Genomic DNA, 113,766 nt, shown 5'->3' with positions numbered 1-113,766 from the left:
CCAGGCGACACGCGGATCCTTCGAGAGTTTTGCCAGCACCTCGCCCGGCATCAGCGGCAGCGGCGCCGGCTGCAGGAAGATCGAAGAGAGCACGAGCTGGGTTTCGCTGCCGGCAGCGCCGATCACCAGGTCGAACTTGTCGGCGGCGCGGGCGCTGCCGAGCCGCAGGGCGCGCTCCTGCAGCGTGACGGTGACGCCGAGGGCGGTGGCGAGCGCCACGAGAAGCACGACCACGACGGCACCGGCCCAGAGACGGCGCAGATCGGCGAGGATGAAGCGGATCATGCGGCGACCTCTTCGCGCAGGCTGTCGGCGACAATCCTGCCGGCGCCAAGCGTGATGCGGCGGTCGAGCCGATCAATCAGGCGCTGGTCATGGGAAACGACGATCAGAGTGCTTCCGGTTTCGCCGGCCATGTCCAGAAGCAGCCGGCCGACCGTCTCGCCGGCCTCTACATCAAGGCTCGCGGTCGGTTCGTCGGCAACGATCACGCCCGGCTTGCGTAAAACCGCGCGAGCGATCGCCACGCGCTGCATCTCGCCGCGCGACATGGTCTCGATCTTCTGATCCGGGCGGGAAAGGCCTACGCTTGCCAGGAGATCGTGGGCACGGGCGATCAACGCCGCATCGGCGACGCGTGCCAGCCGCGCCGGCAAAAGCACGTTTTCGACCGCCGAGAGGCCGGGGAAAAGATGGAAATCTTGCATCACGAGGCCGACATGTTCGGCCCGCCAGCGATCGCGCGCGGTCTCGGAAAGCCGGGCGATATCCTCGCCGCTCCAGAAGACCTTGCCGGAGGTGGGGCACTCAAGGCCGGTGATCACATTGATGAAAGTGCTCTTGCCGGAACCGGAACCGCCGGTGACGGCAACGCGCTCGCCGGCTGCGATCGTCAGAAGATCGACCAGCAAAACCGGGCTGTTCAGACCGGCGAACGACATGGCCAGATTGTCTATGCGCAAGGAAAGCATGTTCACGCGCCCTGATATGCCGCGTCGCGGATTCTCAGAAGACTGACAAATCCGGTATCGGGATCCCTCCAGGAACCGACCTCAAGGGTGCCGCGCACCTCGATCGTTTCGTTCGCCTGGGTGAACGTCTGCTTGCGGTGGAGGTAGATGACGACGATATTGTCGGGCCAGTCCGCATCTGAGGAGCAGAAGGGGCAAAGCGCCATCGGCACTTCGGTCAGCACGAAGAAAGCGGCTTCCGCTTTCAGCGGCGGCGCCATGAAGCCGCGGATCGCCACCTCGCGGCCCGCCAGCTTCTTCACCTTGTCGGAAAATTCCAGGCCGAGAACGCTGTACTTGCCATAGAGTTCGTTGAAACCGAGGTCGTCGGCAGCGGCGGCAGAACGGGTTGCCGCAAACAACGGAGCGGCGGCGGCCAGGCCGAGCACGCGGCGCCGGCTGAAACCTTGGGAAAAGAGCTTTTCCATGGAACCCTCCTGAAACGCTAGCCCCGGCCGTGTTTCGGCCGGGAGCATTGTTCTACCACGGGTGCGGCAGGCAATCAGACCTTAGTTGGTCTGCTTGGTGCCGAGCGCGAAGGTATCGGCGAGCACCTTGTAGATGTCGCTTTCTTCCATATAGCCCTTGAAGCCTTCCGAACCGGGGCCGGACGACTGCAGGACGACGTCGTCGACGGAGTGAACGCCGCTGTCGCTGCTCTTCGGGAGATTGCCCTGAACGAAGACCGCGCCAGGCACGTTCTTGTACTGCTCGTTGGCAACGTATTCCTTCTTTTCGTTCTGGATAGCCGGAACGAACGGGCCATCCATTTTCGGGCGGAAGGTTTCGTAGTGGTCCGGGCCGTTGGTTGCGGCTAGGAACAGCCGGCGCGAAACGTCGATCTTGTCCGGATAACCGTCGCCGTTTTCGTCCTTGTAGTTCGGGAAGCCGGCTTCGGCATAGGTGCCGACCTTTTCGCGCATCTCGGTGCCCGGCTTGTCGTCATCGACAGTGCCGATGATCGAAACGCCATGCGTGTGGTCGCCGGTGACGACGATCAGCGTGTCGGGATGGGTCTTCTGGAATTCGCGGGCAACAGCGATCGCCTGGTCGAATTCGATGGTTTCGATGACGGCACGATCCCAGTCGAGCGGATGGGACATCTTGTCGATCGAGGATCCTTCGACCATCAGGAAGAAACCGTCCTGATCCTTGGAAAGGCGATCGAGGGCGACCTTGGTCATGGCGACCAGACCCGGCTGGTTCGGATACTTTTCGACGGTTCCCTTCTTCAGGAATTCGCGGTCGAGCGTGACGTCCATGTTGCCGGGATGAAAGAGGCCGAGGAGCAGGCCGTTCGCATTGACGTTGGCAGCAAGCTCCGCCTTGTCGGTGGCGACGCTGTAGCCGGCGTCCTTGAAGAGCTTGATATAATCCTTGTCGTCCTTGCGCTTCGAGCCGGCGGTCGCCTGCGGCAGGAAGTAAGCGGAACCGCCGCCGAGCACGACGTCCGGCTTGACGTCGAGCAGCATGCCGACGACATCGGCCTTGTCGTTGCGGTTGCGGGTGTGGGAGACGACGGCAGCAGGCGTCGCATCCTCGACTTCCGACGTGGCGACGATACCGATCGACTTGCCGGTCTGGCGGCGAAGCGCTTCGGCAATCGTTTCGACCTTGGGGTCGTCCAGCGAGTCCGGTGTGCGGTCGGCATAAACGCCGATCGCGTTCACGGCGGTCTTGTGACCGGTCATGTAGGCCGACATCGTATTGGCCGAGTCGGTGTCGACAGCGTTGGTCGCCGAGGTGCCGACGAAGGCCATGTGGTCGAGGTCGTCCATGGCGAGACGGCCGTTGGCCTTACCTTCGGTCATGCCCTTGGACATGATGCGGGCAGCGGTGCGATGCGCGACCGAAAGGCCGTCGCCGAGCATGAAGATGATGTTCTTGGCCTTCGGGGCAGAACCCGTGCCGTAAACATTCCAGGTGACGGTCTTGGTCTCGGAACCGGCCGAAATTTCGACCTTGTAATCGCCGGCGGTGGCGATGGTCAGGCCGCGCAGGATGATGGCAGAACCGAGGACCTTGTCCTTGTTCTTTTCTTCCGCGACGAACTGGGCTTCCTTGCCGAGAACGGTCTTGTAGTCCTGGCCGTTGACGGTGATCTTGACGTCTTCCGGCTTTATGACGGAGTTAAATTCGACCTTGAAGTCGAAGGGAGAGCCGGTGAGGATCGTAGCGCGATCCAGCGGATAAACGGTGGCAGCCTGGGCGGCGCCGGCGAGCGCGGTCGAAACGACCAGAGCGGCAAAAATCTTGCGCATAGTAACCTCACGAAAAGTTCAAGGGGAAGGCGAGGTTTCGTATATCGGCGGTGCGTGACACCCACGTGACGCCAATCACAGATCGCGGCACCCCGGCTGTCGTAAGGCAAAAAGCAATGTTTTGAAGGAAATCCTGCTCCAGAAATGGAAAAAGCCTGGCGCGGGAGGAGGGTGCGCCAGGCTTTAAACTTGATCGACAACTGGGAGGAGGAGGATGTTGTCGATCCGTATCAGGCAACACTGGGAGGAGGAGTGCGTCGCCCGATGACCAAACATATAGGCTAATCGTTTAAGCAGGCCAAGCCACTTGGTTGCAATGCAGCAATGCATTAGGCGCAAGGCTGAGCAAATGCCCGCGCAGAATTCGGTCGCTCAATGAAACCCATTTGACCGCCGGCGGTGCGGCCTTCCCAAGATCACCCATATCCCTGGCGAAAAACGTGGTTTATAGCGAATCTTTGCAGACAGGCAGACGGAGACGGACATGGCAGAGATCAGGTATCATGAAGGCGATATTCCGGCAGTCGCTGCAGCCCGATATACCGGGGCGATCGCCATCGATACGGAAACGCTCGGCCTCGTGCCGCGTCGTGACCGGCTTTGCGTCGTACAGCTTTCGCCGGGCGACGGTTCGGCAGACGTGATCCGCATCGCGGCCGGGCAGCGCGAGGCTCCCAATCTCGTCGCCATGCTCGCCGATCCGTCGCGCCAGAAGATCTTCCATTACGGCCGCTTCGACATCGCCGTGCTCTTCCATACGTTCGGCGTGACCACGACGCCGGTGTTCTGCACCAAGATCGCCTCGCGGCTGACCCGCACCTATACCGACCGGCACGGGCTCAAGGACAATCTCAAGGAAATGCTCGACGTCGACGTTTCCAAGGCGCAGCAGCAATCCGACTGGGCAGCCGAGGTGCTTTCGCCGGCGCAACTCGAATATGCGGCCTCCGACGTGCTCCACCTGCATGCGCTGCGCGACAAGTTGACCTACCGCCTGGTGCGCGACAAGCGCGCCGAACTGGCCCAGGCCTGTTTCGAATTCCTGCCGACGCGGGCGAAGCTGGACCTGCTGGGCTGGGAAGAGGCCGATATCTTCGCCCATAGCTGATGGGCTGACGGGCGGATGGATCAAGGCTATCGCGAACGTCCGGCGGCCCACGAGACCGGGCCTTATCTCGAGCCGTTGCGACTTCTCATTCGCGGCGCGCTCGCGCCGCTTCCATGGTGGCTGTCAGAATTCATCCTGTTCGGGTTGAAACAGGCCTGGGCCTGCCTGTTCGCAGCAATCATGCTGGCGCTGCTGCTCATCACTAAAGTCATCTGGCAACCGGGCTGGCCGGTCCATCGCTACGATTTCCTGTTCCTCGCCGCCCTGACAATCCAGATCTTGTTCCTGCGCTTCAAGATGGAAAGCTGGGACGAAGCCCGGGTCATCCTCGTCTATCACGTCACGGGAACTGTGATGGAGATATTCAAGGTGCATATGGGGTCATGGGCGTATCCGGAAACATCGATCATCCAGATCGGCGGCGTGCCGTTGTTTTCCGGCTTCATGTATGCCGCGGTCGGCTCCTTCATGGCCCGCACGATCCGCATCTTCGACATGTGCTTCAGCCATTATCCGCCAATGTGGCAGACCGGCTTTCTGGCAATCGCCATTTACGCCAATTTCTTCAGCCATCATTTTCTGCCGGACATCCGCTATCTTCTGTTTGCGGCGACCGTGATCGTGTTCCGGCGGGTGAACATCCATTTCACCACCGACAGGACAACTTTGCGGATGCCGCTGGTGCTTGCCGCGTTTCTTTCCTCGGCCTTCCTCTGGCTTGCGGAGAATATCGGAACACTGACGGGCACCTGGATCTATCCGACACAGAAGACCTGGCACGTCGTATCGTTCGGCAAGCTCGGGTCCTGGTATCTGCTTCTCTATGTGAGCTTTGCGCTGGTGACGCTGGTGGTGAAGCCGCGGCCGCCCCAATAGATAAGGGGTGACATAAGTTCTAGCCACCCGGTAACGTCTCGTTAACCCTTCAAATCTAGTTTTGCCTGCGGTGTACCTTTCGACGAGACCGGATTTCGGGCCATGTTGCTTCCTACTCAGCAGACTTACGGGCTTGCCGCGACCAACATGATGCAGTCGATGCTCGACAGCATCGAGGAGCAGCGCAAGAAGGACGAAGAGCAGCGGACCGGCAAGAAGAGCGACCCGGTTGTCGAGGCCCGTATCAGCGCCGGCGAAGACGCGAAGCGCGCGCGCGACAAGATCACCACCGCCCTTTTCGGCGTCAACAATACCGACCCCAACCAGTTGAAGATCGAGCTCGTCGATCGCCTCGCTTCCAAGCTCGGCATCGATACCGAGGAGGCGCGCTCCTCCTACCAGCTCGGCAGGGCGCTGGAAGAAGCCCTGAAGGATCTCGGATCGGCAGGCTCAGCCAAGCTTGAGGAAGATCTCGGCCTCAAGGACATGGATATCTCGATCGATACGTTGCTTGCGGCGATCAAGAACCCCTATGGCGACGACAATCAGCGCCTGATGGACGGCCTCAACCGCAAGGCCAATGGCGGCAAGCTCGACACCGAGGTTCAACGCGTCGTGCAGCGGCTGGAGGACGTCGCCGACCCAAAGACCCTCGAAGAGCTGAAACTCGGTCCGCAGGGTTACGATCCGACCCGCGTCGAAGATGCCGAGACCCGCGCGGAGCGTCAGGACGACATCAAGGCGGCGGAAGCCGGCAAGAAGCTCGAAGACGTCCAGAAGGTTCAGGACGTCATCGAGAAGACGAATGACAAGGCGACAGCCGCGCCGACTGCCGATGGCGCGAGCGACAAGCCCGCAGTCGACGATACCGCGCTGCTGGCACTCTTTGCCGCGGCGGCCGAACAGGTCGCCAATACCAATACGGACGACGCGGCCGACAGCCTTGTCTCCGACGATCAATCCGCCAAGGACAGTTCCGTCACCGACGACGTCCTGGCGGAGAACGAGGCGCCGACCAATGAAATGGCGGCGAATGCAATCGAGGAGCTTGCTGCCGACAACGCCGAAAAGTCCCAAGCCGACATCGTGCCGGTGCGTGTGGATGAAATCGGCATCTATGAATTGCTGAAGAAGAAGTTGGCTGCGTGATCCCGCAATAATCCTCGATATTCCCCTCACCTGCTCCGCTCTGGATCATTTTCGTCGACCTGTCGGCGGAAGGCGGAGCCCGTTAGCGAATTGTTAACCTTTTTGCCCCACAGTCACATCTGTGTATCGGCACTGGCGACGCCATGAGGCGTTCCGGTCGCAACGCCGCTCGTTGCGAAAAGACAAGAACCGTTCAGCCGAGTTGTCCTGTCGTCTCAATCAGAGATGGAGCAGACGATGCTGCCCCCGGTCCGTACCAGTTCATTCGTTGACTACCAGACGCCTTCGCAGCAACCGATGCTGCGTCAGCGGATCGACGTGGCCAATACCGCGGCGAACAGCGGGCTGATCGGGTCCTCACCGATGTCGGCGGGGCGGCTGGATATTCTTTCGCTTTCGGCACAGCTCCAGCTCGCTCAAGGGTTTTCCATCTTCGCCGAAACCATTGGCAGGCTGATCAAGGTTCCGCGCCGCGAAGGCGAGGCATTGGCGGATTATGCCCAGCGCCTTTCCGAGGCCGTCAAGCAGATGAACCCGGCCGAGAAGGCGGCTCTCGAGCGCACGCTCAACCAGCTCGTCAAGGGCATCACGCTGCGGCTGCTCACCGAAATCCTCAACAATCCCGCAGGTCCGGAAGCGGCCCGCGTCGCCGTGCAGCTGGAAACCGCCCAGCTGCTCGACCGCGATCTCGCCGCCAAGGCCGTCGTCAGCTCCTATCGCCAGAATGCCGGAGCCGAGCAGGTGCCGGCCCCGCCATCGCAGCCGGCGAATGCGGCGCCGCCCGGCCAGGCTTCTCAAACCGTATCCGAGCCCCCGACAGAGGCCGAAGCCCAAGCCGCGCAGCCCGGCGAGGAGCCCGCGATCAACGAGGCCCCGCAACAGGAGATCGCTGCGGGAGCGGCTGCGCACGATGCGGATGCACCGCTTGTTGCGACCACAGTTTCCGGCACCGCTCAAGATCCGGCCGCGCTTTCCGCGGAAGCAGCGGTCGCCTCACCTGCCCCGACCGATGAAGTTGAAACGCAGGCGCAAGCAGCCGCCGAGACCGATCTGGACGCGACACCCGCTCCGGTATCCCTGCAGGAAGCGGCCGAACTTGCCGAAAGCGAGACGCCGGAGTTTGCGGCCGTGCGGACCGAGGAAACGCCGGACGACAGCTCATCCACGGCGCGTCCGGAGGAAGGACGGCAGATCGCGAGCGGCGCAAACGCCGACCGGCGCATGGCTCAGCCCGTATTCTACGATGGTCCGGCACTTGCCCGGCTTTCCCAGCGCGGCCTCGAACAGCCAAACGGCGCTCGGGCGCTCAACGCGGAGAAGGTGGCGAACGGCGCCACGACCGTATGGCTCGCGGAAGTGCTTGCCGACGCCACCGGCGAACTTCTCGACAGCCTGCCGGTTGCGGCAAGGCAATTGCCCGAGCAGCAGGCATTGCAGGAACTGACCGACAGGGAGCCTGCTGGAAGGTCGCCCCTGCAGGCAAGCGAGGCAGCGAGTGCCGCGATGGCAAAGCCCGCGCCCCGGGCCGACGAACCGGCAAGCACCGGGTCAACGGGCCGCGCTGCCGGAACCGCCCCGAACGCAGGCGGCCAGGCCGCGGGCACGACGGTACTTGCCGAACAGCTCGCTCTGCCGATGGCCATGCCGCATATGTTTCGTGAAGGCGTTGCCCTGCCCTATGTCGCCTATCCCCCCGAAGAGCGCGAGCGGGACCCCGAGGAGCGCAAGACGAAAGCCATCTCGCCGACCGACGAGGACGGCGAACAGCAGCATTCGGCCGGCGAGCAGGCGTTCAGTGACGAAGGCCAGGCCAACGAACACGATCAGGACGATCACGGCGATGACGCTTCCAAGGAAGCCGTCGAAGATGCGGACCGGGCGAACGACCTCTACTGGCGCATGGCCGGCTGGACCTGAACTTCACTTCCAAAACCCGCGCATGAAAAAACCGCCGGACTTGCGTCCGGCGGTTTTCAATTTCTACAAGGCGTCGATTACTCGTTGTTGCCGCGGTTCTTCAGAGCTGCGCCGAGGATGTCGCCGAGCGAAGCGCCAGAGTCGGACGAACCGAACTGAGCAACTGCTTCCTTCTCTTCTGCGATCTCGAGAGCCTTGATCGACAGCATGACCTTGCGGTCCTTCTTGGAGAAGTTGACGATGCGGGCATCGAAGACCTGGCCGACCGAGAAACGCTCCGGACGCTGATCGTCGCGATCGCGTGCCAGGTCGTTGCGGCGGATGAACGAGGTGATGTCTTCGTGGTTGACGAGACGAACCTCTACACCACCGTCGTTGACGGCGATGACTTCGCACGAAACGACGGCATTCTTGCGCAGGTCGCCGGAAGCGGCGGCTTCGCCGACCGAGTCTTTGCCGAGCTGCTTGATGCCGAGCGAGATGCGCTCCTTGTCGACGTCCACATCGAGAACGACAGCCTTGACGACGTCGCCCTTGTTGAACTCCTCGATGACCTGTTCGCCCGGACGGTTCCAGTCGAGGTCGGAGAGGTGGACCATGCCGTCAACGTCGCCTTCGAGGCCGATGAACAGGCCGAATTCGGTCTTGTTCTTGACTTCGCCTTCGACTTCAGTGCCGGCCGGATGGCTGAAGGCAAATGCCTGCCACGGATTTTCGAGCGTCTGCTTCAGGCCAAGCGAGATACGGCGCTTGGACGGATCGACTTCGAGAACGACCACGTCGACATCCTGAGTCGTGGACAGGATCTTGCCGGGATGGACGTTCTTCTTGGTCCAGGACATTTCGGAAATGTGGATGAGGCCTTCGATGCCCGGCTCCAGCTCGACGAATGCACCGTAGTCGGTGATGTTCGTGACGGTACCGGAAATCTTCTTGCCGACCGGATACTTGGCGGCAATGCCATCCCACGGATCCGACTCGAGCTGCTTCATGCCGAGCGAGATGCGGTGGGTTTCCTGGTTGATGCGGATGATCTGTACCTTGACCTGCTGGCCGATGGACAGAATTTCCGACGGATGGTTCACACGGCGCCATGCCATGTCGGTGACGTGCAGCAGGCCGTCGATGCCGCCGAGGTCAACGAACGCACCGTAATCGGTGATGTTCTTGACGACGCCGTCAACAACCTGGCCTTCTTCGAGGTTCTGAACGATTTCAGAACGCTGCTCGGCGCGGGACTCTTCGAGAACCGTACGGCGCGAAACAACGATGTTGCCGCGACGCTTGTCCATCTTGAGGATTTCGAAGGGCTGCGGGTTGTGCATGAGCGGGGTGACGTCGCGGATCGGACGGATGTCGACCTGGCTGCGCGGCAGGAAGGCAACGGCGCCGTCGAGATCGACGGTGAAGCCACCCTTGACCTGGTTGAAGATGACGCCTTCGACGCGCTCGCCAGCTTCGAACTTGAGTTCGAGCTTGACCCAGCTTTCTTCGCGGCGAGCCTTCTCGCGCGACAGAACTGCTTCGCCCAGCGCGTTTTCGATGCGCTCGACGTAAACTTCGACTTCGTCGCCGACCTTCAGCGAACCGTCCTTGCCCTTGGCACCGAATTCCTTGAGCGCGATGCGACCTTCGACCTTGAGGCCGACGTCAACGACGGCCATGTCCTTTTCGATCCCGGTGACTATGCCCTTTGTGACATAGCCTTCGGCCAGATCGTTGGTAGCGAAGGATTCTTCGAGGAGGGCTGCGAAGTCCTCCCGCGTGGGGTTAGATACTGCCATGAAATCTCCTGAGGTACCCTATACGGGCCCATACAGCGCCGGTGGTTCGTGTTGCACATGCCCAAAAGTTCAGGTCCGCCTCCCTCATCGGCGTTATCCGGGGGAGGCAATCCGGCGCGGGGACCGAACTTCGGGCTATTCTATTTCGATTGTCTTTTCAGGGCGGCGTCGATGATGGTCTTCGCTGCCCGAAACGCGGCCTCTATACTCATTTCCGAGGTATCAAGCAAGTGCGCATCGTCGGCGGGCTTCAGGGGGCTGTCGGCCCGGCCGATGTCGCGCTCGTCGCGCTTCTTTACGTCAGAGAAGATGCCGTCGTAATCCGCCTCGCCGCCCTTGCCGACGATCTCGTCGTAACGGCGCCTTGCCCGCACATCCGCAGATGCGGTGACATAGAGCTTCACCGGGGCATCGGGGCAGACGACCGTGCCGATATCCCGGCCGTCGAGCACCGTTCCCGGCTGCCTCAGGGAGAAGGCACGCTGTGCCTCCACCAGAGCCCGGCGGACGGACGGCATGACCGCGATCTTCGAGGCCGCCTCGCCTATCGCGTGGGTGGACAATATATCGCGATCGAGGCCGGCCAGTTCAACCTCACGGGCCATCTTCCCGGCGACCTTCTCGTCGTCGAGCGGCAGGCCTGCATCGAGCAGCGCCTTGGCGGTAGCGCGATAGGTCAGCCCCGTATCCAGATGGTGAAATCCGTAGGCGTCGGCGATCTGGCGCGACAACGTGCCCTTGCCGGCGGCGGCGGGACCGTCGATGGCGATGACAATAGCAGGTTTGGACTTCAAACTCATGCCTCGCGGATGGCTCCATACTGGCGGACGAGATCCGCCATATCGCCCTGCCCGGGCATTTCATCAAGCCCCGCCGCAACACCTTCGCGGTCGCCGACGGGGCGGTTCTGGCTGACCTTCCACTTGCCTTCGATCTCGGCGATCTCGATTTCGATACCAACGATACCCTTCAATTGCGCGCGGATGAAATCGTCGGGTGCGTCAGTGACGGCCCAGGGCATGGCGCGTTGGCCTTCATGCTGTCTGGTGATGGCGTTGATCTGCGCAAGCAGCCAATCCGCGTCCTCGACAATGCGGGCCGAGCCTCTTGCCTGGACGATCGCATAGTTCCAAGTCGGCACGACCTTTCCGGTCTCGCGCTTGGTCTGGTACCAGGAGGGCGTGACGTAGGAATCCGCGCCCTGGAAAACGGCCAGAACCGACGCGCCATCGCGAATGTCCTTCCACTGGCCATTGGCACGGGCCAGATGCAGCTGAAGCGTCCCTTTGGCCGAGGCCTCGCCATCCAGATGGAAGGGCACCGGGTTGGCGAGCAAGCCGGAATTGCCGGATGTGACCAGGAGACCGAGTGGATGGGCACGGATCAGCGCGTGCTGCGTTCCGAGATCCTCTTCGCGAAAATGCGGCGGCTGGTACATGCTCTCAACCTCTTGTCGCTTCCGCCAGGAGAGGCGGCGGGGCGTGCTCGTTGCGGTAAAAATTTTCCCGTCGTCACTAACATAAAGCCTGCGATCGGTCACCGCTTTCGCTCTTATGAGGTCCATGAAAAGTTTGTCTTTGACATCAAAGAGCGCAGGCCTTATGGGGACCGGCTTAGATTTTCACCCTATAAGGCCGCTGTCCAAGCGGCGCGCCGAAATATTCGGCCATCTCATGAGGCTCTGACTGTGGCAAAAGCGGAACTCGGAACCAAGCGGACCGACCCCGATACCGGCAAGAAATTCTACGACCTGAACCGCGATCCGGTCGTTTCTCCCTATTCCGGCAAATCCTGGCCGCTGTCCTTCTTCGAGGAGCACAGCGCCGCCAAGAAGATGGAACAGGCCGAGGAAGAAGACGTCCAGGAAGTCGATACCGAAAATCCGGAAGTCGAACTCGTCTCGCTCGAAGAGGGCGACGAGGCTGCGGCCGGCGACGATATTCCCGATATCGGCGATGACGACGATGTCGATATCGGCGATGACGACGACGATACGTTCCTGGAAGCCGACGAAGACGAAGATGACGACGACATGTCGGGCATCATCGGCGTGACCGGCGACGACGACGAAGTCTGATCGATATCCAAGTTAAGGCCCGGCAATTCAATAAAAATTGCCGGGCGCACAAAATACGGCTTGCACTCTCCGTAAACCGGAAGTAATAAGCCGCCACTCCAACGGGACAGCGCTCAATAAGCGTCCTGCGGGAGTTCCCAGGACCGGAAAATACCGGACCACCCTGATGGGGCTATAGCTCAGCTGGGAGAGCGCTTGCATGGCATGCAAGAGGTCAGCGGTTCGATCCCGCTTAGCTCCACCAAACTTTCCTTCGAGACACATAAAGATCGACCGGTCGGGACGCCTGCTCGGCGTTTGCGCTATATCGCCATTAAAGTCGGGCGCGGCTGCGGCGGCGGTCGAGCCAGGCGGCGCCTTGCAGTGCGGCCAGGATGATCAGCACGCCGATCACCACCCTCACCTCAGGCACCTCGCCAAAGAAGACGTAGCCGGTGATGGTGACGAAGACGATCGAGAGGTAACCGACGGGCGCGAGCACGCTGGCATCGGCGATCCGATAGGCGCGCAGGAAACAATATTGTCCGAGCTGGGCGAGGAAGCCGATGCCGAGTAGCGGAATCCAGTCGAAGGGCATGACCGGCTTCCAGGTGAAAACGGCGGGCACGGCGGTGATGACGGCGAGGCCGACCGTATAGAAGACCATCATTACGGTGGTGTTCTCGTCCTTCAGCGCCCGCGTCTGGATGATCGCCAGCGACCCAAAGACGACCGAAACCAGCACAACGATCACCTCGATATCGAAGCTCGACGTGCCGGGCGCCATGACGATCAGCACGCCGATGAAGGCAAGACCGGCACCGAGCCAGCGAATGCGGCTCACTGTTTCGCCCAACATGGCGACCGCCATGGCCATGGTGATCAGCGGCCGGGAGAAGCCGACCGCATTGACCATGGCGAGCGGCAGCATGGTGATGGCGAGGAAATTGCTGGTCAGCGCTACCGCATTGCAGGAAATGCGAAAGATATTCCGCCACGGATGTTTGACCCGGCGCATTTCGGCGCGGTGCCGCCAGATCAGCGGCAGGATGAACAGGAGCCCGATCATCGCCCGGATGAAGACGAGCTGGAAGGCTGGATAGGTCGCCCCTTGCGCCTTCACCAGCGCGGTCATGCCGCCGGAGACCAGCGTCATGTCGAGAAGCAGCCAGCCGATGCCGGTGCGGGCGTTCGAAGCCCGCTCTCGATCCGTTTCGGGGACTGCTTCCGTGCTCACGCCGGCTGTACGAGGTTCGCCATCAGCCGGAAGGCGCCGGGCACCAGCTTGTCGAGCTGGTGATGCAGCACGAGGCTGGTATGGGTGTGTCGGCCCTTGCCGATGGCAGCGGAGATCAGCGCGCCCTTGAGCGGCTGTTCGTTGGCGTCGTGCATGGCGAGCAACGGCTCGTAGGCGTCATCCCAGCGGGAGACGAAATAGAGGCCGCGCTCCTTGTCCCATCCCTGCCAGTCTTCCGGGCCGATGGCGTTCGGTCCCTTGAGCAGCAGGTGATCAGGCGCCAGCACGGTGACTTCCGCCCTCGGATCGGTGACCCGCCAGCGCAGCGACGGCGAGCCGATCTCGATGCGGCGGACCGGGGTCTCGTTCGGGTCCCAACCATCCGTCGGGCGGTGGTACAGGGTCACGAGGTGGCCGCCCTCTTCGACGAAACGGTGCAGGCGCTCGGTCGCAGCGGCAAGGTCCTTGCGGATGCCGAAGGCGAAGATGCCGACGACGATCGTGGTGAAGCGCGACAGATCGCCAGAGAGTGCCTGTGCGTCGAGTTCGGTGACGTCGAGGCCCATGCGGGCAAGCCACAGGCCGACGCGATCGGCACCACCGCCCACGTAACCGATCCGCGCGCCCTCGGGCAACTTGAGGTCAACCGACAGGATTTTCAGCGTAGCGGGCGCGCGAAAACTCGTGCGGCCGATATGCCGGTAAGCGATCGGCGTGACCTGGAAGGCCGGGTGGCCGTCGACCTGCGGTTCGAGTTCGACGAGGCCGGGTTTGGCCGCATCGGTCGGGGAGGCGATCCAGCCACCATCGGTCTTCTTCATCACCCAGCCGGCAGGCGTCTTGAAGGAGACCGGCGCATTGACGCCGGAGACATTGGCCTTGATCGGCCATTCCGTCTGCTTGGTGCCGAGCGGCACGAGCAACGCATCCGGCAGCAGGGTCAGCGACAGGGCGGGCGTCACCGCAAACGGTTCTTCGAAATCGAACGTGCCGGAGACCGTACGGCCGCCGATCTCGGCCGAGATTTTTACATGCGCATGGCCATTGCCTCCGAGTGCAGACCAGCCGGGCAGGTATAGGCCGGAAAGCGGTGCGTCGGATGCTGCGGTCAACGAGAATACGCGATCGTGGCCTAGCGACTGGACGGAGGACGATACGCCCGCCGGCAGAACCGGGGCGACATCGACCTTGTGGTTCGAAGCGCCTTCGCCAAGCTCGACGGTGAGCGCCGCCGCACCTCCTGGAGAAATGACGGAGGGATCGGCATAGGCGCGTTCGAAGATTGCCGCGGCATCGAGGATGGCAGCATCGATTTCCGTCTGCTTGCGGGCGATGCGGTGGCCCTGCAGGGTCGCAAACTCTTCCGGTGCGGAGGAGGCTACGATGTCCAGCCAGCCGGCGGCCTCGGTCAGCGCCCTGATGATCGCATCGCGATCCGGGAAGGCCGCGCAGGCCACGGCAATGGCGGCGTCTGCGGAGCGCAGGGCTTCCGCCACGTTGGCGGGCAGGCCGGCGAAACCGGCAAGGACGGTCAGCGATGCCGGCAGGTCCTCGAGCACCGACTGCTCGGATTTCGAGCGCGTAGCGGAGAGCTTCAGGTGCAGCTGCCAGTCCTTTTCCGGACGTTTCGGCCAGTGACCCATGCCCTGGGAGGCATGGTAATACCGTGACCATTCGCCGATCCGGTCATAGTCCGCGCCGGTGGCCGGATCGCGGCCCTTGGCCAGAACCGTGACGGTCGTATCCGGCGGCGGCACTTCGTCGTCATAGGTATCGCCGCCGCCTGACCAGGCCGGCAGGTAATATTTGGCGACCTTCCAGGGCTTCAGGCCTTCGGTGAAATGTTCCGGATAGGCATTGGGGTCGGCCGCGAGCGTAATCGCCGTTTCGGCGGCGCGGGTCATGGCACGGTGATGGCCGTGCTGGCCGGGCACGTCGAGGAAGGTCGGGATGACGATGTCCGGGCGTTCCATGCGGTAGGCGCGCGCCAGCCGCTCGATGGTGCGGGCCTGGCCCCAGCGGGTGAAGGTCGCATCACCATCCTTGGAGAAGCCGAAATCGTGGACCGGGTCTGTGGGGCCGTGGCCGAGCCAGGAGACATCGCTGTCGATCGCCCGGGCGGCCTCTTCCAGCTCGCGGGAGCGGATGACGCCGAGCGGGCCGAGCCGTTCGGGACCGAGCGCATTCTGGCCGCCCTCGCCGCGCGTCGAGCAGGCGATGATGACACGCATGCCGAGGCCAAGGCGGAACCAGGCGAGCATGCCGTTCTGCTCGTCGTCGGGATGGGCGCCGGTGTTCATCATCGTGACCGTCGACTTCAGCCGCGAAAGCTTGCGATGAAGCCGGACGAGCGAGGGATCGGCCATCTGCCGTTCGATGCGTTCGCGGGCGGTCAGCATGAAAAAATCTCCAATCGGTCAGGCGGAAATATCGGTAGGCACCGCAAGCGAGGTCTCCAGCTTGGGCGTCACCATGTCGAAAAGCGGAAGGGCAGCGGCGCCGAGCGCTGCGGTCAATTGCCCCGTCTGGCCGCGCAGCACGCGGGGCAGATCACGCTGCCTGCGGCTGGCGACCGAGGTCGGCAGGTTGCCCATGCGGGCAACGATGTCCTCGATGATGGCATCCGGCAGCGCACCGCCGAGGATGACCGTCTGTGGATCGAGGATGTTTTCGAGCATGGCGACCATCGGGCCGAGATAGGTCGCCGCCTCGTCGATCCACTCCTCGACCACCGGGTGGCGGTCGGCGTGGAGCTTTTCGAGATCGGAAAACTCGGTGTCGGAAATACCGACGCAGCTCAGCTTTTCCTTCAGCACATAGGCGGAAACATAACCTTCCAGGCAGCCGAGCTGGCCGCAGGAGGGGCAGGGCCTGCCCTTCGGCACCACGGTGACATGGCCGATTTCGCCGGCATTGCCGAAGGCGCCGCGATAGGGGGCGCCGTCCTGGATGATGCCTAGGCCAATACCGACGCCGAAATAGATCATGCAGAAATTGGAGATCGCCAGGCCCGCGCCGAACAGCCGCTCGCCGACGGCCGCCGCCGTCGCGTCGTTTTCGACGATCACCGCATGGCCGCAGGCTTCACTGAGCGCCTGGGCGGCGTCGAGCCCTGCCCAACCCGGCAGCGTCGTCGGGCCGACCGAGGTCATGCCGTCGATCTCGAAAGGACCGGGCATGACGACGCCGGTGCCGAGCAGCTTTGCGCCGACCAGTTCCATGACCGCGGCAAGCTCGGCTGCGAAAGCGGGGAGAATGTGCTCCGGAGTGGTATCTTTCAGTGGCGTGATGCGCTTTGCCCGGAGCCCGCCGGACAGATCGAGCGCCACCGTCACCATATGGTCGGCGGCGATCTCGACGCCGATGGTGGCGCCACCTTCGGGATTGACGGCGAACTGGATCGGCGGCTGGCCGCGGCCGGATTTCAGCCGGCCCATTTCCATCAGCAGCCCCTCGCCCGCCAGTTCGTCGACGATATTGGCGACGGCCTGGGCCGTCAGCTGGGTGAGCTTGGCGATATGGGCGCGACCGAGCGAACCGTGGCGGCGCACCACATCCAGCACGACGCGGCGGTTGTGTTCGCGGCTGCGTTCGGGGTTCTTGCCGATGGCCACCGGGTGTGTGCCGATCGTGTGTATGGTCATTTCGCCCACCTTCGGTTGGCAGAATTCATAACGCCGGGAAGCGGCATGCCGCAATAGAATAATTCAAGTAAATTATCTTATTGACAAACGACCTCACTCAGGAAACCGTAAGGGTAGGGCTGGGGCATAGCGCCGCAGCACGTCAAAGGGAGGCTCGCCTCCCGAAAACCAATAAACGCGTCGGGCTGCAGGTCGCATCCGAATGCAGGGAACAATCAGACCCCAAGACCGGAGCACCCGGCGGGGCAAATGGAGGCTCACATGCGCAAGGCTACTTTGTTCGCCGGTCTCGTCGCCGGTTTCAGCACATTCGCATTCAATGCCGCGCAGGCGGTGGAAATCGAATACTGGCAGTATGTCTTCGACACGCGTGTGAAGGCGATGGACCAGCTCATCACCGAGTTCCAGAAGGCCAATCCGGGCATCACGGTCAAGCAGGTCACCTTCCCCTATGCCGACTACCAGACGCGTGTGATCGCCGCCAACATGGCCGGCAATGGTCCCGACGTCATGCAGCTGTTCTACGGCTGGCTCGACAAGTTCGTCGCCGGCGGCCTCCTCGCCCCGCTGCCGAAGGATGCCTTCCCGCATGCCAAGATCGAAAGCGACTTCTTCCCGATCGTCAAGGCGATGAAGCGTGGCGACGACTATTACGGCCTGCCGACCGCCGTGCGCTCGCTCGCCCTGTTCTACAACAAGAAGCTCTTCACCGAGGCCGGCCTCGACCCGAACAACCCGCCGAAGACGCTCGACGAATATGTCGCCGCAGCCCAGAAGATCGCCAAGCGCGACGCTTCCGGCAACCTCATCGTCGAAGGTTCGACGCTCGACATGGGCGGCCAGGACCACCAGTGGTGGCGTGAAGTGCTGATCCGCCAGTTCGGCGGCGTGCCCTATACCGACAACGACCAGAAGGTCGCCTATAACAGCGAAGCCGGCATCAAGGCTTTGAAGTTCTACACCAGCCTGCAGCTCGAAAAGAAGATCGGCGCGGCCGGCTTCATGGACGAAGGCCAGGCGGCGTTCCGCGGCGGCAAGGCCGGCATGACCATCGACGGCACCTTCCGCCTCGGCGCCTTCAAGAGCATCAAGGACTTCGAATGGGGCGTGACCGAACTGCCGGCCAATGCGCAAGGCGTGCGCTCCAACTATGCCAGCTATTTCGCCAACGGCATCAGCGCCAAGGCGAAGGGCGAAGAGCTCGAAGCGTCCAAGAAGTTCCTGGCCTACATCACCTCTCCGGCCGCCATGGACATCTGGCTGAAGACTGTCGGCGAACTGCCGGCGCTCCGCTCCGCAGCGCTGACGGAAGCCAACCTCAAGGACCCGATCTACGCACCGTTCCTGAAGGGTCTGGAATACGCTCACACCACGCTGTTCATGGATGAGCAGGGCCAGCGCCAGAACGCCATCGACATGGCAAACCGCGTGCTGCTGCAGGGTCAGTCGGTCGAGGACTCGATCAAACAGGCGGCCGCGGCCGAGCAGGAAATCATCGACTCGGCCAAGCCGTAAGATACGGAGCCGGTCATGGCAGCGATTGAACAGCAGGGGGCGGCGTCCGGCCGCCCCGGCGGATCCCCAGGGACATCCTTTGGCGACCGCTTTTCCATGCGAACGCGGCGCCTCGTCTGGGTCTGGAGTTTCCTTGCCCTGCCGATCCTCTTCTACGCAATCATCCGCTTTTATCCGACGTTCCAGGCCTTCTACCTGTCGTTTACCAACTGGGACCTGCTGCGGCCGGCGAAATTCATCGGGTTCGCCAACTATATCAAGCTCTTCAAGGACCCGCAGTTCTGGAAGGTATTCAAGAACACGTTCACCTACCTGATCATCGGCACGCCGATCAGTCTCGTCACCGCGTTTACGATCGCCTTCTTTCTCGACCGTGTCCGTTTCATGCACAGTTTCATCCGGGCGCTGTATTTCCTGCCGTTCCTGACGACGGCTGCGGCGATGGCCTGGGTATGGCGCTGGTTCTACCAGCCGCCGCCGATCGGCGTCATCAACGACGTGTTCAGCATGCTCGGCATTCCGCAGCAGCCGTTCATCCGCTCGACCGACCAGGCACTGTTTTCGATCATGGTGACGGCGATCTGGGCCGGCCTCGGCTTCCAGATCATCATCTTCATGGCTGGACTGCGCGCCATTCCAGGCACGTTCTACGAAGCGGCCCGCATCGACGGTCTTGGCGAATGGGCAATCCTGCGCAAGATCACGCTGCCGCTCCTGAAGCCCACCACCGTCTTCCTCGTGGTGTTCTCGTCGATCGGCTTCCTGCGTATCTTCGACCAAGTCTACAACATGACTACCAACGATCCCGGCGGGCCGCTCGGATCGACCAAGCCGCTGGTTCTGATGATCTACCAGACCGCCTTCAACTCCTACGCGATGGGCTACGCGGCGGCGCAGACGGTGGTGCTGTTCACCATCCTGCTGATCGTATCGCTGCTGCAGCTCTGGATCCTGAGGGAAAAGAAATGAGCGAAGCCACTCGCCTCAGCCACGGTAGGATCCGGCCCGGCCTGATCGTCACCTGGACCGTGCTGTTCATCGGCGGCCTGATCATGGTCTCGCCGATCGCCTTCATGTTCTCGACGTCCCTGAAGACGGCCGACCAGATCTATGACCTGCGCCTCATCCCGGCCGCGCCGACGCTGGCAAACTATATCTCAGTGCTCGCCGACGGGCGGTTCATGCGCTGGTTCTTCAATTCGACGCTGATCGCCGTCCTCGTCACCCTGTCGAACTGCTTCTTCGACAGCCTCGTCGGTTATACGCTCGCAAAGTTCGAGTTTCGCGGGCGCTATTTCATCTTCATCGCGATCCTCTCGACGCTGATGATCCCGACCGAGATGCTGGTCATCCCGTGGTACCTGATGTCGAGCCAGCTCGGCTGGCTGGACAGCTACTGGGGCATCATGTTCCCCGGCATGATGACGGCCTTCGGCACCTTCCTGATGAAGCAGTTCTTCGAAACCGTGCCGAACGACTTCATCGAGGCGGCGCGCGTCGACGGGCTCAACGAATTCCAGATCTGGTGGAAAGTGGCGCTGCCCTTGGTGACGCCTGCGCTTTCGGCGCTTGCGATCTTCACCTTCCTCGGCAACTGGACGGCGTTCTTCTGGCCGCTGATCGTCACCACCAGCAAGGAACTCTACACGCTGCCGGTCGGGCTTTCGAGCTTCGCGGTCGAGCAGTCCATCCAGTGGGAAATGATCATGACGGGGGCTGCGATCGCCACCCTTCCCACCCTTCTCGTCTTCCTCGTTCTGCAGCGCTACATCGTCCGCGGTGTGATGCTGGCGGGCCTAAAGGGATAATGCAAGGATAAAGCCATGGCGGACATCAACCCGCGCCTTTCCGACACCAGCAAGTTCCCCGATCCGGTCTACAAGGAAACCGTGCTCAGGCCGCTCTTCGACGGCGCCAAGAGCCATCATGTGGACGGTTTCCGCCGGATCGACCGGGCGCATCTCGTGATGCTGGTCGAGACCGGTATCCTCGACAAGGAAATCGCGTCCAAGATCGCCGGCGCATTGGAGGCGATCGACACGGAAATCGATCCGTCCCAGCTCGTCTATACCGGCGAGGTGGAGGACTTCTTCTTCCTGATCGAAAAGGAGCTGAAGGCCCGCATCGGCGTCGATATCGCCGGGCGCCTGCACACCGCCCGTTCGCGCAATGACATTGACCACACGCTCTTCAAGCTCGGGCTGAAGGACAAGATCGATGCGCTGATGGGCAAGGCTAGGCTGCTGCTTGCCGCGATGGTCGATGCCGCGGAGCGCAACAAGACGACCCTGATCGTCGCCTATACGCATGGCCAGCCGGCCCAGCCGACGACGTTCGGCCACTACCTGTCGGCCGCGATCGAAATTCTGATCCGCGATATCGAGCGGTTTGCCGAAGCCCGCAAGATCGTTGATCTTTCACCCATGGGGGCGGCGGCAATCACGACGTCCGGTTTTCCGATCGACCGCGCCCGCGTGGCCCACCTCCTCGGCTTCTCGGCACCGCTTCGCAATTCCTACAGCTGCATCGCCTCGGTCGACTACACGACCTCGACCTATTCGGCGATCGAGCTGATGTTCCTGCATCTCGGCCGCCTCATCCAGGACTTCCAGTTCTGGACGAGCTTCGAAGTCGGGCAGATCTACGTGCCGAACGCGCTGGTGCAGATCTCCTCGATCATGCCGCAGAAGCGCAATCCGGTGCCGATCGAGCATCTGCGCCATCTCGCCAGCCAGACGATGGGCCGCGCCCGCACCGTTCTCGACGTGATGCACAACACACCCTTCACCGACATGAACGACAGCGAGGGCGAAACGCAGGGCATGGGCTACGAGGCCTTCGCCTCCGCCTCCCGGGTGCTCGACCTGCTCGCCGCCCTCATCAGCCAGATCAGCATCGATCCGGAGCGCGTCGACCAGAATATTCGCCGGTCCTGCATCACCATTACCGAACTTGCCGACTCGTTGGTGCGCATCGAAGGGCTTTCGTTCCGCGAGGCCCATGAGATTGCCGCAGCGACGGCAAGGAGCGTCGTCGCGTCCAAGGGCGATCTACCCAATGACGGCTACGATCCCTTCCTCAAGGCCTTCGAGCATTCGGCCGGCCGCAGGCCTTCCGTCGATCTCCAAAAATTCAAGGAGATCGTTTCGCCCGAACATTTCGTCGCCGTGCGCGCCCGTTTTGGCGGTCCCGCGCCTGAGCCGATGCAGGCCGCAATCGCTGCCTATCGCGACAAGCTGGCCGCCTTCGAAGCCGAAGCCAAGAAGGCTGCGGACCATGAGGCGAAGGCAGCAGCCGAACTGAACCAGAAATTCACCGCCCTGACGGGAGCCCGCTGATGGCGACGATCGAACTTGAAAAACTGGTGAAGCGTTACGGCAAGGTCGAAGCCGTCAAGGGCATCGACCTCCAGATCGCCGATGGCGAATTCGTCGTTTTCGTCGGCCCTTCCGGCTGCGGCAAATCGACGACGCTCCGGATGATCGCAGGCCTTGAAGAAATCTCTGGCGGCACGCTGAGGATCGGCTCGGAAGTGGTCAACGAGCGCGAGCCGAAGCAGCGCAACATCGCCATGGTGTTCCAGAACTATGCGATCTATCCGCATATGACCGTGCGCCAGAATATCGGCTTCGGCCTTTATACCTCGAAGCTCAGCAAGGCCGAGAAGGACAAGCGGATCGAGGAGGCGGGCAAGATTCTCGGCCTCGGCGCCCTGCTTGACCGCCGCCCGGCCGCCCTTTCCGGCGGCCAGCGCCAGCGCGTCGCGATCGGCCGCGCCATGGTGCGCGATCCCTCCGCCTTCCTGTTCGACGAGCCCCTTTCCAACCTCGACGCCCAACTTCGTGCGCAGATGCGCATCGAAATCAAGCGGCTGCATCAAAAGCTGAAGACCACGACCGTCTACGTCACCCACGACCAGATCGAGGCGATGACGATGGCCGATCGTATCGTGGTGATGAAGGACGGCGTGATCCTGCAGGTCGGCACGCCTTCGGAACTCTATGACAGCCCGGTCGACGTGTTCACCGCCCGCTTCATCGGCAGCCCGTCGATGAACCTCGTGCGCGGCCGTCGCACCGCTTCGGGTGCGGTAATGGCGCCTGTCGGCGATATCCTGATCGGCGTGCGCCCGCATGACCTGATTGCCCACGCGACAGTTACCGGCGGCAGCGGCTTCACGGTGACCGGAACGGTCTCGGCCGTCGAGCCGTTGGGGCCGGAAACGCTGGTGCATCTGGACGTTGCCGATACATCGATGATCGCCACCGTGCGCGAAAAATTCGTGCCGACCGTCGGAAGCACGCTTACCTGCGAAGCCGCTCCAGGCGACCTCTACCTCTTCGATGCCAGCACAGAGAGATTTCTGGGCCGTTCATGATGACGCATGCAGAGAAAAGATCCGCGGTGCTCAGCATCGGGCGGATCTATTGCGACCTGATTTTCACGGGCCTCGGCCACCTGCCGGTGCTCGGGCGTGAGATCTATGCCAGCGGCATGGAGATCGCAGCCGGCGGCGGTGCCTTCATCGCGGCCGCCCATCTTGCCCATGCGGGCCGCAAGGTGGCGCTTGCCGCTCGGCTTGGCACGGATTCGCTGTCGACGGGCGTCGAGGAGCAGATCCGCGACAGCGGCGTCGACCTGCGTTTTATCGAACACGCGGACGATGCCGGACCGCAGGTGACGGTCGCGGCCGTCGTCGGCCAGGACCGCGCCTTCCTCACCCGCCGCGCCGGACCTGCCCTGCCCGCCACGCTCGACGCCGCGCTCGACTGGGACGAAGCCCGCCACCTGCACATTGCCGAATATGCGACGCTGCACGAGATCCCGGACCTCGTTTCCCGCGCCAAGGAAAAGGGCCTGACCGTTTCGCTCGATCCGAGCTGGGATGCGACACTGATCTATGACCGCGGTCTGCTGCAGGCCTGCGAGGGCGTCGATCTCTTCCTGCCCAATCTCGAAGAGGCGGAAGCAATTACCGGTTCGGCCGATCCTGAAGCCGCGCTCGCCAAGCTGTCGCCGGCCTTTCCGCTGGTCCTCCTGAAGGGCGGCGCGAAGGGCGCTTGGGCGATGTCGAACGGCCGGATGCTGCATGCGCCGGCGGAGACCGTGCCGGTGATCGACACGACCGGCGCCGGCGACGCCTTTAATGCCGGCTTTATCGATGCCTGGCTGAACGAGGCATCGGAAGATGCCTGCCTCAAGGCAGGCATCCGGTTCGGCAGCCGCGCCGTCCAGGCGGCCGGCGGCGCCAAGTTGCTCGCGAGCGGCGATTAAGGCAATTCCAGGAAAAGTGCGGAGCGGTTTACCGTCCGGAATTGCTAATGAATGGACCCCGTCAGACGATCGCCCGGTCGTTCGCGTCGAACCGGTGCAGGCTCGCCCTGTCCGGCGTCGCGAACACCACGTCGTCGGGCGCATAGGCATGTTCGCCGAACAGGCGGACAGTCAGAAGGCCGGTCGCTTCGGTTTCCAGATAGACGATCGTGTCGGCACCGAGATGTTCGACATGGATGACCTTGCCCTTCCAGTCACCGCTTTCGCGTGACAGGGCGATGTGTTCAGGGCGAACGCCAATCGTCTTGGCGCCGGTTTGGCCGAGCTTTTCGGCGGGGATAAAATTCATCTGCGGCGAGCCGATGAATCCGGCGACGAAGACATTGGCCGGCTTGTTATAGAGTTCCATCGGCGAGCCGACCTGCTCGATTGCACCGGCATTCAGCACGACGATCTTGTCGGCCAGCGTCATCGCTTCGACCTGGTCGTGGGTGACGTAGATCATCGTCGCCTTGAGCCGCCGGTGCAGGCCGGCGATTTCTAGGCGGGTCTGGACGCGCAAAGCCGCATCGAGGTTCGACAGCGGCTCGTCGAACAGGAAGAGTTTCGGTTCGCGCACGATGGCGCGGCCGATCGCGACGCGCTGGCGCTGGCCGCCGGAAAGCTCTGCCGGGCGGCGGGCGAGATAGGGATCGAGCGACAGCATGCCGGACGCCTTGGCGACGCGGGTGTCGATCTCTGCCTTTTCGGTGCCGGCCTGCTTGAGGCCAAGGCCCATATTGTCCTTGACCGTCAGGTGCGGATAAAGCGCGTAGGATTGGAAGACCATGGCGATGCCGCGCTTGGCAGGCGGTGTGTTGATGACTTCCGCGCCATCGATCCTGACGCTGCCGCTGGTCGCATCCTCAAGACCGGCGATGACCCTGAGCAGCGTGGACTTGCCGCAGCCGGAGGGACCGACGAAGATCACGAACTCGCCGTCCTGGACCTCGAGATCGATGCCCTTCAGCACCTCGTGAGGACCGAAGGCCTTGCGGATGGATTTCAGTTGAAGCGAACCCAAGGGCGTTTTCCTTACAAACCGGACGTTTAGAGGCGGACGGGTGCGCCGGTGCGCACGCTTTCGTCCGCCGCAAGGCAGATGCGCAGCGACTGGACGGCGTCGTCCATGTGCCGGGTGAGATCGATATCTTCGCGGATGGCTTTCAGCACATAGGCCTGTTCGAGATCGCAGAGTTTCTGGTGATCCGGCTCGCCGGTCATGGCGAGGTCTTCGTCGCGCCGCACGAACTGGCCGTCGGCGCCGGTCTCGGCCGAATGGACGCGGATGACTGAGGTCTTGGTGTGGGTGTCGATATCGTCGGACTTCGCCTTGGCGTCGACGAGAATAGACACCGAACCCTTCGGCGACATCACGTCCTTCACGAAGAAGGCCATTTCCGACATCATCGGCCCCCAGCCGGCCTCGTACCAGCCGACCGAACCGTCCTCGAACAGAACCTGCATATGGCCGTAATTGTACATGTCCGGCGCGACCTCGTCGGTCATCCGCAGGCCCATGCCACGCACTTCGACGGCCTTCGCATCGGTGATCTGGCACCAGACATCGACGTAGTGCACGCCGCAATCGACGATCGGCGAGGTGGTCTGCATCAGCGCCTTGTGGACGTCCCATTTGGCGCCCGAGGACTGCTGGTTGAGGTTCATGCGGAAGACATATGGCGGCCCAAGCTTTCGCGCTTCTTCGATCAGCCGCATCCAGGAAGGGTGGTGGCGGAGGATATAGCCGACCACGAGTTTGCGGCCGTGCTTTCTGGCGGCCGCCACGACGCGTTCGGCATCGGCGACGGTGGTCGCCAGCGGCTTTTCGACAAAGACATCGCAGCCAACCTCGAAAGCCATGACCGCATAGTCCGCATGGGTATCCGAATAGGTGTTGATCGAGCAGAGGTCCGGCTTCGTCTCGCGCAGTGCCTGTTCGAAATCGGAAAACATCGGATAGGTTTCGAGCCCGGCCGGCAGGTCGCGCCTCGAACGGTTGACGAGGCCGACGATCTCGAAACCCGGGTTATCGTGATAAGCGAGCGCATGGCTCCTGCCCATGTTGCCGAGGCCGGCGACGAGGACACGGACGGGGTGGGTGGACGATGTCACTTGACGGCTCCGGAGGTGATGCCGCGGATCAGCTGCCGCGAGAAGATGACGTAAAGAACCATGACCGGCAGGATCGCCAGCGACAGGGCCGAGAGCACGGCGTTCCAGTTGGTGACGAACTGGCCGATGAACATCTGGGCGCCCAGCGTCACCGTCTTGGTAGACTCGCCGGGCGCGAGAATCAGCGGGAACCAGAGGTCGTTCCAGATCGGGATCATGGTGAAGACCGCGACCGTCGCCATGGCGGGGCGCACCAGCGGCAGGACGAGGCGGAAGAAAATCGCGTATTCCGAAAGCCCGTCGATACGGCCGGCGCTCTTCAGGTCATCCGAAACGGTGCGCATGAATTCCGACAGGATGAAGATCGCGAGCGGCAACCCTTGAGCCGTGTAGACCAGGATCAGCGAGGTTAGCGTATTGACGAGGCCTGCCGCCACCATGCCCTGCAGGATCGCCACCGTGCCGAGGCGGATCGGGATCATGATGCCGAGCGCCAGATACAGACCCAGCAGCGTATTGCCGCGAAACCGGTATTCGGACAGCGCGAAGGCGGCCATGGCGCCGAACAGCAGGACGAGCGCGATCGAGGCGACGGTAACGATCAGGCTGTTCTGGAAATAACCGACGAAATCGCCCTGTTGCAGCACCGTCTGGTAACCGATCAGGCTGAATGTCGAGGGCGACGGCAGGGCCATCGGCGCGCTGAAGATCGCGCTGCGGCTCTTGAACGAATTGACCAGCGTCAGGAACACCGGAAACAGCGCGACCAGCGTATAGGCGATCAGCGCCAGGTGGATGAAGGCGGCACGGACGGGTGCGGAGCGGGCTTTCGACATGTGTTTCGCTCCCTTCAGAACTGGTATCGGCGCATGCGCCGCTGGATGACGAAAAGATAGAGAGCGACACCGGCGAGGATGATCAGGAACATCACCGCGGCGATGGTGGCGCCCATCGACCGGTCGCCCATCTGGTTCTGGAAACCGAAGAAGGTGCGATATAGCAGCGTGCCGAGAATGTCGGTCGAGCCGTTGGGGCCGGCGAGCGCGCCCTGCACCGTGTAGACAAGGTCGAAGGCGTTGAAATTGCCGACGAAGGTCAGCACCGAGACGATGCCGATCGAGGGCAGGATGAGCGGCAGCTTGATCTTCCAGAACTGGCTCCAGCCGGTAATGCCGTCGCATTCGGCGGCTTCCAGCACCTCTTCAGGAATGTTGAGCAGCGCCGCATAGATCAGCATCATCGGGATGCCGACATATTGCCAGACGGAGATCAGCGAGACGGCGATCAGCGCGGTTTCGGCCTTGCCGAGCCAGGGCGCGAAGGCCCATTTCAGCCCGACCAGATCCATCAGGCTCGGGGCGATGCCCCAGATCGGCGAGAGGATGAGCTTCCAGATGAAGCCTACGATGACGAAGGAAAGCAGCGTCGGCACGAAGATCGCCGAGCGGTAGAAGGCGGCGAACCGCAGGCCCGGCAGCGACAGCATGGCGGCAATCGCGATGCCGACCGGGTTCTGCACCAGCATATGGATGATGAAGAAGATGACGTTGTTGCGCAGCGCGTTCCAGAAATCGGCGGAAAGACGCGGATCGCCGAACAGCACCTTGAAATTGCTGAGGCCGACGAAGGCGAGCTGGCCCTCGACGATGTTGAAAAGCGACAGACGCAACGTCTCGATCAGCGGCAGGATCATCACCGCCGTATAGACGAGGAAAGCCGGCGCCAGGAAAACGGCGATGTGCCAGCGGGTGGGGCGCTTCACCGGAACCGTTTCGATATCGGTAATTTCGGTATCGCTCATGGTTTTGGGTTCCGGGCTCATTGTATGGGAATGATGCTCCCTCGCGGGAGGTCTTGCTTAGGCAAAAAAGACCCCTCCCCAACCCCTCCCCACAAGGGGGAGGGACTAACCTGCCTCACCGTTTCGGCAAGGACGATCCGGCTCCGCGAGTTTCTCCCCCTTGTGGGGAGATGGCCGGCAGGCCAGAGAGGGTCTTTTGAGACTGCCTTACTTCGCCGGCTTGTACCAGCTGTCGAGACCCTTCTGGGTTTCGGCGGCGGCCTGTTCCGGGGTCTGGGTGCCGTTGATCACGTTGGCCGAGACACGCCACATTTCTAGGTCGAGGTTCGGCTGGCCGCGGCCGACGACGGCAGCGCTCGGGCGGATCGTCTGCTTGCAGTTCTGGCGCCAGGAGACGAACTCCTGGGCAAGCGCGTCCTGCATCTTCACCGGCGTCGAGTTCAGGCTGAAGAAGCCTGGTGCTGCGTTGGCATAGAGATCGGCAAATTCCGGCGAAGCGACCCAGGAAAGGAATTTCTTGGCGGCTTCGAGGTTCTTGCCCTTGGCGTTGAGGCCGATGCCGATGTCGTTATGGTCGGAAATGTAGCAGGTATCGCCTGCCTTCTTTACCGGCGGCGGGAAGGCGCCCATCTCGAAATCGGCCTGCGCCTTGAACGGAGCGATTTCCCAGGAACCGGCCGGATAGATGGCGGCGCGTCCGAGCGTGAAGAGGTTCTGGCTGTCCGGATAGGTCTGGGCTTCGAAACCGTCGCCGAGATAGGGCTTCCACTTGGCGAGCGCCTTGTAGGGCTCGACCCAGTCGGCGTCGGTCAGCTTTTCCTTGCCTGCGATCAGTGCCTTGCGGCCGTCCTCGCCCTTCCAGTAGTTCGGGCCGATGTTGTAATAGCCCATGGTCGCCGCTTCCCACTGGTCCTTGGTGCCCATGGCGAGCGGGATGTATTTGCCGTCCTTCTTGAATTTTTCGAGGACCGCGAAGAACTCGTCCTCGGTCTTCGGGATCTGGACGCCCACATCCGCAAAGGCCTTCTTGTTGTAGATGAAGCCGTGGATGACGGAAGCCATCGGCACGCAGAACGTGGTCTTGCCGTCGTCGGTGCTCCAGGCGGACTTGCCGACGTCGGAGAAGTTGGAAATGCCCGGCAGGTCGTTCAGCGAGGCAAGTTGGCCCTTCTGGAACATGGCGAGCGACAGGTCGAACGGACGGCAGGTGATGAGATCGCCAGCGGTGCCGGCGTCGAGCTTGGCGTTGACGGCCGAATTATATTCGGTCGGCGCCATCGGGGCGAAGGTTACCTTGATGCCCGGGTTCTTGGCTTCGAAGGCCGGGATGATCTTCTTCTGCCAGATCGGCAGGTCGTCATTGCGCCAGCTCTCGATGGTGAGCGTGGCGGTCTGCGCGGAGGCTCCGGTGGCGGCAAGGCCCGCCGGTGCGAGTACGGTCGTGGCAAAAAGAATGCTTTTCAATATGCGTGTCATGATGTTCTCCCTTTTATATGCGCCTTTCAGGCGCGTTTCATGGAACTCTTGGACGCCTGCAATTCGGCAAGCGCTACGCGCAGCACATCGCCCGAACGGGCAAGCAAAGTCTTTGCGGCTTCCACATCGGCCGCGCCGGCTGCGAGCAGGACCGCGACCTTGACAGAACCTTCGGCCACCTCGACCCAGGCACGAGCCTCGTCGAAACCGATGCCGGCGATATCGGCCACCATGCGGGCGGCGCGGATGCGCAGCTTGCCGTTATCGGCGCGCAGATTGACCATATGGCCGTCATGCACATGGCCGAGTTTGACGGCGGCAAGCGTCGACAGCATGTTGAAGGCGATCTTCTGGGCCGTCGCAGCACCCATGCGGGTGGAGCCGGCGACGACTTCCGGTGGCGTTTCGAGCAGGATCGCCGCATCGGCGCCCTCGAACAGCTTTGCGCCGGCATTGTTGGCGATGGCCACGAGTTTTGCGCCGCGGCGTTTCGCGGTTTCGGCCACCGCCACCGTATAGGGGGTCGAACCACTTGCGGAAACACAAATGACGCAATCGGCCGCCTCAATGATATCGGCATCACGCTCGCCGAGCGACGCGTCGTCTTCGGGACCGCCGGGTAGGTCAGCTATGTTGGGAACACCGCCGGCAAACAGGATGGCGATCCGTTCAGGCGGGATGCCGTAGGTGCCGGGCAGTTCCATGGCATCGGCCATCGCCACAAGGCCTGCGCTGCCGGCCCCGGCATAGACCATCTTGCCGCCGGACTTGAGAGCGGCAGCGACGAGGTCTGCGGCCTTGGCGATTGCGGGATTGGCATGGTCGACGGCCTTGGCTGCCGCCTGCTGGCCGGATGCGAGGAGCACAAGGATTTCGGCGGACGAGAGCGTATCGAGCCCTTCCGCTTTCCCATGTCTCGCTTCGGTGGCAGTTCTGCTCATCCGGCTTCTCCCTCTAACCAAAATGATGCCAAAAAAATACCAATTGTCCAGAAGGAAAATTAACTTTTATGAACGGATCGATAATTTCTGCGAAATATAGGGGAAATATGGCAATATTTTCAAATATATGAAACCAACTGCTTGGGATTTTTGAAATCACGCTTGGTTATTGGTACTTTTTTGGTATTATTTGCCCCGGAGGTACCCATGGCGGACTATTTTATCGGAATCGATGGCGGCGGAACAAGTTGCCGTGCGGCCCTGGCCGACAAAAACGGCAGGATTCTCGGCCGCGGCAAGAGCGGCGCCTCCAATATCCTGACTGACCCCGATACCGCCCTGAAACATATCGTCGAAGCGTCCAGCCTTGCTTTTGCGGAAGCGAGGATCGAACCGGATCTCTCCACCACGTCCGCCGTCCTCGGCCTTGCCGGCAACAATGTCGGCGATGCGGTGAGTTATGTGCAGGCACGGCTGCCTTTCAGGCAGTCGGACATCGTTTCCGACGGCGTGATCGCGCTTCAGGGCGCGATCGGCGACGAGGATGGCGCGATCGGCATCGTCGGCACCGGGACGGTCTATATCGCCCGGCACCAAGGCCGGCTTCACTCAGTCGCCGGTTGGGGTTTCCAGGTGAGCGATCTCGGCAGCGGCGCACGGCTCGGCCAGCTCGCACTGCAGGAAAGCCTGCTCGCCTATGACAATATCCATCCGATGACAGGCTTGTCGAAGGCCATCCTCGCCGAGTTCGACAACAATCCAGAAAAGATCGTCGATTTTGCGCGACTGGCGAAACCCGGAGATTTCGGGCGTCATACGCCTAAAGTGTTCGATTTCGCGCGGCAGGGCGACGCGGCAGCGATCCGCATCCTCAAGACCGGGGCAGCCGGCATCGACGAGGCGCTCGATGCTGTAAACGGGATCACCGGGACGAAAGGCCGGCTCTGCCTGCTCGGCGGTCTTGCCCCGCTCTATCCCGAATATCTGGCCGAACGGCATCGCGCCCGACTGTCCGAACCGCTTGCCGATGCGCTGACCGGTGCAGTGGCGCTTGCCGTCAAGACCTATGGCGCACAGGCGGAGCTTCGCGCATGAACCAGACGCTCGCCGCCATCCTGCCGCTCGACGGCCTGCAATCGGCCGGCACCGGGCCGCTTTACCGAAAGCTGCGCCAGAGCCTCGAAGATGCGATCCGCACCGGCAAGCTCGGCCATGGCGACGCCCTGCCCGCCGAGCGCGATCTTGCCGACTACGCCCAGGTCAGCCGCGTCACCGTGCGCAAGGCCGTCGACGATCTCGTCAAGGACGGGTTGCTGACCCGCAAGCACGGCTCCGGCACTTTCGTGGTCAAGCCGATGTCGCGCGTCGAGCAGCCGCTGACCCGGCTCACCTCGTTTACCGAGGACATGGCACGGCGTGGGCTGGTGACGCGATCCGAATGGCTGGAGCGCGGGCTTTTCCACCCATCGCCTGAAGAGATGATGATGCTTGGCCTTGCGCCAGGAGAAAAGGTCGCGCGGCTCGGGCGCCTGCGCCTTGGCAACGACATGCCGCTTGCGATCGAACGCGCCAGCATTTCGGCCAATTTCCTGCCCGATCCTTCGGCGGTGACCAATTCGCTCTATGCGGAACTTGGAAAAAAGGATGCCCGGCCGGTGCGCGCCATACAGCGGATATCGGCCTGCAATATGAAGAACCCGGATGCCGGGCTGCTGGCCGTGCCGGTCGGTTCCGCCGGGCTTTCGATCGAGCGGGTTTCCTATCTGGCGTCCGGCCGGGTGGTGGAGCTCACCCGCTCGCTCTATCGCGGCGATGCCTATGATTTCGTGGCCGAGCTCTCGCTCGGCGAAAACTGACCTTCGAGGACGATGTTATGCTGACCAATATGACGAACATGCGCAAAGAGATCGACGAGATTCCGGAAGCGGTGGCCCGCCTGCTCGACGGTTCTGCGGCCGAGCTTGCCGCTGCCGGCCGCGCGCTGCGCGAAAAGGACCCGGCCTTCCTGATCACCATTGCACGCGGTTCGTCCGACCATGCGGCGACCTTCATCAAATATGCGGTCGAACTCACCGCCGGCCGGCCGGTCGCCTCGCTCGGGCCATCGCTTGCCTCGATCTACGGCGCCGAGCTGAAGCTCGACGGCGGTGCGGCGATCGCCATTTCACAATCCGGCAAGAGCCCGGATATCGTCGCGATGGCGGAAGCCGCGACCAGGGCCGGCGCCGTCACTATTGCGCTCACCAACACCCTGCCTTCGCCGATCGCCAGCGCTTCGGCCTATGCCATCAACATCAATGCCGGGCCGGAACTCGCCGTTGCCGCGACCAAGTCGTTCGTCAACTCGATCGTCGCAGGCCTTGCGTTGCTGTCGGAATGGGTTGGTGACGAGGCGCTCAAGACGGCCATCCGCGACCTGCCGGGGCATTTCGAAAAGGCGGTCAAGCTCGACTGGAGCGATCTGGCTAACGAACTCGGCGATGCGGAATCCCTCTACATGCTCGGCCGCGGCCCGGCTCTGGCGATCGCCAGCGAGGCGGCGCTGAAGTTCAAGGAAACCTCCAATATGCATGCCGAAGCCTATTCGGCGGCCGAAGTACTGCACGGCCCCGTGGCGCTGGTCGAAAAGCGTTTTCCGGTCGTCACCTTCGCGGCGCGCGATGCCGCGGAAGCTTCAGCGATCGAGATCGCCGACAGCCTGGCGGCCAAGGGCGCGCTCGCGTTTGCGACCTCCGACAAGGTCAAGGACGCCCGCAGGCTGCCCTTCGTTGCAACCGGTCATCCGATCACCGACGCGCTGACGCTGATCCTGCCCTTCTACGGCTTCGTCGAAGCGTGGTCGCGTGCCAAGGGCTTCAATCCGGATGCGCCTGTCGCACTCAAGAAGGTGACCGAGACGCTATGAGCACGCGAAAGGCCATTACTGGCGCCCGCATTTTCGACGGTACCTTCTGGCATGAGGATGCCGCGCTCATCTTTGCGGACGGTAGGATCGAGGCGATCCAATCCATCGCCAAACTGCCGGAAGGCATCGAGCGGATCGATGCCGGAGGCGGGCTGATCGTGCCCGGCTTCATCGACCTGCAGGTGAACGGCGGCGGCGGCGTGCTGCTGAACGAGGAGCCGACGCTGGCGGGTCTTCGGCAGATCTGTGCCGCGCATGCCAAGTTCGGCACGACGGCGCTCCTACCGACGCTGATCACCGACACCTACGAGATCACGTCCAGGACGGTCGAGGCCGGCAAACAAGCGAAGGCCGAGGGCGTGCCGGGCTTTCTCGGCCTGCACCTTGAAGGTCCGCATCTTTCGGTCGCGCGCAAGGGTGCGCATGACCCGAAATTGATCCGGCCGATGGAGGAGAAGGACATCGCGCTGATGCTCTCCTGCAAAGGCGTGTTCGATACGATGATGATCACCATCGCGCCGGAAAACGTGACGGTGGAGCAGGCGGCACGGCTGGCGCAGGCCGGCTTCATGGTGAGCCTCGGCCATACCGACACGACCTACGAGACCGCCAGGGCCTATGCCGAGGCCGGTGCTCGCACCGTTACCCATCTGTTCAACGCCATGAGCCCGCTCGGCCACCGCCAGCCGGGCGTCGTCGGCGCGGCACTCGATATCGGCTCGCTCTATGTCGGGATTATCGCCGACGGCATCCATGTGCATCCGGCCGCGATGGGCGTCGCGCTGCGGGCCAAGAACGGACCCGGCAAGATCTTCATCGTCACCGACGCGATGTCGACCATCGGCACCGACATGAAGAGCTTTACGCTGAATGGCCGCGAGATCCTGCGCCAGGACGGGCGCCTGACGCTCGCCGACGGCACACTGGCCGGAGCCGATATCGACATGATCTCATCGGTCCGGTTTGCGCACAAGGCGCTCGACCTGCCGGTCGGGGAGGCATTCCGCATGGCATCCACCTATCCGGCGGAAGCGGCCTACCTTGCCGACCGCAAGGGGGCGCTGAAGCCCGGCTTCGACGCGGATTTTGTGTTGTTGACTGATGACCTCGGCATGAAGAGCACCTGGATCAGCGGCGTGAAGGTGCATCAGGAATAGAACTTAGCCGGCTACAGGAAACCGTATCGCGACTTTCAAACCCCTGCCCTTGCGGCCGTCTGCGAGAGTCATCTCCGCCCCGTGCAGGCGGGCGATCTCCTCGACTATCGGCAGGCCGAGGCCGGTGCCCAGCTTATCGGAGCGGTCGCCGCGATCAAAGCGCTTGAGCACCGAGGCTCGTTTCTCCGGCGGTATGCCCGGGCCGTCGTCTTCCACTTCGAGAACCACAATGCCGTTTTCCGGCGTGACACGGACGGTCACCTCGGCACCGTTTCCGGCATAGAGCAGCGCATTGCCGATCAGGTTCTTCATCAGTTCGCCGATCAGCAGCGGCTCGGCAGAGATCATGATTTCCCCCTCCCCCTCGAAACCGAGATCGATACCGGCATCGGCGCCAAGCGGCACATTGTCGGCCGTCGCCCCGCGCGCCAACGCGGTCAGGTCGACGCGTTGCATCGAAGCCGATCGCGTGGCCGCATCGATCTTCGCCATCAGGAGAAGCTGGGCAATAATGCGCTCGGCATCCGCGACTGCCTCGTCCGCCTTGCGGGCAGCCTCCTTCACTTCGCCAAGTTCGGTGGCGCGGTCGGCGAGCGCCAGCTGGGTGCGGATGATGGCGAGCGGCGTGCGCAGCTGATGACTGGCATTGCCGGTGAAATGACGTAATGCCTCAAGCGCGCTTTCCAGCCGCACCATGAAGGAATTGACCGTGTCGACAAGTCCCTGCACCTCGTTCGGCACCCGCTCGCTGATCGGGTGAAGGTCGTCCGGGCTGCGTTCGGCGATCGCCTCGCTGAACCGGTAGAGCGGCCGGAGCGACAGCGTCACCGCCACCCAGACGATGATCGCAGCACCGACGATCATGAACAGCAGGCGCAGCGCCGAGCGGATCAGGATCGTCTGGGTCAGTTGCTGGCGGGCGATGGTGGTTTCCGCAACTGTCACTGTAAAGGGCACGGAATTGATGCCGGTCGAGGCGGAGCGGGCAAGGGCGGCCACGCGGATCGGCTCGCCGCGAAACATGGCATTCTCGAAGGCGGCCGCCTGACCTTCCCGGCGCGGGATCGACGGCAGCGTCTGGTAGCCGGTGATGAATTTTCCGGGCGGCCCGTCGACGCGGTAGAAGACGCGGTCTTGAGCCGCCGAGGTCAGCATTTCCAGAGCCACATAGGGAATGTCGACTTCCAGCGTGCCGTCTTCGGCAACGATCACCCGCTCGGCGATCGCCAGTGCGGAACCGGCGAGCACCCGGTCAGACACCTCGTTCGCCGTATCGATCGCTTCGTCCCAGGTGTCGGCCATGGCGATCGTGCCGATCACTGCCGTCGAGACGAGAAGCCAGGCGAGCAGCCGGCGGCGCAGGGAATAGGCGGCGATCGGCGGGACGGGTTGGGCGCCGTGGGAGACGGATGTCATGCGGTCGGCGCCGTGGTTTCGAGATAATACCCGATGCCGCGAGCTGTCTTCACCGTGAGCCCGTGCGGGGCGAGACGCCGGCGCAGGCGGCTCACATACTGCTCGATGGCGTTGGCGGAAAGGTCGTCGTCGAAGCCGGTCAGCGATGCCATGATCGCGTCCTTGGAGACCACCTTGCCGGCGCGCAGGAAGAGCAGTTCCAGAAGCGCCACCTCCCGTGCGGGGAGGTCGAGGGTCACACCCTGGCTCGAAAAGGTTCGTGAATTCAGGTCGAAGGTGACGCCGCCATAGTTGACGATCGAGCTTCGGAGGCCGGCCTGGCGGCGCAGCAGCACGCGGATGCGCGCCTCGAACTCGGAAATGTCGAAGGGCTTGATCATGTAATCGTCGGCGCCGAGATCGAGCCCCTTCACCCGCTCCTCGGGCGTGCCGCGGGCGGTCAGGATCATCACGGCGGCCTTGTTCGCCCGGGCCCGCATGGCGCGCAACACGTCGAGCCCGTCCATTTCCGGCAGGTTCAGGTCGAGAATGACGAGATCATAGGCTTCGGCGGCAGCGACTGCTTCCGCCGAAGCGCCGTCGGCAACCGCATCGACGGCATAGCCGCTGCCGCGCAGGATCGTCGACAGCCCCTCGGCCAGCGCCTGATTGTCCTCGACCAGAAGAATACGCACGAAATCTCCCCGCTTCCGCAGATGATTATAAACGCGGAAGCGACGATGTCACGGATGATGGTTGGTTCCGGGCGTTACTGCGAACGGCCGATATAATCCATCTTGCCGATCGGGACGCCCTTGTGACGCAGGATCGCGTAGGCCGTGGTGACGTGGAAATAGAAGTTCGGCAGCGCGAAGCCGAGAACATAGCTCTTGCCGGTGAACTTCGTTTCGCCGCTGCGGGTCTTGACGATCACCTCGGCATCCTCGCGATTGACCATGGTGGCCGAATTGACGCTGTTGAGGAAGGCCACGGTCTTTTCGATCCGGGCATGCAGGTCGGCGAAAGTAACTTCTTCGTCGGCCATCGGGATATTCTCGATCTGCCCGACGCGGACCGGCACGAATTTCGCGGTGTCGCTGGCGCGCTGGATCTGGGAGATCAGCGGGTACATGTCATCGACCAATCGGGTCTCCAGCAGTTCCTTGTGGGCGATGCCCTTTTCATCGGCGAAAGCTTCGCCCTTTTTCAGGATTTCCGTGAGGTTGCCGAAAGCGCGGATGAAGACCGGCACTGTGACATCGTAGAGCGTAAGCGACATGGGGCGAGACCTTTGGTTGCTGACAGGACACCGGGACTTCCGGCGCGAAAAGACCGCCCACAGGTAATGACATGACATCGGAAAACAAGCTGGCGGACGGTTGCATCGGGGTCCCTGTGGCGGGAATGTTACGGAGCTTCCGGTTGGCTTGTCGCGGCCGCTGCTGTGGGGCATTGTGGCCACATGAAAAGGCTGCTTTTCCTATTCCTCTGTCTTGCCCTTTCGCCCAGCTTTGCAGCGGCAGACACGACGCTGTTCCGGGCGCTCTCCGGGCGGGACGATGCGCCCATGCTGACGGTCTATTCGTCGCTCGACGAGCCGCTCGCCAAGCCGATGATAGCCGGCTTCCAGACGGCCAATCCGGATGTCGCGGTGCGCTACGAGGACATGCTGACGGGCGAAATCTACGACCGGATCGTGGGCGAAACCGATGCCGGCAACAAGACTGCCGACTTTGCCTTCTCGTCGGCCATGGACCTGCAGGTGAAGCTCGCCAATGACGGCTACGCCCAGCGCAGCGACCTGCCGATGAGCGGGCAATGGCCAGGCTGGGCGAACTGGCGCAATACGGCCTACGCACTGACTTTCGAACCGGCCGTGTTCGTCTATCACAAGCCGAGTTTCAAGGATTCGTCCCCGCCCTCGACCCGGGCGGAACTGGTCGAATTCCTGCAGAAGCGGGGAGATGCGGTCTACGGCCGGATCGGCACCTACGACATCGAGCGTTCCGGGGTCGGTTTCCTGTTCATGGCGCGCGACCAGGAGCAGTTCGGCGATATCTGGTCCGTGATCCGGGCGATGGGTGCTGCGGGCGTGAAGCTCTACTCGACCAGCCAGGCGATCCTGGAACGCGTCGCCGACGGGCGGTTCCTGCTCGGCTACAACATCCTCGGTTCCTACGCCGCCGACTGGGCTTCCCGTCATCCGGATGTCGGGATCGTACTGCCGAAGGATTACACGGTGGTGATGTCGCGTATCGGCCTTGTGCCGCAGGCCGCCGCCGCGCCGGATCTCGGCAAACGTTACCTCGAGTTCTTCATGTCCAAGGAAGGCCAGACAATCATGGCCCGCGAACTGCAGATCCCGGCCGTCAGCCCGGAAGTCGCCGGCAATAACACCGCCACGACGCTGCGGGAGATGTTGGGCGGACAATTGAAGCCGGTTCCGGTCAGCCTCGGGCTGATGGTTTATCTCGACCAGGTGAAGCGGGCACGACTGATTTCCCGCTGGAACGAAGTCCTTCGGCTGCAATAGCCACAAAATTCGGCGGCTGCGGGCCGAAACCCCTTGCCAAATCGCAAGTCCGCGAAAGATGTCAGGTAGATGTCAGCTTGATATGCTGGCTTAGGGCATTCGGCCCCCGTGGAGGCGGGGACCCGATTCACGATGGGAGGACATCGGACGGGCGATTCTCGCTTTCCGCTTCAACCTCCTTCGTTCTGCCAAAACAAGCATTTCGCGTCGGATCAAGACGCCAACGGAGGATCGACCCTTGAAACATTTCTTGCTTGCTTCCCTTCTCGCGGGCGCAATCGCACTTCCGGCCGCCGCGGCCGACTATTCGATCATGGCACCTGCCGCCCCCGGCGGCGGCTGGGACCAGACCGCCCGGACCATGCAGACCGCTTTGCAGACTGAGAAGATCTCCAGCAAGGTGCAGGTCATGAACGTTCCCGGCGCCGGCGGCACGATCGGCATCGCCCAGTTCGCCAGCCAGCAGAAGGGCAATCCGAACGCCCTCATGGTCGGCGGTTACGTCATGGTCGGTGCGATCCTCACCAACAAGTCCCCGGTCACCCTGAAGGACGTTACCCCAATCGCCCGCCTGACCGGCGAATACGAAGTCGTCGTCGTTCCGGCTGCCTCCGACATCAAGTCGGTTGCCGATCTGACCGCCAAGCTGAAGGCAAATCCGGGTTCGGTTTCCTGGGGCGGCGGCTCGGCCGGTGGTACGGACCACATCACGGCTGGTTTGATCGCAAAGGCTGCCGGCGTCGATCCGACGAAGGTCAACTACATCGCGTTTTCCGGCGGCGGTGAGGCACTCGCCGCCATCCTTGGCGGCCAGGTCACGGCCGGCATCTCGTCCTACGGCGAGTTCGAAGGCCAGATCAAGGCCGGCACGCTTCGCCTCCTCGCCATCTCCTCCGAAAAGAAGGTCGAAGGCATCAATGCCCCGACACTGAAGGAAGGCGGTCTTGACGTCGTGATCCAGAACTGGCGCATGGTCGCCGCCGCTCCCGGCCTGACCCCCGAGCAGAAGAAGGCTGTGACCGCCGACGTCGAAAAGCTCGCCAAGTCCAAGACCTGGCAGGACAACCTGAAGACCAAGGGCTGGATCGACACCTATCTCTCCGGCCCGGAATTCGAAGCCCAGCTCGCCAAGGACATCGCTGCCACTGAAACCATCCTGAAGGACATCGGACTGGTCAAATGAGCCTCGACAACAACAAAACGACCACCGAGCAGCGCCGCCCCGATTGGGCGGCGCTTGTTATTGCCGCTATCCTCGTCGCTGTCGCTGTCGTCATCTTCCTCGACGTCTCGCGGCTGAGAGATATGGGCGGCTATAGCCAGGTCGGCCCGGCCACAGTTCCGGACTGGATCGCCTTTGCGCTGATCGGACTTGCCGTCTGGACCGTCTTCGCCGCCTTTCGCCGCGATTTTCCGGCGCGGGAAAAACAGGAACTCGGACCTGTCGCATGGGTCGTCGCCGGCCTGCTGGCGCAGATGATCCTCATCCGGATCGCCGGGTTCTCGATCGCCACGGGCACGCTTTTCGGCCTTGCGGCGGCAGGTTTCGGCGCCCGCAGACTCTGGATCAGCATTCCGGTCGGCATCGTCATCTGTCTCGCCATCTGGTGGCTGTTTGCCGGCGTTCTGCAACTTTCGCTTCCGGCGGGCCCGCTGGAACACCTGATCCAGTGATGCGACCCTTGAGAGCAAGATCATGACCACATTCGAATTTCTTCTCCAGGGGCTCGTATCGGCAATGGAGCCGATGAACCTCTTTTACGCGCTGATCGGCGTGACGCTCGGCACTGCCGTCGGCGTGCTTCCCGGCATCGGTCCGGCCACGACGGTCGCCCTGCTGCTGCCGGTCACCTACCAGCTGGATGCGACCGGCTCGCTGATCATGTTTGCCGGCATCTATTACGGCGGCATGTATGGCGGCTCTACGACCTCGATTCTCTTGAACACGCCGGGTGAAAGCGCCTCGATCGTCACTGCGCTCGAAGGCAACAAAATGGCTCGGGCGGGACGTGGCGGCCCGGCTCTTGCGACGGCGGCGATCGGATCGTTCGTCGCCGGCCTGATCGCCACCTTGGCGCTTGCTTTCATTGCGCCCTATATTGTCAAGCTGGCGCTGGTCTTCGGTCCGCGCGAATATTTTGCGCTGATGGTTCTGGCCTTCGTCACCGTCTCCTCGGCCTTCGGCAATTCGACGCTGCGGGGCCTGACGTCGCTCTTCATCGGACTTGCCCTGTCGCTCGTCGGCATCGACCAGCTGACCGGCCAGAACCGGCTTTCCTTCGGCGTGCCGGACCTGCTCGATGGTATCGAGGTGACCACGATGGCGGTCGCCATGTTCGCGATCGGCGAGACACTCTATATCGCCGCCCAGGGCGCATCCGCACCGGACAGGATCGAGGCGATCAAGGGCTCGGTCTGGATGACGTCGCAGGACTGGGCGCGCTCCTGGAAAGCCTGGCTGCGTGGTACCGTGATCGGCTTCCCGATCGGCGCGATGCCGGCCGGGGGTGCCGAGATCGGCACCTTCCTCTCCTATGCGACCGAAAAGCGGCTTTCCAAGCACCCGGAAGAATTCGGCCATGGCGCGATCGAAGGCGTCGCCGGTCCGGAAGCGGCCAACAATGCGTCCGCCGCCGGCACGCTGGTGCCGCTCCTGACCCTCGGGCTGCCGACCTCGGCGACCGCGGCCATCATGCTCGCAGGCTTCCAGCAATACGGACTGCAGCCCGGCCCGCTGCTGTTTGTGACCAACCCGCAGCTCGTCTGGGGTCTGATCGCCTCGCTGCTGATCGCCAACCTGATGCTACTCGTGCTCAACCTGCCGCTGGTTGGCCTGTGGGTGAAGCTGCTGACCATTCCGAAGCCGTGGCTCTATGCGGGCATCCTCGTGTTCGCCACCCTCGGCACCATCGGCGCCAACCCGTCGGTCTTCGAACTCGGCATGCTGCTGGTTTTCGGGCTCGTGGCCTACATCATGCGCGTCTTCGACTATCCGATCGCGCCTGTCATCGTCGGCCTCATTCTCGGGCCGCTTGCCGAACAGCAGCTCCGACGTGCCCTCGCCATCAGCCAGGGTGACGTGACGGTGCTGGTCACCTCGCCGATCGCCGCCGTGCTGCTGGGCGTGGCAGCACTTGCCCTCATCCTGCCGCTCGTCCTGCGCGCACGGGGACGCGGCGATGCTCTTTCGCAGATGGCAGCCAGCGAAGACTGATCATAACGCTGCCAGCAGACTGAAAGCCCGGCTCCGGCCGGGCTTTTTTTATTGGCCGAACACCGACCAGCCGGTTCGGGTGGCCAGCATTTCCAGCGCCAGCGAACCAAGCAGCGAATTGCCGTTGTGATTGAGGCCCGGCGACCAGACGGCGACGGAGGCCTTGCCAGGTGCTACCGCCATGATGCCGCCGCCGACCCCGCTCTTGCCGGGCAGGCCGACACGGTAGGCGAAATCACCCGATCCATCGTAATGGCCGCACGTCAGCATCAGCGCATTGATGCGCCTCGCCCGCTGCTTCGAGACTACCGTGTGCCCGGTCAGCGGATTGCGGCCCGATGCGGCGAGGAAGAGGGCTGACTTGGCAAGCTGGGTGCAGGTCATCGCCAGCGCGCAGTGGTGGAAATAGACGCCGAGGACATGTTCGACCGGATGATCGAGCTTGCCGAAGGAGCGCATGAAATTGGCGAGCGCGAAATTGCGGAACCCCGTCGCCTGCTCCGACTTCGCCACTTCCGGATCGATGGCGATCGAATCGTCATCCGCCAGGTAGCGCACAAAACGGACGATCTCACCGATCGCCTCGCGCGGCGTGTGTCCGGCAAGGACGAGATCGCTGACGGCGATGGCGCCGGCATTGATGAATGGATTGCGTGGCTTGCCTTCCTCATGCTCGAGCTGGACGATCGAGTTGAAGGCCGAGCCGGAGGGTTCCCGGCCGACACGGTTCCAGGTGGTCTCGCCATGTTTGCCGAGCGCGAGCGTCAGCGTGAAGACCTTTGAGACACTCTGGATCGAGAAAGGTTCGTCGCAATCGCCGGCCTTGTAGACCTCGCCGTCGACATCGATGATCGCCATCCCGAACTTCTTCGGGTCGACATGGGCGAGCTGCGGGATGTAGTCGGCCACCTTGCCTTCACCCAGACGCGGCGTCAGCTTCGCATGGATCTCGTCGACGATCGCCTGCAGGTCTGCCATTTCTTAACCCCGAATTGTTGCGCCCGGAGACGAGCCTTACTATTCGAAGGCGCTGCCGGAAAGGTGGTTGCTGGCAGAGGCTTTCACCGCGCCGATCTCCGACCACAGTGATGCGATCATCGCCGGGTCGACATCGGCCATGATGTCGCGCAGCCATCCTTCGTGGGCGGCTGCCATGGCGACAAAAAGCTCGGTACCGGCGGGCGTCAGCTTGGCGACGGTGACGCGGCGGTCGCCATCCGGCGTGACCCGCTGCACGAAACCGTCCGTCTCCAGCCGCTCCACCAGCCCGGTCACATTGCCGTTCGTCACCATGGTGCGCTTGGAAAGCTCGCCGAGCCTCAAGCCGTCCGCTTCGCGATAGAGCTGCGCCATCAGATCGAACTGGGGAAGCGTTGCACCAAACTCAGTGCGAAGCCGGCGGCGGATTTCCGTGGTGATCAGCTTGGTGGTTGAAAGCATGCGCAGCCACAGCCGCGTCTCGGGCTTGTTCTTCCCATGCGGGCCATGGCCGATCAGTTCCAGGTCGGCGCTTGCCGCTTCCGATTCCATGCCTATACCCCGAGATATCGATCCTGCAGTTCCGTCGTCAGGTCAGCGGGCCTGCCGCTCCAGGCGCTTCTTCCGTTTTCCAGGATGACGCAGCGGTCCGCAACCGGCAAAAGCTCCGAAAGCGTCTTATCCACCACGAGGATCGACAAACCTTCGGCTTTCAGCCGCCTGATCGCCTTCCAGATATCCTGGCGGATGACCGGGGCAAGGCCTTCGGTCGCCTCGTCGAGAATGAGCAGTCGCGGATTGGTCATCAGCGCACGGCCGATCGCCAGCATCTGCTGCTCGCCGCCGGAGAGCGATCTCGCCATTTGGGCATGCCGCTCCTCAAGCCGGGGAAAGAGTTCGTTGACGCGTTCCAGCGTCCATGGGCCGGGCCGCGCGGCAGCGACAAGGTTTTCATGGACCGTGAGGTTCGGGAAACAACGGCGGCCTTCCGGCACGAGACCGATGCCGAGCTTGGCGACATGATGCGGCCGCCTGCCCTTGGTATCCGTGCCGCCGATCTTCACCGCACCTGATCGCGGCGGATTGAGGTTGCAGATGGCGCGGATGGTGGTCGTCTTGCCCATGCCGTTGCGGCCCATCAGAGCAACGGCCTCGCCTTCGGCGACCGAGAGATCAACCCCGAACAGTGCCTGGCTGGCGCCATAAAATGCTTCGATCTTCGTTACATCGAGCAGCATCAGGCATGGTCTCCGAGATAGGCGGTGCGGACCGTCGGGTCGCGGCGGATCTCCTCCACCGTGCCGGTCGCAATGACGCGGCCGTAGACGAGCACCGAAATCCGGTCGGCGAGCGCGAAAACCGCATCCATGTCGTGCTCGACCAGCAGGATCGGCGCTTCATGCCGCAGGGTATCCAGAAAGTGGGTCAGCGATTTCGAGCCTTCCGGCCCCATGCCGGCCATCGGCTCGTCGAGCAGGAATGCTTTCGAGCCGAGCGCCAGCGCCATGGCGATTTCAAGCTGCCGGCGCTCGCCATGGGAAAGCTCGGCGGCCGGAATGCGGGCGCGGGCCGTCAGGCCGACGCGTTCCAGCATAGCCATCGCTGTGTCGATCAGCGACCTGTCGCGCATGACGGGCTTGAAGAAGCGGAAGCTCGACCCCTGCTTTGCCTGCACCGCCAGCATGACGTTGCGCAGGCCCGAAAAATCCGGCGCGATCGATGAGACCTGGAAGGTGCGGCCAAGTCCAAGGCGGGCGCGCTGGGCGACGCCAAGGCTGCCGATATCCTGCCCGGCAAAACGAACCGTGCCGCTATCCTGCCGGAGCGTGCCGCAGATCTGGTGGATCAGCGTCGACTTGCCGGCACCGTTCGGGCCGATCAGGGCGTGGATCTCGCCGGGACGCAGGTCGAGCGTCACGCCATCTGTGGCCCGGAGCGCGCCAAAATTCTTGACGAGGTTGGAGATCTGGAGAACCGGCTCAACCATGTTTAGCCTTTCCCGCAAGCAGGCCCAGAAGACCGCCACGCGCAAACAGCACGACGACGAGGAGGATGAGGCCGAGGAAGAACTGCCATCGCTCCGTGAGGCCGCCAAGCGCAAACTCGAAGATCACGTAGAGTGCGGCGCCCGCCAAGGGCCCGAACAGGCGGCCGGTACCGCCGAGGATGATCAGCACGATCAGTTCGCCCGACATGTGCCAGGAGAGCATGGACGGGCTGACGAAGCGGTTGAGATCGGCAAACAGAGCGCCCGCAAGGCCGGTGATCGCCGCCGAAATCGCAAAGCCGGTCAGCCGGATGCGGTAGGGCTGGATGCCGACCGTCGCGACGCGCACCTCGTTCTGCCGCGCCGCCTGCAGCGCGGTGCCGAAACGCGAGGCGCGGATCAGGGCGAAGAGGCCGAGCGCCAGCAGCAGGATGACGTAGCAAATCAGGAAGAAGTTCAGCGGAATCATAGTCATGACGCCCGGAAACTGGTTCCGGACAAGGAGCGACAGCCCGTCCTCGCCGCCATACGCCGGCCAGGAGATCGCGAAATAATAGACCATCTGGGCAAAGGCGAGCGTGATCATGATGAAATAGACGCCCGAAGTGCGAAGGCTGATCGCGCCGATCGCCAGGCCGACGAGGCCCGATAGGATCACCGCGACGATCCAGATCACCCACATCTGCTTCGTCCCGGAAAGGCCGAACAGCAGCGGATCGCCGGAAAAGGCGTGGGCAGCGAGGATGCCGGCGACATAGCCGCCGATGCCGAAGAAGGCAGCGTGGCCGAAGGAGACGAGACCACCGAGACCCAGCGCCAGATTGAGGCCGGTTGCGGCAAGCGCGAGGATGGCGATGCGGGTCGCAAGCGTGACGTAAAAAGGCTGGCCGAGCGCGTTCGCCGCAAAGGGCACGGCGAGAAGCAGGGCCGCCAGAATGAGGTTGATGAGGTTTTCGCGGGTCACGATCATGATCTCACGCATGCGCCGCGGGGAAGAGGCCGCGCGGCTTCACCGCAAGAATGACCGCCATGACGATATAGATCAGCATCGAAGCCGCCGCGCCACCGATCATGCCGGCCTGCGCCGGGGCAACAAACAGCGCCAGGATTTTCGGCAGCAGGAAACGCCCCATCGTATCGGTGACGCCGACCAGCAGCGCACCGAGCAACGCGCCCTTGATCGAGCCGATGCCGCCGATGACGATGACCACGAAGGCGAGGATCAGCACCGGTTCGCCCATGCCAACCTGCACCGACTGCAGCGCGCCGACCATGGCGCCGGCGAGACCCGCCAGGGCCGCACCGAGCGCGAAGACGACCGTATAGAGGGTGCGGATATCGACCCCTAAAGCGCCGATCATCTCGCGGTCGCTTTCGCCGGCGCGGATGCGCATGCCGAGGCGGGTCCGGGAGATCAGCAGGTAGAGGCCGAAGGCGACGATCGCGCCGGCGAGGATGATCGCCAGGCGGTAGACCGGATATTCCGTGCCGCCCGGCAGCGCGACCGCGCCCTGCAGAAGCGGCGGGATATCGAGATAGAGCGGGAAGGAACCGAACAGCCAGCGCGTGCCTTCCGAAAACATCAGGATCAGCGCGAAGGTGGCGAGCACCTGGTCGAGATGGTCGCGGTCGTAGAGCCTGCGGATCACCACGAGCTCGACGACCGCCCCGGCGGCGGCGGCCGCGGCGAGGCTGGCGATCAATCCGATCCAGAACGAGCCGGTCCACGCCGCCACGGTGGCGCAGGCAAATGCGCCGACCATGTAGAGCGAGCCGTGAGCGAGGTTGATCAGGCCCATGACGCCGAAGATCAGCGTCAGCCCGGCAGCCATGAGAAACAACATGACGCCGAGCTGCAGGCCGTTGAGCAACTGCTCGAGAGCAAGTGCCAAAGTCACAGGCGGACCTTAGATCTTGCAGTCTTTGGCGTAGGCATCGCCGTGATCGGCGAAGATCTTCTCCACCGTCTTGTTGGTGATGACGCCGTTCTGCTTCACCACTTCCGTCAGGTAGATGTCCTGGATCGGATGCTGGTTGGTGTTGAACTTGAATTTTCCACGCGGGGACTGGATGTCGGCCTTCTTCAGTTCGGCGCCGAAAGCATCGGCGTTCTTGACGCTGGCCTTGGATGCTGCAGCAACGATGAGCTGGGCTGCGTCATAGGCCTGGACGGCATAGATGGACGGCAGGCGGTTATATTCCTTCTGGAAATCCGCCAGGAACTTCTTGCTCGCGGCATTGTCGAAGTCCGGGGCCCATTGACCGGACGCCTTGGCGCCGACCGCGGCGTCGCCGATCGCCGGCAACACGTCCTGGCTGAAGGAGAAGCCCGGGCCCATGACCGGAATTTTGACGCCCGACTGAGCGAACTGTTTCATGAAGGCGATGCCCATGCCGCCTGGCAGGAAGACGAAGATGCCGTCGGCGCCGGAGGCGCGCATCTGGGCGATTTCGGCAGCATAGTCGGTCTGGCCGACCTGGGTGTAGACTTCGGCGGCGAGTTGGCCCTTGTAGTAACGCTTGAAGCCGGTCAGCGAATCCTTGCCGGCCGGATAGTTCGGGGCGAGGATGAACATCTTCTTGTAGCCCTTGTTGGCATATTCGCCCATGGCTTCATGAAGGTTGTCGTTCTGGTAAGCGGCGTTGAAATAGAGCTTGTTGCAGTTGGCGCCGGCAAGCGCTGCAGGCGCAGCATTGGTCGACACGTAGAACTTGCCCTGTGCCACCGCGCTCGGGGCAACGGCCATCAGCAGGTTCGACCAGACGATGCCGGTCAGGATATCGACCTTGTCGCTCTGGATCATCTTGTCGGCGATCTGCACGGCCAGTTCCGGCTTCTGCGCATCGTCTTCGGTGACGACGGTGATGTCCTTGTTGCCGGCGTTCTTGATCGCCAGCATGAAGCCGTCGCGCGTATCGATGCCTAGGCCGGCGCCACCGCCCGAAAGCGTGGTGATCATGCCGATCTTCAAAGGCTCGGCGAAAGCCATGCCGGTGGTGCTCATGCTCAGCGCCAAGGTGGCAGCAGCAAGCATTTTCTTCATGTGACGAACTCCCGTTTGTTGTTGTGTCGTTCCCGATGCCTTCGGCGGACTTGGACATCCGCCGGGTCTTCTTTGTCTTCCACATTTGCGTGGAAACTTCCACTCTACATGTCAGGCGGAATTCCACCGCCAATCACCATGGTTAAGCCGAGGGCTTCTGCTTCAGGCGGAAGCGCTGGATCTTGCCGGATTCCGTCTTCGGCAGGGCCTCGGTGAACACGATCGAACGCGGATATTTGTAAGGGGCGATAACCGCCTTCACATGATCCTGCAGGATCTTGACCATCAGTTCGCCTGGCTCGGCGCCCTTCGCCAGAACCACATGCGCCTCGACGATCGTCCCGCGCGCCTCGTCCGACACGCCGATCACGGCGCATTCGAGTACCGCCTCGTGCTTCAGGAGGGCCGCTTCCACCTCGGGACCGGCGATGTTGTAGCCGGCCGAGACGATCATGTCGTCGGAGCGGGCGGCGAAGTGGAAATAGCCATCCTCGTCCTCGACGAAACTGTCGCCGGTCAGGTTCCAGCCGTCCTTGACGTAATCTTCCTGGCGGTCGTCAGCGAGGTAACGGCAGCCGATCGGCCCCTTGACCGCCAGCCTGCCGATCGTGCCGCGCGGCACTTCGTTCATGTCGTCGTCGACGACGATCGCCTCGTAACCGGTAAGCGGCTTGCCGGTGCAGGCCGGCCTGGAATCGCCGAGCCGGTTCGAGATGAAGATATGCAGCATCTCGGTTGCGCCGATGCCGTCGAGGATCGGCTTGCCGGTCTTCGCAACCCATTCGTCGAAGACGGGAGCTGGCAGAGTCTCGCCGGCGGAAACGGCAATGCGCAGCGACGAGAGATCGGCGCCGGCATCCATCGCCGCCAGCATGGCGCGATAGGCGGTCGGCGCGGTGAAGCTGATCGTCGCCTTGTAGGTCTCGATGATCTCGATCATCTTCGCGGGTGTCGCCTGTTCCAGAAGGGTTGCGGCTGCGCCGAAACGCAGAGGGAAGACCGCAAGGCCGCCGAGGCCGAAGGTGAAGGCCAGCGGCGGCGAACCGACAAACACGTCGTCCGGCGTCACGTCCAGCACTTCCTTCGCGTAGGCATCGGCGATGATCAGGATATCGCGATGGAAATGCATGGTCGCCTTCGGCACGCCCGTGGAGCCAGACGTGAAGCCGAGCAGGGCGACGTCGTCGCGGCCGGTTTTCACCGCTTCGTAGCGTACCGGCTTGTTGAGCGCCGCACGATCGAGCTCGGCGTCATGGTTGGCCGTGCCGTCGAAGCCGATCACCTGTTTCAGGAAGCGGCTTTCCTTGGCACAAGCAACCAGCTCGTCCATCAGCCGCGTATCGCAGAGCGCGATCGAGATTTCCGCCTTGTCGATGATCTTGGAAAGTTCGCCGGACCGCAGCATCGGCATCGTATTGACGACCACCGCCCCGGCCTTCGTCGCAGCCAGCCAGCAGGCGACCATGGCCGGGTTGTTGGCGGAACGGATCAGCACCCGGTTGCCGGGCTTCAGTCCGTAATCCTCGGTCAAGGCGCGAGCGATGCGGTTCGTCCAGTCGGACAATTCCTTGTAGGTACGGCGACGGCCGTTGCCGATGAGTGCGGTGTTGTCGCCGAAGCCGCGCTCGACCATGCGGTCGGTGAGTTCGACGCCCGCATTCATCCATTCTGGATAATCGAAGCCATCAAGCCTGATTTCCGGCCACTGATCCGGCGGCGGAAGATTGTCGCGGGCAAACGTATCCAGATGGCCTGACGGTCCCAGCATATTTTCGTTCCCAAGTGTTTTTTATATAGCGGCTTTTTGCCTTTCACCCAGAAAAGCACTGCTTTCCCTCGGTTGCAAGTGAGAAATTTTAAGTTTGTAATAATTTTCTGCGGCAGCGTTTTTGGTGCTCCGAGAGGCTTCCAAGCGGGCGGGGGCGGTGCCAGTATGGCGCTCGAAATCAAGCCTTGTCGAAGGGAAAAGTGAAGATGCGTCATCGGATTAGCGACTGGGACAATGCCTATGCCAACGGCATCAACATTCCCCAGGGCGACCGCTGGCCGGCAGCATGGGTGGAGCCGGCACGACTTTATCGTGAGACGCTTTCCGCAGCCGGCCGCGCCAGGATCGGCCTTTCCTATGGCGAAAGGCCGCGCAACCGCTTCGACCTTTTCCTGCCCGAAACCGATCCGGCCGGCCTCGTGGTTTTCGTCCACGGGGGCTTCTGGATCGGCCTCGACAACAGCTACTGGTCGCAGTTCGCGAAGGGTTCGGTGGAGCGCGGATATGCGGTTGCCATGCCGATGTACACGCTCGCCCCGGAGAACCGCATTTCGGGCATCACTGTGGAAATCGGCAGGGCGATCGAGGCTGCCGCAGGCATGGTCAGCGGGCCGATTCGGCTGATCGGCCATTCGGCGGGTGGGCATCTCGTCACGCGGATGATTTCTGCCACGTCACCGCTGCCGGAGGCCGTGCGCGGCCGCATCGTCAATACGGTTTCGCTGTCCGGCGTGCACGATCTGCGGCCGATCATGAAGACGAAGATGAACGAAAAGCAGCGGATCGACACCGAAGAAGCCTACCGGGAAAGCCCTGCCTTGCTGGAGCCGCTACCGGGTGCGCGGGTGACCTGCTGGGTGGGAGCCGGCGAGCGCGCGGAATTCGTCCGCCAGAACGCACTGCTTTCCAGTATCTGGAAGGGACTGGGCGCTGAAACCGAAGCCGTCGAGGAGCCGGACAAGCATCATTTCACCATCCTCGACGGCATGGCGGACCCCGCCCATCCGCTGATGGATGCGCTGTTTTCCTAAAGCGAAGCCGCCGCGCGGGCGGCCTGGTCGTAATGGCCGGACAACGCGCGCAGGCGGGCCGCCATGGCCGACAGGGTTTCGCCTGAAACCTCGGTTGCCAGCACCGATTTCACCAACAACTCCTCGCGCACCGCCGCATAACGCCTGCAGGCTTCGGCGCCCGCCTCCGTCACCATGACCAGCTTTTCCTTGCCGCGGCGGCCGGATTTGATCAGCTTCAGGCGCTCGAGCTTCTTCAGCGCGTAGGTCACCACATGCGTATCCTCGATGTTGAGGACCAGCGCGATATCGGCGAGCGTCTTTGGCTTGTTGCGGCTATTGATATTGTGCAGCACGAGGATATCGATCGGCGAGAGATCCGGCACGCCGGCAGCCGACATGCAGCGGACCATCCAGCGGCTGAAGGCGTGGTTCAGCATGATCATGCCGAATTCGATCTCCGACAGCGCCGGCAAAGCGCCGCTCGCCAGGTGCCCGGAGGATACGATCGGGCCGAATTCACTCTTTTCCGATGCCATGATTTCTCCTCCCGGGACGAGCGCGCCGCAAGCGGATGCCTGCGGCGCCCCTCAAATCACATCTTCTTGTAGGCGTCCAGAATGGCGGCGCCATCAGCGCCGGCCTTCTTCGACCAGTCCTCGGTCAGCTTGGAGCCGACATCGGCCAGGCCCTTCTTCAGATCGGCGCTCGGTTCGAGAACCTTCATGCCGTTCTTCTTGAGGGTTTCCATGTAGGCGGCAGTCTTTTCGGCACCGAGCGCCCAGCCGCGGGTTTCAGCGGCAGCCGCTGCATCGGTGACGGCCTTCTGGACGGCCGGATCGAGTGCTGCGAAGGCGGCCTTGTTGACGAAGATGACGTTCTTCGGGATCCAGGCCTGGGTATCGTAATAGTGGGTCAGCGATTCCCAGATCTTGCTATCGACCCCGGTGGCGCTTGAGGTCATCAGGCCGTCGACGACGCCGGTTGCGAGAGCCTGCGGCAGTTCGGCTGCCTGGACGGTGACCGGCTGAGCGCCGACGAGATCGGCGATGCGCGACGTGCCGACGTTATAGGCGCGCCATTTCAGGCCCTTGAGATCCGCCGTGCTGTTGACGTCCTTCTTGGTGAAGATACCCTGGGGTGGCCACGGCGTTGCATAGAGGAGCTTGAGGCCCTGGGCGTCGAGCGCCTTCTCGATCGCCGGCTTGGAGGCGGCGTAGAGCTTCTTCGATGCGTCGAAGCTGGTTGCCAGGAACGGCACGACATCGATGCCGAAGACCGGGTTTTCGTTCTCGTGCAGCGAGATCAGCACTTCGCCGGCCTGGGCCTGACTGGTCTGGACCGCGCGCTTGATATCCGGCGCCTTGAAGAGGGAGGCGCTCGGATGAACGGTGATCTTCAGCTTGCCAGCTGAAGCCGTTTCGACGTCCTTGGCGAACTGCATCAGGTTCTCAACATGGTAGTTCGCCGGCGGATAGGCCGACGGCAGGACCCAGGCGGTCTGGGCGAAGGCCGCGCCGCTGGCGGCGAGCAGTGCTGCGCCGGCAAGGCCGGAGCGAACGAGATTGGAAAGCATTTTCCTCATATCAGTCCCCTTTTTTCTCACTCTGATTAACCCGGGAATGCCATTTTCGGCAGAACCATCACGATTTCCGGGAAGACCGTGATGATGGCGACTGTCGCCACAAGCAGGAAGAAGAACGGCAGCGAAGCACGGGCGACGGTCAGGCTGTCTCGGCCGCTCATCGTCTGCAGCACGAAGAGGTTGAAGCCCACGGGAGGCGAGACCTCCGCCATTTCGACGATCAGCACCAGGAAGATGCCGAACCAGACAAGATCGAAACCGGCCTGCTGGATCATCGGCAGGACTACGACCGTGGTCAGCACAATCATCGACAAGCCGTCGAGCGCTGCGCCGAGCAGGATGTACATCACCGTCAGCACCGCGATCAGCGCGTAGGGGCTGAGATTGAAGCTGTCGACCCAGGCGGCGAGCGCATTGGGAATGCCGGTATAACCCATGGCGATCGACATGAAGCCGGCGCCGGTGAGGATCAGCATGATCATGCAGGTGAGCCGGGTGGCGCCCATGACACTGTCCCAGAAGGCTTTCATCGTCAGCGTCCGCGACCAGGCGGCGATGGCAAGCGAACCGAGCACGCCCCAGGCGGCGCATTCCGTTGCCGTCGCCCAGCCGAGGATCAGCGTCGCGAAGACCAAGACGATCAGCAGCGTGACGGGGATAAGGTTGGCCGATTCCTTGAGTTTCTCTCTGAGGCTCATCTTCGACGGCGCAGGCGGCTGCTTGTCCGGGTTCAGAAGCGACCAGACGATGATGTAGCCGGAATAAAGCACCATGACGATGGCGCTCGGCAGGAAGCCGGCGAGGAAGATCTGGATGATCGATACGTTGGCCGCCACCGCGTAGACGACCATGGTGATCGACGGCGGGATGAGAATGCCGAGCGTGCCGGCGCCGGCGAGAGAGCCGAGGCTGACCATCTCGTCATAACCACGCTTCTTCAATTCCGGCAGGGCGATCTTGGCGATCATCGCCGTAGTGGCTGCCGAGGAGCCGGAAATCGATCCGAACAGACCGCAGCCGATCACGTTGACATGCATGAGACGGCCCGGCAGCCAGCCGAGCCAAGGGGCCAAGCCGCGGAACATTTCTTCCGAAAGCCGGGTGCGGAACAGGATTTCCCCCATCCAGACGAATAGCGGCAGCGCTGCAAGCGACCAGGACGCGCCGCCGCTCCAGGAATTGGTGGCGAGCACGGCGCCGACCGGGATGCCCGGCACGAAGAGCATGGCGATAAAGCCGCAGATCAGCAGCGAAATGCCGATCCAGACGCCACCGGCCAGCAGCGCCAACAGGGCGACGAGAACGACGCCGGCGATTTCAACGAGTTCGATCGTGCTCATGGATCACGCCCCGCTCTGGATAGCGCGCTCGATGACTTCCTCGGCCGTTTGCGGCTCCGGTTTTTCATAGCGCGGCGAGCCGCCGAACAGGACATGGAGGAGTTCGTCGACGAAGGCGATCGCGAGAATGATCAGGCCGCCGCAGAAGCCGAGTTGCGGCATCCACAGGGGCACTGCGATGACGCCCTGCGACAGGTCGTTGAACATGTAGGAGGTTCTGGTCATGTCGAAAGCGAACCAGGCGAAGTAGAGCGTGGCAATCGTGCCGATCGCCAGGGCGACGATCTCGATGACGCGCCGGACCGGACCTTTGAAACGCTCGATCAGCAGGCCGACGCGGATCATTTCGCCGGAGCGGAACGTGTGAGCAAGGCCCAGGAAGGCGCTTGCAGCCATGCACCAGGAGGCGAAATCGTCACCGGCTGGCACGTCTATATCGAGCGGCCGGCCGGCAGAGAGCGCCATCATCAGCAGGAAGATCGCGACCAGGAAAAGCCCGGCGAGATAGCCGGAAAACAGATAAAGTCCATCCAGCCCTTTCCGGAGCCAATCCGGGAATATGCTGTGGCGGGGATCAACGGAGGACATGGATCGGCCTCCCGTAACAGGATATGAAAAACGGCATGATCGGCTCCCCTCGGTTGCCGGTTATCCGGGTGGAGGCTCTTGGTGGCTTCCTGCCCGTTCAGCGAGCATGATGCTTCAATGTGCATTTTCCTGTCAACTAATCATTGACGTTTTATCGACGAAATGTTTTCGTTATTGCCTATCGAGTTTGATTTGAGGGCGGAACATGACCGAAGCTAAGTGGGATTTCTGGATCGATCGCGGCGGCACGTTCACCGACATCGTCGGCCGGAAGCCGGACGGATCGCTTGTCGCCCATAAAGTCCTGTCCGAAAATCCGGAAGCCTATCGTGATGCGGCCGTACAAGGGATTCGCGAACTTCTCGGCGTGCCGGCCGGCACCGCCATACCCGCCGATGTGATCGGCGCAGTAAAGATGGGCACGACGGTCGCCACCAATGCACTGCTGGAGCGCAAGGGCGAGCGCACGCTGCTGGTGACGACCCGCGGCTTCCGCGATGCGCTGGCGATCGGCTATCAGGCCCGCGCCGACATCTTCGCCAAGAAAATCATCAAGCCGGAACTGCTCTACAAACACGTGGTCGAGGTGGACGAACGCGTCCGCGCCGACGGCACCATCGAGGCTGCACCGGACGAAAAGACGATCCGCGGTGAGTTGCAGGAGCAGTATGACGCCGGCTTCCGCGCTGTCGCGATCGTCCTCATGCATGCCTATCGCTTCCCGGCGCATGAGCAGCTGATTGCGCATATCGCCCGCGAGATCGGCTTCACCCAGGTTTCCGTCAGCCATGAGGTCTCGCCGCTGATCAAGCTGGTCGGCCGCGGCGACACGACCGTCGTCGATGCCTATCTGTCGCCGATCCTGCGCCGTTATGTGGAGCAGGTCGCCGGCGAACTTGGTACTGGGCTTGATGCCGCCGACAAGCAAGGTGCTCAACTGATGTTCATGCAGTCGTCCGGCGGGCTCACCGCGGCGCGGCTGTTCCAGGGCAAGGATGCGATCCTCTCCGGCCCCGCCGGCGGCGTGGTCGGCGCGGTCGAGACCTCACGGCTGGCCGGCTTCAACCGGATGATCGGCTTCGACATGGGCGGCACCTCGACCGACGTGTCGCATTATGACGGCGAACTGGAACGCTCGTTCGAAACCGAAGTTGCCGGCGTGCGCATGCGGGCGCCGATGATGTCGATCCACACGGTGGCTGCCGGCGGCGGTTCGATCCTGCATTTCGAGAACGGCCGTTTCCGCGTTGGTCCGGATTCGGCCGGTGCGAACCCCGGCCCGAAGGCCTATCGCCGCGGCGGGCCGCTGACGGTCACCGACGCCAACGTCATGCTCGGCAAGCTCTCGCCAAAGCTCTTTCCGGCGATCTTCGGACCCAACCGCGACCAGCCGCTTGATGCGGATGCCGTGCGCTCCGCCTTCGAGGATATGGCCAAGGTGATCGGCGACGGCCGTTCGCCAGAAGAAGTGGCCGACGGTTTCCTGGCGATCGCCGTCGAGAACATGGCGAATGCGGTCAAGAAGATCAGCGTCCAGCGTGGCTACGACGTCACCCACTACGTGCTGACCTGTTTCGGCGGCGCCGGCGGCCAGCATGCCTGCCTGACGGCCGATGCGCTCGGCATCTCGACGGTGATGATCCATCCGTTTTCGGGCATCCTGTCGGCCTATGGCATGGGGCTTGCGGATATCCGCGCCTCCCGCCAGCGCACGGTATCGGACGAGCTTGCGGCCGCCCTGGAGACGCTCGGGCCCATCCGCGACGAGCTGACCGCCAGCGTGCTGGAGGAAATGGCGTCGCAGGGTGTTTCCCAGGCGGATACCGAAGTCCTGCACCGTGCGCACCTGCGCTATCAGGGCACGGATACGACTTTGCCCGTAACCGTGACCGACGCCGCCGACATGACGGTCGCCTTCGAGACGGCGCACAGAAAACAGTTCGGCTTCATCTTCGAAAACCGAGAGATCATTTTCGAGGCCTACGAGGTCGAGGCGATCGGCGGCGGCGCCGATTCCGACGAACCGGAATTCGAATTGGACGATAGCGCGCCAACGGCAGTTGAACAGACAAAGTTCTTCTCCGGCGGTGCATGGCGCGAAGCACCTGTCTATCGGCGCGCCGAGATCAAGCCTGGATCGCGCGGAAACGGCCCCTGCCTGATCGTCGAGCCGCATCAGACGATCGTCGTCGAAGACGGCTGGGCTTTCGAGATCACGGGGTTGAACCATGTCGTGTTGAAGCGCGTCGCCGAGCTCTCCCGCGCCAGGCCGATCGGCACCCAGGCCGACCCGGTGCTGCTCGAGGTGTTCAACAACCTGTTCATGTCGATCGCCGAACAGATGGGTGTGACACTGCAGAACACCGCGTCTTCGGTCAACATCAAGGAACGGCTGGACTTCTCCTGCGCCGTTTTCGATGCGGATGGCGCGCTAGTGGCGAACGCGCCGCATATGCCGGTGCATCTCGGCTCGATGGACCGGTCGGTCGAAAGCGTCATCGCTCAGAACCAGGGCAGGATCCGCCCCGGCGACGTGTTTGCGCTGAACGCCCCCTATAATGGCGGCACACATCTGCCGGATATCACCGTCGTTACGCCGGTCTTCGATGCGGAGGGCAGACACATCCTGTTCTACGTCGCCTCGCGCGGGCACCATGCGGATGTCGGCGGCACCGCGCCGGGATCGATGACGCCGCTTGCGACCACCGTCGACGAAGAGGGCGTGCTGTTCGACAACGTGCTGCTCGTCGATCGCGGCCGTTTCGACGAAGCCGGCATTACCGATCTCCTCTCCAACCATCCCTACCCTGCCCGCAACGTCGCCCAGAACGTCGCCGACCTGCGCGCCCAGATTGCCGCCAACGAAAAGGGCGTGCACGAGATGCGCAAGATGATCGCGCAGTTCGGGCTGGACGTGGTGCAGGCCTATATGGGCCACGTGCAGGATAACGCGGAAGAGAGCGTCCGCCGCGTCATCGAAAAACTCGGCGATTCGGAATTCTCGTATCCCACCGACCAGGGCAGCCTGATCCAGGTGAAGATCACCGTCGACAAGGCCAAGCGCGAGGCGACGGTCGATTTCACCGGTACAAGCCCGCAGAAGAAGAACAACTTCAACGCCCCGGAACCGGTCACTCGTGCCGCGGTGCTTTATGTCTTCCGCGTCATGGTCGAAAGCTCCATCCCGATGAATGCGGGATGCCTGCGGCCGCTCCGGATCATCGTCCCGGAAGGGTCGATGCTGAAGCCGCAATATCCGGCGGCCGTGGTGGCGGGCAATGTCGAGACCAGCCAGCATGTAACCAATGCGCTGTTCGGGGCGCTCGGGGCGATGGCAGCGAGCCAGGGCTCGATGAACAACCTCACCTTTGGCAACGCGACCTATCAGTATTACGAGACACTGTGCTCCGGCTCGCCAGCCGGCGTCTTCAACGATGGTACCGGTTTCGACGGCACGGATGCGGTGCACGTGCACATGACCAATTCCCGCCTCACCGACCCGGAAATCCTGGAAACCCGTTATCCGGTGCTGCTCGAAGATTTCCACATCCGCGACAATTCCGGCGGCAGGGGCAGGTTCTCGGCCGGCAACGGCACGAAACGCACCATCCGCTTCCTCGAAAAAATGGATTGCGCCATCCTCTCCTCGCACCGGACGATCAGGCCGCACGGGCTTGCCGGCGGCGAAACCGGCGAGCTCGGCATGACCACGGTGAGGCGTCTCAACGGCACGTTCGAAGAACTCGGCGGCTGCGCCCAGACGATCATCGAGGCCGGCGAAGCGGTAACGGTGCAGACGCCGACGGCCGGAGGCTATGGCAAAGCTGACTGATCTGTCCTACCGAGGGGCATGACGAAGCAGATCGCGATCATCGGCGGTGGCCCGGCGGGGCTGATGGCGGCGGAGGTTCTCTCCGCTGCCGGTCATGCCGTGACGGTCTACGAGGCGATGCCGACCTTTGGGCGGAAATTTATGCTCGCCGGGAAATCCGGGTTGAACATCACCCATTCGGAGGATTTTTCGAGTTTCGCTGAGCGATTCGGAACTGCCTCCGCTCGCCTGCGCCCTGCCCTCGACGCATTCACGCCGGGCGACGTGCAGGCCTGGGCGGCGGGCCTCGGCACCGAAACTTTCGTCGGGACATCCGGCCGCGTGTTTCCCAAAGTCATGAAGGCCTCGCCGCTGTTGCGCGCCTGGCTGCGGCGGTTGGAGGCACAGGGCGTAACACTCAAGACAAGGCATCGCTGGGTGGGGTTTGCCGGAAACGGCTATCGGTTCGAAACGCCGGAAGGCCCGATCACCGGTCAGCTGGATGCTGCTCTCCTGGCACTGGGCGGCGCCAGTTGGCCGCGGCTTGGCTCGGATGCCGCCTGGGTGCCGTGGCTGAGGGACAAGGGCGTTGAAGTCGCCGACCTGCAGCCGGCCAATTGCGGCTTCGATGTCGCCTGGAGCGAGGCGTTTCGCGAGCGTTTCGCCGGCGAGCCGCTGAAATCTGTTTCGACCACGTCCGACGCCGGCACGTTCCAGGGCGAATTCGTGGCCTCCGGGCACGGGATCGAAGGCAGCCTCGTCTATGCCCATTCCGCAGCGCTTCGGAACCGGCTTCTTGCGCAAGGCCAGGCGACATTGGCCGTCGACCTCGCGCCCGGCCGCACGATGGAGCGTCTGGTTCGCGACCTTGCCCGCCAGGACGCGAAGGCGAGCTTCTCCAACCGCCTGCGAAAGGGAGCAGGGCTGGAGGGCGTGAAGGCAGTACTGCTGCGCGAACTTGTCCCGGATGCCAACCGCATGGCGCCTGGGGAACTCGCGGAGCGGATCAAGGCCCTGAACATTCCGGTTGTCCGCCCGCGACCGATTGCGGAAGCGATCTCGTCCGCCGGCGGCATCGCCTGGAGCGATCTCGACCAGAACTACATGCTGAAGCCGCTTCCCGGCCTGTTTGCCGCCGGGGAAATGCTCGATTGGGAGGCCCCGACCGGCGGTTACCTGCTGACCGCCTGCCTTGCGACGGGCCGCGCTGCTGCCCGAGGCGTCGAAGCGTGGCTGCGCTCGCAATAGGACTCGCTTTGGCGCCCGATTTGCGATTTCTTTCCTCCTTGTCCGGCATTGTCCTAGATCAACGCCTGAAGGCGTGATTCGCGCAGATTTACGCGGAGGAAGGGCCTCCATGACCAGAGAACGAAGACGACGCATCATCCGCAGGCGGCGGACCGTAACAGGTCTGGCGCTGGTTGCTGCCATTTCCTTCGTGGCGGGCATGACGGATGCGGTGGGCCTGCTGCTTTCGGGTGACTTCGTTTCCTTCATGACCGGCAACACGACCCGCGCGGCAATCGCCTTCGCCGATGGCGACTATAGCCATGCGATCATCCTCTTCGTCGCGCTCTGGGTCTTCATCCTCGGCAATGCGCTCGGCATCGTGCTCGCCTATACGGTTTCGGCGCGCCGCACCTTCGTGGTGCTGGCAGGCGTCTCCATCCTGCTTGCCGCCGCCTCGACCGTCCCGGATGCGGGTTATCCGCGGCTGCAATTCTATCTGATCGTGCTGTCGATGGGCATGATCAACGCGACGGTCGAACATATCGAAGGGCTGCCGATCGGCCTCACCTATGTGACGGGCGCGCTTTCCCGCTTCGGCCGCGGCATTGGACGCTGGCTGATCGGCGACCGCAACCCCACCGGCTGGCTGATCCAGACGGTTCCCTGGACCGGAATGGCATGCGGCGCCGTGACGGGCGCTTTTCTGACGAAATATGCTGGCAGCCATGCGCTCTGGATCGTTTCGGTTCTGGCCCTTGCGGTGGCATTGGCGACGGCACTGCTGCCACGCCCGCTGCACCTGCATTTCCAGCAGCCGATCGTCTCCGCCCGCCGCCGCGCCTGATCGTCTCGAAGGACATTGATGTTCCTGCTTTCAAAACTCTTCTGGGTCTTCGCCCAGCCCCTCTCGCTTGCTTTTCTTCTCTCCGCCCTTGCCACGATTCTCGTCGTCGTCGGCTGGCGCCGGCTTGGCGGCCTTGCAGCGCTGCTGACCGCACTGGTGCTGTTCGTGACGCTTTTCACGACGACAGGCACGGCGGCGCTGCAGGCGCTGGAAGGCCGCATTCCAAAGCCGATGCAGGAACCCCAGTCGGTTTCTTGCATGATCGTGCTCGGCGGCGTGCTCGAGAACGAGGTGACGACCGTGCGCGGCGGCATCGAGTTCAATCAGGCCGCTGACCGGTTCGTGGAGGCGTTGCGGCTCGCTCGTAATCATCCGCAGGCACGCATCCTGATTTCCGGTGGTGACGGTTCCATCAGCGGCGCCTACGAAGGAGAGGCGCAGGCTGCGGAACGGTTCTTCTCCGCCTTCGGCATCCCGGCCGATCGACTGGTGAAGGAGAACGCATCCCGCACGACCTACGAGAATACGGTGAATACGGTCGGGCTTCTGAAGGCTCTGGGACTCGACAACTGCCTGCTGATCACCTCTGCCTTCCATATGCCGCGCGCGATGGGGCTGTTCCGAGCGGCCGGCATAGAGGTGACGCCGTGGCCGGTCGACTACCGCACCAGCGGCATCGTTCGGCTGTCGCTGGATTTCACGCAGCCGGCGCTGAATGCGCAGCTGACGACGACTGCAGCCCGCGAGTGGATGAGCCTGATGGCCCATTATCTCACCGGGCGGATCGGCGAGATCTTTCCGGCTTGAACCCTCGCACGGCCCACTCTATTTTTTTGACAGGATATTGAAATCAAGGCCGCGCACCCTGACGCGCATTTCGCAGGGCGCGGCGTCGGTGCGACCGCAGAAGCGGGGATGCATCGTCAATTCGAAGACCATGTTGCCGAAGTACTGAACGAAATCGTAGTGATAAAGCTGGGCAGTGGCGACCATGACGTAGCCGCCTTCCTTGATCTGCACATAAAAATTGTAGCGGCAGCCTTCACTGGCGCAACGCGGTCCCCTGACCCCGTCGCAGGTTACTTCTGATTGGTTGGAAACGAGATCGAGCATGCCGTCGTTGTTGATGTCGAAGCGCTTGATGAAGACCGGCCCGAAATCGACAGTCTTGCACTCCTTGCGGAAGTAGTCCTTCTCGTAGATTTCCGGATCGCTGAAACGCTGCGGCTGCTGAGCAAAAGCAAGTGTGGGCGCAAACATCAGGACGAGCGCCTGCGCGACAATGATCAAAAGCTTTTTCACTGGCGAACCTCTGCAAATTCATCTGTTCAAGGCGCGCATCGAAGGATGACGCACGCAACGATCGGCGGCTATGCTAACGGCCCGCACTTGCGCGACGCTGGATCACAAGGTCTGACATGTCCCTGCTGACGATACTCGACTATGCCGGCATCGCGCTTTTTGCCGCGACCGGGGCGCTTGCCGCTTCGCGAAAGCAGCTCGACCTCGTCGGCTTCCTGTTTTTCGCGGCGGTCACCGGGCTCGGCGGGGGGACGCTCAGGGACATCCTCCTCGGTCGCACGCCGGTCTTCTGGGTGCTGGACCCGACCTATATTCTCATCTGCGTCATCTCGGGCGCCTTCGTGTTCTGCACCGCGCATCGGGTGGAGTGGCGCTTTCGCCTGCTGATCTGGCTCGACGCGATCGGGCTTGCCGCCTATAGCGTGCTCGGTGCAGCAAAAGGTCTCGCCGCCACCGGATCGCCGACGATCGCGATCGTCACCGGAGCGTTGACAGCCGCCTTCGGTGGCATCCTGCGCGACCTTCTCGCCAACGAACCTTCGGTTCTGCTTCGGCCGGAAATATACATCACCGCTGCCCTCGCGGGCGCCTGCGGGTTTACGGCGGCGAATGCACTCGGCCTGCCGGTCTACGCAAGTTCGGGGCTGGGCGCGGCGCTCGCCTTCGGCCTGCGCGGTGGCGCGATCCACTATGGCTGGACATTGCCACGCTACAGGCCGCGTCCCGGACGGGACCAGGACGAAGCGATCAAAGGAAAGAAAGGGTCGTGAGAGACGTCAGCTTTTCTTTTCGCGCAGACGGATGATCACATCCACATGGGCGATTTCCATGCCTTCCGGGGCCTCCGGCAGATTGTCGATCTGTAGATTGCTGACCGGAATGTCGAGTACCTGGTTTCGGCCCTCGACGAAGAAATGATGGTGGTCGGAAATGTTGGTGTCGAAATAGGTCCTGGCGCTTTCAACGGCGAGCACCCGGATGAGACCGGCTTCAGTGAACTGATGCAAGGTATTGTAGACGGTTGCGAGCGAAACCGGGACGCCGGCAAAGGTGGCTTCCTCGTGCAGTTCCTCGACAGTCAGGTGGCGGTCACCCTTAGCGAACAACAGGTCGGCAAGCGCAATACGCTGCCGCGTCGGACGCAGGCCGCAATGGCGCAGTCTCGTCTCGATGTCCGTAATGGCTTCTGCCATAATTGCCCGTCAACTCCTGCCGTTCCACGCCAATATCAGGTATCTTGACTTTCCGATATAACTTTTACGGACGGTAGTTTCAATAGTTTCCGGAGGATACCTGCCGCGAAGGCGCCAAAAACGCGCAATTTCGCTACAAGCCTCTGGTTTGCGCCGGTAGCTTCCTATATGCGGACCAGAACAAACGCATGTTCCAGCGGCTCGGCTGCCATCCCCAGGCGGAGCGCAAGTTCATCGTTACGCTTCAATTCCGACCGATCTTGCAATACGCTGCTGAAACAAAAGGTCTAAGGTTCAACGGGGGGAACGGAAATTTATGGCACCCAGGCAGTCCAGCTTCTCTTACGAAGAACTTCTCTCTTGCGCCCATGGCGAGCTGTTCGGACCAGGCAATGCGCAGCTTCCGCTGCCGCCGATGTTGATGGTCCACCGCATCACCGATATCTCGGAAACAGGCGGGGCTTTCGACAAGGGTTATCTCCGTGCCGAGTACGACGTACGACCGGACGACTGGTATTTCCCCTGCCATTTCGAAGGCAATCCCATCATGCCGGGCTGCCTTGGTCTCGACGGCATGTGGCAGTTGACCGGTTTTTTCCTCGGCTGGCTCGGCGAACCCGGACGCGGAATGGCTCTGTCGACCGGCGAAGTGAAATTCAAGGGCATGATACGCCCGGACACCAAGCTGCTTGAGTATGGCATCGACTTCAAGCGCGTCATGCGCGGCCGCCTGGTGCTCGGCACCGCCGATGGCTGGCTGAAGGCGGATGGCGAAACCATTTACCAGGCGACGGACCTTCGTGTAGGCCTGTCGAAGGAAAAGGCCGCCTGATCCTGCGTGGCGGCCAAAGCAGAACAAGCAGAAAAGGTTTTGATGAGATGAGACGGGTAGTTGTAACGGGTCTCGGTATCGTGTCCTCGATCGGGAGCGATGCCGCCGAAGTAACCGAATCCTTGCGTCAGGCAAAGTCCGGCATTTCCTTCTCTCCCGATTTCGCTGAGCACGGCTTCAAGTGCCAGGTCTGGGGCAAGCCGACGCTCGACCCGACCGATCTCGTCGACCGCCGCGCGATGCGCTTCCTGAGCCAGGGCGGCGCCTGGAACCATGTCGCCATGAAACAGGCGATCGCCGATTCCGGTCTCGAAGACAATGATATCGGCGAGAACGAGCGCACCGGCATCATCATGGGCTCCGGCGGCCCGTCCACCCGCACATTGATCGAAGCCGCCGAGATCACGCTCAAGAACAATAGTCCGAAGCGGATCGGCCCGTTTGCCGTGCCGAAGGCCATGTCGTCCACGGCATCCGCGACGCTCGCCACCTGGTTCAAGATCCACGGTGTCAACTATTCGATCTCGTCCGCCTGCTCGACATCCGCGCACTGCATCGGCAACGCTGCGGAGATGATCCAGTGGGGCAAGCAGGACGTGATGTTCGCCGGTGGCCACGAGGACCTCGACTGGACGATGTCGAACCTGTTCGACGCCATGGGCGCCATGTCCACCAAGTACAATAACGATCCCGACAAAGCCTCCCGCGCCTATGACGTCGACCGCGACGGTTTCGTCATCGCCGGCGGTGCCGGCGTGCTGGTTCTCGAAGAACTCGAGCATGCGAAAGCTCGCGGCGCCAAGATCTATGCGGAAATCGTCGGCTACGGCGCGACGTCGGATGGCTACGACATGGTCGCCCCCTCGGGCGAAGGCGCGATGCGATGCATGCGCCAGGCGCTGGCGACCGTGAAGGGCGATATCGACTACATAAACACCCACGGCACCTCGACGCCGGTCGGGGACAGCAAGGAGATCGGCGCAATCCGCCAGGTCTTCGGTGACAAGATCCCGCATATCCAGTCGACCAAGTCGCTGACCGGCCATTCGCTCGGCGGCGCCGGCGTGCAGGAATCGATCTACGGACTTCTGATGATGCAGGAACGCTTCATCGGCGAAAGCGCCCATATCAAGAACCTGGACCCGGAATTCGAAGGCGTGCCGATCGTCCGCAAGCGGATCGACGACGCCAAGATCGACACTGTTCTTTCCAATTCCTTCGGGTTCGGCGGCACCAACGCCACGCTCGTCTTCCAGCGCTTTAACGGGTAATTCCATGACCGGAATCATGCAGGGGAAACGCGGCCTGATCATGGGGGTCGCCAATAATCACTCCATCGCCTGGGGGATTTCGAAAGCCGTCGCAGCGCAGGGCGCCGAACTCGCCTTCACTTTTCAGGGCGAAGCGCTCGGCAAACGGGTCAAGCCGCTCGCAGCCGAACTCAATTCCGATTTCGTGGTGCCTTGCGATGTCGAGGATATCGCCTCGGTGGACGCGACCTTCGCGGCGATCAAGGAACGCTGGGGCAAGCTCGACTTTGTCGTGCACGCCATCGGCTTTTCCGACAAGAACGAGCTGAAGGGCCTCTACGCCGACACGACGCGCGACAATTTCAGCCGCACCATGGTGATCTCCTGCTTCTCCTTCACGGAGATCTCCAAGCGGGCGGCCGACCTGATGACCGATGGCGGCGCGATCCTGACGCTCACCTATGGCGGCTCGATGCGGGTGATCCCGAACTACAACGTCATGGGTGTCGCCAAGGCAGCGCTGGAAAGCTCCGTGCGTTATCTCGCCGCCGATTACGGCCCGCGCGACATCCGCGTCAACGCGATCTCGGCTGGCCCGGTGCGCACGCTGGCCGGCGCCGGCATTTCCGATGCCCGCGCGATCTATTCCTGGAACCAGAAGAACGCGCCGCTTCGCCGCACCGCGACCATCGAGGATATCGGCGGCTCGGCGCTCTACCTGCTCTCGGACCTCTCCCGCGGCGTGACCGGCGAAATCCACTACGTGGATGCCGGCTACAACATCACGTCGCTGCCGAGCCTCGACCGGCTGCGGAACGCGGATTCGGAGTAAGCCCTATTTGGGGAAGCTTTCGGGAGGCCCGTTGTTCGTGTCGATAACGGTGCGTATGGCGGGCTTCAGATTGTATGGAACGGCTTCCAGCGCCTGAACCGCATCGAGATTGTAGCCACGCTCTTCGATTTCCCTGACGAAGGCGCGTGTCGTCACAAGTGTCATCGGAACCGTTGCTGCTGCCATGAGATTCGGAACGGCGCCGTCCTCATAGAGGACCAGTGCCTCATCCGTATCCTGCGGGTCCATCGTTTCGATGTATTCGCGAATGGCGCGTTCGCCGCTGTTCCTCAGTGCCCGCTTGAGTTTGTCCTGGGCTTCCGACGTTGTGGCGCGTTCCCGCAATGTAGCGATCGCAATGCCCTCCAACGTCTCCGCATGTTCGATCGCCCCATTCATGGACATCATCCAAGCCTGGATTTCCCGCGCATAGGGTTTGGAGAGATCACTGCAGACCTCTTCCTCGATCCGATCGACGATGACGATTCTCCGGTTGGTGAGCCGCATGGCGTCCAGAAGACCGGCCGCCGCCAAGCGGATTAACGGCCCTGCATCGGCAATGACAATCGGATCTCGATCGAGCATATCGCTCCTTCAGCAGCCTATTTCTTCGCCCATAGAACCTTAAAGCGGGCGTTGCGGCAAGTCTCGCCGCTTTCGCGGAAACCTTCCGCCAGGACGGGCTCGTAGGTGAGGCCGCGATTGGCGACCAGCATCAGCCGTCCGCCGTTCTTGAGCGCAGCCGTCGCAGTGCGGATCATCGTCTTGCCGAGTTCCGGGTCCGTCGCCTGCGCCTCATGGAAAGGCGGGTTCATGATGACGAGGTCGTATTTTTCCTTCGGCGGCTCGGCACCGAGGTCCTGCCAATAGAAGCGGGCGTTGAGATCCGGGCAATTGCGCGCGATGTTGCGCTTGGCAAATTCCAGTGCCTGGTAATCGGCTTCGAAGAGATCGATGCGGTTTACGCGCTTCGACTTTTCCGCCAGCATCACCGAGAGATAACCCCAGCCGGCGCCGAAGTCGGCGGCGTTGCCGTCGAAATCGGTCGGCAGACGGCCTGCGAGCAGTTCCGAGCCCGCATCCACGCGCTCGTGGGAGAACATACCGGGTGCTGCCTCGAACCGCGCGTCGATCACCACGGTCGACTTCTTCAGCGCCTTGATCGCCGCATCGGCATTGGCGGGCCTGGCGAACCATATGGCGACGCCGTGATATTTCGGGGTGTAGTCGAGTTCGATGCCAAGCTTCAGCAGCGTGTTGCGGAGCGGCTGGATGCCATCTTCCTTACCGCCGGCCACAATGATGACGCCGCCCGTTCTGACGCGCTCAAGAGCCTCGGCGACACGGTTCTCGTTCTCGCCGCGATGTTTGCCGCAGAGCACCAGCCCAAAGTCATAACCCTCGCCCTCGGCCTCCGGAAAGGCGCCTTCGCGCAAGGCCCGGAACAGCGGCCGGAACGGCTGCACCGCAGTGATCTCGGCCGCAAACCCCTCCGGCAAGGCATTGCCTGCCTCGGCGCCCAGGAAGAGCACACGCTCTCCTTCGCCGGGCATCGGAACAGCCTCGGTGTCGAAGGGGTGGAACAGGGTTTTCAGGGCGTCTCGGCTCATGGCTAGTCTCGTGGGTTCGTCTCGTGACAGCAGATAAACAAAAGGCGCGGAAGAGCTTCCGCGCCTCAATGTCTCGGAAGGAAGAAGGCCTTATTCGGCGGCTTCGCCTTCAGCCTTCTTGACTTCCTGGCCGGTGGCCTGGTCGACGACCTTCATCGACAGGCGGACCTTACCGCGTTCGTCGAAGCCCATCAGCTTGACCCAAACCTTGTCGCCTTCCTTGACGACGTCCTGGGTCTTGGCAACACGCTCGGAAGCGAGCTGCGAGATGTGCACGAGGCCATCACGGGCGCCGAAGAAGTTTACGAAAGCACCGAAGTCAGCGGTCTTGACGACCGTGCCTTCATAGATAGCGCCAACTTCCGGCTCGGCAACGATCGAGTGGATCCACTTGCGGGCGGCTTCGATTTCCTTGCCGGAAGACGAAGCGATCTTGACGGTGCCGTCGTCCTCGATGTTGATCTTGGCGCCGGTCTTTTCGACGATTTCGCGGATGACCTTGCCGCCCGAACCGATGACTTCACGGATCTTGTCGACCGGGATGTTCATCACTTCGATGCGCGGTGCGAATTCGCCGAGCTGGCCGCGGCTCTCGGTGATGGCATTGGCCATTTCGCCGAGAATGTGCTTGCGGCCGCCCTGTGCCTGGTTGAGCGCGACCTTCATGATCTCTTCGGTGATACCGGCGATCTTGATGTCCATCTGCAGCGAGGTGATACCGTCGGCAGTACCCGCTACCTTGAAGTCCATGTCGCCGAGGTGGTCTTCGTCACCGAGGATGTCGGAGAGGACCGCGAAACGCTCACCTTCGAGGATGAGGCCCATGGCGATGCCGGCAACCGGCTTGGCCAGCGGTACGCCGGCGTCCATCAGTGCGAGCGAAGTGCCGCAGACGGTCGCCATCGAAGACGAGCCGTTGGACTCGGTGATTTCGGAGACGACGCGCAGCGTGTAGGGGAACTGCTCGACCGTCGGCAGCATCGGGCGGATGGCGCGCCATGCGAGCTTGCCATGGCCGATTTCGCGGCGGCCCGGGGAGCCCATGCGGCCGGTTTCACCAACCGAGTAGGGAGGGAAGTTGTAATGGAGCAGGAAGCGCTCCTTGTACATGCCGGTCAGGCTGTCGACGTACTGCTCGTCTTCGCCGGTGCCAAGCGTGGCGACAACGATCGCCTGGGTCTCGCCGCGGGTGAAGAGGGCGGAACCGTGGGTGCGCGGCAGGATGCCGACTTCCGAAACGATCGGGCGGACGGTCTCGAGATCACGGCCATCGATGCGGCTCTTGGTGTCGAGGATGTTCCAGCGAACGATCTTGGCCTGCAGGTGCTTGAAGACGGCGCCGATGACTTCGGCGCTGTATTTCGGCTCGGCGCCCTCTGGGAAGAAGTGTGCCTTCACCTTCGCCTTGACGGCGTCGACGGCAGCGTAACGATCAGCCTTCTGGGTGATCTTGTAGCCTTCGCGAAGCTCGGCTTCGAAATGCTGGAGCATTTCGGCCTCGAGCGCGGAATGATCTTCCGGTTCGAACTCGCGGGGTTCCTTGGCGGCGACTTCAGCGAGCTTGATGATTGCGTCGATGACCGGCTGGAAACCGCGATGGCCGAACATGACGGCGCCGAGCATGATGTCTTCGTTGAGTTCCTTGGCTTCGGATTCAACCATCAGAACGGCATCGCCCGTACCGGCGACAACGAGGTCGAGAACCGACTCGTCCATCTCGTCGAGATGCGGGTTCAGGACGTATTCGCCATTGATGTAACCGACGCGGGCGCCGCCGACGGGGCCCATGAACGGAACGCCGGAGAGCGTCAGCGCAGCAGACGCCGCAACCATCGACAAGACGTCCGGATCGTTCTCAAGGTCGTGCTGGACAACGGTAACGACGACCTGGGTATCGTTCTTGTAGCCTTCCGGGAAGAGCGGGCGGATCGGGCGGTCGATCAGGCGGGAAACCAGCGTTTCCTTTTCCGACGGACGGCCTTCGCGCTTGAAATAGCCGCCCGGGATCTTGCCGGCGGCATAGGTCTTTTCCTGGTAGTTGACGGTGAGCGGGAAGAAGTCCTGGCCAGGCTTCGGAGCCTTGGCGGAAACAACGGTCGCGAGAACGACGGTCTCGCCGTAGGTCGCGAGAACAGCGCCGTCAGCCTGGCGGGCGATCTTGCCCGTTTCCAGCCTCAGCGGGCGGCCGGCCCATTCGATTTCGACGGAATGAGTATTGAACATATGTCTTGTCCTTCAATGCGGGAGCACACGCATCGCCGATATCGGGCGTAGCGTACAGTCGACCGCAATCAATGTGACACATCATGGGCAAGACAACGGGAGGCTTTGCATCACCGGCATCCTGGAAAGGAGCCGCGGCTAAAGCCCCGAGGGCTTTGGCCGAAAGCATCCGGCAATCCTGCCCCATGACAGGTCAACGGTTTGTTTGGCAGATCCGGCCCATCCGGGTCTGCGGGCAGTCACCACGCGAACTAGGGCGTAGCGCAAACATTTCATCGGACCTTGGCCCGAATAAAGAACCGGCAGGCACCCCAAGAGCGCCCGCCGGAAATTTTTAGCGGCGAATACCCAGAGCAGCAATGATCTTGCTGTAACGGGCCTCGTCCTTCTTCTTGAGATAATCAAGAAGCGAGCGACGGGTGGAAACCATGGTCAGAAGGCCACGACGCGAGTGGTTGTCCTTCTTGTGATCCTTGAAGTGACCCGTCAGGTTGTTGATGCGTTCCGTCAGGATTGCGACCTGAATTTCCGGAGAACCGGTGTCGCCTTCGACGGTTGCATATTCCTTGATCAGCGCAGTCTTGCGCTCGGCAGTGATCGACATCTTACGATCCTTTCGTAAAGAGGAGAACGAGACGCCAGAAGCCGAGATGTCGTTCAGCTTCGGCCATGAATGCAGTAGGATGCCTATAGGCTCCTGATGCTGGCGCTGCCTATAGACCATTCACGTTGCAATTGGAAGAGGCGTCCGCCGATCAGCCGAACACCCGCTTCGGCCGGAATTCGCCCTGGCCGATCTCGCCGATGGCGATCAGCTTGCCACGCACTGTCGCGTAGGCCTCGGCCTCCGCAAGCGGCGCATCGCGGCCGCGCAGAATGACCGGATTGCCCATTTTCAGCCTGTGCGCCTGATCGTCGGTGACCGGCAGGTGCGGCAGGCTGGACAGCGCTTCGGCAGTGTCGATCAGGAACTCATCGAGCGCCGCCAGGCGTTCGTCGCGGTCCTCGATCTCCTCAAGCGCCACGAGATCGGCGAGCGGCACCATCTTTTCCTCGGCGAACGGCGCGACGAAGGTGCGGCGCAGTTCGGAAATGTGACCATAGCAGCCGAGATCGCGGCCGAAGTCGCGGGCCAGCGCGCGCACATAGGTGCCCTTGCCGCATTCCACCTCGAAATGTGCCTTGTCCGCGGTGACGCCGAGCAGCGTCATCCGGAAGATCTCCACCTCACGCGAGGGGATATCGACCGTTTCGCCGTCGCGAGCGAGGTCATAGGCGCGTTCGCCGGCGATCTTGATGGCCGAGAACTGCGGCGGGATTTGGCTGATCGTGCCGGTATATTTCGGCAGGAGGTCCCGGATCGACTGTTCGTCGGGACGCGCGTCGGAAGCGGCCGTGACTTCGCCTTCGAGGTCGTCGGTCGAGCGCTCTTCACCCCAACTGACGGCGAACTCATAGATCTTGCGGCCGTCCATGACGTAAGGCACGGTCTTGGTCGCATCGCCGAGCGCGATCGGCAGCATGCCAGAAGCGAGCGGATCGAGCGTACCGGCGTGGCCGGCCTTCTGGGCGTTGAACAGCCACTTGATCTTGGAGACGGCCTCGGTCGAGCCGAAATCGACCGGCTTGTCGAGGATCAGCCAGCCGGAAATCGGGCGGCCCTTTGGTTTGCGGGGTTTTGACATGCGTTCTCTTGATTATTCTTTGTCTTCATTGCCGCCGTCGAGATCCCGCTGGACCTCCGGCGAGCGCAGCAGCTCATCGATCTTCTTGTAATTGTCGAAGCTGGTATCGTCGCGGAAGCGGACTTCCGGCATGTATTTCATCTGCCGGAGCTGACCGCCGATACGGCCGCGAATGTATTTGGCGTTGCGGTTCAGCGCCTCGATGATTGCCGCATGATCCGGCAGGCCGAGGGGCGTCACGTAGGCCGTGGCGACCTTAAGGTCCGTCGACATGCGCACTTCGGACACCGAGATCACGGTCTTTTCGATGAGGTCGTCGCGCACTTCGCCGCGCTGCAGGACCTGGGTTATGGCGGCGCGGACCTGTTCGCCAACGCGAAGCATGCGCTGGGAGGGCGCCGAGGATGTTGGCTTGCTCATTGTGTTTCTCTTCTAGAGCACTTGCGGGGTTCGTCCCGTATTCCAAGCGCTGCGTCAGCAAAGGCGGTCACATGACCCAGGCGCACCCAAAGGTCAAGGCGCGGCCTTCGCTTTATCTTAACAGGACAAGCCGCTGAATGCAGCCCCCGCCGGTCCGCGCAGGCGCCGGCCGATCAGAACAGGGCATCGTCGATGTCTTCGTCCGACATGGTGGTGGCGGCAGCAGCGGCTACCATCGGCGGTGCTGTGCCAAGCACCGCGGCATGCAATTCGCGTTCGGTCACCATCGTATAAAGACGGGCAATACGGCCACCGACTTCCGCGAGCGCCTCTTCAAGGCCCGGCGCTTCGAATACGTCGTCGTCGAGCGCCATCTCGTCGGCGCAGGCGCGCAGCACTTCGCCGAGTTCGGCGTTGAAGTTCAGCCGGGCGAGCGAGATATCCATCTCGCCGACCGCCGTCCTGCTCTGATCGCCGAGCGCCAGCATCTGGGCATCCATCCGGTCGCCGACCGCACGAATGTTTTCAAGCGCGTTTTCCAAACGCTGGTCGAGGCTTTGTTCGCTCTCTTCGCCGTGGACGCTGGTCAGCTTGTTGGCAGCGATTTCGAGCGTCTGGAGTTCGATCAGGATTTTTTCAGCCGTCTCGTCGAGCACCGCGGCGAAGTTGCGCAGTTCTGCGGTCACGACATTGATCGCCCTGCCTTCCTCACCGATCTTGCCGCAACGGAGGTTGGTGTTGAGCGCCATATAGTGAATGTCGGTGCGCACGACCTTGACGATGCTGATGCCGTCGAGAAGTTCCCGGACGGTATCGCTGGTCGACCGGCTGAGCTCGCCGGCGTGGTGGGCAACCTCCTCGATTTCGCGCACGGCACCGCGAGCTGCGGTCACGCCGCTCTCGAGCTGCCGGATCGCATTGTCGTTGTCGCCGCTGTCGGCATCGGTCATCGTCGCGCGCAGGGCTTCGATCTGCGACAGATCGGACCGGAAGCTTGCGACGATGGCAACGATCTTTGCGGTATCACGATCGAAGTCGGAGATGGATTGATTGAGCTGCAACGATACGAGCTTGCGGATGATCAGCGACAGGCTTTCGCGCTGGTCGCCGGTCAACCTGGCGGCCGCGGGCGATTCCAGATAATCGGAAAGGATGCGCAGGCTCGACTGGCAATGTTCGATGCGCTGGCGGGTGATGTCGCCGACCTGCATGGCCGACAGCGTCGAGGCGAGCTTCGACTGGATGCCGCTTGCAACGGTGCGCACCCTCGCGGCGCGCTCGACCAGCAGCTTGCGGTGCTTGCCGATCTCCGCCGCGCCGTTGGAGAGGCCGACAACGATCTGCGGCACCGTTTGGTCGTAGCTTGCCAGGATCGCCTTTCCCTTGACCATCACCGGTCCAAGACCGTGGCCGAGGGTGCTCAGCTTGCCTGCCAGATCGTTGACCTGGCGCGAGCCTTCCTGGATCCTTGCGAGAATTTCCTCTGCGAAACCGGCGAAATCGGCAATCCCGGCACCGGTGATCTTGGCGGTCACCGCGAAGGTGCGCAGATAGCGCAGCGTTTCCTGCATCTCTTCGATCTGAGGCCGGAGTTTTCGTTCCGCGGAGGCGATTTCCTGGAAGCCGACCTGGCGTCCGGATTCGAGTCTGGTCAGGTGCGACAGCCGCTCGACCGTGCTCTTCAGCTCGGCCATCGTGGCGTTTGCCGTTCCTTCGTCCAGCGAACCGGTCAACTGGTCGAGGGAGTTGATCAGCTTGTTCAGCACATCGAGGATCGACAGGAGCGCCGCGCCACCATCGAGAAAGCGTTCCTCGATACGCGAGCGTGCTGTTTCCATCCGGTCGACGAAGGCGAGAACGCCAGTCGAGCTACTCACGATGTCAAAAATGGATGCCCTGACAGCCATTTTGCCTCACCTTTCAGGTCCCCACGGGACCTCTGCCTGCTGAAAATACGACGATGAACTCGCCTGCATTGTTTTGGGACAGTTCCGCACCAGCAAGTTCGGGCACGGTTTTGTCCTGCGCGAGAACTACTCTGAGGGGCGATGAGTTAATTCCCGCAGAATAGCGGCGGTCGTTTGCGACTTGTGGTTAATTTTCCCGCTCATTAGCGTGGCAAAATGCAACCTATCAGTTTTGTTTCGTGAGAAATGGCCATGGTCGGTTAACTCCGCATTAACGATGCAAGTCCACATTCGGCCAGCTATTTCAGCGTTTTCGGAATTATATTGAGGTAAGAATGCCGGCTTCCGATGTTCAAGAGGATTACTTTCGCCCGCCGCAGAACCTGACTGTTCGCACGATTGCAACCGTGCAGCGGGAAATGCTGCAGTTTCTGGACAAGACCGCGTCCGCAACCATCGAACTCGACGATGATTGCCAGGTGGACATCAGCTTCATTCAACTCATGGAAGCGGCGCGCATCTACGCCGGCGCGGCCGGAAAGCAAATCGCGTTAGCCCGTCCCGCCAGCGGCCCAACGCTCGATGTCCTGAAGCGCAGCGGCTTCCTCGACGGGATGTCCGCTGAAGACCTGAAATTCTGGCTTCATCAAGGGGGTATTCAATGAGCGCCAGCATCTTAACAGTCGACGATTCCGCCAGCATCCGGCTGACGACGCGCGTCGCCCTCAGCAATGCCGGATACCAGATCACGGAAGCAGTCGACGGCATGGACGGCATCGCCAAGCTTAGCGCCAGCCAGTTCGACCTGATCGTCACCGATCTCAACATGCCGAACATGGACGGCCTGACGATGATCCGGGAACTGCGCAAGATGCCGGCCCATATGGGCGTTCCGGTCATCTTCCTGACGACGGAATCCGACAACGACATCAAGCAGGAAGCCAAGGCCGCCGGTGCCACCGGTTGGCTCACCAAGCCCTTCGACCCGGAAAGCCTGGTCAAGATCGTTCGAAAGGTACTCGGCAGATGAGCTTTCCCGATCCTATCGCGGTTTTCAGGACAGAGGCTGCCGAGCTTCTGGAACAGATCGAAGCAGGGCTTCTCGACCTGAACGTAAACCTCGGCGACAAGGATCAGGTGGACGCGGTCTTCCGCGGACTCCACACTTTGAAGGGATCGGGAGCCATGTTCGGCTTCGATGCCCTGGCCGCTTTCACCCATCATTGCGAGACGGCGTTCGACCGCGTCCGCAAGGGCGAAGTTCCGGCAACACAGGAACTGGTCACGGCTGTTCTCGAGGCCAAGGATCACATGCGTGCCCTGGTCGACACGCCGAATGGCGACCATGAGGCGACTGGCGAAGCGCTTCTCGCCAGCCTGCGCGCTGCCGTCGATGGCGCCAACAACGCCGGTTCTTCCGGCCCCGCCAAAACTGCTCCGGGCCAGAACCATTTCAAGATCCGCTTCAGCCTGCCGCAGAACGCAATGGCAAACGGCACAAATCCGCTGCCGCTTCTCGACGAACTGCGCGAGCTCGGCGAGTGCCGGATCGTGGCAGACCGCTCTGCCATCCCATCGCTCGACCTTCTCGCGCCGACCGATCTTTATGTCTCCTGGGAAGTCGAGCTTCTGACCACCCAGCCGCGGTCTGCGATAGACGACGTATTCATCTTCGTCATGGACGAGATGCAGCTCGAAGTCATAACCGTCGAGACTTCGGTCGCCGCCAAGGCACCAGCCAAGCCCGGAGCCCCGGTTACGGCATCGCAGCCCGCCACGGCGCCCCTGCCTGTTGCGACGGCACCGGTTGTCGTCCTGCATGCGGCTACGCCTGCGCCGATTGCTGCAACTCCCGTCGAGACGAAGCAGAACAAGGCGTCCGAAAACGTCCGCGTGCCCGCCGAAAAACTCGACGAGCTGATGGACCGGGTCGGCGAACTCGTCATCGCCCAGTCGCGCCTCAGCCAGCTTGCAGGCGGCAGCGGCGATCTGCAGCTGCGGGCCGTCTCGGAAGATGTGGAACGCCTTTCAGGCGAGCTGCGCGATACGATGATGGTGCTGCGCATGGTACCGGTCGCGCATCTCTTCAGCCGCTTCCGCAGGCTGGTGCACGATCTGTCGCATGAAACCGGCAAGACGATCGAACTGGTCACCGAGGGCGAAAGCACGGAAGTCGACAAGAGTGTCATCGAACGCCTGGCCGATCCGCTGGTGCATCTGGTGCGCAACTCCTGCGACCACGGTCTCGAGACCCCCGAGGAACGGCTTGCCGCCGGCAAGTCACAAGCGGGTCATATCCTGCTTTCCGCCCGCCAGCAGGCCGGCGAGGTCATCATCACCATCAAGGACGACGGCCGGGGCATCAACCGCGACCGGGTGCGCGCCAAGGCGGAATCCTCCGGGCTCATCCCGCCGAATGCCAGCCTCACCGATCAGGAACTCTACCAGCTGATCTTCCAGCCCGGCTTCTCGACGGCGCAGACGGTCACCAACCTTTCAGGCCGCGGTGTCGGCATGGATGTGGTCAAGCGGACCATCGATGCACTCCGCGGCACGATCAACGTTGCAAGCCATCCTGGCGAAGGTTCCGAGATTTCGCTGGCGATCCCTCTGACGCTCGCGATCATCGACGGACTGCTCGTGCGGGTCGGCGACGGCCGCTATGTCATCCCGCTCTCGGCGGTCGAGGAATGCCTCGAGCTCTCGATCGAAGAAGACATGCGCTCACGCGGCCGCAGCTTCATCTCGCTGCGCGACAGTCTCGTGCCATTTCTCAGGCTTCGCGATCTCTTCCGCACCGGCACCAAGCCCGACCCCTTCCAGAAGGTGGTCGTCATCTCGACAGGTTCCGAACGGGTCGGCCTGGTCGTCGACCAGATCATTGGCGATCACCAGACGGTCATCAAGGGCATGTCGAAACTGCACCATGACGTCGCGACCTTCTCGGGTGCGACCATCCTCGGCGACGGGGACGTGGCGCTGATCCTCGACGTCGGTCATCTGGTGGCCGAGGGGCAACAACAGGAGGCGCATCTGCGCGCGGCCGGATGAACGAAGCAGTCAGAAAGATTTCTCAGGACCTTTGGGGCGGCCGCGACGAGCTGGAAGTCCTGACATTCGACATCGCCGGCGAAGTTTTCGCGCTGGAAGCCTTCATCGTGCAGGAGATCCTCGATCTTCTGCCGGAGACTATGGTTCCGGGCGCCAAGGCCTTTGTCGGCAGCGTCATCAACTTCCGCGGCAAGGTCATTCCGCTTGCCGATATCCGTCTCGCATTCGGCATGGAAGCGACCAAGCCGACGATCGACAGCCGCATCATCGTCATCTCGATCGAGATCGACGGCGAATCCGTGCTGACGGGCATCCGCACGGACAAAGTGCACGAAGTGACAACGCTGCTTCGCACCGCCGGCGAGCCGCCGCCGAGCGTGGGGATGCGCTGGCGACCAGATTTCATCGATTGCCTCGTCAAGCGGGGGGCGGAATTCATCATCCTCCCGAACCTCCAGGTGATCTTCTCCGCCCAACACGACCATTCCGCGACCGGGGCCTCCCACGGTTGATCACCCTTTCGATGGATTCAAAAAATGCACGCTTCAATCAAATTTAAGCTGGCCTCGGCATTCGGTTTCATCATCATCATGCTGCTGGCGACTGCTACTTATGGCATTTTCAGCCTCAGCAGCCTGAACGACACGCTCGAAAATGTGCTGCAGGGGCCAGCCCTGCGACTGAAACTCGCCCAGAACCTGAACAACGAGCAGCTTCAGCAGATCCGCCAGCAGAAGAACCTGCTTCTGGCGGCGAATCCCGGCGAGATGCAGGGATATAGCGCGAAAAGTGACGAGGCCCGCCGCGTATTCGACGAGACGCTCAAGGCGGTCGAAGCCCGCGCGACCGAACAGGGCAAAGTCCTTTGGGGTAAGCTCTCCGCCTTCACAGCGGAATTCCGCAAGCAGGATGACCACATTCGCACCTTGATGCTGGGTGGAGATACAAGCTCTGCACTGCGTATTTCAACCACTGAGGCGCGCGTCGTCACCAACGAGATCGATGCTTTGCTCTCCGAGGTGGTCAAACTCGAAGAAAGTCGGCTCGACGACGCTAATAAACAATCGGATGTGGATTATGCTCAGACCCGACTGATCATGATCTCGGTCGCGGCAACCGCTTTCCTGATCGCCTTGCTGGCCGCCCTCTGGATCGCCCTTTCGATCAACAAGGGCCTGCGCAATGCGATCGGGGCAGTGCAGAACGTCGCCGACGGCGACCTGACCCGCTTTGCCACCATCTCCAGCAGGGACGAGATCGGTGAACTGCTCGGCTTCGTCAATACCATGATCGAGCGCCTGCGCGGCGTCGTCGGCGATGCGCTCGCCGCTTCCGACAACGTCTCGTCGGGCAGCCAGGAGCTTTCCGCCAGCTCGGAACAGCTGAGCCAGGGGGCCACCGAACAGGCCTCGTCGGCTGAAGAAGCATCCGCCTCGATGGAGCAGATGGCAGCCAATATCAAGCAGAATGCCGATAACGCCGCACAGACGGAGAAGATCGCCCGCCAGTCGTCGCGTGACGCCGAAGCGTCGGGCCAGGCGGTCGGACGCGCCGTCCATGCAATGCGCACGATCGCGGAAAAGATCTCGATCGTCCAGGAAATCGCTCGCCAGACCGACCTTCTCGCTCTCAACGCCGCGGTGGAAGCCGCACGTGCCGGCGAACATGGCAAGGGTTTTGCGGTCGTCGCTTCGGAAGTCCGCAAGCTTGCCGAACGGTCCCAGGCTGCCGCTGCCGAAATCAGCGCGCTTTCGGGCGATACCGTGCAGGTCGCGACCGAGGCCGGCGAAATGCTCAACAAGCTGGTGCCGGACATCCAGAAGACCGCGGAACTCGTGTCGGAAATCTCCGCCGCCTGCCGCGAACAGGATATCGGCGCTTCGCAGATCAACGAAGCGATCCAGCAGCTCGACAAGGTGACCCAGCAGAACGCCGGCGCCTCGGAAGAAATGTCGGCGACTTCGGAAGAGCTTGCCTCGCAGGCGGAAGAACTGCAGGCCTCGATCGCCTTCTTCCGGGTGGATCAGTCCGGCAGCAAACAGGCCAAACAGGCAAAGCGCGCTCCGGCCGCCTCCGCCGCCCGCAAGCCGATGGCAAAGCCCACGCAGGCACGTGCTGCGGGACAACACCACAAGGGCGACCATTCGGTCCTCAGCCAGCAAGCCCGCGCCAAGGGTTTTGCCCTCGACATGTCGATGGGCGGGCCGGATGCTGATGACGCGGACTTCCGCGAAAGCGCCTGAGGGAACTGAACCGATCCCGGATTGACAGGAATTCGGGATCGTCTCTCGCGTGTAAGCGGGAGGAATATCCGGGTAACCGGACCATCGCAGAAGGGTGAATGTATCGGTCTTCTCGTTTTCAACCGCGTCCCCCCGCCTGGAGGGACGCATCGACTGATGCACTTCATTGCCTTGAGGGGATAGGGCTATGCGATTTACGATCAAAGCCAAACTGACATTGGCCTTCGGCTTTCTTGTCAGCATGCTGGTTGGTACCGCCGGCTACGGAATATATAGCCTTGGCGCCGCCAATGAAGCCATGACTTACGTCACGGACGTCGCGGCAACGCGGCTCGATAAAGTCCAGCAGATGAACATGCTGTCGCTCAATCGCATCCGCGCGCAGAAGAACATGCTGCTTGCCACCTCGCCGCAGGAGATCGAAAAGTTCCTTGGCGACGGCGATAAGCTGGAGTTGCAGTTCATCACGATGCTGAACGAACTGGCTTCGACCGCGTCGGCAGACCAGAAGCCGTTCTGGGATGAAACGCGTGGGCTCGCGACGACCAACCAGGCTGCGAACGACAAGGTCGATGCCGCCGTCAAACGCGGCGACATGCAGCAAGCACTCGCTCTCTCGGCCGGAGAAAGCCGCAAGGCGATCACCGAACTCTCCACGCAGCTGGATGAATCCGTCCAAATCAATCGCGACCGGATGCAGAAGGCCAATGATGAAGCCGAAGCCACCTATTGGACCACGCGCAGCCTGATGATCACGATCGCGGTCGTTGCCGTCATCACGGCAGCGGCGACGGCGTTCTGGATCGCCCTCGGCATCGGCAGAGGCCTTACCAAGATCATGGGCGTCGCCCGGGCCGTGTCGATCGGCGATCTCAATCAGAACGTCGAAATCACGACAAATGACGAGATCAAGGATCTGGTCGATACCATCAACGCGATGACGGCCAACCTGCGCAATACGGCAACCATCGCCGACCAGATTTCCAATGGCGATCTGACCGTTTCACCGAAACCGCTCTCCGACAAGGACACGCTCGGACTTGCGCTTGAAAGCATGGTGGAACGCCTGCGCGGTGTGGTCGGCGACGCTCTTTCGGCGGCAGACAATGTCTCTTCGGGCAGCCAAGAGCTTTCCGCAAGCTCGGAACAGCTGAGCCAGGGGGCCACCGAACAGGCTTCCGCTGCCGAAGAAGCGTCCTCTTCGATGGAGCAGATGGCAGCCAACATCAAGCAGAATGCCGATAACGCCGCCCAGACGGAAAAGATCGCCCGCCAGTCGTCGCGTGACGCCGAAGCGTCTGGCCAGGCTGTCGGCCGCGCCGTCGGCGCCATGCGCACGATCGCCCAGAAGATCTCGATCGTCCAGGAGATCGCCCGTCAGACCGACCTTCTCGCTCTCAACGCCGCGGTGGAAGCCGCACGTGCCGGCGAACACGGCAAGGGTTTTGCGGTCGTCGCTTCGGAAGTCCGCAAGCTTGCCGAACGCAGCCAGGCTGCCGCTGCCGAAATCAGCGCGCTTTCGGGCGAGACCGTGCAGGTCGCGACCGAGGCCGGTGAGATGCTCAACAAGCTGGTGCCGGACATCCAGAAGACCGCGGAACTGGTTTCGGAAATCTCCGCCGCCTGCCGCGAGCAGGATGTCGGTGCGGCTCAGATCAACGAAGCGATCCAGCAGCTCGACAAGGTGACCCAGCAGAACGCCGGCGCCTCGGAAGAAATGTCGGCGACTTCGGAAGAACTCGCCGCTCAGGCGGAAGAGCTGCAGGCCTCGATCGCCTTCTTCAAGGTCGAACGGACGGGCGCAAAAGCGCGGCCGCAGCCGGGCGCCAAGGCTCACACAACAGCAAAGCCTAGCCCAAAACAGCCGTCGAAGGCTCCTGCGCCCCGTCCGGCCGGCCATTCCGTCGCAGCTCAGCAGTCACGCGCCAAGGGTTTTGCCCTCGATCTGTCGATGGGCGGTCCCGACGGTGATGACGACGACTTCCGGGAAAGCGCCTGAGCGCTCACCCCAACCAATGAGCGGGGCCGTCAGGCGGCCCCGCGATAGCCAGCGTTATTGCGTTGGTGCGAGCAACGAAGACGTTCCAGCTTCCGGCTTATCGGCCTTACCGTCGGACTTTTTTCGATCGCATCTCAGAAAATGTAAGGCAGCTCTGTCGGCTCTTTTGAAGGAATTCGGAGATTTAAGATGCGGTTTACGATCAAATTGAAACTGGGATTGGCTTTCTCCCTGTTGACGCTGCTGCTGGTCGGCATCGCGGTCTATGGCAGCCTGAGCCTGGGCAACCTCAACGAGGCCAGCGCAAAGATGGTCGACGGCCCGGTCCGTCGTCTCGAACTTGCGCTCACCGCCAATGTGAACGAGGTCGATGCAATACGCGCTCAGAAAAACGCGCTGCTGGCCACCAACCTGGCGGATGCCGCAAAATTCCACAAGGAAGCGGACGTCAACACGGAACTGATGTTCAAAGCTGTTCAGGAAGGGCTTTCGATCGCCTCCGCGGAAGGGCGGCCCTACTGGGAAAAGCTGCTGACAATCGGCAAGCAGTTCCAGCAGAAATCCGACGAGTTGCAGGCTATCCAGGCACGTGGCGATCAGGCGGGCGCTCTGGCGCTCTCCATGGGCGATCTGCGAACCATGACCGCCGATATGGGCGAGGCCATCAAGGTTCTCCTCGATATTCAGCGCAGGGGCATGGCAACTACGGAAAAAGCCAACCAGGATCTGTTCGCCACGACGATGATGGTCTTGAGCATCGCCTCGATCGCCGCCGTACTGATCGCCATCGGCGCCGCCTTCTGGATCACGCTCGGCATCAACAATGGCCTCAAGAAGATCGCGTCGGTTGCCAATGCAGTGGCGATCGGCGACCTCAACCAGAAAGTCGATGTCAAGACCAATGACGAAGTCAAGGACCTGATCGATACCGTTAACATCATGACCGGCAATCTGCGCAATACGGCGGCGATCGCCGAGCGCATCTCGGAGGGTGACCTTTCGATCGACGCCAAGCCGCTTTCCGACAAGGATACGCTTGGGCTCGCCATGCAGAGCATGGTCACCAATCTGCGCACCACGGCGCGGGTGGCCGATCAGATCGCCAATGGCGATCTGACCGTTTCACCGAAACCGCTCTCCGACAAGGACACGCTCGGTCTTGCGCTGCAGAGCATGGTGGAGCGCCTGCGTGGCGTGGTCGGCGACGCTCTTTCGGCGGCAGACAACGTCTCGTCTGGCAGCCAGGAACTGTCGGCCAGCTCCGAGCAGTTGAGCCAGGGGGCCACCGAACAGGCCTCATCGGCTGAAGAAGCATCGGCCTCGATGGAACAGATGGCAGCCAACATCAAGCAGAATGCCGATAACGCCGCCCAGACGGAAAAGATCGCCCGCCAGTCATCGCGTGACGCCGAAGCGTCGGGCCAGGCCGTCGGCCGCGCCGTCGGCGCCATGCGCACGATCGCCCAGAAGATCTCGATCGTCCAGGAGATCGCCCGTCAGACCGACCTTCTCGCTCTCAACGCCGCGGTGGAAGCCGCACGTGCCGGCGAACACGGCAAGGGTTTTGCGGTCGTCGCCTCGGAAGTCCGCAAGCTTGCGGAACGCAGCCAGGCTGCCGCTGCCGAAATCAGCGCGCTTTCGGGCGAGACTGTTCAGGTCGCGACCGAGGCCGGTGAGATGCTCAACAAGCTGGTGCCGGACATCCAGAAGACCGCGGAACTGGTTTCGGAAATCTCCGCCGCCTGCCGCGAACAGGATATCGGCGCTTCGCAGATCAACGAAGCGATCCAGCAGCTCGACAAGGTGACCCAGCAGAACGCCGGTGCCTCGGAAGAAATGTCGGCGACTTCGGAAGAGCTTGCCTCGCAGGCGGAAGAGCTGCAGGCCTCGATCGCCTTCTTCAAGGTCGACCGTGCCGGATCCAAGCAGCGAAACCAGCCGGCCCCGGCCGCCAAGCCCGCACCGGCGAAATCCAAAATCCAGTCGCCGGCAAAGGCCTATTCGGCCGGCCACTCGGTCACCGCACAACAGGCCCGCGTGAAAGGGTTTGCCCTCGACCTGTCGATGGGCGGCCCGGATGCGGACGATGACGATTTCAAGGAGAGCGCGTAATGGCAGTCATATCCTCCGAATCCCAGTTCGTGACCTTCAGCCTCGGCGATGAGATTTTCGCGGTCCCCGTCGAGGTGGTCCGCGAGATTCTCGACCACGAGGAACCCTTCAAGATCCCGCACGGCCCGGAATACCTGCTCGGCCTGCGCGATGTACGCGGACAGGGTGTGCCGGTGATCGACCTTCGTCTTCGCCTTGGCATGACGCGGACGGTCAAGACGCCACATACGCGCATCCTGGTGCTCGACGTACCGGTCGCCGATCGCGTCCTGGTGCTCGGCCTCGTCGCAGACCGGGTCTTCGAGGTCGTGCCGTTCCGCAAGGAACAGATCGAGACGGCACCGGATATCGGCGTGCGCTGGCGCTCCGATTATATCGCCGGCGTGGTGCGGCGGGAGAGCGGCTTCGTCGTCGTCGTCGATCTTGCACGGCTGTTCTCGGATTCCGGATCGGCTCTCGCCGATGTGGGGCCGCAGTCTCAGGTCGCATGACGGAATTCGCGTAACCGAATAGGTTCTTGTACGGGGGCATGTGCGTGAGTGCAGCAATGAGAAGCCAGCCGCTCGATGATCGGCTGAGCAAGCGCAACTTCGATCTGCTTTCGAAGTACATCTACGACTATAGCGGCATCAAGATGCCGCACAGCAAGATGACGATGCTGGAGGGGCGGCTTCGCCGGCGCCTGCGCGTCACGGCCATGCCGACCTTCGACAGTTATTGCGACTATCTGTTCAAGCACGGCGGCATTGAAGCGGAGTCGATCTTCCTCATCGATGCGGTGACCACCAACAAGACCGATTTCTTCCGCGAGCCGAAGCATTTCGACTACATGGTACAGACGGCGTTGCCGGACATCCTGAAGACCTATGCCGACCGGCGCATCCGCACCTGGAGTTCCGCCTGTTCGACGGGCGCCGAACCCTATACGATGGCCATGGTGCTTTCGGAATTTCTGAGTTCGTCGACGCCGGAACGCGACTATTTCGTGCTTGCTACCGATCTTTCGACCGACGTGCTGCAGAAGGCCCAGCGCGGTATCTACCAGAGCGATCTCCTGGCGCCCGTTCCGGCAGACATGATGAACAAATATGTCATGCGGCCATCCGACAAACGGCGGCAGGAAATGCGAATTTCGCCGAAACTGCGCTCCCGCGTCGGTTTCGCCCGGCTGAACCTGATGGACGAGGCCTATCCCATCGGCGATCTGATGCACATGATCTTCTGCCGCAATGTGCTGATCTATTTCGACAAGCCGACTCAGCAGCACGTGCTGTCGCGCCTTTGTGAAGCCCTGCTTCCCGGAGGTTATCTGTTCATCGGTCACTCGGAAACCGTGACCGGCTTCGATCTGCCGATCCGGCAGGTGGCAAATACTGTGTTCAAGCGGGTATGAACCATGACCGGCAAAATTCGAGTTCTGATCATCGATGACTCAGCCAGCGTCCGCCAGACCCTGACGGCCGTCCTGTCGGCGGATCCGGATATCGAAGTCATAGGCGCGGCCAGCGATCCCTTCATGGCGGCGCGAAAGCTGCGCGAGGAAATTCCCGACGTCATCACGCTCGATGTGGAAATGCCGCAGATGGACGGCATCACTTTTCTCCGCAAGCTGATGGCGCAGCATCCCATCCCGGTGGTGATGTGTTCGTCGCTGACCGAAAGCGGCTCGGAAACGCTGATGCAGGCGCTTGAAGCGGGCGCTGTCGACGTCATCCTGAAACCGAAGATCGGCGCGGCCGATCACCTCGCCGAGTCCGGCGAAAGGATCCGCACCGCGGTCAAGGGAGCTGCACGCGCCCGTGTCGGCCGGCTGCGTCCGTCACGCATTTCCGACAGCGGCACGACCGCCAAGCTTACGGCCGATGCGATGCTTCCGCCTCCCAAGCTCGGAGCCATGGCGAAGACAACCGAAATGGTCGTCTGCGTCGGCGCCTCGACCGGCGGAACCGAAGCGCTGCGCGAACTTCTCGAAGCCCTGCCGGCCAATTCTCCGGGCTTGGTCATCGTCCAGCATATGCCGGAAAAATTCACCGCCGCCTTCGCCAAGCGTCTCAACAGCCTTTGCGAAGTCGAGGTCAAGGAAGCAGCCGAAGGCGATCCGGTACTGCGCGGCCATGTGCTCATCGCCCCCGGCGACAAACACATGCTGCTCGAACGGCGCGGCGCGCGTTATGAAGTCTCGGTCCGCTCGGGTCCGCTCGTCAGCCGCCATCGCCCTTCCGTCGATGTGTTGTTCCGGTCCGCCGCCCGCTCGGCCGGCGCCAACGCCATGGGCGTGATCATGACCGGCATGGGGGACGACGGCGCCCGCGGCATGAACGAGATGCACCAGGCGGGAGCCTACACTGTGGCCCAGGACGAGGCGTCGTCGGTGGTATTCGGCATGCCCAAGGAAGCCATCGCCCATGGCGGCGTCGACAAGGTCGTGTCGCTCGAGCAGATCGCCCGGGAAATCCTCGCCGCCGATCGTCGCCGGTAAGATCTGGCAACGGATTTTTCACGTCTCGTTAACCATGTTTGGCAAGAATGGGGCAACGCATCATGAGGGTGCGGTGAGAGAGCAATCTTACGCTCGTAGCCGGACAGGGACCCAAGATGCCAGTCATTACCTTTGCCAACACCAAGGGCGGAGCGGGCAAGACCACCGCTGTGCTCCTTCTTGCGACCGAACTCGTTGAGCAAGGCTACCGCGTCACGATCCTGGATGCCGATCCGCAATACTGGATCACCCGCTGGCACATGCTCTCGCCGCAAAACGACAAGCTCAACGTTATTTCCTACGTGACGCAGGCCTCGATCGACCGGCATATTTCTGAAAACCGCCACAAGACCGATTATTTCGTGCTCGACCTCCCCGGCGCGCAGAGCCCGCTGCTCGCCAAGGCGATCGGCCTCTCCGACCACGTGCTGATCCCGATCCAGGGCTGCGCCATGGATGCCCAGGGCGGTGCAAACGTGCTCGAACTGCTGCGCTATCTCGAAGAAAAAGCCAATCTTCACGTGCCGCACTCGGTCGTTCTGACCCGCGTCAACTCGATGGTCACCACCCGTGCGCTGCTGGCGGTGAAGATGCTGCTTGCCGAGCGCAAGGTCGAAGTGCTGGACACGCCGATCATCGAACGCGCCGCTTTCCGCGACATCTTCGATCTCGGCGGCACGCTCTACACGATGGACGAAAACCGCATCAGCAATCTCGACAAGGCCCGGCAGAACGCCCGCCTGTTCGCGCTCGAAATGCTCCGCCGCGTGCCGCTTCACAAGCCGGCATCGCTTTCGAAGCGCTTTACCCGCGCCGCCTGATCAGGCCTTGCCGCTCAGCACGATCTGCAGCTTGACGTCCGATGGATGTCCGGCTGCGGCCCGCTCGAAGGCCTTGATCGAATCCTTGAAATCGAAGACGCCGGTGATCAGCGGCTTCAGGTCGATCTTGCCCGAGGCGATCAGTTCCAGCGCCCGGTCGAAGATGTTGGCGTAACGGAACACGGTCTCGAAGCGAACCTCCTTGGAGATGGCGCTTGCGACATCCAACGGCACCGGCTCGACCGGCAGGCCGACCAGCACGAAGGCGCCGCCGGGCCGCACCAGGTCCAACATGCCGGCATAGGCCCTCGGGCTGCCGCTCGCTTCGAACACCACATCCGCGCCCCAGCCGCCGGTCTGCTCGGCGATGACTTCCGCGAACGGCCGTTCGGTGATGTTGACGGGGATGATGCCCGGATACTGGCCGGCGATCTTCAGCTTGTCGGGGCTCAGATCCGAAATGAACACGCGGGCGCAACCGCCGGCAAGTGCTGCCAGCGCCACCATGATGCCGATCGGGCCGGCACCGATGACCGCACCGACATCGCCGGGCTGGATGCGGGCGCGGCTCGCGGCCTGCATGCCGATCGCAAACGGTTCGACCATGGCGCCTTCGGCAAAGGAGACATTGTCCGGCAGCCTGTAGGTAAAGGCTGCAGGATGGATGACTTCCGGCGTCAGCACCCCGTGGATCGGCGGCGTCGCCCAGAAACGGACGTCCGGATCGACGTTGTAGAGACCTAGCTTGGACGCGCGGGACGAAAGGTTCGGTACGCCGGGCTCCATGCAGACGCGGTCACCAACCTTCAAGGTCTTCACCTCGCTGCCGACTTCGACGACGATGCCGGCCGCTTCGTGGCCGAGCACCATCGGCTCGCGCAGAACAAAGGGCCCGATCGCGCCGTGGGTGTAATAGTGAACGTCGCTGCCGCAGACGCCGACCGTATCGATGGCGATCTTCACGTCGCCCGGCCCGACGTCGGTCGGAAGATCGATTTCCCTCAACGAGAGGACGCCTTTTTTCTCAAGCACCAGTGCCTGCTGCATGGGATGTTTCCTTCCGATTATTTCTGACGCTGGGCGAGCTTCCGGGCAAGATCAAGGCGGCCGGCGGCCGATCTCAGCCGCGGCCGGCGTAGGGCATGCCGTTTGCCATCACCGTCATGAACAGGACATTGGCCTCCAAAGGCAATCCGTCCATATAGAGCACCGCATCAGCCACGTGTTTCGGGTCCATGACCGGTTCCACGGCAGTCGTAAGGTCTGCCTGCAGCGCGCCTTCCTTCATTCGCACCGTCATCGGCGTGTCGGCATTCCCGATATCCACCTGGCCGCAGACGATGTTCAGCGGCCGCCCATCGAGCGCGATCTGACGCGTCAGGCCGGTAATGGCGTGTTTGGTGGCGGTATAGGCGGCCTGGAAAGGACGCGGCACGTGCGCCGAGATCGAACCATTGTTGATGATCCGCCCGCCGCCGGGGTTTTGCCGCCGCATCATTCCGAAGGCCGCCCGGGCGCAATAGAAGGCGCCGTTGAGGTTGAGATCGATGACCGCCCGCCAGGTTTCAAGCGGCAATTCGTCGATCGGAACGGCCGGCGTGCCACGTCCGGCATTGTTGAACAGAAGATCAAGGCGGCCATAGGCCTTTTCCGTCGCCGCAAACAAGGCCTCCACGGCGGCCGGATCGGTGACGTCGGTCGGCACCACCAGCGACTCACCGCCGGCCAGTTCCGCAGTTCCCCGCAGCTCGCTCTCGCGCCGGCCGGCAAGCACGGTCCGATAACCTGCGTTCAGAAGCCCGATGGCGACGGCCCTGCCAACGCCCGAGCCCGCGCCGGTTACGATCGCTACTTTCGACATGTCCACTCCTCCTTATCCGTTTCGCCGAATCTTATAGTCGGCTATCGGCATGGCCGTCGAGTGGCAGGCTCCTAAGAGCGAATATCACTTTCAGGATTTTTTGGTCACGGTCACCGTGCCGGCATCGGCATCGACAACCACCCAGTCGCCGGTCTCGATCACCGAAAGCGGGTCCTGGTCGAGCTCGGTGATCGCCGGAACGCGGGTGACGACGGCGCCGAGGGCGATCTTGGTGGTCATCCGCGTAAAGATCATCGCCGCTGGCTGCACGCCGTTCAATCGGGTCATATGGAAATAGGCCGACCAGCCGGACGAGCCCTTGGCACCGGGGAAAACCAGAATCTTGCCGGCGAAGGAGACGCCGCGCATTTCATGCCGGCGCTCGATGACCGTGCCGGTGCGCTCGTTGATGCCGCCCCAGCCAGAGATCGTCTCGGTTGTAACAAGCGCCTCGCCTTCGGCGCGGCCGGCCACCACCTTGCGGCCGTTGAGTTCGATGATTTCCGGTTTGGTTTCCGTCGAGATATCCATCAGACCCTCCCGTTCCACTGGCCGGTCAAGGCGGCATCGACGCAATCGCTGACCGAGCCGAACCATCCCTGCACGCCGGTGATCGCCGGCAGGTAATGCGCCTGCTTGGCGGAATCCGTGGCGATGACCTTCGTCCCCGCCGGCAGACGGCGGGAAATGGCGGGACAGGTGTCGCTCATCACGACCCCGCCGGCTTCGCGGATGACGTCGATATAGCCGTTGCGCTCGGCGACCTGCTTGATCGCCCGCGGTGTGTGCACCCAGAGCTGCACATCCGAATGGATCTTCTTATCCTCCAGCATGTGGGCGATCAGCGCCATCTGGTCGATGGAGTTGTGCGGACAGCCGAGCATGATGAAATCGACTTTTTTCTCGGTCGAGCTCTGCAACTTCTCATAGGTCTCGCGGCGTTCCTTGGCACCGTAGCGGAACGTGCCCTTGACCTTGCGGCCGCCGAAGGCTTCTTCGATCGAATCCGCTTCCGGGGTGATGCCGGGGATATGATACATCTCGACACCGCCGGACGAAGCGGCGGCTGCGCCAAAATGCTTGAGCTTGATGAGGTCGGGCTGGCGGCCCGTGCGCTTCAGGACCGGGATTTCCTCGCCGATCACTTCGCCGATGTAATAACCGAGGAGGCCCCAATCCATCATGTCGTCGACCTCGATATCGAGCTCGACCAGATGGGTGCCGCGGCGGTTTTCGGTGATGTGGAAACCCCAATAGGGAATGCGGCCGGTGAGCGCCGCGGCGCCGGTGCTTTCCTTGCCCTCGACATTGGTGCGGGCGCCGAGAACCGAGTTGCAGTAGATGACGGCGGACGATTCCATCCAGGCGCAGTGTTCTCCCTTCACCGGCACGTTGCCCACCTGATAGGGCGTGCAGGTGGCGAACATGTTGACGCCGCGTCGCCCCAGGTACTTCTCATTGGCGCGCTGCATGTCCACCAGCGCCTTGTCGACGCCCTGCAGTTCCCAGTTGTCGTTGTCGATGCCGGTGATCAACTGACAGGTATGCGCCACCATATGCGGCACATCCACGACTTCGTCGCTGTCGAGGTTCAGTTCGGAATAGACGTGTTCCATGCCCTTTTCGGCGATCGCCTGCACAGAGGGCGTCGAGGCGTTGAAGGCGCCGGCGACATTGTTGGTCTCGACCAGCCGTTCGGCGCCGAGCGCTTCGCCATAACGAACGAGCAGGTCCATGGCGCGCGCCTTGGCGCGGCCTTGCTCGCCGTCATACATGGCCTTTTCGTGATCCGTCAGGTTCATCGCATCCTCCTCACGATGCGGCGCGCGTTTCCGCACCCGTCCACCGATAATGCTTCTTTTCGACGTTGTCGGAAACCCGCTCGCACAATGCATCGCGATCGATCTGGTGCACGCTGCCGGTTCCGGCAAGGTCGAGCGCGTTGGCGGCGGCCATGCCCATGGCGATGCATGGCCCCATGACGCGGATGCTCGACAGGGCCGCGGAATCCGCATCGACGCAGCGGCCGGCGGCGGCGATATTGTCGCATTCGTCCGGCGTCAGGCTGCCAAGCGGAATGTAGTGGGCATGCTCTTCGTCGAAGGTGATCCAGTGGTGGCCGTCGCCGTGGTCATGCAGCTCGATCGGCCAGGCGGTGCGGGCAACAGCGTCGTCGAACCTGGTGCCGGCCTTGATCTCGTCGACCGTCAGGTGATGGCTGCCGGCGATCCAGCGGGTCTGGCGGATGCCCGGCAGGCCGAAGGAGCGGATGCGGGCATTGCCGAAACATTCCGGAAATTCCGTCTTCAGGAATTCCACGGCGCGGGCCGCCTGGTCCTTGCCTTCCAGCGCCTTTTTCGAGGCCTCTACCGGATCGAGCGGGGTTTCCACATGGGTCATGTTCATGGCGGCAATGCCGCGACCGGGAATGGTGAAGCCGAGGCCTTCGCGGCGCAGCAGGCCGTAGCTTGCCGCCTTTTCCTTCATCCGGTCGCCGATCTCGTAGCGGGTCGGCTGTTTGGCTTCGTCGATGTTTTCCAGCACCACCATCTGCGTACCGAAGACGCCGCCCTTTTCCGGCTGACGGCAGGCAAAACCGGCCTGCCAGACGAGTGCCGCGTCGCCGCTCGCCTCCACCCAGCCGGTCGCCTCGATCGAGACGCCGCCATAACGGGTCATGAAATCGGTCTGGACGACGCGGCGGCCTTCGACATGCACGTCGAGGATCTGCGCACCGAGCACGACCTCGATGCCGGCGTCCAGAATGCTACTCTCCATCCAGCGGCCGAGGACCACTTCGTCGTAATAGACGACCGTGGTGTTCGGCCCGTGGCGGTAATAGATCGACCGGTCCTGGCTTTCGAGATGGGCGAGCAGCCTGTCGGCGACCCCATAGGTAAACTGGTAGCCATGCGTGCCGTTCGAAAACAGGCCGCAGAACGTGGCGATGATCGAATTGACCGCTTGTCCGCCGAGCGCCGCCTGGCCATCGACGATGACTACCTTGCGGCCCAGTCTCGCGGCTTCGAGTGCTGCGGAAATGCCGGCGATCCCGGCGCCTACGACACAGATATCCGCCTTGAGCTTGCGGAACGGCGCCGATTTCTCGCGCCGGACGATCCGCGTTTCCCTGCTCAGCGTTTCCGCCATCGAACCCTCCCGTAGAACCTGCGCCCTCCCGGCGCTTTGGAGATGATCGTAACTCAAGCCGCCTCACCTTGAACCCGGCAAGTGATGCGATCAGCTTTCTTGTTTTGAGAAAGGTCCAGCCGAAGATTTTAGCGGTTTGGTGTCTAGCGAAATGGCGAGCGCGAAAGGCGGAAAGCTGCGGATGCATTCGGATTTTCTCAGAACATCGGAATGACCTGATCCGGCACCCCTTCCGAAAACCGCTTCTGCACGTAGGATATGAACTCGGACACCACGACCTTGTTCATCTTGATCCTGGGCACGGACGCCTTCACCCAGAGCGGCTCGACCGGAAACTCCGGCATCACCTCTTCAAGCGCGCCGCTATCGAGATCCGACTGCGCAAGGAATCTCGGCAGGATCGCCAGTCCCAATCCCTGCCGGGCAGCCGCGAGCAGGACCCGGCTATCGTTGGCCGTGAAATTCGAGGTGATCTCCACGTTGATCGTGCTCGTCTCCATCTGGAAGGTCCAGGTCGTGCCGATCGTGTGGAAGGTGATGCATTCGTGGCCGACGAGTTCGGTGGGCGTCTTCGGCCGCTTGCGGCTTGCCAGATAGTCTCGCGATGCGCAGAGAACGCGTGGATAAGGGCAAAGCGGGTGGTCGATCACATAAGCGTAGGATTGAGGCAGCGCGCCGATCGCTACGTCGAACCCCTCCTCGAGCGGATTGACCGAACGGTCGATCAGCACGATCTCCATCTTCACCCGCGGATTGGCGGCCTGGAACGCGGCGCAGATATCGCCGAAGAACATCGAGGTCAGCGTTGTCGGCGCCTTGATGCGCAGCGAACCTGTCAGCCCCAGTTCGTGGGTATTCGGCGTCGCCAGCGTCTCCTCGATCTCACCGACCAGGAGCTGCAGACGGGGCCTCAGCCGCTCGCCATCCAGCGTCAGGGCCAATCGTCTTGTGGTGCGCACGAAAAGCTGGGTATTGAGGTGCTCTTCGAGCCGCTTGACTCGCTTGGTGATGACCGAGGTCGCGACGCCTAAGTCACGGCCAGCGGCGGAAAAACTGCCGGCGCGAGCGGTCGCCAGGAATGCGCCGATATCGAGAAGTATGTTCACTGTCTTTCTCGTTTCGAGAAAAAATCCGAGCCGGTATCACGCGCATATTTTCCGGGGTTCCGCAACTCCGGCCGCGTTCCACAGCCGGCTTCCTATTTGCCTGATCATCCTCAATGGATCAGCCGCAACGTGCGCTATGGAAATCAAATTCCGCAACCAGTCTCCGGACCGCACCTGTTTCCGAGATCCGCAATGCCATCCATATGGACACTGCCGACCAGGCGGCCCGCATATAGCTGTTGGCTCGGTAGAGGGCGGCATCCGGATCGCTCTGAAGCGCCGTCATCCGCCCGCTCAAACGCTCGAAACCATCCAGGACCGCGAGAGCCTGTTCCGATTCCGCCGGGTGTTCGGCGATGTAGGCGTCGATCTCGTCGCGCGCCTTCTCGAGGAAAAGCGCGGCTCCCCGCCCCTCGTCGCGCCAAAGGCGGCGGGTCAAAAAATCCAGCGCCTGCATGCCCGTCGTGCCCTCATAGATGGTCATGATGCGGGCGTCGCGAAGATATTGTTCGAGCGGCCAATCCTGGGTGTAACCGACGCCGCCGAGCACCTGGATTGCCGCATTCGCCGTCTCGAACCCCGCCGCCGCGCCAAAGTTCTTGATCAGCGGCAGCATCCAGCCGGTGAAATCCTCCAGCCCTGCCTCGGGCTCCAGCCGGGCGATATCCATGGTCGTGGCAAGTTCGAGAATGGCGGCGCGCAGGATTTCCGTGGAGCTGCGGATCTCATGCAGTTGGCGCTGCACATCCGGATGGCTCGATATCGGCACCGGCGGCTGGTCCGGCCGTCCGCCCTGGCAGCGCTCCTTTGCATAGTCTTCGGCAATATCGGCCGCGGCCGACGCGATGCCCAGCCCCTGGCAGCCGGTGAGCAGCCGCATCAGCTCGATCATGGTGAAAAGCTGCGGCAGGCCGCGCCCCTCCTTGCCGAGCAAGATGCCCCTGGCGCTCTCGAACCGCATGGCGCAGGTGGGTGAGCCGTGCAGGCCCATCTTTTCCTCGATCCGGTCGACCGAAACGCCGTTCGCCCGGCCGTCGATGAGGTTCGGCACGAGAAACAGGCTGATGCCGCGCGTGCCCGGTTGGTCGTTAGTGCGGGCGAGTAGGCAGTGGCCGATGCGATCCGCCATATCGTGGTCGCCGAAGGAGATCCAGATCTTCTGGCCGGTGATCAGCCATTCGCCATCGCTGAGTTCGGCTTTGGTGCGCAGCCGACCGACGTCGGAACCCGCTTCCGGTTCGGAAATGCAGATCGTCGCCGCCCATTCGCCGGTGCTAAGCTTCGGCACCCATTCGTTCGCGGTCGCCTCGTCGGCGGCTTCGGCCAGTAGATGCGCGGCGGCACGGGTCGAGCCTGCCGCCATCATTAGCGCCACACAGGCGCGCTCGAACAGCGGCGCGCAGGCGGCATGCAATGTCAGCGGCACGGCCTGGCCGCCGAATTTCTCGGCCACGTCCATGCCGAGCCAGCCGGCCTCGGCATATTGCCGGAAGGCGTCGGAAAAGCCATCCGGCGTCCTCACCCGGCCGTCGACCATCCTCGCACCGATCCGGTCGCCCACCGCATTCAGCGGCGCCAGCACGCCCTCGGCAAAACTCGCCGCCTCCCCGATAATCGCGGCAACCGTCTCGTCGTCGCAATCCTCACGGAGCTCCTTGAGCCGGTGCCAGCCCGGCGTCAGAGCCAGGATGTCCAGCGTTCGGTCGGCCTGATCCGCAAACGACATCGGCGGTTACCGCGGCTGCATGCGCAGCGCACCGTCGAGCCGGATCACTTCGCCGTTGACATACTGGTTCTCGATCACGAACCGCACCGCATCGGCAAACTCGCCGGGGTCGCCGAGCCGGGACGGATAGGGAATCGCGCTGGCAAGACTGTCCTGCGCCTCCTGCGGCAGCTCATGAAGCAGCGGCGTCAGGAAGATGCCGGGTGCTACCGTGTTGACGCGAATGCCGAAGCGGGAGAATTCGCGTGCCGCCGGCAAAGCCAGCGAAACGATGCCGCCCTTGGAGGCCGCATAGGCCGCCTGACCGATCTGTCCCTCGAAAGCGGCGACCGACGCCGTGTTGACGATCACGCCGCGCGCCTTGTCGTCGCGCTCGGGCAGGCCCGACATGCGATCGGCCGCAAGCCGCATCATGTTGAACGTGCCGATCAGGTTGACGCGGATGACCCGCTCGAAATCGGCAAGCGGCATCGGGCCATTTTTGCCGACGATGCGCCCCGCCGTGCCGATACCGGCGCAGTTGACGAGGATACGCAAGCCGTCGCCCGCCTTCGCCGCAATGTCGAGTGCCTTGGCCGCATCGTCCTCGCTGGTCACGTCTCCGGAGAGCGCCACGCCGCCGATCTCGGTCGCGACCTTTTCGGCTGCAGCCTGGTTGCGGTCGAAGACATGCACCACGGCCCCAAGCTTTGCGAGCAGCCGTGCCGTCGCCTCGCCGAGCCCCGATCCGCCACCGGTGACGACGGCGCTTGTTCCTTCGATCCTCATGCCGCAAGCTCCTTGCCGACCCGGATGACGCCCGGCGCATCCGCATACAGTTCCTCGACGAGATCACCGCGATGGGCGAGCACGGCGCGCTGATTGATCGAGCCCTTGTCGGTCACCTCGCCCTTCTCGAAACGCAACGGCTGGGTCATCAGCATCATGCGCATGACGCGCGTCGCCGAACCGCTCGACTGGCGCTGATGTTCCTTCAGCCGCTCGATGATCGCCGCCCTCACCTTCGGATGGGCAACCACCGCCTCGTCGGAAAGGGCAGTGTCGCCGCCGATCAGTTCGCGCAGTGCCGGCATGAAGGGCACCGCCAGCGCCCCGAGCTCGGCCCGGTTCTCGCCAGTGATGACGGCATCGCGGATCAACCCGCCGAACTGATTGACAAGCTGTGCCCGCAGCACGCCGACCGCCACCCAGGTGCCGGTCTGCAGCTTGAAGTTTTCGGCCGTGCGGCCGTCGAAATAGAACCCTTGGCGCGGATCGCCCGGCACGGCGAATTTCACCGCATCGCCGATCCGATAAAAGCCTTCGTCGTCGAAGGCTTCTTTGGTCAGTTTCTCGTTGCGCCAGTAGCCTGGGGTGACGTTCGGACCCTTGAGGCGCAGTTCGTATTTGTCGTCGATCGGCACCAGTTTCATGGTGACCCCCTGGCCTGGCACGCCGATATTGCCGGGCTTTTCCTGCGGTTCGGTGCAGAAAATCGCGAATGGCGCGGTCTCGGTGGAACCGATGCCGGTGCCGAGCGGCACCTGTTCGCCGATCGTCATCTCGGAAAGCTCGATCAGCGCATCCCAGGTATGCTGTGCCATGCCGGCCCCGGCATACATCAAGAGCTTCAGGTCCTTGAAGAAGGTCTTGCGAAGCCCCTCGTCCTCGCGCATCGCCTGGATCAGCATCTCGTAGCCGGCCGGCACGTTGAAATACCAGGTCGGCGAGATTTCCTTCAGGTTGGCGATCGTCTGGGCCATCAGCGCCGGGCTCGGCTTGCCGCGGTCGATGTAATAGGTGCCGCCGCTATAGATGGCGATGTTGAACACCTTGTTGCCGCTGGCGGTGTGGTTCCAGGGTGCCCAGTCGACCAGGACCGGCGGCTCGTCGCGGAAATAGGAATAGCAGTCGGTCACCATCTCCTGGTTGGAGCAAAGCATGCGCTGCGTCTGGATGACCGCCTTGGGCGAACCGGTGGTGCCCGAGGTGAACAGGAATTTCGCGACCGTATCAGGCCCGACCGCATCAAAAGCCTTGTCCACAGCCTCGGTCGGCTCGGTCTTGAGGATGTCGTCGAGGAGATAGGTGCCGGACCTATCCTCGGGCAGGTTGCGCATCCCGGCAAAGGGAATGTCTGCCCCGAAAGCCGTATCAACCGCCTTGCGGAAGGCACCCGCGTCGTCGGCGAAGATCAGGCCGGGGGTGATCTGCCTGGCAATGTCGTGCAGCTTGGAAAAGTCCGAGGAGATGGTCGCGTAGGCGGGCGCAATCGCCGCCGACGGGATGCCGACATGCTGGGCGCCGAGCGCCATCAGCGCATGTTCGATCGAGTTTTCCGAAAGGATGACAAGCGGATTTTCGGCCGAGAGCTTCATGTCCAGCAGGAACTGGCCGATGCGGCGCACCTGATCCAGCGCCTCAGCAAAACTCACCCTGCGCCACTCGGCCGTCCCTTCGCGATCCGCCATCCAGGTGCGGTCGGGCGCGGTTTTCGCCCAGTGGACCAGCCGCTCGTTGAGCTTGTCGGGATAAGGTCCGAGCGGATCCTCACGCCAGACCACGAACTCGCCGTTCGGCCGTTCTTCCCAGCCGACCACAGGCGACCACAGCTTCACGTCACGCACAGGTTTTCCGCTCATGACTTCTCCTCCCAGACGTCAATGCTCCCTATCGGGCTCCCAAAATTTGTTTACAAAGAAACAATCTCCCTGTAAACGATCAAAAACTGATGACGGGCTGGGGAGCGTCCGTTGCTGGAGGAGAATGCATAAAATGGCCGATCATACGGCAACCAGCTTCGTGACCTATGAGCTCAAGGGCAATGTTGCCCATATAGGTCTCAACCGCCCGGAAAAGCGCAACGCGATCAGCGACCGTTTCGTCGAAACGATCGCCGAGACCGTGGCCCGCGCCGAAAGCGAGGCGAAAGCCGTCGTACTGTTCGGTCATGGCGACCACTTCTGCGCCGGGCTCGACCTTGCCGAACACGTCAAAAAGACGCCGATCGAAGGCGTGCGCGGTTCGCGCCGCTGGCATGCGGTGTTTGCCGGCATCGAACATGGCACGATCCCGTGGATTTCAGCCCTGCACGGGGCGGTGGTCGGCGGTGGCCTCGAACTGGCGTCCGCCACCCATATCCGGGTTGCGGACAAGTCCGCCTTTTTCGCCCTGCCGGAAGGCCAGCGCGGCATCTTCGTCGGCGGCGGTGGTTCGGTTCGGGCCGCCCGGCTGATGGGCGTCGCCCGCATGACCGACATGATGCTGACCGGCCGCGTCGCTTCTGCGGAAGAGGCCGAGCGCTGGAACCTGGCGCAATACGTCGTCGAAAAGGGCATGGCCCGGCAGAAGGCGCATGAGCTTGCAGAAGCCGCCGCCAGCAACGCCGAAATTTCCAACTACGCGGTGCTCAACGCATTGCCGCGGATCCAGGACATGGCCAAGGAAGACGGGCTTTTCGTGGAATCCTTCATCGCCTCCTTCACCGCCACCAGCCCGGAGGCCGAAGAGCGTCTGCGCGCCTTCCTGGAAAAACGCGCCGCGCGGCTGAAGGCGCCGGGCTCGGCATAAGGGGGAACGCCCATGGACATGCCGATCCGCACCGCAGACGAGGTCGAACTCGACCGGCTCAATTCGGCGCTCGGTTTCCTGATGCGTCTGGCGCAGCTCAAGATCTACGAGCGGTTTTTCGAGGAGGTCGGCGAGCATAATCTGAAGCCGGGGGAATTCTCCGTGCTTTGGGTCATTCTCCACAATCCGGGCATCCGCCAAAGCGTGCTCGGCCAACGGCTCATGATCAAGCGAGCCCATATGACCAAGCTGATCCGGGCGCTGGAGGACCAGAACCTCGTTTCGCGGAAGGTGCCGGATGGTGATCGCCGCGCCGTGGAGATTACGCTGACCCCGGAAGCGGTAACGAGGGTCAAACACGCGAGCCAGTGGTTCTTCACCTATGAAGAGTCGGTCGGCGCCAACCTTACCGGTGACGAGCGCCAACAACTGACGGCCCTGCTGCGGAAATTCGTGGGCCTGGGCTGAATTTAAGGATCGGGAGGAGCGAACCTTGAACATCGACGAGCTGATCGCCATCGACGTACACACCCATGCGGAAGAACCCTGCTGCGGCCCGCGCGACGATGGCTATGACCAATTCCAGGCCGGCATGGCCAAATATTTCAAGAACCCGGCCGGTCACAAGGGCATGCTGCCAACGGTGAACGAGACCGCCGTCTACTACCGCGAACGCAAGATCGGCTGCGTGATCTTTCCGGTCGATGCCGAGCGCGAGACCGGTTTCCGGCGTTACAACAACGAAGAGGTGGCGATGATCGCCGCCGAAAACAGCGACATCATGATCCCGTTCGCGTCGATCGACCCCGCCAAGGGCAAGATGGGCGCCCGCGAGGCGCGCCGACTGGTGCGCGAATTCGGCGTCAAGGGTTTCAAGTTCCACCCGACCATGCAGGCCTTCTATCCGAACGACCGGATGGCCTATCCGCTCTACGAGGCGATTGCCGAGGAGGGTGCGATCACGCTGTTCCATACGGGCCAGACCGGCGTCGGCGCCGGTATGCGCGGCGGCATGAACATGCGGCTCAAATATTCCAACCCGATCTATCTGGACGACGTGGCGGCGGATTTTCCCGACATGCCGATCATCCTCGCACATCCCTCCTTCCCCTGGCAGGAAGAGGCGCTTTCGGTCGCGACCCACAAGCCGAACGTCTATATCGACATGTCCGGCTGGTCGCCGAAATATTTTCCGGCCATCCTGGTGCAATACGCCAACTCGATCCTGAAGCACAAAATGCTGTTCGGCTCGGACTGGCCAGCGATTACCCCGGACCGCTGGATGGCGGATTTTGCCGCAATCTCGATCAAGGACGAGGTGCGGCCGCTGATCCTCAAGGAAAACGCCCGCAAGCTGTTGAAGCTTTAAACCGGAATGAAACTCTTTCGCACCACCAGTTCGGGGATGACCCGCTCGTAACCCGGCGAAGCGTCCGGGTTTTCCAGCCTGCGCTCCAGAAGCTCGACGGCCCGCAGCGCCATGGTGACCGGATCCTGGCGGAAGGTGGTGAGGCTGTAGCTCAGCCAGGCCGCTTCCGGCACGTCGTCGAAACCGATCACCGCAACGTCTTCCGGGATGCGCAGTTTTGTCTCGATGCGGATGAAATCCATCAGGCCGAAGGCGATCTGATCGTTGGCGCAGAACACCGCGTCCGGGCGTTCGCCACCAGCAAACAGCTCGCGGGCGGCGGCAATGCCGCTGTCATAGTCGGAATCCGGCCCGCCAGCGGACCGGACCTCGGCACCGAGCGAGCGTGCCGCGGACATGAAGGCATTTTCACGCTCGGTGATGCTCGGCGTCCCCGATTGCGAACCGACAACGGCGAGGCGCCGACGGCCGGCCTCGAAAAAGGCATTGGCGGCCTTCCGGGAGGCCTCGGAATTGCCAGCGCGGACATGGTCGGCATCCGGTTCCGAACGGCCGATCACCACCAGCGGCTGGCCGTTGCGCTGGGCGAGTTCGAAGAAGCTCGCGGGCGGCGATCCGGAGAGGATGATCGTCGCCTCGGCGCGGTGACCGATCAGCATCTTCTGGGCGGCCAGCAATTCCTCTTCGGTCTGGCCGGTATTGATGAGGATCGGGATATTGCCGCGATGGATCAGCGCCTTGGCGAGTGCCGCCGTCAGATGGGCGCGAAAACCGAGTTCCGGCTTGGTCGCAACGATGCCGACAAGCCGGCTCTGGTTGGCGAGCACGCCGCGGGCGAGGTCGTTGACGTGGTAGCCGAGTTCTTCCGCCGCCCGCAGCACCTTTTCCCGGGTTGCCGGCGCGACGCTGGCGCCTGGCGTAAACGTGCGGGAAACCGCCGAACGGGAGACGCCGGCAAGTTGCGCCACCTGTTCAGCGCTGACGAAACGCATCCGTTTTTCGTCCTTCATGCTTTCCTCAATGCCCCACGCGCGAAAGGACGTCCGCCTTCAGGAATCGCTCCACGATCAACATGAACACCAAGGAGGGAACGAGCAGCAAGAGGGCCGTGATCGATGCGATCTGATAATTGCCACCGGCAGCGGTGGTATAGAGCAACAGTGGCAGCATGTTCACATCAGGCGCGCCGACGAAATAGCTGCCGGTGAATTCGTCGAGCGATTCCAGGAAAACGAAGATGGCGCTCGCCATCAGTCCCGGTGCTGCCAGCGGCAGCGTCACGTCGAGGAAGGCCCGGAACGCGCCGGCGCCGATATTGCGGGCCGCCTGTTCGAGCTCCACGTCGATCGCCGAAAATGCGGCTGTGGCGATCCAGACCGCGTAGACGAGGCCGTGCGAGACATGCACCAGCACGACGCCTGGGATCGTGCCGTTGAGCTTTATCTCATAGAAGATGCGGGCGATGTTCACATAGACCGTCAGGTTCGGAAAGGCCTGCGGAATGAGGAAGGCGAGCAGGATGAGGCCGCGGAACGGCAGTTTCAGCCGCGCCAGCGCATAACCTGCCGGGATTGCCAGCAACAGCGAGACGACAACGGTCAGCAGCGCCACGACCAGCGAATTGGTGAGCGATTCCATCGCCCCGCCGCGCGGCGCGAACACTTTTGCCCAGGAGCTGAAGCCATATTCGAGCGGCAGGCTGTAGGGGAAATACCACTTCTCAGCCACCGTCCAGAGCAGCAGGTTGAACAGCGGTCCGAAGATGAAGAAGGCCATCAGCCCGAAGATGATGCCGCGCGGCACCCACCAGAGCGCGGCGAGAGGATTGCGGGCGGCGGAATTACGGGCGGCGGTCATGCACGCTCCTTCAGGCTGGCGCGTAGGTAGATCCATGCGACGGATGCGGCGAGCACGAGCGAGATGAGGCCGAGCGCGTTGGCGACGCCATAGTCCCCGTAGGAATTGACCCGGAAGGCGATATCGGCGGTCAGCATGGTCGGCGACTGTGCGTTGATCATCAGCGGTACCGAGAGAACCGACATCATGGTGACGAAGGAGAGGATGAGGCCGACTGTCAGTGTCATCGCCACCTGCGGCACGACGATTTCCAAGAGCAGCCGCAGCCGCGAGGCGCCGAGATTGCGGGCCGCCTCGATCGTATCGCGGTTGATGGAGGCCATGGCGCCGGCGACGAGCAGCGCCACGAACGGCGTCTGCTTCCAGACGAAGGCGATGACGATGCCGCGCCAGTCGAGGAAGCTCACCGCATCGAGCGGCGTCAGCAGGCCGAGATTGATGAAAGTGTTGTTCATCATGCCGTTCTTGGAGAGGAACGTGCGAAGGATCTGGCCGACGACGATGAAGGGAATGAACATCGGCCAGCGATAGAGCCAGCGCAGGATCGCCACCGCGACCGGATGTTCGCCGAGCGTCAGGTAACCGCCGATGGCGATCGAGGCGATACCGATCAGAACCGTCGACAGGCTGACGATCACGACGGTGAAGATGACGTCCTTGGTATAGAGATCGAAAGTCTTGGTGAAATTGCCCCAGCCGAAAGCCCCCTCCACCTGGAAGGCGCCGACCGCCGACATGATCAGCGGCAGGATGAAGAGAAAGGCGATCACCGCGAGTGCCGGCAGCACGAGAAGGAGACCGAGGAGGCGTTTTGGCATGGTTCGACCGCTCTAGAAGGAAAAAATACTCCCCGCGCTGAACTGCGGGGAGCAAGGTTCGTAGAGTGCGATTACTTCACGGACTTCTCATAAGCTTCGAGGATCGCGGTATTGTAGGGCGCGATCGGGAAGGGCTTGCCCTTGGCGGCCAGGTCGGCCGGCGAGATGTCGACGAAGAGCTTGTTCCAGGTGGCGTCGTCGAGTTCGACCTTCACCTTGTCCGCATCAATGCCCGGATACCAGTTGAAGCGCTTGACGATGCCTTCGGCCTGGACCTTCGGGCTGGTGGCAAGAGCGATGAACTTTTCGGCCAGTGCCTTGTGGGCAGCCTTTTCCGGCAGGACATAGTGCATCGGCTGGCCCGGCATGCCCGGGGCCGGCAGAACCAGCTTCATGGTCGGCGGCAGCTGGCCGTTGGCCTGCCAGGAGTAGAACATGTCGACCCAGACCGGGCCCATGGCGATTTCGCCGCGCGACAGCAGGTCGAGAGTGCCGGCATTGCCGGGCGTCAACGTTGCGTTGGTGGTGAAGTCGGCGAGGCTCTTGAAGGCCGCATCCCACTTCTTGGTTTCTTCTTCCTTGAACGGGCCGTTCATCAGGGTGTTGGCATCGCCGCCACCGAAGGCATAGATCCAACCCATGACGAACGAGACGCCGGAAGCGCCGCCCTTGATGCCGTTATAACCGAACTGCTTCGGATGGGCCTTGGCCCAGTCTGCGAGCTCCGCATAGGACTTCGGCGGGTTCGGAACGAGCGCAGGGTTGTAGGCGATCGCAGTCTGGCTGTTGAACATCGGCATGACATAACCGTCGACATTGGTGCCGAGCGCCATCTTGGCGTTGTCGCGGGTCACGAGCTTGCCGGTGTCGATGTCGCCGCGATACTTGTCGAGATAGCTCTTGGTCACCATCGGGCCGACGAATTTTTCGTGCACGACGGCAACATCGACGTCCCACTTATCGGACTTGGCGGCAGACTGAGCGTCGAAACGCTCCAGGATCTTCTGCGAACCGGCATCGCCGGGGCCGGTGCCGACGGCGCGAACCGTGTTGCCCGGATAGGTCTTTTCGAAAAGCGGGCCGAGATACTGGTTGATGTAATCGACCATGTTCTGGTCGCCGGCGGTCGCAACCGTCAGCTCTTCGGCATGAACCGGAAGGGCTGCGAAAGCGACGGCGAAGGCTGCATAAGACATCTTCTTCATGAGTGCTTCTCCGTGAGTTGAAAAGGCAGAGGTATCAAAGGGTCAGGCGTGGACTTTCCCGGATGGCGCCCGGGAAATGGGTGAGGCCGAAGCAGCCTGCGGCGAACTGAACAGAAAGAGCGCCTCGGCCGGCACGAACACGGCGACGGGGGTGCCTGGCTCGAATGCGCGTTCGGCATCGGCCATGATTTCGTGATCGCCGAGTTTGGCGACATGGCGCCAATGGCCGCCGGGATAACTGACGGCGGCGACCTCGCCCCGGAAGGTGATGCCCGGGCCGATCACGGCGACATCGTCGGCCGGGAAAAGACGGGCTGCCTCCGGGCGGAAGCGAGCTTCGACCGGACCGGCGGCCAGCGCGCGGCCAAGCAGCGGCACGGAACAGGCCGCATTGGCCGGGCCGGCAGCGATCGCAAACTGGTCACCCTGTGGCGCGCCGTTCAGGAAAAGCACGTTTTCCGCGCCCATGAAGGCGGCGACGAAGGCCGAGGCGGGGCGGTTATAGACATCTTCCGGCGTGCCCTGCTGGGCAATCTTGCCAGCATTCAGGATGACGATCCGGTCGGCCATCACCATGGCCTCCTCGCGATCGTGGGTGACGTGGATGGCAGTGATGCCGAGACGCTTCTGCAACGCCCGCAACTCGTGGCGCACCGTCAGGCGGATGCGCGCATCGAGGTTGGACAGCGGCTCGTCCAGCAGCAGGATTTCCGGATCGATGGCGAGCGCCCGGCCGAGCGCGACACGCTGGCGCTGACCGCCCGAGAGCGCCGATGGCTTGCGCGCCTCCAGCCCGTCGAGGCCGAGCAGCGACTGCATGGCGGCGACGCGGATTGCAATTTCCGAGCGCGGAACGCCTTTCAGCTTCAGCCCGTAACCGATGTTCTGAGCCACCGTCATGTGCGGCCAGAGCGCATAGGATTGGAAAACCAGCGCCATGCCGCGCTTGTCGGGCGGCAGGTGGGTGACGTCGCGATGGCGCACCTTCACCTCGCCGGCTGAAGGGGCGATGAAACCGGCGAGCAGGCGCAGAAGCGTGGTCTTGCCGCAGCCGGACGACCCGAGCAGCGCCACGAACTCGCCCTTGGCGATCGACAGATCAATATCGGTCAGAACCTGCGTGGCGCCATAACGGCTGGCGACACCGCGCAACTCCAGAAAACCGTCCCGTTCCATCGAACCCCCTTTTGCACAGCCGTGCAATCTTGCTGGGGTTTCTTAGGGCCGGAGTTTTACAGGCGGATGACACCCTGGATTTTTTATTGCCGAATGCTCGTAAAGCGGCCGCTCAGGCTTCCACGGAGAGCGGGGCTTCGAGCCGGGCGAGCGCTTCCTGAAGCTCGTCGGCACCGGTCGCCACAAAAATGGCCCCGGCTTCCGCCAGAGTTTTAGCGCGGCCGGGCCGTGGGTCTGCCGGATCAACGAAGCCGATCGCCGTCATGCCCGCCGCCCTCGCCCCGGTGATCCCGTGGGTGCTGTCATCGATCACCACGCAGCGGACCGGATTGGCCGACAGGGTTTCGGCGCAGAGATGGAAGAGATCCGGCGCCGGTTTCGGCCGGGCCACCATGTCGGCGCTGAAGATCGAGGGCGCGAAGGCGTTCCAGAGCGGCAAAAGGCCGAGGCTTTTCGACAGCCGGTCCGTCGAGCTGTTGGAGGCGACGCATTTGCGGTGCGGCAGCGACCGGACCAGGCTTTCGATGCCGGGCATCGGCTCCAGCGAGCGGGCGAATTCCGGATAGATGTCGAGATGCCAGGCCTCGAAGACCGCATCCAGATCGGTTATTCCGAGCTCTTCGGTGCAGATGCGACGGATGGCGCTCGCCGAATTGCCGGTGAACCGGACCAGCACCTCTTCGGCGGTGATGGCGGCGCCGGCATCCTGCAGAGCCTTGGCAAGCGTGCGGCTGGCGATCGGCTCGCTGTTGATCAGGACGCCGTCACAATCGAAAATCAGGAGATCTATCTGCATGAAAGTCCAACTTGGGTGAGGCGTCAAAACCGATTGACGCCAGCCAAACCGTCGGCGACGGCAAAGCTCTGGAAAACGGTGGCGGGGGAGTTCTGCTGCTTACGGTCGGCGACACCGATGAAATCCACCTCGGCCGACCGCTCGCTCAAGCGCATGATCGCATAACCATGCTCGTCCGAGGCAAACTTGAGATGCGGGTTTTCGGCAAGTGCGGTCGCGAGGCTTGCGGCAGACGGCGCGTCCGAGGTGATCGAGCCGCAGACGAATTCACTGGCGATTGCCTGGACCTTTTCGTCGGCGAAATCGCGCTTCACATCAGCGGCGTAGAAGGCATGCAGATCGCCGCCGATGATTACCGGGTTCTCGACCGCCGAGGTCTGCACCGCCTCCAGCAGACGACCGCGGGCGGCGCGATAGCCGTCCCAGCCGTCGAGATTGTATGCTGTAGCGAGCCCGGCCTTGGTGTCGCGTTCGGCAAGCAGGGTCTGCTGGGCGATGATGTTCCATTTCGCGTGGCTGGCACCGAGCGTATTGCCGAGCCATTCTTCCTGTGCCGGGCCGAGCATGGTCCGCTCCGGCCGGTCGTCGCCGGCAGAGCCTTCGAGTTCCGGCGAGCGGTATTGCCGCGTATCGAGCAGCGTCACACCGGCCAGATTGCCGAACCGATAGTGGTCGTAGATGCGAAGCGCATCGAACCCGGCGGCAAGGCTCGGATGCACCGGCATGTGCTCGAACCAGGCCTGGTAGGCGGCGCGGCGGCGGGCGAGGAATTCGGCCGGATTCGGCGCGTCGGGGGCGCGGTCATTGGCATAGTTGTTGGTAACTTCGTGGTCGTCCCAGACGGCGAGCCAGGGAAAGGCGGCGTGGGCGGCCTGCAGTTGCGGGTCGGATTTGTAGAGCGCGTAACGGTCGCGGAATTCGTAGAGCATTGAGGGTATGCCGGTCTCGTGCTTGCGTACGAGCTGCGCGCCATAACTGCGCTCATAGATGTAATCGCCGAGATGCACGACCAGATCGAGGTCGCGGCCGGCCATGTCGGCATAGGCGCTGTAGAACCCCTGTTCATATTGCTGGCAGGAGGCGAAGGCGAGGCGAAGCGTATCGACGCTGTCGGCCGGCGCAGTGCGGGTGCGGCCGGCCGGGCTCGTCGCATTGCCGGAGCGGAAACGGTAGAAATACCAGCGGCCGGGTTGAAGGCCCGTGACCTCCACATGCACGGAATGGGCGAATTCGGGGACTGCACGGAATAGGCCTGACTGGACCGGCTTTGAAAAAGCCTCGTCTTCGGCGACCATCCACTCCACGTCGATCGGATCGAGGTTCTGCTTCGGCGCCGGGGCAAAAGAATCGGCGGCGGCGGGCGATGCGTTCTCCGGGATCAGCCGCGTCCAAAGGACGACGCTATCGGCCCTCGGCGCGCCGGAAGCGACGCCGAGGGCGAAAGGATCGGTGCTGAAGCTCGCCGCACGGGCGGAGCCGAGCGGCCGCCAAATGGCAGCCGCCGCCAATCCGCCCACCAGTAAGCCTCGACGATCAATGAGCGGCATCGAACAGTCCTTCGCGAGCCTGGACCGCAAGGTCCGGGCGGTCAGTGGTAATCTGGCGGAGCGGCCGCTTCAGCCAGAAAGACAGGTCTTCCAGTTCGTTCGGAACCCAGACACCGAGCATTTCGGCCGGAACCAGTGCGGAAAGCAGTTCCCATTCCTCGAGCAGCAGCGACTTTTCGATCGCCAGCACATCGGATACCTGCAGCATGGCTTCGACGGATTGGCGCAGGCCGAGAGCCTGGACGGACTTGTGATTGAGCGAGGAAAGCCGGCGGATATGCGGCGCGACTTCGCCGATCGTCTTCAGGACTTCGCCGCTGAAGCTGGTCAGGAAGGAGTTGTCCGCCACGCCGAAACGATCGAGCATCGCCGCAGCCCTGGCTTCGAGGCCTTCATAAGGCTTGCCGTCGGCGTCAGCCTTCAGTTCTACATGCAGTTCGAGACCAGTCGGGGCGTAGATTTCGAGCACGTCTTCAAGCGTCGGAATGTGTTCGTCGGTGCCCTTGAGGATCACCGAGCGATATTCGCCGGCGGCAAGATCAGTCACCCGGCCGAAGCGCTCGGTGGTTCGGTCGAGGGTTGCGTCGTGGATGACGAGAAGTTCGCCGGTGGCGCTCAGATGCACGTCGAATTCAACCGATTCGACGGAGAGGTCGAGCAGGTTGCGAAAGCCGGTCAGGCTGTTCTCGGCCCAGAGATTGCGGGCGCCGCGATGGCCGACGATGATGGGATTGGTCATTGGAAATACCTCATTTCTATTTGCTGGAATCCACCAGGCCCTTGGTGAACCAGCGTTGCATCAGAAGGATGACGAGAGCCGGCGGCGCCATCACAAAAAAGGAAGCGGCCATTGCGATGTTCCAGGCCGGCTGGGCGTCGGCGACCGGGATCAGATCCTTCAATCCGATCATCGCCGTCGACATCGCCTTTTCGGTGGTGAAGAGGAGCGGCCAGAGATACTGGTTCCAGCCGTAGAGGAACAGAATGATCGACAGCGCCGCGATATTGGCGCGCGACAGCGGCAGGAGCACATCCCAGAAGAATTTCAACGGCCCGGCGCCATCGAGCTTGGCGGCCTCGCAGAGCTCGTCCGGTACGGTCAGGAAGAACTGGCGGAACAGGAAGGTCGCGGATGCCGAGGCGATCAGCGGCAGGATGAGGCCGCCATAACTGTTGATCATGTTCCATTGCAGCGCCGCGTCGAGCTGATAGCCGGTCCTGTCGGCAATGAAGCCCGTCAGGCCGATCGCCTCGAACAGCGACCGCAGCGGCCCGCCGGCATCGGCCACCGCCTCGTAGGTCGGGATGATGCGCACTTCGACCGGCAGCATCAGCGAGATGAAGATCAGCCAGAAAGCGGTCATGCGGAAGGGAAAGCGGAAATAGGTGACCGCGAAACCGGCTATCAGCGAGACCGTCAGCTTGCCGACGACAATGCCGACCGTGACGATGACGGAATTGACGTAGAGCCGGCTGAACTGGCCTTCGTTCCAGGCAAGGACGGTGTTCTCGACGAAATGGCCGCCTGGAACCAGCGGAAACGGCACCTGCTGCACCTCGCCAACCGTCAGCGAACCGGCGACGAAGGCGAAATAGAGCGGCATGCAGACGATTGCCGCGCCTATCAGTAGAACGACGTGGCAGAAGATCGACAGGCCCGTGTGACGTTCAACCATGGTCACACCTGATAATTGACTTTGCGCTCGACGGCGCGGAACTGCAGAATGGTGAAGAGCACGGCAATCGCCATCAGGATCACCGACTGGGCGGCGGACGAGCCGAGGTCGAGTTGGCGGAAACCGTCCTGGTAAACCTTGTAGACCAGCGTGTTGGTGCTGCCGGCGGGACCGCCGCGGGTTACCGTGTCGATGATGCCGAAGGTCTCGAACAGGCCGTAGACGAAATTCATGACGATCAGGAAGAAGATGGTCGGCGCCGCCATCGGCAGCGTCACCGTGAGGAAGCGGCGGACCGGACGGGCGCCGTCGATCGCGGCCGCTTCCATCACCGAAGCCGGCACGGCGAGGAAGGCCGCGACGAGGAAGATGTAGTCGTAGCAGACATGTTTCCAGACCGCCGCGACCGAGACCAGCAGCAGCGCGTCGAACGGCCGGCGGTTCGGGTCCCAGGCGATCCCCAACTCATGCAGCATCTGGGCGAGCGGGCCGACGGTCGGGTTGAACAGGAAAGCCCAGAGTACGCCGGATATCGCCGGGGCGATCGCATAAGGCAGAAGGATGACGCCTTTGTAGATCGCCCGGCCGCGCATGACGTTATCGGTGGCAAAGGCGAGCAGGCCGGCGATGACGAGCGTGGCGATACATTGCACCACCGTGAACCATAGCGTGAGGATGGCGCTGTCGCGATATTCGGGGCTCGAAAACAGGGCGGTGAAATTCTCAAAGCCGACGAAGATCATTGTGCCGCCGAAGGGATCCACCTGCACGAAGGCGAGCGACAGAGCCTTCCAGGTGGGGATGAAAAAGAAAAAGAGCAGGATCAGCAGCTGCGGCGCGAGCAGGCCGGCGGCCAGCCAGGGCCGCCGGAAATGCGAGGCCTTCAGCCCCGCTTCCGACGTCCCGACGAGGGAACTCAGGCTCCGCCGCAAGGGTAAACGAGAGCGGGTCGCCACGCCCTCGCTCCTCATCATGATGGCATCACTTGCCGGCATGGAGCTTCTCGTACTGGCGCAGGATTTCGTTGCCGCGCTTGACGGAACTGTCGAGCGCTTCCTGCGGGGTCTTCTTGCCGGTCCAGACGGCCTGAATTTCTTCGATCAGGATAGCGGTCGACTGGTTGTGGTTGCCGAAGCGGAAGCCACGGGAATTGTCGGTCGGCTCGCCGCGCGACAGCTGCTCGAGGGCGATTTCGCGGGTCGGATGATCCTTGAAATAACCCTCAGCCTTCATCTTCTGATAGGCGGCATTGGTGACCGGAACGTAGCCGGTCGCCTTGCTCCACCATTCCTGGGTCTCGGGTTGGGCGACGAAGTTGAAGAAGGCGGCGACACCGGCCTGAACCTCTTCCGACTTGCCCTTGACCGCCCAGAGCGAGGCGCCGCCGATCGTGCCGTTCCTGACATCGGCGCCTTCCTCATGCGGCATGACCGCAGCGCTCCACTTGAACTTGGCATCGGCTTCGACACCGGAATGGCTGGCGGTGGAGTTGATGATCGTGGCGCAGGTGCCAGAGGTGAAAAGGCTGATCGGGGCGACGCCCTGGCCGGCGATTTTCAGCACGCCGTCATCCACCCACTTCTTGAGACGGGCAACCTGGCCGACGACGCCGGTCTTGTTGTAGACGAATTCGGTGTCGAGGCCGGCATACCCATTGGCCTTGGTAGCGAAGGGATAGTTGTTGATCGCCGAATAGTTCTCGATCAGGCTCCACTGGAAATCACCCGGCAATGCCATCGAGCAATCGGTGATCTTCTTTTCCTTCAGCGCATAAAGCTGCTTTTCGAGACCTTGCCAGGTGTCGGACGGCGCGTCGAAGCCGGCGGCCTTGAAGGCATCGGCATTGTACCAGAGGATCGGCGTCGACGAGTTGAAGGGAAGCGCCGCCGGCTTGCCGTTGACGATGTAGAAGCCTGCGACCGGCTTGACGAAATCATTCCAGTCGATCTTGTAGCCTTGCTTGGCCATCAGTTGATCGACCGGGATGACGGCGCCGGAATTCAGCATGGTCATGAACCCGCGCTCGGCAGACTGGAGGATAGCCGGCTGCTGATTGACGCGGTATGCGGCGACCATGGCCGCCATGGTCTCTTCGTAATTGCCCTTGAACGTGCCGACGAGCTCGTACTTGTCCTGCGACTTGTTGAAGTCGGAGATCAGCTGCTGGACAGTATCGCCGAGCTTGCCGGAGATCGCATACCACCATTCGATCTTGACTCGGTCGGCGGCAGTCGCACCCGTCGCGCCCACCAGCAGCGCGCCGGCGGCAAGAAGGCCGGTTATCGATTTCACATATGTCGAAGCCATGTTTCGGATCCCTCGGTATTCGGGTCTTTCACGCGACCCGCCCTGTTTCGGTTCTGGCCATCTCCATCAGTCTGGGTTAGCCATGACATGGATGGGTTAGGTTACACATGTTACATACATGTGACATATGATACTTCAGAGGTGGGGACAATGGAATATCGTGAGCTGATGGTGCGGGCCGCGTGGCTCTATCACGTAGAAAGCCTTACCCAGCAGCAGATCGCCGAACGGATGAACATCACGCGGCGGCGGGTCAACGAGATCCTCTCGGAGGCGCTGGAAGCAGGCGTGGTCAGGATCAGCTTCGATTCCGTGCTGGCCGAAAGCGTCGAGCTGGAGGCGAAATTGCGCAAGCGATTCGGCCTGCAGGATGCGGTCGTGGTGCTGACGCCGACGGAGCCGGCGCTTCTGCATTCGGTGCTCGGACGCGGGGCCGCCGGCTTTCTCGGCCGGTTGATCCAGACGCAGAAACCTGCATCGATCGGCGTCGGCTGGGGCTCGACGCTGCGCGAGACGATCCAGCACATCCCATCGCTCAACGAGCCGCAGATCAAGGTGCGGTCGATGATGGGCGGACTGACGCAGGGCTCCGAAATCAACACGTTCGAGATCGTGCGCGGCTTTGCGCAGGTGCTGAACGCCCAGTGCCGCTATTTCGTGGCGCCGATCTATGCCGAGAGCCCGGAATCGCGCGATGCGATCATTTCGCAGGCGGTGTTCCAGAGGACGTTCAAACAGATCTGCGAGGTGGATGTCGCTTACCTCAGCGTCGGCGACGTGTCGCAGCAGTCGCTGCAGGTGCGCTACGGCCTGCCGGAAGGCATGACCGAGCAGATCCTCAGACAAGCAGGCGCGGTCGGCGACCTGATGGGCCGTTATCTCGACGCTGCGGGCAAGGAGATCGATCATCCGTTGAACCGCCAGGTGCTGGCCCCCGAAATGGAGGATTTTCGCCGCATCGGCTGCCGCATCGTCGCCTCGGGCGGGCCGCACAAGCACAAGATCCTGCAGGCGGTGGCGCAGAACGGGCTGATCAACGTGCTGATTACCGATGCCGACAGCGCCAAGGCGATGCTGGCGGCGAAATAGCCGTCAGATATTGCGGCGCTTGCCCTCCAGGAGGTCGATGATCGAGTTTGCGGCATCAAGCACGTTGGTGCCTGGGCCGAAGACGGCGGCGACACCGTGGTCTATCAAGTAGTCGTAATCCTGCCGCGGCACGACGCCGCCGACCACGACGATGATGTTTTCGGCGCCTTTTGCCTTCAGCGCTTCGACAAGCTGGGGTGCAAGGGTCCTGTGACCGGCCGCGAGCGACGACATGCCGACCACCTGGACGTTTTGCCTGACCGCGAGGTCGGCCGCCTCCTCCGGCGTCTGGAACAGGGGGCCGGCGAGAACCTCGAAGCCGATATCGCCGAAGGCCGACGCGATCACCTTGGCGCCGCGGTCATGTCCGTCCTGGCCGAGTTTGGCGACCATGATCTTCGGCTTGCTTCCAAGCGTTTGAGCGTAGCTGCCAAGCCGCGAGACGATCGTCTTGTATTCCGGATCATCCTCGTAAGCGGGTCCATAGATATCGCTGACCACTTCCGGCACGGCGGAATGATCGCCGAAGGCCTGCCGCATCGCATCGGAGATTTCACCGACGGTGGCGCGGGCGCGGGCCGCCTCGATCGCCACTTGCAGCAAGTTTCCCTCGCCGGTTTCCGCGGCCTCCTCCAGGACGGCGAGGGCCGCCGCTACCCGCTTCGGATCCCGCTGACGGCGAACCTCCTTCAGCCGCTTGATCTGGCCTTTGCGGACCGCGGAATTGTCGATCGCCAAAATGTCGATCTCGTCCTCGTTTTCCAGCCTGTATTTGTTGACGCCGACGATGATTTCCTCGCCGCGGTCGACGGCGGCCTGGCGGCGGGTGGCAGCTTCCTCGATCAGCCGTTTCGGCAGGCCGTCGGCGACCGCCTTGGTCATGCCGCCCATCGCCTCGACTTCCTCGATCAGGGCCCAGGCCTTTTCGGCGAGCTCATTGGTCAGGCTCTCGACATAATAGGAGCCGGCCAGCGGATCGACGACTTTGGTGACGCCGGTCTCGTGGCTGAGGATGAGCTGGGTATTGCGGGCGATGCGGGCGGAAAAATCGGTCGGCAGCGCCATCGCTTCGTCGAGCGCATTGGTGTGCAGCGACTGGGTGCCGCCGAGCACCGCCGACAGCGCCTCGTAGGCCGTGCGGATGACGTTGTTATAGGGGTCCTGTTCCTGCAGCGACACGCCCGACGTCTGGCAGTGGGTGCGCAGCATCAGCGACGAAGCCTTCTGCGGCTTGAACTCCTCCATGATCCGCGACCAGAGCAGGCGGGCGGCACGCAGCTTGGCCGCCTCCATGAAGAAGTTCATGCCGATCGCGAAGAAGAAGGACAGCCGGCCGGCGAACTCGTCGACGCTGAGGCCCTTGGCAAGGGCAGCGCGTACATATTCCCGGCCGTCGGCCAGCGTGAAGGCGAGTTCCTGGACGAGCGTCGCGCCCGCTTCCTGCATATGATAGCCGGATATCGAGATCGAATTGAACTTCGGCATTTCCTTCGCCGTATATTCGATGATGTCGGCGACGATCCGCATCGAGGGTTCGGGCGGATAGATATAGGTGTTGCGGACCATGAACTCCTTCAAAATGTCGTTCTGGATGGTCCCGGACAGTTCGGCCCGCGAACAGCCCTGTTCCTCGCCGGCGACGATGAAGGAGGCGAGGATCGGGATGACCGCGCCATTCATGGTCATCGACACGGACATGTCCTTCAGCGGGATGCCGTCGAACAGGATCTTCATATCCTCGACGCTGTCGATCGCCACGCCCGCCTTGCCGACATCGCCTTCGACACGCGGATGGTCGCTGTCGTAACCGCGATGGGTGGCGAGGTCGAAAGCGACCGACAGGCCCTTCTGACCGCCGGCGAGATTGCGGCGATAGAAGGCGTTCGAGGCTTCGGCGGTCGAGAAGCCGGCATATTGGCGGATCGTCCAGGGCCGGCCGGCATACATGGTGGCGCGCGGCCCGCGCACGAAGGGCTTCATACCGGGCAGAGAATCCAGATGATCGATGCCCTGCAGGTCTTCGGCGGTATAAAGCGGCTTGACATTGATGCCTTCGGGCGTGTGCCAGACCAGCGTCTCCGGCGAAGCCTTCAGCTCCTTCTCGGCAAGCGCTTCCCAGTCCTTGACCGCCTTTGCGGCTTTCACGGTCTTCTCGGCCATTACTCGAACTCCATGATCAACTCGTCGACCGCCAGGCTCTGGCCCTGGCTTGCGGCGACGCGTTTGACGATGCCCTGTCTCTCCGCCTTCAGAACGTTTTCCATCTTCATCGCCTCGACGGTGGCGAGCGTCTGGCCGGCTTCGACGGCGTCGCCGGCTTTCACCGAGACGGAGGTGATGACGCCGGGCATGGGGCAGAGCAGCATTTTCGAAGTGTCCGGCGGCAGCTTTTTCGGCATCAGGCGGGCGAGTTCGGCAACGCGGGGCGAACGGACGCGGGCGGTTACATCCATGCCCCGCCAGCGCAGCCGGATGGCCGAGCCGACGAGGTTGACCTTGACGCCCATCGTCTCGCCGCCGACCTGGAAGCGGGCGTGTTGCTGGCCCGGAAGCCAGCCACCGGCGACGGAAAGCGGCGTTCCGTCGGCAAAGCCTACGCCGGTGCCGTCAGGCCCGGTTTCGAGCGCTACGGCTTCCTCGAAACCGGCGAGCGTTACCACCCAATCCTTGCCGATCACCCGGCGATGATTGCCGATCGTGCCGGAAATCTGCACCGCGCGCTCCTGCAGGGCCTGATTGACCAGCACGGCGATGGCGGCGAGCTTTTTTGCCGCCGCCTCGTCCGGATGCACGCCCGAAAAGCCTTCCGGGAACTCTTCGGCGATGAAGGCAGTGGTGATGTTTCCGGAGCGGAATCGGCCATGCCCCATGACAGCCGACAGGAAAGGCAGGTTATGGCCGATGCCATCCACCTCGAAATCGTCGAGAGCCTTGCCCATTGCGTCGATCGCCGCCAAGCGATCGGGCGCCCAGGTGCAGAGTT

Annotated in this window: 105 protein-coding genes and 1 tRNA gene (2 of these 106 only partly in view); 44 read left to right on the top strand and 62 right to left on the bottom strand. The window is 62.5% G+C overall.

From position 1 onward, the window contains the following. The 4 genes from RG540_RS21100 to RG540_RS21085 all read right to left on the bottom strand — a co-directional run. Window positions 1-285 carry the 5' end (the start) of an ABC transporter permease gene (locus tag RG540_RS21100; RefSeq protein ID WP_038592073.1) on the bottom strand. Its footprint begins 1,023 nt before the window's first position, so the window shows 285 of its 1,308 coding nt (coding positions 1-285); the start codon lies at window positions 283-285; its stop codon lies off the left edge, out of view. Then, window positions 282-971 (bottom strand): ABC transporter ATP-binding protein, encoded by a 690-nt coding sequence (locus RG540_RS21095; RefSeq protein ID WP_038592070.1) that lies wholly within the window; start codon window positions 969-971, stop codon window positions 282-284. Before RG540_RS21095 ends, RG540_RS21100 begins: the two co-directional genes overlap by 4 nt. Window positions 972-973: 2 nt before the next feature. Continuing rightward, complete coding sequence (locus RG540_RS21090) at window positions 974-1,438, bottom strand: hypothetical protein (RefSeq protein ID WP_038592067.1); 465 nt, start codon at window positions 1,436-1,438, stop codon at window positions 974-976. An 81-nt stretch (window positions 1,439-1,519) separates the two neighbouring features. Next, complete coding sequence (locus RG540_RS21085; protein ID WP_038592065.1) at window positions 1,520-3,271, bottom strand: alkaline phosphatase; 1,752 nt, start codon at window positions 3,269-3,271, stop codon at window positions 1,520-1,522. Window positions 3,272-3,755: 484 nt separating this feature from the next. On the opposite strand from RG540_RS21085, the gene RG540_RS21080 reads away from it, so the two are divergent. From RG540_RS21080 to RG540_RS21065, 4 genes are all read left to right on the top strand, one after another. Then, on the top strand, window positions 3,756-4,379 hold the full coding sequence (locus tag RG540_RS21080) for a ribonuclease D (RefSeq protein ID WP_038592062.1): 624 nt from the start codon (window positions 3,756-3,758) through the stop codon (window positions 4,377-4,379). 15 nt (window positions 4,380-4,394) lie between these two features. Continuing rightward, window positions 4,395-5,255, top strand: a complete 861-nt coding sequence (locus RG540_RS21075) for a DUF817 domain-containing protein (RefSeq protein WP_038592059.1) — start codon at window positions 4,395-4,397, stop codon at window positions 5,253-5,255. Between the two features lie 102 nt (window positions 5,256-5,357). Next, on the top strand, window positions 5,358-6,404 hold the full coding sequence (locus tag RG540_RS21070; RefSeq protein WP_038592056.1) for a hypothetical protein: 1,047 nt from the start codon (window positions 5,358-5,360) through the stop codon (window positions 6,402-6,404). A 237-nt stretch (window positions 6,405-6,641) separates the two neighbouring features. After that, on the top strand, window positions 6,642-8,321 hold the full coding sequence (locus RG540_RS21065; RefSeq protein ID WP_038592053.1) for a hypothetical protein: 1,680 nt from the start codon (window positions 6,642-6,644) through the stop codon (window positions 8,319-8,321). A 77-nt stretch (window positions 8,322-8,398) separates the two neighbouring features. On the opposite strand, the gene rpsA is transcribed toward RG540_RS21065, so the two are convergent. The 3 genes from rpsA to RG540_RS21050 all read right to left on the bottom strand — a co-directional run bounded on the left by rpsA (window position 8,399) and on the right by RG540_RS21050 (window position 11,543). Next, window positions 8,399-10,105 (bottom strand): 30S ribosomal protein S1, encoded by a 1,707-nt coding sequence (gene rpsA, locus RG540_RS21060; RefSeq protein ID WP_038592050.1) that lies wholly within the window; start codon window positions 10,103-10,105, stop codon window positions 8,399-8,401. A 140-nt stretch (window positions 10,106-10,245) separates the two neighbouring features. Beyond that, window positions 10,246-10,905, bottom strand: a complete 660-nt coding sequence (cmk, locus tag RG540_RS21055; RefSeq protein ID WP_038592048.1) for a (d)CMP kinase — start codon at window positions 10,903-10,905, stop codon at window positions 10,246-10,248. Beyond that, a complete protein-coding gene (locus RG540_RS21050) occupies window positions 10,902-11,543 on the bottom strand; it encodes an FMN-binding negative transcriptional regulator (protein WP_038592045.1) in 642 nt (213 codons plus the stop codon). Before RG540_RS21050 ends, cmk begins: the two co-directional genes overlap by 4 nt. Window positions 11,544-11,792: 249 nt before the next feature. On the opposite strand from RG540_RS21050, the gene RG540_RS21045 reads away from it, so the two are divergent. Then, the gene (locus RG540_RS21045) at window positions 11,793-12,182 is read left to right on the top strand and encodes a TIGR02300 family protein (RefSeq protein ID WP_038592042.1); all 390 of its coding nucleotides are present in this window, start codon (window positions 11,793-11,795) and stop codon (window positions 12,180-12,182) included. A gap of 168 nt (window positions 12,183-12,350) precedes the next feature. Continuing rightward, window positions 12,351-12,426, top strand: a tRNA-Ala gene (locus tag RG540_RS21040). Between the two features lie 69 nt (window positions 12,427-12,495). Here RG540_RS21040 and RG540_RS21035 read toward each other — a convergent pair. From RG540_RS21035 to RG540_RS21025, 3 genes are all read right to left on the bottom strand, one after another. Continuing rightward, window positions 12,496-13,317: a DMT family transporter gene (locus RG540_RS21035; protein WP_244446700.1), complete on the bottom strand. Its 822-nt coding sequence runs from the start codon at window positions 13,315-13,317 to the stop codon at window positions 12,496-12,498. A gap of 77 nt (window positions 13,318-13,394) precedes the next feature. Then, entirely contained in the window at window positions 13,395-15,797 is a 2,403-nt protein-coding gene (locus RG540_RS21030; protein ID WP_038592036.1) for a PIG-L family deacetylase, read from the bottom strand. Between the two features lie 18 nt (window positions 15,798-15,815). After that, window positions 15,816-17,042, bottom strand: a complete 1,227-nt coding sequence (locus RG540_RS21025; protein WP_038594408.1) for an ROK family protein — start codon at window positions 17,040-17,042, stop codon at window positions 15,816-15,818. 249 nt (window positions 17,043-17,291) lie between these two features. On the opposite strand from RG540_RS21025, the gene RG540_RS21020 reads away from it, so the two are divergent. The 6 genes from RG540_RS21020 to RG540_RS20995 are packed head-to-tail and all read left to right on the top strand — an operon-like array spanning window position 17,292 to window position 23,831. Further along, complete coding sequence (locus RG540_RS21020) at window positions 17,292-18,557, top strand: extracellular solute-binding protein (RefSeq protein WP_080724997.1); 1,266 nt, start codon at window positions 17,292-17,294, stop codon at window positions 18,555-18,557. A gap of 15 nt (window positions 18,558-18,572) precedes the next feature. Continuing rightward, entirely contained in the window at window positions 18,573-19,526 is a 954-nt protein-coding gene (locus RG540_RS21015) for a carbohydrate ABC transporter permease (protein ID WP_038547813.1), read from the top strand. Further along, window positions 19,523-20,365 (top strand): carbohydrate ABC transporter permease, encoded by an 843-nt coding sequence (locus tag RG540_RS21010; protein WP_038592030.1) that lies wholly within the window; start codon window positions 19,523-19,525, stop codon window positions 20,363-20,365. The genes RG540_RS21015 and RG540_RS21010 overlap by 4 nt, the downstream gene beginning before the upstream one ends. A 15-nt stretch (window positions 20,366-20,380) precedes the next feature. Continuing rightward, a complete protein-coding gene (gene argH / locus RG540_RS21005) occupies window positions 20,381-21,895 on the top strand; it encodes an argininosuccinate lyase (protein ID WP_038592027.1) in 1,515 nt (504 codons plus the stop codon). Next, window positions 21,895-22,935, top strand: coding sequence for an ABC transporter ATP-binding protein (locus RG540_RS21000; protein WP_038592024.1), 1,041 nt, complete (start codon window positions 21,895-21,897; stop codon window positions 22,933-22,935). Before argH ends, RG540_RS21000 begins: the two co-directional genes overlap by 1 nt. After that, window positions 22,932-23,831 carry a carbohydrate kinase family protein gene (locus RG540_RS20995; RefSeq protein WP_038592022.1) on the top strand — a complete coding sequence of 300 codons (900 nt, stop codon included), beginning with the start codon at window positions 22,932-22,934 and terminating at the stop codon, window positions 23,829-23,831. Before RG540_RS21000 ends, RG540_RS20995 begins: the two co-directional genes overlap by 4 nt. A gap of 61 nt (window positions 23,832-23,892) precedes the next feature. On the opposite strand, the gene RG540_RS20990 is transcribed toward RG540_RS20995, so the two are convergent. From RG540_RS20990 to RG540_RS20965, 6 genes are all read right to left on the bottom strand, one after another. Further along, entirely contained in the window at window positions 23,893-24,894 is a 1,002-nt protein-coding gene (locus RG540_RS20990) for an ABC transporter ATP-binding protein (RefSeq protein WP_038592019.1), read from the bottom strand. A 26-nt stretch (window positions 24,895-24,920) separates the two neighbouring features. Further along, window positions 24,921-25,934 carry a Gfo/Idh/MocA family protein gene (locus RG540_RS20985; protein ID WP_244446699.1) on the bottom strand — a complete coding sequence of 338 codons (1,014 nt, stop codon included), beginning with the start codon at window positions 25,932-25,934 and terminating at the stop codon, window positions 24,921-24,923. 47 nt (window positions 25,935-25,981) lie between these two features. Then, window positions 25,982-26,821 carry a carbohydrate ABC transporter permease gene (locus tag RG540_RS20980; protein ID WP_038592012.1) on the bottom strand — a complete coding sequence of 280 codons (840 nt, stop codon included), beginning with the start codon at window positions 26,819-26,821 and terminating at the stop codon, window positions 25,982-25,984. A 14-nt stretch (window positions 26,822-26,835) separates the two neighbouring features. Then, entirely contained in the window at window positions 26,836-27,786 is a 951-nt protein-coding gene (locus RG540_RS20975) for a carbohydrate ABC transporter permease (protein WP_038594405.1), read from the bottom strand. A 207-nt stretch (window positions 27,787-27,993) separates the two neighbouring features. Further along, entirely contained in the window at window positions 27,994-29,262 is a 1,269-nt protein-coding gene (locus tag RG540_RS20970; RefSeq protein WP_038592009.1) for an ABC transporter substrate-binding protein, read from the bottom strand. 26 nt (window positions 29,263-29,288) lie between these two features. After that, window positions 29,289-30,203, bottom strand: coding sequence for an N-acetylmuramic acid 6-phosphate etherase (locus RG540_RS20965; RefSeq protein WP_038592005.1), 915 nt, complete (start codon window positions 30,201-30,203; stop codon window positions 29,289-29,291). A 207-nt stretch (window positions 30,204-30,410) separates the two neighbouring features. Here RG540_RS20965 and RG540_RS20960 point away from each other — a divergent pair, with 207 nt between their 5' ends. From RG540_RS20960 to nagA, 4 genes are read left to right on the top strand one after another with little or no spacing between them, the layout of a single operon-like run. Then, a complete protein-coding gene (locus RG540_RS20960; RefSeq protein ID WP_038592002.1) occupies window positions 30,411-31,298 on the top strand; it encodes an N-acetylglucosamine kinase in 888 nt (295 codons plus the stop codon). After that, window positions 31,295-32,059 (top strand): GntR family transcriptional regulator, encoded by a 765-nt coding sequence (locus tag RG540_RS20955; RefSeq protein ID WP_038591998.1) that lies wholly within the window; start codon window positions 31,295-31,297, stop codon window positions 32,057-32,059. The genes RG540_RS20960 and RG540_RS20955 overlap by 4 nt, the downstream gene beginning before the upstream one ends. Window positions 32,060-32,076: 17 nt before the next feature. Further along, the gene (locus RG540_RS20950; RefSeq protein ID WP_038591995.1) at window positions 32,077-33,108 is read left to right on the top strand and encodes an SIS domain-containing protein; all 1,032 of its coding nucleotides are present in this window, start codon (window positions 32,077-32,079) and stop codon (window positions 33,106-33,108) included. Beyond that, a complete protein-coding gene (nagA, locus tag RG540_RS20945) occupies window positions 33,105-34,265 on the top strand; it encodes an N-acetylglucosamine-6-phosphate deacetylase (RefSeq protein ID WP_038591991.1) in 1,161 nt (386 codons plus the stop codon). Before RG540_RS20950 ends, nagA begins: the two co-directional genes overlap by 4 nt. A gap of 3 nt (window positions 34,266-34,268) precedes the next feature. Here nagA and RG540_RS20940 read toward each other — a convergent pair whose 3' ends face one another. The 3 genes from RG540_RS20940 to RG540_RS20930 form a co-directional block, all read right to left on the bottom strand. Beyond that, complete coding sequence (locus RG540_RS20940; RefSeq protein WP_051909552.1) at window positions 34,269-35,681, bottom strand: sensor histidine kinase; 1,413 nt, start codon at window positions 35,679-35,681, stop codon at window positions 34,269-34,271. Next, window positions 35,678-36,355, bottom strand: a complete 678-nt coding sequence (locus RG540_RS20935; RefSeq protein WP_038591988.1) for a response regulator transcription factor — start codon at window positions 36,353-36,355, stop codon at window positions 35,678-35,680. Before RG540_RS20935 ends, RG540_RS20940 begins: the two co-directional genes overlap by 4 nt. 74 nt (window positions 36,356-36,429) lie before the next feature. Beyond that, the gene (locus RG540_RS20930; RefSeq protein WP_038591985.1) at window positions 36,430-36,939 is read right to left on the bottom strand and encodes a DUF1993 domain-containing protein; all 510 of its coding nucleotides are present in this window, start codon (window positions 36,937-36,939) and stop codon (window positions 36,430-36,432) included. A gap of 183 nt (window positions 36,940-37,122) precedes the next feature. On the opposite strand from RG540_RS20930, the gene RG540_RS20925 reads away from it, so the two are divergent. The 4 genes from RG540_RS20925 to RG540_RS20910 all read left to right on the top strand — a co-directional run bounded on the left by RG540_RS20925 (window position 37,123) and on the right by RG540_RS20910 (window position 41,407). Further along, the gene (locus RG540_RS20925) at window positions 37,123-38,193 is read left to right on the top strand and encodes an ABC transporter substrate-binding protein (RefSeq protein ID WP_038591982.1); all 1,071 of its coding nucleotides are present in this window, start codon (window positions 37,123-37,125) and stop codon (window positions 38,191-38,193) included. A gap of 238 nt (window positions 38,194-38,431) precedes the next feature. Next, window positions 38,432-39,376, top strand: coding sequence for a Bug family tripartite tricarboxylate transporter substrate binding protein (locus RG540_RS20920; RefSeq protein ID WP_038591979.1), 945 nt, complete (start codon window positions 38,432-38,434; stop codon window positions 39,374-39,376). After that, entirely contained in the window at window positions 39,373-39,867 is a 495-nt protein-coding gene (locus RG540_RS20915; RefSeq protein ID WP_038547767.1) for a tripartite tricarboxylate transporter TctB family protein, read from the top strand. The genes RG540_RS20920 and RG540_RS20915 overlap by 4 nt, the downstream gene beginning before the upstream one ends. Before the next feature lie 22 nt (window positions 39,868-39,889). Then, on the top strand, window positions 39,890-41,407 hold the full coding sequence (locus tag RG540_RS20910) for a tripartite tricarboxylate transporter permease (protein ID WP_038547764.1): 1,518 nt from the start codon (window positions 39,890-39,892) through the stop codon (window positions 41,405-41,407). Between the two features lie 48 nt (window positions 41,408-41,455). On the opposite strand, the gene RG540_RS20905 is transcribed toward RG540_RS20910, so the two are convergent. From RG540_RS20905 to RG540_RS20870, 8 genes are all read right to left on the bottom strand, one after another. Beyond that, window positions 41,456-42,385 carry a glutaminase gene (locus RG540_RS20905; RefSeq protein WP_038591976.1) on the bottom strand — a complete coding sequence of 310 codons (930 nt, stop codon included), beginning with the start codon at window positions 42,383-42,385 and terminating at the stop codon, window positions 41,456-41,458. 39 nt (window positions 42,386-42,424) lie between these two features. After that, window positions 42,425-42,937, bottom strand: coding sequence for a MarR family winged helix-turn-helix transcriptional regulator (locus RG540_RS20900; RefSeq protein WP_038591973.1), 513 nt, complete (start codon window positions 42,935-42,937; stop codon window positions 42,425-42,427). Between the two features lie 2 nt (window positions 42,938-42,939). Beyond that, complete coding sequence (locus RG540_RS20895) at window positions 42,940-43,623, bottom strand: ABC transporter ATP-binding protein (RefSeq protein WP_080724996.1); 684 nt, start codon at window positions 43,621-43,623, stop codon at window positions 42,940-42,942. Further along, window positions 43,623-44,372 (bottom strand): ABC transporter ATP-binding protein, encoded by a 750-nt coding sequence (locus tag RG540_RS20890; RefSeq protein WP_038591968.1) that lies wholly within the window; start codon window positions 44,370-44,372, stop codon window positions 43,623-43,625. Before RG540_RS20890 ends, RG540_RS20895 begins: the two co-directional genes overlap by 1 nt. After that, complete coding sequence (locus RG540_RS20885) at window positions 44,365-45,342, bottom strand: branched-chain amino acid ABC transporter permease (RefSeq protein ID WP_038594399.1); 978 nt, start codon at window positions 45,340-45,342, stop codon at window positions 44,365-44,367. Before RG540_RS20885 ends, RG540_RS20890 begins: the two co-directional genes overlap by 8 nt. 4 nt (window positions 45,343-45,346) lie before the next feature. Further along, entirely contained in the window at window positions 45,347-46,270 is a 924-nt protein-coding gene (locus tag RG540_RS20880; RefSeq protein WP_038591966.1) for a branched-chain amino acid ABC transporter permease, read from the bottom strand. Window positions 46,271-46,279: 9 nt separating this feature from the next. Next, window positions 46,280-47,416: an ABC transporter substrate-binding protein gene (locus tag RG540_RS20875; protein ID WP_038547751.1), complete on the bottom strand. Its 1,137-nt coding sequence runs from the start codon at window positions 47,414-47,416 to the stop codon at window positions 46,280-46,282. A 142-nt stretch (window positions 47,417-47,558) separates the two neighbouring features. Beyond that, complete coding sequence (locus tag RG540_RS20870; protein WP_038591963.1) at window positions 47,559-49,184, bottom strand: AMP-binding protein; 1,626 nt, start codon at window positions 49,182-49,184, stop codon at window positions 47,559-47,561. Between the two features lie 206 nt (window positions 49,185-49,390). On the opposite strand from RG540_RS20870, the gene RG540_RS20865 reads away from it, so the two are divergent. Further along, the gene (locus RG540_RS20865) at window positions 49,391-50,215 is read left to right on the top strand and encodes an alpha/beta hydrolase (protein ID WP_038591961.1); all 825 of its coding nucleotides are present in this window, start codon (window positions 49,391-49,393) and stop codon (window positions 50,213-50,215) included. On the opposite strand, the gene RG540_RS20860 is transcribed toward RG540_RS20865, so the two are convergent. From RG540_RS20860 to RG540_RS20845, 4 genes are read right to left on the bottom strand one after another with little or no spacing between them, the layout of a single operon-like run. After that, window positions 50,212-50,733: a winged helix DNA-binding protein gene (locus RG540_RS20860; RefSeq protein ID WP_038591959.1), complete on the bottom strand. Its 522-nt coding sequence runs from the start codon at window positions 50,731-50,733 to the stop codon at window positions 50,212-50,214. The two genes, RG540_RS20865 and RG540_RS20860, sit on opposite strands and share 4 nt — an antisense overlap. Before the next feature lie 56 nt (window positions 50,734-50,789). Continuing rightward, window positions 50,790-51,770, bottom strand: coding sequence for a TRAP transporter substrate-binding protein (locus tag RG540_RS20855; protein ID WP_038591956.1), 981 nt, complete (start codon window positions 51,768-51,770; stop codon window positions 50,790-50,792). A 35-nt stretch (window positions 51,771-51,805) separates the two neighbouring features. Continuing rightward, complete coding sequence (locus RG540_RS20850) at window positions 51,806-53,119, bottom strand: TRAP transporter large permease (protein WP_038591954.1); 1,314 nt, start codon at window positions 53,117-53,119, stop codon at window positions 51,806-51,808. Between the two features lie 3 nt (window positions 53,120-53,122). Further along, complete coding sequence (locus RG540_RS20845) at window positions 53,123-53,707, bottom strand: TRAP transporter small permease (RefSeq protein ID WP_051909551.1); 585 nt, start codon at window positions 53,705-53,707, stop codon at window positions 53,123-53,125. Between the two features lie 205 nt (window positions 53,708-53,912). Here RG540_RS20845 and RG540_RS20840 point away from each other — a divergent pair, with 205 nt between their 5' ends. The 4 genes from RG540_RS20840 (at window position 53,913) to RG540_RS20825 (ending at window position 60,399) form a co-directional block, all read left to right on the top strand. After that, window positions 53,913-57,539: a hydantoinase B/oxoprolinase family protein gene (locus RG540_RS20840; RefSeq protein ID WP_038591951.1), complete on the top strand. Its 3,627-nt coding sequence runs from the start codon at window positions 53,913-53,915 to the stop codon at window positions 57,537-57,539. Between the two features lie 18 nt (window positions 57,540-57,557). After that, complete coding sequence (locus RG540_RS20835; RefSeq protein WP_038591949.1) at window positions 57,558-58,766, top strand: TIGR03862 family flavoprotein; 1,209 nt, start codon at window positions 57,558-57,560, stop codon at window positions 58,764-58,766. 109 nt (window positions 58,767-58,875) lie between these two features. Further along, on the top strand, window positions 58,876-59,592 hold the full coding sequence (locus RG540_RS20830; protein ID WP_038591946.1) for a YoaK family protein: 717 nt from the start codon (window positions 58,876-58,878) through the stop codon (window positions 59,590-59,592). A gap of 18 nt (window positions 59,593-59,610) precedes the next feature. Further along, the gene (locus RG540_RS20825; protein WP_038591943.1) at window positions 59,611-60,399 is read left to right on the top strand and encodes a YdcF family protein; all 789 of its coding nucleotides are present in this window, start codon (window positions 59,611-59,613) and stop codon (window positions 60,397-60,399) included. Window positions 60,400-60,417: 18 nt separating this feature from the next. On the opposite strand, the gene RG540_RS20820 is transcribed toward RG540_RS20825, so the two are convergent. Continuing rightward, on the bottom strand, window positions 60,418-60,852 hold the full coding sequence (locus tag RG540_RS20820) for a hypothetical protein (protein WP_244446698.1): 435 nt from the start codon (window positions 60,850-60,852) through the stop codon (window positions 60,418-60,420). Between the two features lie 158 nt (window positions 60,853-61,010). Between RG540_RS20820 and RG540_RS20815 the strand changes: the two genes are divergently transcribed. Next, window positions 61,011-61,664, top strand: coding sequence for a trimeric intracellular cation channel family protein (locus tag RG540_RS20815; protein WP_038591938.1), 654 nt, complete (start codon window positions 61,011-61,013; stop codon window positions 61,662-61,664). A 6-nt stretch (window positions 61,665-61,670) separates the two neighbouring features. Here RG540_RS20815 and irrA read toward each other — a convergent pair whose 3' ends face one another. Then, on the bottom strand, window positions 61,671-62,087 hold the full coding sequence (gene irrA, locus RG540_RS20810) for an iron response transcriptional regulator IrrA (RefSeq protein ID WP_038547722.1): 417 nt from the start codon (window positions 62,085-62,087) through the stop codon (window positions 61,671-61,673). Between the two features lie 316 nt (window positions 62,088-62,403). On the opposite strand from irrA, the gene fabA reads away from it, so the two are divergent. From fabA to fabI, 3 genes are read left to right on the top strand one after another with little or no spacing between them, the layout of a single operon-like run. Continuing rightward, complete coding sequence (gene fabA, locus RG540_RS20805; RefSeq protein ID WP_038547719.1) at window positions 62,404-62,919, top strand: 3-hydroxyacyl-[acyl-carrier-protein] dehydratase FabA; 516 nt, start codon at window positions 62,404-62,406, stop codon at window positions 62,917-62,919. Between the two features lie 47 nt (window positions 62,920-62,966). Then, window positions 62,967-64,190: a beta-ketoacyl-ACP synthase I gene (fabB, locus tag RG540_RS20800; RefSeq protein WP_038591935.1), complete on the top strand. Its 1,224-nt coding sequence runs from the start codon at window positions 62,967-62,969 to the stop codon at window positions 64,188-64,190. Window positions 64,191-64,194: 4 nt separating this feature from the next. Further along, window positions 64,195-65,001: an enoyl-ACP reductase FabI gene (gene fabI / locus RG540_RS20795; protein WP_038591932.1), complete on the top strand. Its 807-nt coding sequence runs from the start codon at window positions 64,195-64,197 to the stop codon at window positions 64,999-65,001. 3 nt (window positions 65,002-65,004) lie between these two features. Here the strand turns inward: fabI and RG540_RS20790 are convergent, their stop codons facing one another. The 7 genes from RG540_RS20790 to RG540_RS20760 form a co-directional block, all read right to left on the bottom strand. Continuing rightward, entirely contained in the window at window positions 65,005-65,586 is a 582-nt protein-coding gene (locus tag RG540_RS20790; protein WP_038591929.1) for a hypothetical protein, read from the bottom strand. Between the two features lie 17 nt (window positions 65,587-65,603). Further along, window positions 65,604-66,611, bottom strand: coding sequence for a class I SAM-dependent methyltransferase (locus tag RG540_RS20785; RefSeq protein WP_038591927.1), 1,008 nt, complete (start codon window positions 66,609-66,611; stop codon window positions 65,604-65,606). A gap of 90 nt (window positions 66,612-66,701) precedes the next feature. Continuing rightward, complete coding sequence (gene pnp / locus RG540_RS20780) at window positions 66,702-68,834, bottom strand: polyribonucleotide nucleotidyltransferase (RefSeq protein ID WP_038591924.1); 2,133 nt, start codon at window positions 68,832-68,834, stop codon at window positions 66,702-66,704. Between the two features lie 334 nt (window positions 68,835-69,168). Next, window positions 69,169-69,438 (bottom strand): 30S ribosomal protein S15, encoded by a 270-nt coding sequence (gene rpsO / locus RG540_RS20775; RefSeq protein ID WP_038547700.1) that lies wholly within the window; start codon window positions 69,436-69,438, stop codon window positions 69,169-69,171. A 151-nt stretch (window positions 69,439-69,589) separates the two neighbouring features. Next, the gene (gene truB / locus RG540_RS20770; protein WP_038591921.1) at window positions 69,590-70,519 is read right to left on the bottom strand and encodes a tRNA pseudouridine(55) synthase TruB; all 930 of its coding nucleotides are present in this window, start codon (window positions 70,517-70,519) and stop codon (window positions 69,590-69,592) included. A 12-nt stretch (window positions 70,520-70,531) separates the two neighbouring features. Then, window positions 70,532-70,939 (bottom strand): 30S ribosome-binding factor RbfA, encoded by a 408-nt coding sequence (gene rbfA, locus RG540_RS20765; protein ID WP_038547695.1) that lies wholly within the window; start codon window positions 70,937-70,939, stop codon window positions 70,532-70,534. A gap of 173 nt (window positions 70,940-71,112) precedes the next feature. Further along, the gene (locus RG540_RS20760; RefSeq protein WP_051909549.1) at window positions 71,113-72,846 is read right to left on the bottom strand and encodes a hypothetical protein; all 1,734 of its coding nucleotides are present in this window, start codon (window positions 72,844-72,846) and stop codon (window positions 71,113-71,115) included. A 335-nt stretch (window positions 72,847-73,181) separates the two neighbouring features. Between RG540_RS20760 and RG540_RS20755 the strand changes: the two genes are divergently transcribed. The 11 genes from RG540_RS20755 (at window position 73,182) to RG540_RS20705 (ending at window position 85,551) form a co-directional block, all read left to right on the top strand. Continuing rightward, the gene (locus RG540_RS20755) at window positions 73,182-73,511 is read left to right on the top strand and encodes a hypothetical protein (protein WP_051909547.1); all 330 of its coding nucleotides are present in this window, start codon (window positions 73,182-73,184) and stop codon (window positions 73,509-73,511) included. Then, the gene (locus RG540_RS20750; protein WP_038547692.1) at window positions 73,508-73,876 is read left to right on the top strand and encodes a response regulator; all 369 of its coding nucleotides are present in this window, start codon (window positions 73,508-73,510) and stop codon (window positions 73,874-73,876) included. The genes RG540_RS20755 and RG540_RS20750 overlap by 4 nt, the downstream gene beginning before the upstream one ends. Beyond that, window positions 73,873-75,897, top strand: coding sequence for a chemotaxis protein CheA (locus tag RG540_RS20745; protein WP_038591918.1), 2,025 nt, complete (start codon window positions 73,873-73,875; stop codon window positions 75,895-75,897). The genes RG540_RS20750 and RG540_RS20745 overlap by 4 nt, the downstream gene beginning before the upstream one ends. Continuing rightward, window positions 75,894-76,409 carry a chemotaxis protein CheW gene (locus RG540_RS20740; RefSeq protein WP_038591915.1) on the top strand — a complete coding sequence of 172 codons (516 nt, stop codon included), beginning with the start codon at window positions 75,894-75,896 and terminating at the stop codon, window positions 76,407-76,409. Before RG540_RS20745 ends, RG540_RS20740 begins: the two co-directional genes overlap by 4 nt. 24 nt (window positions 76,410-76,433) lie before the next feature. Next, complete coding sequence (locus RG540_RS20735) at window positions 76,434-78,140, top strand: methyl-accepting chemotaxis protein (RefSeq protein WP_038591912.1); 1,707 nt, start codon at window positions 76,434-76,436, stop codon at window positions 78,138-78,140. A 187-nt stretch (window positions 78,141-78,327) separates the two neighbouring features. Beyond that, complete coding sequence (locus tag RG540_RS20730) at window positions 78,328-80,139, top strand: methyl-accepting chemotaxis protein (RefSeq protein WP_038591909.1); 1,812 nt, start codon at window positions 78,328-78,330, stop codon at window positions 80,137-80,139. A gap of 189 nt (window positions 80,140-80,328) precedes the next feature. Next, complete coding sequence (locus tag RG540_RS20725; RefSeq protein ID WP_038591905.1) at window positions 80,329-82,251, top strand: HAMP domain-containing methyl-accepting chemotaxis protein; 1,923 nt, start codon at window positions 80,329-80,331, stop codon at window positions 82,249-82,251. Then, complete coding sequence (locus RG540_RS20720) at window positions 82,251-82,742, top strand: chemotaxis protein CheW (protein WP_038547675.1); 492 nt, start codon at window positions 82,251-82,253, stop codon at window positions 82,740-82,742. The genes RG540_RS20725 and RG540_RS20720 overlap by 1 nt, the downstream gene beginning before the upstream one ends. Before the next feature lie 38 nt (window positions 82,743-82,780). After that, on the top strand, window positions 82,781-83,644 hold the full coding sequence (locus RG540_RS20715; protein WP_038591903.1) for a CheR family methyltransferase: 864 nt from the start codon (window positions 82,781-82,783) through the stop codon (window positions 83,642-83,644). Between the two features lie 3 nt (window positions 83,645-83,647). Further along, a complete protein-coding gene (locus tag RG540_RS20710) occupies window positions 83,648-84,730 on the top strand; it encodes a protein-glutamate methylesterase/protein-glutamine glutaminase (protein WP_038591900.1) in 1,083 nt (360 codons plus the stop codon). 116 nt (window positions 84,731-84,846) lie between these two features. After that, a complete protein-coding gene (locus tag RG540_RS20705) occupies window positions 84,847-85,551 on the top strand; it encodes a ParA family protein (protein ID WP_038591898.1) in 705 nt (234 codons plus the stop codon). Here the strand turns inward: RG540_RS20705 and RG540_RS20700 are convergent, their stop codons facing one another. The 9 genes from RG540_RS20700 to RG540_RS20660 all read right to left on the bottom strand — a co-directional run bounded on the left by RG540_RS20700 (window position 85,552) and on the right by RG540_RS20660 (window position 96,015). Beyond that, window positions 85,552-86,598: an NAD(P)-dependent alcohol dehydrogenase gene (locus RG540_RS20700; protein WP_038591893.1), complete on the bottom strand. Its 1,047-nt coding sequence runs from the start codon at window positions 86,596-86,598 to the stop codon at window positions 85,552-85,554. 73 nt (window positions 86,599-86,671) lie between these two features. Beyond that, window positions 86,672-87,412, bottom strand: coding sequence for an SDR family oxidoreductase (locus tag RG540_RS20695; protein WP_065814427.1), 741 nt, complete (start codon window positions 87,410-87,412; stop codon window positions 86,672-86,674). 90 nt (window positions 87,413-87,502) lie between these two features. Continuing rightward, window positions 87,503-87,943: an aconitase X swivel domain-containing protein gene (locus RG540_RS20690; RefSeq protein WP_038591887.1), complete on the bottom strand. Its 441-nt coding sequence runs from the start codon at window positions 87,941-87,943 to the stop codon at window positions 87,503-87,505. Then, on the bottom strand, window positions 87,943-89,214 hold the full coding sequence (locus RG540_RS20685; protein WP_038591885.1) for an aconitase X: 1,272 nt from the start codon (window positions 89,212-89,214) through the stop codon (window positions 87,943-87,945). The genes RG540_RS20690 and RG540_RS20685 overlap by 1 nt, the downstream gene beginning before the upstream one ends. A gap of 10 nt (window positions 89,215-89,224) precedes the next feature. After that, window positions 89,225-90,562 (bottom strand): FAD-dependent oxidoreductase, encoded by a 1,338-nt coding sequence (locus RG540_RS20680; protein ID WP_038591880.1) that lies wholly within the window; start codon window positions 90,560-90,562, stop codon window positions 89,225-89,227. Window positions 90,563-90,759: 197 nt separating this feature from the next. Then, window positions 90,760-91,668, bottom strand: coding sequence for a LysR family transcriptional regulator (locus RG540_RS20675; protein ID WP_038591877.1), 909 nt, complete (start codon window positions 91,666-91,668; stop codon window positions 90,760-90,762). Between the two features lie 118 nt (window positions 91,669-91,786). Next, window positions 91,787-93,394, bottom strand: coding sequence for an acyl-CoA dehydrogenase family protein (locus RG540_RS20670; RefSeq protein ID WP_065814426.1), 1,608 nt, complete (start codon window positions 93,392-93,394; stop codon window positions 91,787-91,789). Between the two features lie 6 nt (window positions 93,395-93,400). Continuing rightward, window positions 93,401-94,162 carry an SDR family NAD(P)-dependent oxidoreductase gene (locus tag RG540_RS20665; RefSeq protein WP_038591874.1) on the bottom strand — a complete coding sequence of 254 codons (762 nt, stop codon included), beginning with the start codon at window positions 94,160-94,162 and terminating at the stop codon, window positions 93,401-93,403. After that, the gene (locus RG540_RS20660; RefSeq protein WP_038591871.1) at window positions 94,159-96,015 is read right to left on the bottom strand and encodes a feruloyl-CoA synthase; all 1,857 of its coding nucleotides are present in this window, start codon (window positions 96,013-96,015) and stop codon (window positions 94,159-94,161) included. Before RG540_RS20660 ends, RG540_RS20665 begins: the two co-directional genes overlap by 4 nt. 133 nt (window positions 96,016-96,148) lie before the next feature. On the opposite strand from RG540_RS20660, the gene RG540_RS20655 reads away from it, so the two are divergent. Genes RG540_RS20655 through RG540_RS20645 form a run of 3 tightly spaced genes read left to right on the top strand, consistent with a single transcriptional unit; the run spans window position 96,149 to window position 98,312 of the window. Next, window positions 96,149-96,943, top strand: coding sequence for a crotonase/enoyl-CoA hydratase family protein (locus RG540_RS20655; protein ID WP_038547642.1), 795 nt, complete (start codon window positions 96,149-96,151; stop codon window positions 96,941-96,943). A gap of 12 nt (window positions 96,944-96,955) precedes the next feature. Next, on the top strand, window positions 96,956-97,411 hold the full coding sequence (locus RG540_RS20650; RefSeq protein WP_038591868.1) for a MarR family winged helix-turn-helix transcriptional regulator: 456 nt from the start codon (window positions 96,956-96,958) through the stop codon (window positions 97,409-97,411). A gap of 25 nt (window positions 97,412-97,436) precedes the next feature. Further along, complete coding sequence (locus tag RG540_RS20645; protein WP_038547636.1) at window positions 97,437-98,312, top strand: amidohydrolase family protein; 876 nt, start codon at window positions 97,437-97,439, stop codon at window positions 98,310-98,312. On the opposite strand, the gene RG540_RS20640 is transcribed toward RG540_RS20645, so the two are convergent. From RG540_RS20640 to RG540_RS20590, 11 genes are all read right to left on the bottom strand, one after another. Continuing rightward, on the bottom strand, window positions 98,309-99,322 hold the full coding sequence (locus tag RG540_RS20640) for a LacI family DNA-binding transcriptional regulator (RefSeq protein ID WP_038591865.1): 1,014 nt from the start codon (window positions 99,320-99,322) through the stop codon (window positions 98,309-98,311). The two genes, RG540_RS20645 and RG540_RS20640, sit on opposite strands and share 4 nt — an antisense overlap. 7 nt (window positions 99,323-99,329) lie before the next feature. Continuing rightward, the gene (locus RG540_RS20635; protein WP_080724994.1) at window positions 99,330-100,169 is read right to left on the bottom strand and encodes an ABC transporter permease; all 840 of its coding nucleotides are present in this window, start codon (window positions 100,167-100,169) and stop codon (window positions 99,330-99,332) included. Then, the gene (locus tag RG540_RS20630) at window positions 100,166-100,987 is read right to left on the bottom strand and encodes an ABC transporter permease (RefSeq protein WP_038591862.1); all 822 of its coding nucleotides are present in this window, start codon (window positions 100,985-100,987) and stop codon (window positions 100,166-100,168) included. The genes RG540_RS20635 and RG540_RS20630 overlap by 4 nt, the downstream gene beginning before the upstream one ends. Before the next feature lie 71 nt (window positions 100,988-101,058). Next, window positions 101,059-102,192, bottom strand: a complete 1,134-nt coding sequence (locus tag RG540_RS20625) for an ABC transporter substrate-binding protein (RefSeq protein WP_038591859.1) — start codon at window positions 102,190-102,192, stop codon at window positions 101,059-101,061. Between the two features lie 42 nt (window positions 102,193-102,234). After that, on the bottom strand, window positions 102,235-103,368 hold the full coding sequence (locus RG540_RS20620; protein WP_038591856.1) for an ABC transporter ATP-binding protein: 1,134 nt from the start codon (window positions 103,366-103,368) through the stop codon (window positions 102,235-102,237). Window positions 103,369-103,480: 112 nt separating this feature from the next. Further along, window positions 103,481-104,164, bottom strand: a complete 684-nt coding sequence (locus RG540_RS20615) for an HAD family hydrolase (RefSeq protein ID WP_051909545.1) — start codon at window positions 104,162-104,164, stop codon at window positions 103,481-103,483. Window positions 104,165-104,187: 23 nt separating this feature from the next. Beyond that, on the bottom strand, window positions 104,188-105,711 hold the full coding sequence (locus RG540_RS20610) for an alkaline phosphatase D family protein (RefSeq protein WP_038591853.1): 1,524 nt from the start codon (window positions 105,709-105,711) through the stop codon (window positions 104,188-104,190). After that, window positions 105,698-106,450, bottom strand: coding sequence for a glycerophosphodiester phosphodiesterase family protein (locus RG540_RS20605; protein WP_038591850.1), 753 nt, complete (start codon window positions 106,448-106,450; stop codon window positions 105,698-105,700). The genes RG540_RS20610 and RG540_RS20605 overlap by 14 nt, the downstream gene beginning before the upstream one ends. A gap of 16 nt (window positions 106,451-106,466) precedes the next feature. Continuing rightward, window positions 106,467-107,387, bottom strand: a complete 921-nt coding sequence (locus RG540_RS20600; RefSeq protein WP_038591847.1) for an ABC transporter permease subunit — start codon at window positions 107,385-107,387, stop codon at window positions 106,467-106,469. Between the two features lie 2 nt (window positions 107,388-107,389). After that, the gene (locus RG540_RS20595; protein ID WP_157884634.1) at window positions 107,390-108,382 is read right to left on the bottom strand and encodes an ABC transporter permease subunit; all 993 of its coding nucleotides are present in this window, start codon (window positions 108,380-108,382) and stop codon (window positions 107,390-107,392) included. Then, window positions 108,369-109,694 (bottom strand): extracellular solute-binding protein, encoded by a 1,326-nt coding sequence (locus tag RG540_RS20590; protein ID WP_174479290.1) that lies wholly within the window; start codon window positions 109,692-109,694, stop codon window positions 108,369-108,371. The genes RG540_RS20595 and RG540_RS20590 overlap by 14 nt, the downstream gene beginning before the upstream one ends. Before the next feature lie 150 nt (window positions 109,695-109,844). Between RG540_RS20590 and RG540_RS20585 the strand changes: the two genes are divergently transcribed. After that, window positions 109,845-110,783: a sugar-binding transcriptional regulator gene (locus tag RG540_RS20585; RefSeq protein WP_038591844.1), complete on the top strand. Its 939-nt coding sequence runs from the start codon at window positions 109,845-109,847 to the stop codon at window positions 110,781-110,783. Between the two features lie 3 nt (window positions 110,784-110,786). Here RG540_RS20585 and scpA read toward each other — a convergent pair whose 3' ends face one another. Together scpA and RG540_RS20575 are read right to left on the bottom strand one after the other, a co-directional pair. Next, window positions 110,787-112,943, bottom strand: a complete 2,157-nt coding sequence (scpA, locus tag RG540_RS20580; protein ID WP_038591841.1) for a methylmalonyl-CoA mutase — start codon at window positions 112,941-112,943, stop codon at window positions 110,787-110,789. Further along, a protein-coding gene (locus RG540_RS20575) for an acetyl-CoA carboxylase biotin carboxylase subunit (protein WP_038591838.1) crosses the window boundary here: on the bottom strand, window positions 112,943-113,766 show its final stretch. 1,186 nt of this gene lie beyond the right edge of the window; only the last 824 of its 2,010 coding nucleotides appear in the window; the start codon falls outside the window, past its right edge — the gene reads right to left on this strand; the stop codon is at window positions 112,943-112,945. The genes scpA and RG540_RS20575 overlap by 1 nt, the downstream gene beginning before the upstream one ends.

The sequence above is a fragment of the Neorhizobium galegae bv. orientalis str. HAMBI 540 genome (genome assembly GCF_000731315.1).
GTDB classification, from domain to species: domain Bacteria; phylum Pseudomonadota; class Alphaproteobacteria; order Rhizobiales; family Rhizobiaceae; genus Neorhizobium; species Neorhizobium galegae.
This window is presented reverse-complemented; position numbering and strand designations above follow the sequence as displayed.

Excerpts from the sequence above, each read along its gene's own strand:
- RG540_RS21095 (WP_038592070.1), bottom strand. The coding sequence starts at position 971 with ATGCTTTCCTTGCGCATAGACAATCTGGCCATGTCGTTCGCCGGTCTG.
- RG540_RS21090 (WP_038592067.1), bottom strand. The coding sequence starts at position 1,438 with ATGGAAAAGCTCTTTTCCCAAGGTTTCAGCCGGCGCCGCGTGCTCGGC.
- RG540_RS21085 (WP_038592065.1), bottom strand. The coding sequence starts at position 3,271 with ATGCGCAAGATTTTTGCCGCTCTGGTCGTTTCGACCGCGCTCGCCGGC.
- RG540_RS21080 (WP_038592062.1), top strand. The coding sequence starts at position 3,756 with ATGGCAGAGATCAGGTATCATGAAGGCGATATTCCGGCAGTCGCTGCA.
- RG540_RS21075 (WP_038592059.1), top strand. The coding sequence starts at position 4,395 with ATGGATCAAGGCTATCGCGAACGTCCGGCGGCCCACGAGACCGGGCCT.
- RG540_RS21070 (WP_038592056.1), top strand. The coding sequence starts at position 5,358 with ATGTTGCTTCCTACTCAGCAGACTTACGGGCTTGCCGCGACCAACATG.
- RG540_RS21065 (WP_038592053.1), top strand. The coding sequence starts at position 6,642 with ATGCTGCCCCCGGTCCGTACCAGTTCATTCGTTGACTACCAGACGCCT.
- rpsA (WP_038592050.1), bottom strand. The coding sequence starts at position 10,105 with ATGGCAGTATCTAACCCCACGCGGGAGGACTTCGCAGCCCTCCTCGAA.
- cmk (WP_038592048.1), bottom strand. The coding sequence starts at position 10,905 with ATGAGTTTGAAGTCCAAACCTGCTATTGTCATCGCCATCGACGGTCCC.
- RG540_RS21050 (WP_038592045.1), bottom strand. The coding sequence starts at position 11,543 with ATGTACCAGCCGCCGCATTTTCGCGAAGAGGATCTCGGAACGCAGCAC.
- RG540_RS21035 (WP_244446700.1), bottom strand. The coding sequence starts at position 13,317 with ATGACGCTGGTCTCCGGCGGCATGACCGCGCTGGTGAAGGCGCAAGGG.
- RG540_RS21030 (WP_038592036.1), bottom strand. The coding sequence starts at position 15,797 with ATGCTGACCGCCCGCGAACGCATCGAACGGCAGATGGCCGATCCCTCG.
- RG540_RS21025 (WP_038594408.1), bottom strand. The coding sequence starts at position 17,042 with ATGACCATACACACGATCGGCACACACCCGGTGGCCATCGGCAAGAAC.
- RG540_RS21020 (WP_080724997.1), top strand. The coding sequence starts at position 17,292 with ATGGAGGCTCACATGCGCAAGGCTACTTTGTTCGCCGGTCTCGTCGCC.
- RG540_RS21015 (WP_038547813.1), top strand. The coding sequence starts at position 18,573 with ATGGCAGCGATTGAACAGCAGGGGGCGGCGTCCGGCCGCCCCGGCGGA.
- RG540_RS21010 (WP_038592030.1), top strand. The coding sequence starts at position 19,523 with ATGAGCGAAGCCACTCGCCTCAGCCACGGTAGGATCCGGCCCGGCCTG.
- argH (WP_038592027.1), top strand. The coding sequence starts at position 20,381 with ATGGCGGACATCAACCCGCGCCTTTCCGACACCAGCAAGTTCCCCGAT.
- RG540_RS21000 (WP_038592024.1), top strand. The coding sequence starts at position 21,895 with ATGGCGACGATCGAACTTGAAAAACTGGTGAAGCGTTACGGCAAGGTC.
- RG540_RS20995 (WP_038592022.1), top strand. The coding sequence starts at position 22,932 with ATGATGACGCATGCAGAGAAAAGATCCGCGGTGCTCAGCATCGGGCGG.
- RG540_RS20985 (WP_244446699.1), bottom strand. The coding sequence starts at position 25,934 with ATGGGCAGGAGCCATGCGCTCGCTTATCACGATAACCCGGGTTTCGAG.
- RG540_RS20980 (WP_038592012.1), bottom strand. The coding sequence starts at position 26,821 with ATGTCGAAAGCCCGCTCCGCACCCGTCCGTGCCGCCTTCATCCACCTG.
- RG540_RS20975 (WP_038594405.1), bottom strand. The coding sequence starts at position 27,786 with ATGAGCGATACCGAAATTACCGATATCGAAACGGTTCCGGTGAAGCGC.
- RG540_RS20970 (WP_038592009.1), bottom strand. The coding sequence starts at position 29,262 with ATGACACGCATATTGAAAAGCATTCTTTTTGCCACGACCGTACTCGCA.
- RG540_RS20965 (WP_038592005.1), bottom strand. The coding sequence starts at position 30,203 with ATGAGCAGAACTGCCACCGAAGCGAGACATGGGAAAGCGGAAGGGCTC.
- RG540_RS20960 (WP_038592002.1), top strand. The coding sequence starts at position 30,411 with ATGGCGGACTATTTTATCGGAATCGATGGCGGCGGAACAAGTTGCCGT.
- RG540_RS20955 (WP_038591998.1), top strand. The coding sequence starts at position 31,295 with ATGAACCAGACGCTCGCCGCCATCCTGCCGCTCGACGGCCTGCAATCG.
- RG540_RS20950 (WP_038591995.1), top strand. The coding sequence starts at position 32,077 with ATGCTGACCAATATGACGAACATGCGCAAAGAGATCGACGAGATTCCG.
- nagA (WP_038591991.1), top strand. The coding sequence starts at position 33,105 with ATGAGCACGCGAAAGGCCATTACTGGCGCCCGCATTTTCGACGGTACC.
- RG540_RS20940 (WP_051909552.1), bottom strand. The coding sequence starts at position 35,681 with ATGACATCCGTCTCCCACGGCGCCCAACCCGTCCCGCCGATCGCCGCC.
- RG540_RS20930 (WP_038591985.1), bottom strand. The coding sequence starts at position 36,939 with ATGTCGCTTACGCTCTACGATGTCACAGTGCCGGTCTTCATCCGCGCT.
- RG540_RS20925 (WP_038591982.1), top strand. The coding sequence starts at position 37,123 with ATGAAAAGGCTGCTTTTCCTATTCCTCTGTCTTGCCCTTTCGCCCAGC.
- RG540_RS20915 (WP_038547767.1), top strand. The coding sequence starts at position 39,373 with ATGAGCCTCGACAACAACAAAACGACCACCGAGCAGCGCCGCCCCGAT.
- RG540_RS20910 (WP_038547764.1), top strand. The coding sequence starts at position 39,890 with ATGACCACATTCGAATTTCTTCTCCAGGGGCTCGTATCGGCAATGGAG.
- RG540_RS20905 (WP_038591976.1), bottom strand. The coding sequence starts at position 42,385 with ATGGCAGACCTGCAGGCGATCGTCGACGAGATCCATGCGAAGCTGACG.
- RG540_RS20900 (WP_038591973.1), bottom strand. The coding sequence starts at position 42,937 with ATGGAATCGGAAGCGGCAAGCGCCGACCTGGAACTGATCGGCCATGGC.
- RG540_RS20895 (WP_080724996.1), bottom strand. The coding sequence starts at position 43,623 with ATGCTGCTCGATGTAACGAAGATCGAAGCATTTTATGGCGCCAGCCAG.
- RG540_RS20890 (WP_038591968.1), bottom strand. The coding sequence starts at position 44,372 with ATGGTTGAGCCGGTTCTCCAGATCTCCAACCTCGTCAAGAATTTTGGC.
- RG540_RS20885 (WP_038594399.1), bottom strand. The coding sequence starts at position 45,342 with ATGATCGTGACCCGCGAAAACCTCATCAACCTCATTCTGGCGGCCCTG.
- RG540_RS20875 (WP_038547751.1), bottom strand. The coding sequence starts at position 47,416 with ATGAAGAAAATGCTTGCTGCTGCCACCTTGGCGCTGAGCATGAGCACC.
- RG540_RS20870 (WP_038591963.1), bottom strand. The coding sequence starts at position 49,184 with ATGCTGGGACCGTCAGGCCATCTGGATACGTTTGCCCGCGACAATCTT.
- RG540_RS20865 (WP_038591961.1), top strand. The coding sequence starts at position 49,391 with ATGCGTCATCGGATTAGCGACTGGGACAATGCCTATGCCAACGGCATC.
- RG540_RS20860 (WP_038591959.1), bottom strand. The coding sequence starts at position 50,733 with ATGGCATCGGAAAAGAGTGAATTCGGCCCGATCGTATCCTCCGGGCAC.
- RG540_RS20855 (WP_038591956.1), bottom strand. The coding sequence starts at position 51,770 with ATGCTTTCCAATCTCGTTCGCTCCGGCCTTGCCGGCGCAGCACTGCTC.
- RG540_RS20850 (WP_038591954.1), bottom strand. The coding sequence starts at position 53,119 with ATGAGCACGATCGAACTCGTTGAAATCGCCGGCGTCGTTCTCGTCGCC.
- RG540_RS20845 (WP_051909551.1), bottom strand. The coding sequence starts at position 53,707 with ATGTCCTCCGTTGATCCCCGCCACAGCATATTCCCGGATTGGCTCCGG.
- RG540_RS20840 (WP_038591951.1), top strand. The coding sequence starts at position 53,913 with ATGACCGAAGCTAAGTGGGATTTCTGGATCGATCGCGGCGGCACGTTC.
- RG540_RS20835 (WP_038591949.1), top strand. The coding sequence starts at position 57,558 with ATGACGAAGCAGATCGCGATCATCGGCGGTGGCCCGGCGGGGCTGATG.
- RG540_RS20830 (WP_038591946.1), top strand. The coding sequence starts at position 58,876 with ATGACCAGAGAACGAAGACGACGCATCATCCGCAGGCGGCGGACCGTA.
- RG540_RS20825 (WP_038591943.1), top strand. The coding sequence starts at position 59,611 with ATGTTCCTGCTTTCAAAACTCTTCTGGGTCTTCGCCCAGCCCCTCTCG.
- RG540_RS20820 (WP_244446698.1), bottom strand. The coding sequence starts at position 60,852 with ATGTTTGCGCCCACACTTGCTTTTGCTCAGCAGCCGCAGCGTTTCAGC.
- RG540_RS20815 (WP_038591938.1), top strand. The coding sequence starts at position 61,011 with ATGTCCCTGCTGACGATACTCGACTATGCCGGCATCGCGCTTTTTGCC.
- irrA (WP_038547722.1), bottom strand. The coding sequence starts at position 62,087 with ATGGCAGAAGCCATTACGGACATCGAGACGAGACTGCGCCATTGCGGC.
- fabA (WP_038547719.1), top strand. The coding sequence starts at position 62,404 with ATGGCACCCAGGCAGTCCAGCTTCTCTTACGAAGAACTTCTCTCTTGC.
- fabB (WP_038591935.1), top strand. The coding sequence starts at position 62,967 with ATGAGACGGGTAGTTGTAACGGGTCTCGGTATCGTGTCCTCGATCGGG.
- fabI (WP_038591932.1), top strand. The coding sequence starts at position 64,195 with ATGACCGGAATCATGCAGGGGAAACGCGGCCTGATCATGGGGGTCGCC.
- RG540_RS20790 (WP_038591929.1), bottom strand. The coding sequence starts at position 65,586 with ATGCTCGATCGAGATCCGATTGTCATTGCCGATGCAGGGCCGTTAATC.
- RG540_RS20785 (WP_038591927.1), bottom strand. The coding sequence starts at position 66,611 with ATGAGCCGAGACGCCCTGAAAACCCTGTTCCACCCCTTCGACACCGAG.
- pnp (WP_038591924.1), bottom strand. The coding sequence starts at position 68,834 with ATGTTCAATACTCATTCCGTCGAAATCGAATGGGCCGGCCGCCCGCTG.
- rpsO (WP_038547700.1), bottom strand. The coding sequence starts at position 69,438 with ATGTCGATCACTGCCGAGCGCAAGACTGCGCTGATCAAGGAATATGCA.
- truB (WP_038591921.1), bottom strand. The coding sequence starts at position 70,519 with ATGTCAAAACCCCGCAAACCAAAGGGCCGCCCGATTTCCGGCTGGCTG.
- rbfA (WP_038547695.1), bottom strand. The coding sequence starts at position 70,939 with ATGAGCAAGCCAACATCCTCGGCGCCCTCCCAGCGCATGCTTCGCGTT.
- RG540_RS20760 (WP_051909549.1), bottom strand. The coding sequence starts at position 72,846 with ATGGCTGTCAGGGCATCCATTTTTGACATCGTGAGTAGCTCGACTGGC.
- RG540_RS20755 (WP_051909547.1), top strand. The coding sequence starts at position 73,182 with ATGCCGGCTTCCGATGTTCAAGAGGATTACTTTCGCCCGCCGCAGAAC.
- RG540_RS20750 (WP_038547692.1), top strand. The coding sequence starts at position 73,508 with ATGAGCGCCAGCATCTTAACAGTCGACGATTCCGCCAGCATCCGGCTG.
- RG540_RS20745 (WP_038591918.1), top strand. The coding sequence starts at position 73,873 with ATGAGCTTTCCCGATCCTATCGCGGTTTTCAGGACAGAGGCTGCCGAG.
- RG540_RS20740 (WP_038591915.1), top strand. The coding sequence starts at position 75,894 with ATGAACGAAGCAGTCAGAAAGATTTCTCAGGACCTTTGGGGCGGCCGC.
- RG540_RS20735 (WP_038591912.1), top strand. The coding sequence starts at position 76,434 with ATGCACGCTTCAATCAAATTTAAGCTGGCCTCGGCATTCGGTTTCATC.
- RG540_RS20730 (WP_038591909.1), top strand. The coding sequence starts at position 78,328 with ATGCGATTTACGATCAAAGCCAAACTGACATTGGCCTTCGGCTTTCTT.
- RG540_RS20725 (WP_038591905.1), top strand. The coding sequence starts at position 80,329 with ATGCGGTTTACGATCAAATTGAAACTGGGATTGGCTTTCTCCCTGTTG.
- RG540_RS20720 (WP_038547675.1), top strand. The coding sequence starts at position 82,251 with ATGGCAGTCATATCCTCCGAATCCCAGTTCGTGACCTTCAGCCTCGGC.
- RG540_RS20715 (WP_038591903.1), top strand. The coding sequence starts at position 82,781 with ATGTGCGTGAGTGCAGCAATGAGAAGCCAGCCGCTCGATGATCGGCTG.
- RG540_RS20710 (WP_038591900.1), top strand. The coding sequence starts at position 83,648 with ATGACCGGCAAAATTCGAGTTCTGATCATCGATGACTCAGCCAGCGTC.
- RG540_RS20705 (WP_038591898.1), top strand. The coding sequence starts at position 84,847 with ATGCCAGTCATTACCTTTGCCAACACCAAGGGCGGAGCGGGCAAGACC.
- RG540_RS20700 (WP_038591893.1), bottom strand. The coding sequence starts at position 86,598 with ATGCAGCAGGCACTGGTGCTTGAGAAAAAAGGCGTCCTCTCGTTGAGG.
- RG540_RS20695 (WP_065814427.1), bottom strand. The coding sequence starts at position 87,412 with ATGTCGAAAGTAGCGATCGTAACCGGCGCGGGCTCGGGCGTTGGCAGG.
- RG540_RS20690 (WP_038591887.1), bottom strand. The coding sequence starts at position 87,943 with ATGGATATCTCGACGGAAACCAAACCGGAAATCATCGAACTCAACGGC.
- RG540_RS20685 (WP_038591885.1), bottom strand. The coding sequence starts at position 89,214 with ATGAACCTGACGGATCACGAAAAGGCCATGTATGACGGCGAGCAAGGC.
- RG540_RS20680 (WP_038591880.1), bottom strand. The coding sequence starts at position 90,562 with ATGGCGGAAACGCTGAGCAGGGAAACGCGGATCGTCCGGCGCGAGAAA.
- RG540_RS20670 (WP_065814426.1), bottom strand. The coding sequence starts at position 93,394 with ATGTCGTTTGCGGATCAGGCCGACCGAACGCTGGACATCCTGGCTCTG.
- RG540_RS20665 (WP_038591874.1), bottom strand. The coding sequence starts at position 94,162 with ATGAGGATCGAAGGAACAAGCGCCGTCGTCACCGGTGGCGGATCGGGG.
- RG540_RS20660 (WP_038591871.1), bottom strand. The coding sequence starts at position 96,015 with ATGAGCGGAAAACCTGTGCGTGACGTGAAGCTGTGGTCGCCTGTGGTC.
- RG540_RS20655 (WP_038547642.1), top strand. The coding sequence starts at position 96,149 with ATGGCCGATCATACGGCAACCAGCTTCGTGACCTATGAGCTCAAGGGC.
- RG540_RS20650 (WP_038591868.1), top strand. The coding sequence starts at position 96,956 with ATGGACATGCCGATCCGCACCGCAGACGAGGTCGAACTCGACCGGCTC.
- RG540_RS20640 (WP_038591865.1), bottom strand. The coding sequence starts at position 99,322 with ATGAAGGACGAAAAACGGATGCGTTTCGTCAGCGCTGAACAGGTGGCG.
- RG540_RS20635 (WP_080724994.1), bottom strand. The coding sequence starts at position 100,169 with ATGACCGCCGCCCGTAATTCCGCCGCCCGCAATCCTCTCGCCGCGCTC.
- RG540_RS20630 (WP_038591862.1), bottom strand. The coding sequence starts at position 100,987 with ATGCCAAAACGCCTCCTCGGTCTCCTTCTCGTGCTGCCGGCACTCGCG.
- RG540_RS20625 (WP_038591859.1), bottom strand. The coding sequence starts at position 102,192 with ATGAAGAAGATGTCTTATGCAGCCTTCGCCGTCGCTTTCGCAGCCCTT.
- RG540_RS20620 (WP_038591856.1), bottom strand. The coding sequence starts at position 103,368 with ATGGAACGGGACGGTTTTCTGGAGTTGCGCGGTGTCGCCAGCCGTTAT.
- RG540_RS20615 (WP_051909545.1), bottom strand. The coding sequence starts at position 104,164 with ATGCAGATAGATCTCCTGATTTTCGATTGTGACGGCGTCCTGATCAAC.
- RG540_RS20610 (WP_038591853.1), bottom strand. The coding sequence starts at position 105,711 with ATGCCGCTCATTGATCGTCGAGGCTTACTGGTGGGCGGATTGGCGGCG.
- RG540_RS20605 (WP_038591850.1), bottom strand. The coding sequence starts at position 106,450 with ATGACCAATCCCATCATCGTCGGCCATCGCGGCGCCCGCAATCTCTGG.
- RG540_RS20600 (WP_038591847.1), bottom strand. The coding sequence starts at position 107,387 with ATGGTTGAACGTCACACGGGCCTGTCGATCTTCTGCCACGTCGTTCTA.
- RG540_RS20595 (WP_157884634.1), bottom strand. The coding sequence starts at position 108,382 with ATGCCGGCAAGTGATGCCATCATGATGAGGAGCGAGGGCGTGGCGACC.
- RG540_RS20590 (WP_174479290.1), bottom strand. The coding sequence starts at position 109,694 with ATGGCTTCGACATATGTGAAATCGATAACCGGCCTTCTTGCCGCCGGC.
- RG540_RS20585 (WP_038591844.1), top strand. The coding sequence starts at position 109,845 with ATGGAATATCGTGAGCTGATGGTGCGGGCCGCGTGGCTCTATCACGTA.
- scpA (WP_038591841.1), bottom strand. The coding sequence starts at position 112,943 with ATGGCCGAGAAGACCGTGAAAGCCGCAAAGGCGGTCAAGGACTGGGAA.